The organism is Singulisphaera chitinilytica, from assembly GCF_049331405.1.
Taxonomy (GTDB): Bacteria; Planctomycetota; Planctomycetia; order Isosphaerales; family Isosphaeraceae; genus PoT.
Map to the genome: position 1 here is coordinate 9,549,856 of NZ_CP186274.1, position 115,343 is coordinate 9,665,198.

A 115,343-nucleotide genomic window follows, 5' to 3' on the forward strand; every position below is an offset into this window, starting at 1 on the left:
CCGCGAGGGGATCGGAATACTCGGCCCAACTCAACCCGACGTACCGAAGAAGAAGGATTGCTGGAATACCATGGGACGCCACATCGGGCCGGTCTGCCGGCTCTGCCGCCGTGAAGGTATGAAGTTGTTCCTGAAGGGGACCCGTTGCGACACCCCGAAGTGCGCCATCGACCGCCGCGAAGGCGTTCCGGGCATGCACCAGTTCCGTCGCGGCAAGGCCAGCGAATATTCGGTCCGCCTTCGTGAGAAGCAGAAGGTCAAGCGTTACTACGGGATCTTCGAGCGTCAGTTCCGCAAGTACTTCGAGCTTGCTGGCCGCCGCCCGGGCAACACCGGCGATGCGTTGATGGCCCTGCTCGAACGCCGCCTCGACAACGTCGTCACCCGCCTCGGCTTCGCGACCAGCCGACCGCAGGCCCGCCAGATGATCACGCACGGGCACATCACGGTGAACGGGCGCAAGCTCGACATCCCGAGCTACCTCGTCCGCCCCGGCGACCAGATCCAGGTGAAGGACCGCGAGCACTCCCGGAAGCTCGCCGAGACCAGCCTGGCCACCGACGGGATGCCGGCCGTCCCCGAATGGCTCGACCGCAGCAGCACCCAGCCGCCCGAAGGACGCGTCTCGCGCTTGCCCGGCACCCAGGACATCTCGTTGCCGGTCACCCCGCAGTTGATCGTCGAATTGTTGAGCCGCTGAGGTCGAATGGAAGCGGCGATCCGCCTCCCCGTCCCCGCTTCCGGGGACGCGGGCGGTCACCGGGCCGGTTCGATTTGGACCGATCGCCGAAAGCTGGTCGCTTAGCTTTTTTTGGAGAGTGCGATGCGCATCCGTTGGCGTGGCCTCGAACTTCCGAGCCGGGTCGTCTGCAACCGAGAGAAACTGACCGACACGTACGGCGAATTCCACGTCGAGCCCTTCGAACGCGGATTCGGCCACACCGTCGGCAACAGCTTGCGGCGCATCCTCCTGTCGAGCTTGGAGGGGAGCGCGGTCACCAAGATCAAGATCCAGGGGGTCCAACACGAGTTCTCGTCGATCCCCGGCATGGTTGAGGACATCACCGACCTCGTCCTTAACCTCAAAGGCTTGGTCGTCAAGAACCACTCGGAGCAGAGCCGGACGATCCGCATCGAGCGCGATCGTCGGGGGGTCGTCACCGCCGCCGACATCCTCCATGACGAGTCGATCGAGATCATCAATCCCGACCACATCCTCTGCACGCTGACGGACGATGTCCCGTTCGTGCTGGAGATGACGGTCGAGAACGGCCGGGGTTACCGCCCCGCCGCCGAAGGCCACACCGACGACCTCGAGGTCGGCGCCATCCCCATCGACGCCATCTACAGCCCGGTCATCCGGGTTGAGTACAAGGTCGAGAACACGCGCGTCGGCCAGCGGACCAACTACGACAAGCTCGTCCTCCGGATCTGGACCACCGGCACGCTCGGCCCCGAGATGTCCCTGGTCGAGGCCGCGAAGATCCTCCGCAAGCACCTGAACCCGTTCGTCCAGTATTACGAGCCGGGTCCGGGTCTCTCCACCGAAGGCGGCGGTCAGGACGGCAACCGCCAGGAGCCCGTCGACGCCGAGCTCGAACGCAAGCTCGACATGAGCCTGGCCGAGCTCGAGCTGTCGGTCCGAGCCACCAACTGTCTCGAGAGCGAAGGGATCACCACCGTTCGCCACCTGGTGAGCCGGTCCGAGGACCAGCTCCTCACCGTCCGCAACTTCGGCGAGACGACCCTGAAAGAGGTCCGGGCCAAGCTCCACGAGATCGGCCTCGACCTCGGCATGGAAATCCCCAACCGGCCGGGGGTCTGACCCCGACCTGGAATTCGCTCGTGGCCCGGCGGCGGAAGACCCGTTCGCCCGAGGCCCGGCAACATGGCATGGGTGCCTCTCGGTGCTCAAGAAACTACATCACCGGCGGGTCTCGACGCGAACCGCCGGCTTCCACTAGCGACCCCAAAAGACCATGCGACACCTTAAAGCCGGCCGCAAGTTCAAGCGTTCGCCATCTCACCGCCGGATGATGCTGCGTAACCTGGCCACCTCGCTGCTCGAGCACGGCCGCATCGAGACGACCCTGGCCAAGGCCAAGGAAGTCCAGCCGTACACCGAGAAGCTGATCACCCTGGCCAAGGATGGTTGGAACCTGAACAACTTCCGTCGCGTCCTCGCGGTCGTGACCAAGAAGGACGTGGCCTTCTCCCTCTTCAAGGAGATCGGCCCGCGCTTCAAGACCCGCCCGGGTGGCTACACCCGCATCTACAAGCTCGCCAAGGTCCGCCAGGGCGACGCCGCTCCGATGGCCATCATCAGCCTCCTCGGCGAGGAAGAGCAGATCAAGGCTCCGACCCGCCCGGCCGTCGTCACCAGCGGCTCCTGAGGTCGAAGCGACGAACATCGAGGGTGTCCCCGGGATCCGTCCCGTGGACACCCTCTCATGTGTTTCAGGCGGGTTGTCATCCATCGGTCCGGGCCTCGTCGAGGATAGAAGGGAGCGCGGAACCTTGTCAGGCAACGCTCACGAGCCTTCCTGCCTCTTCTGCAAGATCGTCCGGGGCGACATCCCCTCGTCCAAGGTCCTCGAGACCGAGGACGCGATCGCCTTCCTCGACATCCATCCTGTCAACAAGGGGCACGTGCTCGTCGTCCCCAAGCATCACCACCCCCACCTCGTCGAGCTCCCCGAGGCGCTCGCCGCCCATGTCGGCTCGATCCTGCCTCGTCTGTGCCGGGCCGTTCAGGCCGCCACCGGCGCCGATGGCTTCAACGTGATCATCAACAACGGGACCGCCGCCGGTCAGACCGTCGACCACGGTCACTGGCACATCATCCCCAGGTTCCACGACGACCCCGTCGAGTGGCCCTGGCCCCATAGCGAGTACGTCGGTGACGAGCTCGGCCAGATGCGCTTCCGCATCGAGCGAGAGTTGCGCCCGAACCCGAACGACGACTGATCACGTCTTTTCACACCTCGCCACGTCAACCCGGCCTCATTCGCCAGGCCTTGGGCTCCTGCGCCCATCGATCGAGCCTGAAGCGTTGCTGATCTCGCCGTTGTAGGCCTGCTCCCAGGGCCAGGGTTATCGCACGCCCGTTGCTCGTGCGGGTTCTCGACCGCCGATCGTTCAGCCTGGCTTTCGGACATATCCTCATCCTGCGTTCACGAAACCGCACGGCCTTCCGGCAGTCACCGAGCCGTCGTGAAGGGACGGATCACTCCTCTCGAATTCTGGAGGGTTGAACTGGCCGCGGCGCGCTGATATTACTTTTCTAAGAATCGTAATACCAGTCGAATGCGACCTTCTTCGGGGCTCCCCCTCATGACCCGCCGCGCCTTCACGCTGATTGAGTTGCTGGTGGTGATCGCGATCATCGCCGTCTTAATTGCCCTCTTGCTGCCGGCGGTGCAGGCGGCACGCGAGGCGGCCAGGAGGGCCCAATGCACGAACAACCTGAAGCAGCTCGGGATCGCCTTCCACAACTATCACGACGCGATGGGGCGGCTGCCGTATGGGGCGATCGTCGCGATGCCGGGGAATTACTGGTATCCGACCGGGGCGGGGGGCGAGCACTATCGGTACTCGGCGCTGGCGATGCTCGCGCCGTTCCTGGAGCAGACCCCCATCTACGGGGCGACGAACTTCAGCTATCCCATCTACATGCCCGACAGCAGCATCTCGCCGCCGAATTCGACGATCTACGCGATGCGGGTCAACCTGTTCCTCTGCCCGAGCGACACGGGGCGGATCGTCCAGCCGGGGTTCGCGCCGGCCAACTACATGGCGAGCGCGGGCAACGGGATGCCGGGAGGCTCGGGCCTGTATAGCAACCCGAACGGGTGCTTCTACTACAACTCGGGGGTGAGCTTCGCCATGATCACCGACGGGCTGAGCCAGACGTCGCTGATCTCCGAGAGCATCCTCGGCCCCGGCGGCTTCACGATCGCGGCGGGGTCGGGGGTGAACCCGGGGGAGATCATGGCCCAGCAGGCGGCCGTCGCCATCAACAGCCAGCCGCCGGCGAACCTGACCGAGGCCGAATGCCAGTCGGCGGGGGCAGGGGCCTCGGGGTATTACAACGGGCAGCGCGGCGGGAGCTGGGCCCAGGGGGACTTCCGCCACGCTCTTTACACACACTACATGCCGCCGAATTCCAGGACATATGACTGCCTCCGGGGCAGCGACTACGGCTGGAAGACCGCCCGGAGCTACCACAGCGGCGGCGTCAACGTCCTCTTCGGCGACGGCCGCGTCCAGTTCATCAAGGACTCGGTCGCCAACGCCCCATGGGCGGCCATGGCGACCCGCAATGGTGGCGAGGTCATCTCGTCGGATTCGTACTGAGCCATCCATCCGGCCCCGATACTTACAAAAAGGTATGTACTTGCCCGAGAGAAAGCCCAATCTATCATTCCGACCGTTCCACCCTGGAACGTGAGCCGTCGAGCTGAATCGAGGGCCGACGAACCGGGGCGGCCCGCCTGTCGTCGCGGCTTGGGGAGCGATGCCGAGGGGGTCGCGTCCTGCTCCGTCGCCGAGGTTGTGCGGGGCCAACGCATAGGTGCGCGTTCACGAACGTCGGATCATTGATCGATCGGAGGCTTTCCAAATGTCTGCGAAACTCTCGGGCAAGGTCGCGGTCGTCACGGGTGCGTCCAAAGGCATCGGCGCCTCGATCGCGAAGAACCTCGCCGCCGCCGGGGCGGCCGTCGTCGTCAATTACTCGTCGAGCAAGGAAGGGGCGGACAAGGTCGTCGCCGAGATCGAGAAGGCTGGCGGGAAGGCCGTCGCCGTCGGCGGGAACCTGTCGAAGGCGGCCGACATCGACGCCCTGTTCGCGAAGACGAAGGAGACGTATGGGCGGCTCGACATCCTGGTCAACAACGCCGGGATCTTCGAGTTCGCACCGCTCGAGGCGATCACGGAGGAGCACTTCCACAAGCAGTTCAACCTGAACGTGCTTGGGTTGCTGCTCGCGTCTCAGAAGGCGGCGAGTCTCTTCGGGCCCGAGGGGGGGAGCATCATCAATATCAGCTCGGCCGCGGCCGTCTCGCCCCCCGCGACGGCCTCGGTCTACAGCGCCACCAAGGGGGCCGTCGACGCCATCACGAAGGCGCTCTCCAAGGAGCTCGGGCCGAAGAAGATCCGCGTCAATTCGCTGAACCCCGGTATGGTCGAGACCGAAGGGGTCCACACGGCGGGATTCCTCGAGACCGACTTCCACAAGCAGGTCGTCGCGCAGACCCCGCTCGGCCGGATCGGCCAGCCGGATGACATCGGGAAGGTCGCCGTCTTCCTCGCCTCCGACGACTCCGGGTGGATCAGCGGCGTGACGCTCCTCGCCACCGGCGGCTGGGCCTGAGCCTTCGAGATCATCCGCCGAGCATCCCCTCCAGGGAGGATGCCGACCCGAGCATGAGAGTCGCCCTTCGGCAGTGGGGCGACTCGAAGCGGGGCTGGCATCCTCCCTTCGTCTTGCACCCCGGTGTTCGCAGACGGCCTCCTCTCCCTTCATGTCGCCGGATCGCCCGTCAGCCTCCCCGGATGAGGCCTGTTAACAACTCTTGACGCGGGAATCGGGCCAAGTCCTTGACGGTACAACGACCTCGGGATAAATTCGAGCTCTTGATGAAATTGAATCTCAGTCTCAAATAAGTTGGGCGGATTTCTGGGAGAGTTCCAGGAAGCGCGTCCCCCGGGAAAGAGGTCGAAAACAGCGATGTCGGTTCGTCAAGACATCTCAACGCTCTGCCTGATCCTCGCGTGCTCGGCCCTCGCCGGCTGCGGCAATGACTGGCAGGTGGGCACGCATCCGGCCACGGGCCGCGTCACCATCAACGGCGAACCGCCGGTCGGCGCCCTGGTGCAGTTGTTCCCGACGGCCGAAACGAAGACCGACGAGCGGAAATCACGCCCCTGGGGCCTCGTCGGCAACGATGGCGGTTTCTCGCTCTCGACTTATGTGGCGGGGGATGGCGCCCCCGCGGGCGAGTACGCGTTCACGATCACCTGGCCGCCCGACGCCTCGAAGCCGTCGATGACCGACCGCCTCAAGTTCAAATACTCGAAGCCGGAAGGCTCGAAGTGGACGTTCACAATCAAGCCGGGGACGAACGCGCTCCCGCCGGTCGAGATCGAGAACGCCGTCGTCGAGCTGGCCCCGAAGTCGAAATCGAACGCACCGATGGAAGGCGCGGCCATCCTCGGCGGCACGGCCAAGGGTACGAAGAAGGCGCATTGAGAGCTGAGACTCCAGCCAGCACCGGCCGGACGCCCGATCGCGAAGGCCCGGCCGTCCTCCTCCATCCAGGTATCATCCCCCCGCAGAAGGCTGTCTCGAGATCATGGGAAGCGCAACGCAATCGGAGCGGACGGCCGACGAGGAAGCCGTCGAGCTGGCGAGCCGACCGGAAAGCTCGGGCAGCCTGTACCGGGTCCTCTGGCGCTGGCATTTCTACGCCGGGGTGCTCATCTCGCCGATCCTGCTCATCGTCACCCTGACGGGGGCGCTCTACATCTTCCACTCGGAAATCGAGGACCTCGGCCACGCCAGGCTCCGCTTCGTCACGCCGGAGCCGGGGGCCTCGCGAGCGAACACCGACGCGATCGTGGCCGCGGCGAAGGCGTCGGAGCCGAGCCTCAACGCGGTCTCGCTGGAACTCCGGGCCGAGCCCAACCGCGCGGCGATCGTCCGGATGGGACCGGCGGGAGCGAAGGGGAGGGACGCGAGCCCGGTCGCCGTCTATGTAGATCCGTACAAGGCGAGCGTGGTCGGCTCGTTCGACTCGAGGGCCGGCGATGGCGTCTCCGAGTTCTTTGATGTCGTGCTCGTGATCCATCGCCAGTTGCTGGCCGGCACGACCGGCCGGATCCTGGTGGAGTTGACCGTCGGCTGGACGATCGTCTTGATGGTCACGGGGGTCTACCTCTGGTGGCCCAAGAAGCGCGGGCAGACGCTCGGGGTCTGGTGGCCCCGCCTCCACGGGAAGCTCTACACGATCCTGCGAGATCTCCACACGGTCCTCGGCATCTACCTGCTGGCACCGATCGCGATCATCGTCGTGACGGGCCTCTTCTACACGGTCGTCTGGAGCGAGGCCTTCCACCTCGCGACGAGGAGCAAGGAAGCCGCGGCCGCCGAGGCCAAGGCGCAGTCGAAGGGCAAGGGGAAGTCCAGGGCCAGGGCCGAAAATCCCTCGCCGAAAGAGCCCGCGGCGACTCCGACTCCGACCCACCCCTTGCTGACGCTCGAGCAGGTGAAGGACCTCTCGCTGAAGGGCTATCCGGGACGCAATCTCCTGATCAGCCTGGCCGACAAGCCGGGCGGGGGCATCGCCGTCGGCGCGGCGAATGACTACAACAACTCGTACGGGCCCTTCGTCTCGGCCCAGTTCGAGATCGATCGCGTCAGCGGCAAGATCGGGCCGGTCAAGACGCTCGCCGAGGACCATCGATACTGGTGGCACGGGTGGGTGTACACCTTGCACGTCGGGAGTTTCTACGGGCCGACGACCAAGGTGATCTGGTTCGTCTCCTGCATGATCCTGTCCGGCTTGCCGATCACGGGCCTCTGGATGTGGTGGGTCCGGCGGCCCAAAGGTCGCTCGGGATTCCCTCGACGCCCCAACCGACGGATGACCGCGGGGCTGCTGGCCACGATCGTCGGCCTGGCCCTGATCCTGCCCGTCCTCGGCGCGAGCATGATCGCCATCGCCGTCGGAGAGTCCGTCTACCTCTTCTCGCGTCGACGCCTCCGCAAGCTGCCGGCCTCGGCCTGATCGTCGGACCGACGAGGGGCGGACGCCGATCCGCCCCGCCTGCCACACCTCATCACATCAAAACCACAGCATTTCACGCCACATCCCATCCATCGGGACGTCGACCCTCTTCGTCGGCGAATGCCTCAGTGTGGGTATTTGGGGAATTCGGGGCTGAATCCCGGGGTCGAACGAGCCTGGGAAGACTTTGCCGACGCCCCTGCACCAGTCGGGACGATAGCCGATGCACGCCGTCATCGATGAGGCGGCTTGCCGGAAAGGGGATCGTACGCTGGTCTCGGCGTAGACTGGACTTAGGGATGAGGTTGGGATTGACGGTTTTCCCGGTTCTCCCTAGACTCCGCCGAGTTTTGGGTCCACGCGGAGGTCGCGCGTGGGCCGGCACGTCACGTCCGTCACGTTAGCGAGTGTTGCGGAAAGGATTCCGCCGATGAAGCGAATGACTCACGCGCTCGTCCTGGCCATGATGGCCGTCACGGGCTGTACGCTCAACAAAACGGACCTACGCACCGCGAATTTCGTCAGCAAGATTGGTAACGGCGGTCAGCTCATCGAGCCGAAGCGTTGCGCGCTCAAGATTGCGATCCTGGCGCGCCCGGTCCACGATAAGGTGATCGACCAAGGGCTTTGGAGCGTCGTGGACGAGCAGGTCGTCCCCCACGAATTGCACAAGGCCCTCGAAACCAACGGCCTGCGGGTCGGCCTGCTCTCGGGTGAGCTCCCGGCCGAGGTCGAGACGCTGCTCAACAAGCCCATCAACCCGGGCCAGGGCAAGCCGGTCCAGTACATCAACATCCCCGACGGCGATCAGACGATGATCAGCACGGGAGAGGCAGTCCCTCAGGTCAGCCTGCTCCTGAACCGGGATGGCAACGCCGCCGGCAAGGATTATCAGGATGCGAGCGGCTGGCTCCGCACCACCGTCAACTACGAAGGGGAGAACTCGGTCTCCGTCCGGATCCTGCCCGAGATCCACCACGGCCCGATCACCCGGGGTTTCTCGGCCATGCCCAACACGGGCGAGTTCAGCCCCCGCCAGTTCGTGCAGAAGGATGGTCAGCAGGAAGACGCCCTGCGCGAGCTTGCGACGACCCTGAACCTGAAGCCGGGGCAGGTCGCCGTGCTCGGCTGCGACGGCAGCCGCAAGCGTAGCCTGGGCTCGTTCCTCTTCACGGAGACAGAGGCGAACAGCGACCGCCTACTCCAGCGGGTCGTGCTCATCTGGGCCACCCGCTCCACCACCGTCAACCCGGGGACGGGGACGATGGTCCCCCAGAACCTGGAGCCGATCGAGCCGCCGAAATCGTAGCGGCCCGAGAACCCGAAGTCCGTATCTTGCGTCAATACTATCGCGAGGACTCGTGACGCCGAGGCTTAAGGCAATCGAGAGGGGGTCAGACCCCCTCTCGTCGCCGAATGCCGGGTCCGGGTCCCGTTTCGGAGAAGGAGTGCGTGCCATGGAGTGGCAGCCGATGAGTGTCGAAGACGGACGCCGCGTCCAGGCCGGGGTCCGCAAGCGCTGGACGCACCACTCGCGACATGACCGGGTGGCTTCGCCTCATCGCTCCGAATGGCTCCAGGAATCCGCGCCTGCTTCTGCCGGGAGTCCTCGTGAGATGTCGACGACGCGCCTGATCAGCCTCGACGGCTCGGTCGGAGAAGGGGGGGGCCAGATCCTGCGGACAGCCCTCTCGCTCTCGCTCCTGACCGGCCAGGGGTTCCGGATCGCCCAGATCCGGGCCAACCGCGACCGCCCCGGCCTCCGGCCACAGCACCTCGCCGCGGTCGAGGCCGCCGGCAAGCTCGCCCAGGCCGACATCACCGGGGCCTCGGTCGGCTCGCGAAGCCTGATCTTCCGGCCCGACGCCTATGTGCCCCAGGACCTCTCGATCGACGTCGGCACGGCGGGCTCCACAGCCCTGATCCTCCACACGCTCCACCTGCCCCTTGCGCTCCGGACGGATGAGGCGATCCGCCTCACCCTGAACGGCGGCACCTTCAACATGGCCGCGCCGTCGTTCCCCTTCCTGGACGCGACCTGGCGGGCACACCTCCGCGCGATCGGAGCCCCGATCGCCCTCTCGATGCCCAGGGCCGGCTTCTACCCCAAGGGGGGCGGCGAGCTCAGCGCCTGGATCGAACCGGCCAACCTCAAGCCCTTGATCGCGATCGACCGCGGCCCGCTCGTCAGGGTCCGCGGGATCGCCGGCGTCGCCAACCTCCGGCCCGACATTGCGGTCAGGATGCGTGACCGCGCCGAGGCCAGGCTCGCCGACTTCGGCATCCGCGCCGAGATCGAGCTCTCGAAGTGGGAGAGCCCGGGGCAAGGGGCCGCGATCGGCCTGATCGCCGAGTACGAGGGATGCGTCCCCGCGACGTTCTCCGGCCTCGGCGAGATCGGCAAGCCGGCCGAGGCCGTCGCGGACGACGCGGTCGATGAACTCCTCGCGTTCGAGGCGTCGAAGGGCGCGGCGGTCGACCCGCACTCGGCCGACCAGATCCTCCTCCCGCTGGCCCTGACCCCAGGTCGCAGCGAGTACACCGTCTCGGAGGTCACCGACCACCTCCGCACCAACGCCGAGACGATCAAAGCATTCCTCCTCGAGCGGTCCATCACCGTCGAAGAGGCCGAAGGGGATCGACCCGGCCGGGTCATCATCGCCTGATCGACTCGTCAGCCTACCAAAACGCGAAGGGCCCCCGACGAACCATAACGGTCGTCGGAGGCCCTTTTTTGATTATAGGCTCATGGCTCGACCCGTCAGGGCTTGCTGGCGGGAGAGGCCGGGAGTCGCTCGCCCTGCGACGCGAAGCCCGGGTCGCGGGGATCGAGCGGATCGGCCAGGGCTTCTTTCGTCGGGACATGCTCGGCAGCGAGCGAAAGCCGAGGCTCCTGATTTTCGCCGGCCCAGGCCGCGACCTCGGTCGAGATGAGGCTCGCCAGGCCCCAGGCCATCACGCCCAATGCGAACAGACTCCTGATGAACGTGTGCGTTTTCATAAAGGACACCTCTTCCCCAATTCGGCAGGCTTCATCCATCGGATATGACGCGGCCCCGGAACGGGTCGCCGCCTGTTTTCAAGATCATTTCAAGTGGCCACATGATTGGAGTTATGAGCCCGCCCCGTCGTCCGGGGCCGGGCTCCCCTGGTTTTCTCGGCTCAGTCGAGCACGTATCCATCCTCGCCTTTCACCAGCACGCTATACGCGAGAACCGGGGCCCGGCGTCGCGTGATGGCCTGGGCGACCTCGCTCCGGAGTCGGCCGGAGGCGTGGGAGAGTCGCTCGAGCACGACCTCGGGCGTCGCCTCCCTCGAAGGGGGGTCGACGAGGACCGTGACCAGCAGGCGCGAGGCGTCCGGCGCCGGGACGACTTCCACCACTTGCAGGTTCCTCAGCACGTCGTCGCGGGCGTCGGCGGCGAGGACCTCCGCGATGGTCTCGGCGACCTGCTCGCAGAGCTGCAACGCCTTCCGCTTGATCTTCTGACGCGAACCCGACTGGCGGACCCATTCTCGAGGGTCGATGCCATCCTCGGGTTGAACCTCGCCGCACAAGGCGCGCAGCGTCTTCCACGACGGTTTTTTGAAGGACATCGCTCATCTCACGTGGAAAGGTCCGGGCGCACCCTCGGCGTCCCGGCAAACTCATGCCTTGGTACGATCCAACGTGGAGAGCCTGGCCCGAGCGGGCCGTGAGGAGGGTTACCCGACCTCGGGACGCAGGCTCGACGACACAGCTAGCGTGGGACTCAGCGTCATCGTGAACCTCCTTCTCGAGTCGAGCGGGCATAACGCGGGCGAAACCGCGAGGCATATCCAAGGGCCCTGGAAATCGGGCCGAATTCTTGGCCTGCCGCTGGTAGGACACGACAGCCCCGCCTCGGTTCGCGCGGTCTCGACGGATTTTCCTGGGCGAACCGCCGGCCTTCGAAATGAACAAAGCCACCGGACGACGTGGGCCGAATAGGCTCGCGACGTCCGGCGGCTCGATGGATCGCCTTGATGGAGTCGGCTCAGAGGTATCCGAGGTCGGCCAGGCGCTGCTGGATCTCGGCGTCCTCTTCCTCGGAGTATGCGACGGGGACCGCCGACTCCTCTCCGCCCGAGGCCCCCGCGTGGACGCTGCCGTTGGCCGGGACGAGCGACGGGTCGAGGATCTCGGTGAGGACGCGGCCGTCCATGTCGGCGGGGACGGGGACGCCCATCAGGTGAAGGACCGTCGGGGCGATGTCGAGCAGGTTCGCCCCTTGCGGAGTAGACCCTCGGCGGAAGGCGGGGCCCGAGGCCACGATCATCCCCTCCATCCGGTGGTCGCCGGTCGGCCCGAAGGCGGGGGAGATGAGCTTGTTCGTCGTGAAGTCGTGCAGGCCGATCGTGCGATAGCGCCAGTCCTCAAGTACAACCGTCAGGTCGGGTGCGAGGTGGGCCTGGGGCCCGTTGTACAGTTCCTCGCGCTCGTAGATCCGCTCGACCAGGGGCTTGCCCGTCTCGGGGTGGGGCAGGGCCATGAGCCCGGCCTTGAGCTCGTCGAGCAAGGGCCGGACGTCCTCGGGCTCCACGCAGCCTTGCGGCTGCCTCCCCTTCACGTTCAGAAAGATCTGCCCGAAGTTGCCCTGGGCATAGGCCTTGGTCTTGGACCAGTCGATGTGCCGTCGCGAGAGGAAGGCCGACTCGGCGAGCCGCTCGATCGGGCTATCCTGCTTGCCACGGAACCGGCTGACGCGCTGGCCGGCCATGCCGAGCCTGGACATCAGGCCGTAGAACCACTGGGGCGTCGCCCCTTGCTTGTAGAACCAGTGCTTCTGCTTGACGTAGAACGAGTCCTGCAAGGCGATGTCGCCCCGCTCGAGCAGCCAGACGTTGAAGTTGACGTACCACTCGATCGGCCCGAAGCCGTGGTCGCTCATCAGGATCAGAGAGGTATCCGGGGGCAGGGAGGCCTCGATCTCGCCGATCCCGCGGTCGAGCCGCTTCCAGAAGTCCACGCAGCCCGCACGGAGCTTCGTGAAGTCGTGCCCCTTTGCGAGCCTGTGCGTCTCGTCCCAGACGTGCCAGAGCTCGTGCTGGGCGCGGTCGGTCGCCATCAGGTCGAACATGAAGAGGTCCCACTCGCAGCGACCCATCAGGAACTGGATCGCCTTCAAGTGGTGGTCGAGGAACTCGGTGAGGTCGGCGAGGACCCCCGCCTCATTGCCGCCGTCGTGCACCGAGGACGACCAGGGACGATAGGGGCCGACGACCTTCTCCAACTCGGCGAGGATCGCCGGGTCGCTGGAGAAGTCGGGCGAGTTGGCCGGGCTGAGGAAGTCGCCGAGGTAGAACCCCGGGGCCTTGCGCGGGGGGTAGCTCATCGGCACGCCGCCGGCGACCGTGGACTTCCCGTGCTTGGCGGCGATCTCCCAGACCAACTCCGCCTTGATGGCCCTCGAGGAGTTCACCCGCCCCTTGAGGGGGTTGTGCGAGTATTCGAGGAACTCGAAGACCCCGTGTTTGCCGGAATTCTTCCCGGTCATCACGCCGGTCCAGGCCACCGGGCTGAGGGGCGGGAAGACCGAGTTCAACGTCCCCGAGGCGCCCTTCTCCCTGAGTCTGGAAAGGTTGGGGAGTTCCCCCGCTTTGGCCAGGGGATCCAATAAATCCCACGTGGCTCCATCCAGGCCCAGTACGAAAACCTTCATGTCGCCCGATCCCTTGCCAGTGGTCGTTTCCGCCTCGGACGTCCCTGAGAACTTTGGAGACTCCGGAGCTTTCACCAGTTTACCGCGATCTGGATCGGAAAAGCGACTCGGCTTTCCCGCATCAGAACTTCACTGTCTTGCCCACAACAACTACACAACTGTCGCGAAAGCAGGCACTGCCGTCTGCCGACTCCGAGGGGCGAAAACCCTCTTTGAGAAATCCATAAGAACGCAACTCACGAAACTCCAGAGCATTACAACAAAATCGCCACGCCGATCGATTCGCAATAAAGTCGTGGCATGCCGCGTGCATTTCATTCTACCATAACTCGAAGCGGTCAACCTAAAACCGCTGGCTTTTTGAAGTTGGGTTACAACGACTTCAACGAAGACCCGAGTCCAAGTCACGAGCAAGCGTCGTTCTCCCTGGCTGTGCCCGGCTCCCTCGGGGGGAGCCGGGCTTTTTTTTTCGAACGGCGGAAATCTCTAATTCGATTGACTTGCGGCCCTCTGCATTTCAGACGGTTTCCTGTCTCTATATTTGGTACCAACTGACACCCTTCACGCTGCATCACGAAGAGTTGCCTACCAACATACGTTCTCTTCGAATCATTCCGCCCTGCATCTCAGAAATCCCCTCCGGCATATTCGATCAGACCCGCTCGTAGCCCAAGTTCTCCGCATGCAATGATTCCACAACTCTTGGACTTGTGCTTCTAAGCAGGGGAGCGTTTGGATATTATGTTCGCGGGGTCGCACAAGAATCATGTCGAGCAGATCCTCGGCAGCCATTTCACCAGTTTCACCTATCCTCGGCAGCCATTTCACCAGTTTCACCTACACGTTTTGATTTGACTCACTAAAATCTCACTAAAAAATGCAACGAGTGCGGCGGGGGATCCTCGCCACACTCGTTTTCGCACATATAATCAATCAATATTCAGCCCGTCCGGATCCATTTATCTCCGGGAGACCGCATCATGCGGCTCGGCGGGGCGGGGGGTGAGCACGATCGTCCGGAGGTCGAGCAGGGCATTGCGGATCGGGCCGGCGGAGCGGAACTCGAGGCGATGGGTGCCGGCGGGGAGGGTGACCTCGCCGATGAAGATGGAGCGGTAGTTGTCCCAGGCGCCGGGGCCGGTCCCCCCGACGTTGCCGCCGATCGACGTCCCTCCGACGCGGACCCGGAAGCGGTTCCCGGCCGACTCGTCGGCGCAGGCCCACTCCATCGAGACGGTGAACGACGTGGGTCGGGCCACGTTCACGGTCCAGACGGCGCGATCGTTGTCGCTGTGCCAGTAGCCGAGGTTGTTGAACCCGGACTCGAACGTCAGGGTCTCGCCGTAGACCTCGGCCGTCGCCGCGGCCAGGCGGATCGAGCCGTCGGCCCCCTGGTTCGCCATCTCCGGGTGATTGCCGTCCAGGGCCTTGGGCCGGTCGCCCCCCGAGGCGATGTAGGCCATCAGGTCGGCGAGGTCGGTCCCCTTGAGGTCCTCTTCGAGCCCTTCCGGCATGAGGGATCGGCCCGCCGTCTTCAGGTCCTCGAGGTCGGCGCGGAGGATCACGTCGACCTGCCCCTGCTGCCGCTTGAGGGTGATCGAGTTGCCGGTCTCCGAGGCGATCAGGCCGGTGACGACCCGTCCGTCCTTCAGGGCGGCGGCGAAGTCGGCATAGCGGGCGTCGACCTCGCGGTTCGGGTCGATGATCGCGACGCGGAGGGCCTCGGGCGTCTTGTCCGTCAGAGCGGCGAGGTCGGGGCCGACCTCGCTCCCCTTGCCGGCGAACTTGTGGCAGGTCGCGCAAATCCTGGAGAAGACGACCTCCCCCTTGATCGGATCCCCCGGGCCCTTCGAAGCGGCCCGCGAGGCATCCACGACCGCCTGCCTGGCCCTCGGCTTCGCGGAGGCCAGCAGCCGGGTCGCGCGGGAGCGGACGTCGGCGTCCTCGTGGTTGATGAGGCGCTGACGGTGTGCCGCGTCGATCTCGGCGGGGGCGATCGTCCCACGCTCGAAGGCGGACAGGAGGACGCCCGCGAGGTTCGGCCGCGCCATCAGGGCATCGAGCCCTTGCGACCTCGTGATCGGGCCGAGGCCCGACCAGCGAGACAGGAGGCCCTCGGCCGATTCGCGGTCGCCGAGCCTCGCCAGGATCCGGATCGCGGCCGACTGGATCCCTTGCGGGTTCTGCGGTTCGAGGAGTTCGACGGCCACCTCGCGATCGGCCTCGCGCCGGGGCTCGTCCCAGCCGAGCAGGCGGACGGCCATCTCGCGATCGGCCGGCCTGGCCTCGGGGTCGACCGCGAGGCGCCTGGCGGCCTCGACCGCCGGCCTCAATCCGGCCAGTCCGGCCTCGTCGTGAGCCCCAGAATCAAGGACCACGGCCAGGGCCGAGAGCCTCCAGGGGGCGAAGCTCCCGTCGGGCTCGGGCCGGGCGATCGACGCGATCGCCGCGTTGAACGCCTGCGCGTCTCCCGAGCCGATCAGCGTGGCGATCAGCGGGCCGTCCATCGCCGAGCGCGTCTCGGGCTCGACCCCGGGAGTCGCCAGGGCGGCCAGGATCGGCACGCTCTGCCGGGAGGCCGAACTCAGGATCGCCGCCGAGACCCAGTTGTCGGCCGGCTTCGCCAGAGCGAGCTTGCCCAATGCCTCGCCCGCGCGAGGGCTGTCCCACTCGCCCAGGGTCAGGGCCAACTGGAACCGGACGGGGATCTCGGGGTCGTCGACGCGGGCCAGGAGCGCCTCGCCCAGCCCCGCGTCCTTGCCAAGCAAGGAGCCGGCGAGGCGGATCGCCTGGCGGCGGACGCCCGGGTGCGGATCAGCCAGGGCCGCTCGAACGCGATCGGCCGCGAGGGCATTCAGGCCATCGAGCGCACCGAGGGCCTGGGCCCTCGCCTCGGGGATTTGGCTCGACGCCGCGACAGTCTCGAGCGCGGGGACGGCCTCGACGCCGCCGCGGTGGACGAGGAGGCGCTGGACGTTGTCGCGCAAGGTGCCGTTGGGGCTGTCGATGGCCTTCGCGAGCGCGGGGGTCGCGAGTCGATCGAGGTCGGGGACGGGTCGGAGGGGATGACTCTCGGGGACGACTCGGTAGATGCGCCCCTTGTCCTCGCCCGCACGCACGTCGAGTTTCGCGAGCCGGTCCGGGCTGATCCAGCGCGGGTGCTCGATCACGAATCGGTACATATCCACAACATAGAGAGCCCCATCGGGCCCGGTGCGGACCTGCACGGGGCGAAACCAGTTGTCGGTCGAGGCGAGGAACTCCGAGGTCTGCTCGTCGTCCGCGCGACGCCCGGCGAAGGTGACGCCGTCGGGGTCGAGGATCTCGCGGTGGACGACGTTGTGAACCGGCTCGCAGGTGAAGGCGTTGCCGGCGTACTCGGCGCCGAGGAGCGAGTCGCGATAGATGCAGGGGCCGCACGCCGAGGTCGTCTGGTTGGCGGTCCAGGGGTCATTGTAACGCTCGAGGGTCCGGCTCTGCGGGAAGAGTCGATGGCTCTCGTCGTGGCGGGGGACATCGACGACCGGGCTCGGCGAGGCGACGCGGGGGTTGCGCTTCGTGTACTGCTCGGGCATCGGGTAATGCAAGAGCCAGTTGCTGTTGTTGTTGCCGAACTGATTGCCCCAGTCGTCGTGGACGCGTCCTTGCTGCGTCAGGCCCGCGGCCGGCTCGAACGCGCCGGTGTCGGGATGGAAGCGGAAGTCGCGGCCTCCGATATCGACCTCGCGCCCGGAGATGGTCCCTTTCACCACGCCGCCGAGATGGCCGTTGGCGCCGTAGACCCAGTTATCCAGGTTGTAGGAGAGGCCGTTGACCCTCGCCTGGTAGTTCTCGTCGGAGAACCCCTTGAAGAGGCTTCGACGGATATCAGCCTTGCCGTCTCCGTCGGTGTCCTCGGCGTAGATGATGTCGGGGGCCGAGCAGATCAGGACCCCTTTACGCCAGGCCATGACCCCCGTGGGGAAGGCGACGTCCTCCAGGAAGTTCGCGGCCGCGTCGTAACGTCCGTCGCCGTCGGTGTCCCTGAGGTTCTTGATGACGCCCCCTGGCTTCCAGTTGCGGTCGATGCCGGTGGGATAGTCGCGCATCTCGGCGACCCAGAGGGAGCCATCGGCCGCGAAGTCGATCGCCACCGGGGCGAAGACCAGCGGCTCGGACGCAACGAGTTCGACGCGGAGCCCCGGCTTGGTCCGGATCGAGCGTAGCGAATCTTCCGGCGACTTCGGCGGGGGCACGTTGTCGGCGCCCTTCGACTGCGCCCGGAAGTCGTCGGGCAGGAGGGCGAGCACGGTGGAGACGATGATGGACTCGATCCCCGGCTTCAGGCGGGTCGGCCTGCCGTAGTAGAGCATCGCGCCCCCGCCTTCGTATCCCCCTTCGCGGAGGATTCGCTCGGAGGGGATGTAGCAGGGGACGTCATTGGCATACGCCGTGATCCAGAGCCGATCCGTGGCGAGCTCGGATCGGAGCCGCAGGGAGTAGTCGACCACGACCTCGCCCGCGAGGAAGATCATTCCGAGGCGATCGCCGAATTGGAGGGTCTGGACGGGGTAGTCGAGGGCCTCCTGCAAGGGCTCACCGCGGTCGAGCCTCGCCAGTTGGGTCGAGGCGTTGTAGCCGATATGCCCGCCCCCCTTGACCATCTGCTCGAGCTGAGCCCGCGTCGGCAGGGTATCGAAGGGGACCTTGACGCGCCGAAACTTGCCGATGGGAGGCGTCGGCAGGTCGGTCCATTCCCCCTTGAGGAGGCGGTTGACCTCGGCGGCGATCTCCTTGCCGTGGGCGGGGGCGGATTCGGGGGTCAATCGCGGGGTCGGATCGGCGTCGGCACCGCACCCGACGACGGTCATCGCGATCGCGCCGGGGTGGTCACGCTCGATGTCCTCCTGGGCGAAGCCCGCCCAGTCGCCACTGAGGGTATTGTCATTGGGGGAAACGGTCGTGCAATGGCATGCGTAATTGATCAGGATCCCGACGATCTTGCCCCGGGGATCGGTGACGCGAAGGACGGGCAGGGCGTGATCGACGGGCCCCCCCTTGGTCCTCCGGTTGAACGCGAAGCCTGCCCGGCCCTGCGACCAGGAGAGCAATCCCGGCTTGCGGACCTTGAGGGAGGCGAGCGAGACCTCGCCGAGCTTCTCGGTCAGCTCGCGGGTGTAGCGGTCGATGGTCGCCTGCTGATCGTCGGGGATCTTCGCGGAGAAGATGTTGGGGGCGGCGCCCGTCAGGCAGGGGGCGCTATGGGTGTGCGACGAGGCGACGACGAAGCGCTCGCGCGGGATCTTCGCCTCGCGGAGGAGGCGAGCGGCGACCGCCTCGACGACGGCGTCGGGGACGCCCAGATTGTCGACGGAGACGAGCAGGCTCGGCCCGTCCTGATCCGAGCCGATCGCAATCGCCTTGGCCCAGATCCGCTGTGCGACGCCGACCGACTCCTTCGTGCGAGCCCCATAGCCGGAGAGCCGGATCGGGTAGTCGGGCGTGATGTCGACCCGGGCAAGGCCGACGTCCAACTCGCGGGCTCGAGCCGAGGTAGCCAGGCCGGATTGTCCCGCCAGGGCGAAGAGGCCCGCGAATCCCAGGATCAGTCGTCGCAGCGAAAGCGTTTGCATGGAGGCTCCTCGACGGGTGGCCAGCCGTTAACAGAGAAGGCCCCGTCGTCAGATCGACAGGACCGAGCCGCTGGGCATCTCAGGCCAGGATCGGGTGGACGACCTCGCCGTGCACGTCGGTCAGGCGGAAGTCGCGGCCGGCGTGGCGGTAGGTCAGCTTGGTGTGATCGAAGCCCAGGAGGTGCAGGATCGTGGCGTGCAGGTCGTGGACGTGGACGGGGGACTCGACCGCCTTGTAGCCGAACTCGTCGGTGGCGCCGTGGATGTGGCCCCCCTTGATCCCGCCGCCGGCCAGCCAGACCGAAAAGCCCCAGTGGTTGTGATCGCGGCCGTGGCCGGGCTTGCCCTTCACCAACTCCACCGATGGCGTGCGGCCGAACTCGCCGCCGCACAGAACCAGGGTGTCCTCGAACAGGCCGCGCTGTTTCAGATCGGTCAGGAGCGCGGCGATCCCCTGATCGCACTGGCGGGCGAGGTCGCGGTGCTGGGTCGGGAGGTTCGCGTGGCTGTCCCACGGCTGGACGTCGCCGTGGAAGAGTTGCACGAAGCGGACCCCGCGTTCGACGAGGCGGCGGGCGATCAGGAGCTGGCGGGCCTGGACGCCGGGGCCGTACATGTCGCGGATGTGCTGGGGTTCCTTGGACACATCGAAGGCGTCGCTCGCCTCCATCTGCATGCGATAGGCTAACTCGAAGCTGGCGATGCGAGCGTCGAGCGCGTCGTCCTCGGCGCGGCCCTGGAGGTGACGCCGGTTCATCTCGCTCAGGAGGTCGAGCTGGCGCCGCTGCTCGCGCGATGAGACATAAGAGTTGCGGATGTTCTCGATCAGCTCGTCGGCTTTTTCCTTGCGAGTGTCGATATATGTCCCCTGGTAGACGCCCGGCAGGAAGGCCGAGCGCCAGTTGGAGACATCGGCGACGGGGAACCCGGGGCACATGGAGACATATCCCGGCAGGTTCTCGTTCTCCGAGCCCAGGCCGTAGGTCAGCCAGGCGCCCATGCTCGGGCGCGAGAGCCGCTCGTCGCCGCAGTTCATGAGCCGCATCGACTGCTCGTGATTCGGCGTGTTCGCGTGCATCGAGCGGATGATGCAGAGGTCGTCGGCGTGGGCCCCGGTGCGCTCGAACAGTTCGCTGACGGGTATGCCGCTCTCGCCGTAATTGCGGAACTTGAACGGCGAACCGAACGCCGCGCCGGTCCGCTGCTCGGTGGTGAGGTTGCCTTGCGGTAAGGGCTTGCCGTCATACTTGGTGAGCATCGGCTTGGGGTCGAACGTATCGACCTGGCTCGGCCCGCCATTCAAGTAGATATGGATAACCCGCTTCACCTTGGGGGCGAAGTGGGGCGGCCTCGGCGACATCGGGTTGAGCGCCGCCGCGGGGGTGTTGGCCCCGGCCTGCTGCTGAGCACCCAGGAGGGCCGCCAGGCCGAACATGCCGAAGCCCGTCCCGGCCCTCTGGATCGCCTCGCGTCGCGTGATCCGGCGTCGTAGGTCGACGTCCATCGTGTCCGCCTCGTCTGGATTGGTGGGGAGGGCCGAAATACCGATATCAATCCACGAACATTAATTCATTGGTCATCAACAGGACCTGCGCGAGCTGCGCGCGGGGGTCGAACTCGCTGTCGGCCGGGGCCTTGAGGAACCGCTCGGCCGACTCCAGCTCGTCGGGGGCCGGCGTGCGGGCGAGCACGAGCCGGTAGAGGGCCCGGATCGAATCCTGGGGAGCCGAGGCCTCCACGTCGGGGCGAGAAGCCAGCGCCTTGGCCTGCTCGACGACCAGGGGCGAGTTCATGCTGAAGAGGGCCTGCTGCGGGACCGTCGTCATCGGCCGGCGGCTCGGCCGAGGCGTCGGGGCTGGCGAAGTCGAAGGCGCGGAAGACGGCCGGGAGCCCCTGGCGGTCGACCATGCCGTAGACCGTGCGCCGGGCGTTCTGCGGGTCGTTGGCCACGTCGACCGACTTGCCGTACATCGTCAGGTCGAGCCGCCTGGAGACGAACAGGAGCGTGTCGCGCATGGCCTCGAAGTCGAGACGCCGGCGGTTCGCCCGCCAGAGCAGCTTGTTCTCCGGATCCAGCTTGCGGGCCTCCGGCCGATCGACGCTCGCCTGCTGATAGGTGCTCGATAAAACGATGAGCCGATGCAGATTCTTGAACGACCAGCCCCCCTCGATGAAGCGGGCGGTGAGGTCGTCGAGCAGCTCGGGGTGGGTCGGGGGCGTGCTCCGCTCGCCGAAGTCGGCGGGGGTGGAGACCAGCGGCTCGCCGAAGTGGTGCATCCAGACGCGGTTGACCGCCACGCGGCCGGTGAGCGGGTTCTTGGGGTCGGCGATGGCGTTGGCCAGGTCGAGCCGCCCGCCGCCGTTGGGGAAGGGGGGCTGGGCGTCGCCGGCCAGGACCTTCAGGAACCGCCTGGGGACCGAATCGCCCGGCTGCGAGGGGTTGCCGCGGACGAAGATCCGCGGGGCGTAGGGCTCGTCGGAGTCGACCAGGATCATCGCCCTCGGCGCGGCATCGGCCGCCTTGACGGTCATCCGGTCCAGCTCCACCGGGAGCGGGCCGAAGGCGTCGATGTCGACCCGGGGCAGGTAGGCCACCGTCTGGCTGCGCGGGAAGTACGAGGGGCTCTCGGTCCCCTTGACCAGGCGGAGGACCTGCGCTCGGGCCTCGTCGCCGGGGTCGGGGGGCGTGGCCTTGGATTCGGAGTAGACCCGCCCGATCATGCCGGCATACGCCTTTACCACGTCGGGCCAGGAGCCGAGCGAGGCCGTCGTGAGGGCGGATCGGACGAGCGGATTGAGGCTGCCGGGCTCGGTGCCGTCGGGCCGCGCGGACCAGCGGGCGATGACCTCGCGGGCCTCGTCGGCGAACCTGGATTCGTCGCACTTCGCCAGCTCCGACCAGGGGCCGAAGACCGGGTCGCTCGCGACGGCGCGCTGCTTGAGGAAGCGGCGCCAGCGGGCGATGATCGGGGGGCGGAGCTGGCCGGGGTCGAGCGACATGAAGAAGAGGGCCGTCTCGAGCGGGTCGGGGGGCGTGGTCGCCGCCTGGGTCAGGTACTCGCCCGTGCGGGTGCGGGCCTCTTCCGACAGATACGCATACTTGTCGTCGAGGAACTTGCGGATATTGGCACGCTTCGCGCCGGCTTCTTGCTCGAAGGCCTTGCGGGCGGGGGTCTTGTCGGGGTCGTCGATGAGCGGGAGTTCGAGCGGGGCCTCGGCGCCGGCGAAGACGCCGTAGAGGGCGTAGTAGTCGGCCGTGGGGATCGGGTCGTACTTGTGGTCGTGGCAGCGGGCGCAGGAGATCGTCAGCCCGAGCAGGCCCCGGCCCACCGTGTCGATCTTGTCGTCGATCTGGTCGTGGACGTTATTGTCGAACATCCGCCCGAGCGTCAGGAAGCCCATCGCCGCCAGGCGCCAGGGCTGATCCTTGGGGGCGACGACGTCGGCGGCGAGCTGCTCGCGGATCATGCGGTCGTAGGGGGCATCCTCGTTGAACGAGCGGACGACGTAGTCGCGGTAGGTGTAGGCGAAGGGCCGCACGCGGTCGTCGCCGAACATGAGGACGCCGTCCTTGGAATCGGCATACCTGGCGACGTCGAGCCAGTGCCGGCCCCAGCGCTCCCCATAACGCGGCGAGGCCAGGAGCCTGTCGACGATCCTGGAGTAGGCGTCATCCGAGGTGTCGGCCTCGAACGCGGCGATCTCCTCCAGCGTCGGGGGCAGGCCGGTGAGGTCGTACGAGACCCGCCGGAGCAAGGTCCTGCGGTCGGCCTTCGGCGAGGGAGCCAGCCCGGCCCCCTCGAGTTTCGCCAGGATGAAGGGGTCGATCGGCGACGCGGACCAGGCCTGATCCGAGACCTGCGGCGGCTCCTTGCGGGTCACCGGCTGATACGACCAGTGCTTGCGGGCCTCCTCGAAATTGATCTCTCGCGACTTGGCGGCGGTCCCACCGACGGCCTTGGGGAAGGTCGCGCCGCCGGCGACCCACTGGCGGAGGGTGGCGATCTCCTCCTCCGGCATCTTGGACTTGGGGGGCATCTTGAGCGAGGCATCCTCATATCCGACCGCCTGGACGAGCAGGCTATCGTCGGGCTTCCCCGGCTCGACGGCCGGGCCGAGATCCCCGCCCTTCAAGAGCCCTTCGAGCGAGTCGAGCGCCAGGTTCCCCTTGAACTTCCCCGATTGCGTCGAGTGGCAGCCGAAGCAGCGATCCACCAGGATCGGCCGGACCTTCGACTCGAAGTAGGCTTCCCGATCCGCGACCTCGCCGCCGAAAGCCGCCGGGCCGAGCAGCGTGAACAGGCCGAGCAACCCGGCGCAACTAAAGTTCATATTCATGTTTGATTAATTCAAGATCAGGTCGGCGTCCCGCGACGACCGGGGAAGCCGTGGCACGCGAGGAGGTCCCGAGGGGCGTCGCAACTCGAGCTCATCGTTCACGATCGGAGCATTCGGGGCAAGGCCTGGATCGGCGCTCGGATGACGCGAGGGCCGGGACGGTTGGCCGCCCGGCCCGTCGTCGACGCCCTCGGGGCCCTTACTTCGCCGAGGACTTCAGGTCAAATTGGAGGTCGGAGTCTCCTCTCGCGGAGACCTCGTGGGACAGCGGGGTATGCGAGGGGTCGCCGTAGAGCCAGGGCTGTTCGACCTTCCTGGCGGACTTCTTCTTATTGCCGGCGTCGATCGCCATGCTCGCCATGAAAGGATCGAGCTCGGGAGGACGCGTCTTCCCGGGGAGATCCGACTTGGGTCGGTTGACCGTGACCTTGTACTTTCCCGGCGAGAGTCCGGAGCGGTTGCGGAACTTCGCCGAGAACGACCCGTCGGATCCGGTCAGGTCACTCCCGTCGGTCATCGGCTTATTCCCGTCTGAGGCGTTAAAGGTGATCGTCGCCCCTTCCAGGGGCTTGCCGTCGAGCGTCACCTTTCCGGAAACGGGGACGAGCGTGTAATAGTCCTCTTCGCCCCCGCCTCCACCGCAGCCGATGAGCGTCAAGAGACCGAGAGCGGCCGCAGCCCGATAGGATTTCACGTCTGGACACTCCGTGGACTCTGCTGAGATCGTGCATCAAGGCCGGCCCGTCGGGCCGGCCTAGGGCCGGCCGGTTCATATCAGTCGGATGCCGCTGCGTCGTCAATAGGCATCCGAGCTGATGATCTCGCCGCCACGGATGGTCCCGAGGGCGTAGAAGGTGCCGTAGTTGACCGTATTCTTGATGAAGCGGACGCTGCCGTCGGCCATGCAGACGTTGACACCGCCGGGATGGTAGCTGGAGAAGACCCACGCGTAAGTCAGGTTCCTCGGGTTGCAGGAGGCCATGTTGCCCGGGCAATCGTTATCGCCCCAGGGGGCATTCGGATAGTAGAAATTCCACATCCATTGCCCCTTGCGGGCGATCCGGACGAAGGTCGACGTATGGGTGCCGGAGCCCCAGTAGGGTCCGAACCAGTCCTGAGCATGATGCTGGTGCGACTCGCCGGCGAGGATGGTGTTGGTCGTCCCGTCCTGGAAGTCGGCGACCGACGAGGAGATCTCGGCGTAGAAGGCCCCCTGGCTGGACGGGTCGGGCGGGCTGCAATCGTATTCGGTGTACATGCCGGAACAGAGCCCGTAGTTGCTCCGCCTGGCATTGTTCCGGGAGTAGATCGCCGCGGGGTTGGTCGGCTCGTAGGTGACCACCTCGGGCGTGATGTCGGACGGGCAGGCGTAGCCGGAGACCATCGTGCCGACGACCGTCGAATTCGAGGCCGCATCGCCGAGGAGCTTGACGTTGACGCCGGAATACCCGCCCCAGGCCGAGTCGCTCGAGGCCTGGTTGAAGTTGTAGGCGTTCGAGAGCGGGACCTGCTCCAGATAGGTCAGGATCATCGTGAACGCGGTGGTGTTGAGGACGAGCCCCTTGCCGCCGTTGGAGACGTCGGCACAGCTCCCGGAGAAGATCTTGGGGGGCGGGAACGCGTTGTTGGCGCTGTGGTAGTTGTGCATGGCCAGGCCGATCTGCTTCAGGTTATTCACGCACTGGGCCCGTCGGGCCGCCTCGCGTGCCGCCTGCACGGCCGGGAGTAGCAACGCGATCAGCACGGCGATGATCGCGATGACCACGAGCAACTCGATCAGAGTAAAGCCACGGGAAGATTGATTTCGCATGATGGCCCTGATTGAAAGCGATGAGGGGGACCTTGCGACAACATGTCGATAGTCGACGCCCGCGCGGTCAGATCCGGCGGTTTGGGAGAGGTAAGGCCAACGTGGGAGGCTCCCGCTCATGTGTCCTTCGCCCCATAGAATGATCAAGAGGAGAGGATGAGGACCTATGATGATGAGGAGTCGTTACCGATGGGGCGTGGGGAGGCTGCGATCACGCCCCGGGATCCGGTCGCAATCGCCGGCAAGGGGCCGGCCTGCTCACTGTCGGGAGGTACTGATCGGACTCACTGGACCTGGATATCCTCCCGCGTTCGAGGATGAGACGGCGAGGGGCCGTCACGGTCGCAGGGGCGTCCGGTCGCGGTCGTCGTGCATCAACGGCAACCGGCCGCCAATCGGGGGGACCTCGCTCGGTCGGCCCCTTCAAGAGTACTTCGCGCGGGGTGTGACAAAACTTTTTCGGGGCCGGAATCCGGAGCTGCCTCGCGGGTGGTCCCGGCTCGAGAAGGGCGAGAAAACCGCCGGATCAGGTTAGATCTGCGGGGCGTATCCGAGCACTTCCTTGAGGCGTCGGAGGACGCGCGACTTGGCCTGCCGGACGGCGGCCGGGGTCACGTCCATCTCCTTGGCGATGACCGCGCAGGGCTGGCCCTCGACCGTGGCCCGCCAGAAGGCCTGCCAGGTCCGGTCCTCGAACTCGGCGCGGACGAGACCGAGGGCCTCGCGGTACGTGGCACCGATGAGTCGCCCTTCCTCGTGGTCGTGGTCGTCCATCGCGGGGTCGGGCAGGAGAAGCGTCTTCTCGTAGAAGTCGGTCCCGCCCGGGCCTCGGGCATTGCGGCGGCGGAGCAGCGAGAGCATCTTGTAGCGGGCGACCCCGTGGAGCCAGGCCCGGAAGGAGGCGCTCTCGTGGTCGCGGCCGAAGTTCTGGAGGCTGACGAAGACCCCCTGGAAGACGTCCTGGATTACGTCGTCGGCGTCGGCGCCCTGCACCCCCCAGCGGCTACACCACTGGCGGAGCAGCGGCGTGTAGAGGTCGACCAGTCGACGCCAGGCCTCGCCGTGGTGGGCCTTGGCCTTCTCGATCAGGGTCAAGGATGTGGCGCCCGCCTGGGCGCCTGACGATCGAAGCCAGTGGGGTCCGGGCGTGGACAAGTGGTCCATGTCAGACGCGCTCCGCGGGCCCGGGGCGGACCCTTCCCAGGCGGGAGGGGAATGCCGAGGAATCAGCTACTTGTCTGGATTTCGCCGCGTTACGATGGAGAGAGGTCCGGACCGGCCGAGCCCGTTGATCGGATCTTGAATCCCAACGGACTGGTGAAACTGTAACATGGTCAATGGGAGATCGGCAAGTGCATGTCGATGCTTGTCCCAGCGACGAAACCCTCACCGCATTCCTGCTCGGGGACCTGCCCGAACCCGAGATCGCCGCCGTCCGCGAACACCAGGAGTCTTGCCCCGCCTGCGAGCTCCGGGCGCAGTTGCTGGAGGGCATCACCGACAGCGTCGTGGACGAGCTGCGCCGGGTCGCGCCCAGGATTCCTGGGCGCGACGACGAGGCGTCCCCCTTCGAGGCGATCGGCGGCCCCGGCTCCTCGGCGGATCCCTCCGGATCGCCCCGGAACCGGGGGAGTTACCGGCTCGACATCCCCGGATACGAGGTCGACGAGCGCCCGCTCGGCGGCGGGAGCATGGGGGTCGTCTACAAGGCCCGCCACATCAAGCTCGGCCGGGTCGTGGCCCTGAAGATGATCGCGGAGCATTCGGGGGAGACGGCGGCCCTCTTCCAGATCGAGGCCAAGGCCGTCGCCCAGCTCCAGCACTCCAACATCGTCCAGATCTTCGACATCGGCCAGCACTGGAACCGGCCCTTCCTGGCGCTCGAGTTCGTCGAGGGGGGTTCGCTCGACCAGATGCTCGCGGGCCGGCCGCAGCCCGAGCGCTCGGCCGCCGAGATGGTCGCGACCCTGGCCTCGGCCGTCGACTACGCGCATCGCCAGGGGATCATCCACTGCGACCTGAAGCCGTCCAACATCCTCGTGACCACGGAGCGGATCCCCAAGATCGCCGACTTCGGCGTGGCCAAGTGGGTCGAATCCGATAAGTTCTGGGGCAAGGGGGGCGAGTATCGAGGGACCCCTCGCTACATGGCCCCGGAGCAGGCCCGCGGGTCGGTGGCCGTGGACGATGTCGGGCCCAGGACCGACGTCTACAGCCTCGGTGTCATCCTCTACGAGATGCTCACGGGGCGCGTCCCCCACCTCGCGGAGACGGTCGAGGAGACCCTCGAGCTCGTCCGCGAGCAGGAGCCCATCCCCCCGAGCCACCGGCAGCCGGGGATCTCGCGCGACCTCGACGCGATCACCCTGAAATGCTTGCGCAAGGATCCGGCCGGGCGCTATCCCGACGCCCATGCCCTGGCCGAGGACCTCAACCGCTTCCTCGACGGTGAGCCGATCGAGGGGCTGCCGCAGGGATCGATCCAGCGGATCTACAAGCACATCAGGCGTCGTCCCGAGCTCCTGACCGCGCCCATCCTGATCGGAGCGATCCTCCTCGTCTACGCCCGCGACCAGAGCCTCTTCTCCGTGGGGTACGACGTCGTCAAGCCGCCCTCGAAGACGTCGTCCGAGGCAAAGGGCACGATCCTCGTCCCCCTGGAAGTCCAGAACGACGGCTCGATCCGCCTGGGCGCCTCGGCCGCGGCCGTCTCGGGGCGGGAGATCGCCTTCGAGCACGCGTTCGGGAACCTCGGGTTCTGGCACCACGACGACGACCATGCCTGGTGGACATTCCACATCAAGGACGAATCCCGGTTCAACGTCATCCTTGAATATGCCAATGGCAACGGCCGCACGGGCAACAAATATCAGATTCGCGTGAACGACGCGGTCCTCATCGGCCAGGCGCTCAGGACCGGGAACTGGGCGGACTATCAGACCTTCCCCGTCGGAGAGCTGACCCTCGGGGCGGGGATCCATCGCCTCGAGATTCGCCCCGTCGCCCCATTGAATGGGCCTCTGTTCGATGTCCGCGCGGTGATCCTCAAACCGCTCTGAGCCGTTGAGGCGATCGCCGATCAGATGTTGAGCGGGTCCCGTGGCCGCTCGCGGTTACTTGACCCCGAACTTCTCCTCGATCGCCCGCCAGCTCGTGAGGCCGACGATGTCCTCGAAGGCATCGAGGTTCATCGCATCCTTCTGGGCCATGGGCTTGCCGGCCTTCAGGTTCGAGAGGGCACGTTCCAGGGCCTTCGTGATCTGGAAGAGCAGGGTGGTCGGGTACATGATCATCGCGAACCCGGCCTCGCGGATCTCGTCGGGAGAAACCCACTCCATCTGGCCGCCCCCCTCCATCATCGTCGTCGCGAGCGGGGTGCCGGCGAGCGCCTTGCCGACACGCTTGAGCTCGGCGACGCTCCGGAGTCCCTCGATGTAGAGTCCGTCGGCCCCGGCCTCGCGATAGGCCTCGCCGCGACGGATCGCCTCGTCGACCCCCTTGGCGCTCCGGCCGTCGGTGCGGGCGATGACGAAGGTATCCGCGTTCCTCCGGGCCGCCAGGGCCGCGCCGACCTTGCCGACCATCTCGCGGATGGAGACGACCTCGCGCTTGCCCATCTGGCCGCAGGTGATCGGGCTCGTCTGGTCCTCGATGAAGATGGCGGCGATGCCGAGTTCCTCGTAACCCCTGACCGTCCGCGTCACGCTCTTCACGTCACCGAAGCCGTTGCCGCCGTCGACGACCACGGGCAGGGGCGACGCGGCGACGATCTGGCGGATCGCCTCATTCTCCTCGTAGTAATGCACGAGGTCGATGTCGGGGTAGGCGTATCGCGAGCCCGCCAGCGCGAACCCGCCCACCTGATAGGCGCGGAATCCGGCCCTGGCGATGAGGCGGGCGGTCAACGCATCGTGGGCGGCCGGCAGGATCAAGGGGCCAGCCTCGCCGAGGACCGTCCTCCAGGACGCTCGGCTCGCGGGCGAGAGGATCGGCGGGTCAGTGGGTGTCAAGGCTCGGGCCTCCAGGATCGTGAGTCGGCAGTCCGACACCTTCGGCCTGCATCTACGATGCCGGATCTCACGGCCTTCGGACGCCGATGCCGTACGGTTCTCGCGCCCCGCAACCCGGAGATTCCACCTCCGGATAGGGATGTTGCTTCTCGGCGATTTACGAAGGGGGGATTGAAGCATTCTATCGGATCGCCGACCTGGAAAGGAACCTCGACCGCCTCGCCTTGCGAGGATCGACGTAGCACTTTCAAGGCACACCAACTGTCACATCCAACCTTTCATGCTTGCAAATCCAAACATGTCGATTACAGCAAACATTCCATCGAAAGCGGCGGAAACGAAGCCGGCCTCCCGAACTCGCCAACCGGGTTGGTTGACGGATTCGGGAGGCCGTTTCTGTTCCCGGCCCGGGGGCGAGGGCCGGGAACGATTTCAGCGATCGGGATCAGTAGGAGTCGGCGCTGATCGTCTCGCCGCCGTTGCGGGTGCCGATCGCCCACCAGGCCTGCTGGTTGACCGAGTCCTTGATGAACTTGACCGAGCCGTCGCTCATGCCCATGTTCACTCCGCCGGGGTGGAAGCTGGTCGGCGGGGCGGTGCCCCAGGGGTCGACCGAGTAGGTGTTCCAGCCCGAGTTGCTGCAGGAGCGAGTGTTGGGCGGGGCGAGGTGGTTGTACATGCCGTAGCTGACGTAGGCGGGGTAGCCGTAGAACCAGTCACCGCGGCTCGTCGACAGCCCGGCCGTGGTCGTGGGCAGCGACTTGCAGTCGTTGATCGCCTGGATCGCCGAGGCGAGGGTCGACTGGTTGTCGGCGGTGGACATCTGGAAGATGACGCGCTTCCAGTTGTTCGGGTTCGAGTCGCCGGCCGTGACGGTGGCGGCGTTCGGGTGGCCGGTCACCACTTCGCTGAAGAGGGCCGTGTTGCTCGTGCCGTCGACGATCGAGGCGATCTTCACCACCGAGGCCGGGGTGCCCGGGACGGTGCCCAGGACGCCGTCGCTGGGGACGTAGGTGCCCGAGTAGCCGGTGGTGTGGAAGGGGCCGCCCATGTTGCCGACGTAGCTGCACATCGAGACCTGACGCATCTTGGCGTCGCTCGGGCAGAGCCAGGCGTTGACCTGGGTGTTGAACACGGTGGTGTTCATGTTGTACTGGCCGCAGCCGGCGCCGTTGCACTGGACGGGGCCGACGTTGTACGCGTTCCAGAGCGTCGTCTGCTCGAGGAAGGGCAGCAGGCTCAGGTGGCCGCTCGGGCCCCAGCCCCAGTTGTCGACCGGCGAGGGGTACATGACGCCCGGCGGGAAGGCGTCGAAGCTGCTGTTGTAGTTGTGGACCGCGAGGCCCATCTGCTTGAGCTGGTTCGTGCACTGGGCGCGGCGGGCGGCCTCGCGGGCGGCCTGCACGGCGGGCAGCAGCAGGGCGATCAGGACCGCGATGATCGCGATCACCACCAGCAGCTCGATCAGCGTAAAACCACGTGTACGATTGCGAATCATAAAACTACCTTGCATCGAAAAAATTGATGATTACCCCACATCGGAACGCTTCGACGTTCCGAGCGGACGAAGATCCGACCTGGCGACCGCGGGAGGAATGTAGGGGATCGCACTTCCGGGCGGGTATTGAGTGCGGCTGTATGCAGGGCGAGTCGTCCAGTGCGGACCAGGGCCGACGAACGACCCATCGAGCTGGGCGGAGTGGGCCCGGGAAACTCCTTAACGCCGGGGGCCCGCGTACTTGGTCGCGCCCTTGTTGACGGGCGGGGCCGCGACTTTACCGTGCGCGGTGCCGTCGTGACCGGCCGGGGCCGTGGTCGTCGCGGTGCTGCTACCGCCGCAACCCATCAAGGAGAACGCCCCGATCACCGGGATGAAGAGGGCAATGGCACGCAGACGTTGGGACAGAGACACTTGATACTCCTCGTGGCATCGCATGGAGAGTCGGGAAAACATAAGGCCATGAGTCAACGGATGAACCGTTGCCCTGTCATGTTGTTCGATTAACGCGAGGCCGACTTCTCCGGACTCGGAAGGGGCAGAACGCAAATACCGTTCCACTTGGTCATTTTATCACATCTAAACACCTATTAACGAGCACCTTCGAGGCCGACCGACCTGACGTAACACACGATGAATTTAAGACTTAATGAGTCAGGGCTCGCGGAAACGCTCGCATCCTGGCGCAAATGCCGTGCTCAAGATTGACGCGAGGGCGTGACGCAATTGATTAACAATTGTGCGGCAGGCCCGGTCGACTGCTTACTTTCAACGCATCGAAACCGGTCAGCTTTGCCATTCCAAGCGAGCATTCCGCCGCCAGGCCAATCCTCGGCCAGTGAGTAGGAGAGCCTTCAGCCACCTTCACGCCGCGTCAACGATTCTCGATCGGGCGTCTCGCGTGAACAACTCAATCGAGTTTATGCGCAACAGATAGGAACACCCCCATGGCGAGAGGGCATTCTCGGGGCTGGAGAGGCGGATCGTACAAACCGCGATAAAGAACCCGGCTTCCAGCCTCGGGGATGAGGCGGAGGGCGATGGGAGGGCTTGAACGGGCGTCAACCGGGGCGGGTTTGCTCGCAGAGGCTCATGCCGCGTCTCGCAAGGCCGAGCTTCTCGTAGAGACAAAACCTGGCCGATGCGTTGGCGGGATCGACCAGGAGCCGGATGCCGGCCGGGCCCGAGCCCCCAGCATGCTCGGCGATTACTTCCAGGAGTCGCGTCGCATGCCCCTGCCTCCGATGGTCGACCAGGACGTGCAGTTGGTCGAGATCGAGGAAGCCGACCCTGGCGTCGGCCTTCGGGATGCGGGCCACCGACGCATATCCCTCGAAGCGATGGTCGGCCTCGGCGACGAAGATCCTGAACGAGCCGGATTCCAGGCAGTCGAACACCGCCAGCGAAGGCCTCGAACCCTGGACCGTACGCTCCGCCGCGTCGGCGTCGTCCGGGTGTTCCTCGCGCTCGACGACACGCCGAAGTTCTTCCAACCACGGCAGGTCGGACTTCGAGGCGATTTTCACGATGCCCATCATCAAGCCGACGGCTCGAAGGAAATCCGAGCCCTTGTGAACTCACCCAGGGAGCTCAGCGCCAGGGGAACTCGGGGGGCACGGGCTTGCCGGTGATGAGCGGGCGGACGAGCGACCAGAAGTCGCGGATCTTCGCCCGGACGACGCCCGAATCGCGGCCGACGATCTTGTACACCAGGCCCGCGCCATTGGGGAGTCGGCCGACGCCGGCCGCCCAGCCTTCCTTCTTGTTCCAGGCCGAGACGGCGCGAGAGGCCACCTCGTCGGCGACGGCGGGGGGGGTCAGGAGCAGGACGTTGCCGAAGATGTCGAAGTCCCCCATGACGCCGGGGACTGCCACGGGAGTGCGGGCCGGCTCGATGCGGAACTTCTCGACGAAGAGGCTCTTGCCGTCGGGACGCTCGGCGGAGACGGTCGAGGAGAAGAGGTCGAACTTGAAGAACTCCCCCTCGCCGTAGAACTTCCGGCCCCCCATCAGGGTCTCGGCATAGAGGAGCGTCGCGGTCGGGTCGATCCGCACCCGCGTCCGCGTCAGGAACCTCGACCGGGCGAACGGGATGACGGCCTCGGGGAGGTACTCGAGGTACCCCCCCTCCGCCAGCGAGATCTCCTGGACCTGGGTCGCGTGGTTCGCGTCCATCTCGTGGATCTTGGTCGCGGCCTGGGTCGTGACGTGGCCGAAGGCATGCGGCTCGACAGCGAATTCCAGGGTGTAGCGATCCCCCTGGAGGATGCCCCCCGAGTTCGAGATGATGAAGACGACGGGGAGTTCGGGCATCCCCTCGTCGCAGTAGAGCGCCTTCTGGACGAGCAGGGGGGCCCGGCGCTCCATCCTCGCCAGGATCGAGCGCTCGCCCCGGCGTTCGAACCTCAGGCGCAGCAACGCGACCTTACCGAACGATCCGCTTCGGAGTTGCGGCGGCTCGTCGAGGTAGGGGAGGAGTTCGTGAGGGATGGGCGGCTGGCTCACGCGCGTGCCTTCAGGTCGAGGTCGAACAGGATGTCGGTGCAGATCAGGTCGACGAGGCGGTCGATCCCCTCGCCGGTCTTGCAATTGGTGAAGACGAACGGCTTCTCCCCGCGCATGAGCCGGGAGTCATCCTCCATGACCTGCAGGCTGGCCCCGACATAAGGGGCGAGGTCGGTCTTGTTGATGACGAGGATATCCGACTGACTGATCCCCGGGCCGTTCTTGCGGGGGATCTTGTCGCCGGCGGCGACGTCGATGACGTAGATGAAGAAGTCGACGAGGGCCGGGCTGAACGTCAGCGTGAGGTTGTCGCCGCCGCTCTCGATCAGGACGATGTCCGTGTCGGGGAAGCGGGCCTCCATGTCCTCGACGGCCGCGAGGTTCATGCTCGGATCCTCGCGGACGGCCGTGTGCGGGCAGGCGCCCGTCTCGACGCCGATGATCCGCTCCTCCACCAGGATCCCCTTGAGGGTGCGCCTGACGTGCTTGGCGTCCTCCGTCGTCACCACGTCGTTGGTGATGATCAGCACGCGCGCGCCCATCTCCAGCAGCTTCGGCGTGATCGCCTCGATGATCGCGGTCTTGCCCGAGCCGACCGGCCCGCCGACCCCGATCCTCGTGATGTGCTTCGCCATCGGCAAACCCATCCTCAATTCATGAACATGCGAACGAAAGACCCGACGTGCAGCGAGGCCAGGACGTCGAACGCCGGCGCGAAGGCGGCCATGTCCTCGAGCGAGTGCGCGGCGACCCGGTCGTAGGCGGCCCCCGCGTCGGCGTTGACCTCGAACAGGATCGACTGAACGTCGAGGTAGTGGATCCTCATCAGGCGGAGCGAGGCGTTCGCCATCATGCTGGCGACGCCGTATTGATGCACCGCGAAGGCGTCGCGCTCCGAGAGCCCGAGCGCCAAGAAGACCAGGGCCTGGGCGACAGGCATGCAGCCGGGCGTCGCCCCTGCGCGGATCCGGGCGAGCCAGCCATTGATCGCGGAGGCCTCGGGGCCGAGCACGCGCTCCGACATCTCGGCGAGCTTGCGGCCCATCCGCGTGGTCATCGTCCGCATCTCCTCGTTGAGCTTGCGCTCGAAGACGGCGTGGTCGGCGAGATCGATCCCCTGGGCGTCCCCGAGCTGCGCGGCCCGGAACGCGGAGAGTACCGCAACGCCGTCGGAGGTCGCCGCCTGCTCGACCGACGACCGCACGAAGTCGCGGAGCGTGGCCAGATCATGCACGACGCCGAACTGCACGGCCGACTCGAGGCCGTTCGAGAACGAGAAGGCCCCGACCGGCAGGAGCGAATCTCCGAACTGCAGGACGCGCATCAACTCCGCAATCGTCGACAAGCGGCTGACTCCGAGGCTTTAGCCCTGCTGGTTATCTGCGGAATACACGTGCGAATGCGGCGTGCTGTCGGCCCCGCCGAAGAGGCGACGGGCCTCGTGGGGTGCGAGGTAGGGGATGACCTCGGCCCCCGGAACGAATTCGCAGGTGATGCCTTCGAACGCGTGGGTCCGCATCACCGAGGCCATGACCTTGCGGTCGACGGTCAGGGGGATGTAGACCGCGGAGCCCTTCACGACGGCCGGCCAGTGCTGGTTCCCGAGCGCGTGGCCGAGCTCGACGCAGGTCCTGGCCAGGATCTCCGCGGGCTGGCCGAGGACGGCGTCGATCCGGAGGACCATGACCTCCTTGAGCGTGACCCTCGCGACGATCGCCGTGCCGGCCGACTCATCCCAGGTGAGGATGTCGCCGTCCTGGACGCGGGTGCCGCGATCGAGGGCCACGGCGATCTCGACCCCCGTCTCGGTCTTGAGGCGGAAGCGGTTCTTCTGCGCCTGCCACTGGTCCAGGTGCAGCAGGTCGACCTCGGCCACCTCGAGCTTCCGGGACCAGTCCGGGTCCTTGATGTTGCCGAGCGGCTTCTCTACCAGGATCATCGTTCACTCCCGCATTCGGCCCGACCGGCCGAATGGATGCTGGCCGGGACGGTCGCCTCGCGAGGGCGGAAGGCCGCATCCTCGCGAGGCTCGCCGGGCATGTCCTAACTCCAACCCGATCCGCCCCGATCAGCAGAAGAAGTAGAGCTGATTGAGCGAGATCGACTTGGGGGGTTCGACGGTCGCGTGGACGCCGTCGACCTTCACGGCGAAGGTCTGCGGGTCGACCTCGATCTTGGGCAGGAACGAGTTGCGGACCATGTGGTTCTTGGTCAGGACCCTGGTCTTGGAGACGGGCAAGACCATCCGCTCGAGGCCGTACTTCGACTTCACGTCGAGGTCGTAAGCGGCCCTCGAGACGAAGGTGACGCAGGTCTTCGACAGGGCCGAGCCCAGGGCGCCGAACATGGGACGATACATCATCGGCTGGGGGGTCGGCAGCGAGGCGTTGGGATCCCCCATGTTCGCCCAGACAACAAAGCCCCCCTTGAGGACCATCTTCGGCTTGGCCCCGAAGAAGGCCGGCTCCCAGAGGACGAGGTCGGCGAGCTTGCCCGGCTCGATCGAGCCGAGGGTGTCGGAGACCCCGGCCGTGATGCAGGGGTTCAGCGTCACCTTGGCGAGGTAGCGGAGGACCCGGAAGTTGTCGTTGCCGGGGGCGTCTTCCGGGAGCGGCCCGCGGGCCTTCTTCATCGCGTCGGCCGTCTGGATGGCGCGGAGGAAGGTCTCGCCGATCCGGCCCATCGCCTGGGAGTCGCTGCCGATCATGGAGATGGCCCCCATGTCGTGCAGGACGCTCTCGGCCACGATCGTCTCGGCGCGGACCCGGCTCTCGGCGAAGGCCACGTCCGAGGGGATCTTCGGGTTCAGGTTGTGGCAGACCATGATCATGTCGAACAGCTCGGCCACCGAGTTGACGCCGCAGGGGAGCGTCGGGTTGGTCGAGCTGGGCAGCACGTTGGGCTGGCCGACGACCTTGAGCAGGTCGGGCGCGTGGCCGCCGCCGGCCCCTTCGGAGTGGTACGTGTGGATCGTCCGGCCGTCGAAGGCCGCGATCGTGTCCTCCACGAAGCCCGACTCATTCAGGGTGTCGGTGTGGACGGAGACGCCCACGTCGTACTCGTCGGCGACGGAGAGGCAGGCCCGGATCGCGGCGGGGGTCGTGCCGTAGTCCTCGTGGATCTTGAAGCTGGAGGCCCCGGCGCGGATCTGCTCGATCAGCGGGGCGGGGGCGCTGGCGTTCCCCTTGCCGTGGAACCCGAAGTTGACCGGGAGCCCCTCGACGGCCCGGAGCATCATCTCCATGTTCCAGGGGCCGTTGGTGGTCGTCACGCCGTTGGTGCCGTCGGTCGGCCCGATCCCGCCCCCCCAGAGCGTGGTGATGCCGTTGGAGAGCCCCGCCCAGACCTGCTGCGGGCAGATGTAGTGGACGTGGGTGTCGTGCCCGGCGGCCGTCAGGATCAGGTGCTCGCCGGTGATCGCGTCGGTGGCGGTCCCCGTCAAGAGGCCCGGGGTGACCCCTTCCATCGTGCTGGGGTTGCCCGCCTTGCCGACCCCGACGATCCGGCCGTTGCGGATCCCGACGTCGGCCTTGATCACGCCGAGGACCGGGTCGAGGATCGTGACGTTGGTGATGACGAGGTCGAGGCAGCCCGCCTCCTGGGTCAGCTGGCTGTCCGAGCCCATCCCGTCCCGGAGCGTCTTGCCGCCCCCGTAGACCAGCTCGTCGCCGTAGACCCGCAGGTCCTTCTCGATCTCGACGTAGAGGTCGGTATCCCCCAGCCGGATCTTGTCCCCGACCGTCGGGCCGAACAGGTCGGCGTATTGCTTCCGCGTGATCTTCGACATGGCGCAGATAGCTCCCGGTCAGGACTCGATCGACTTGAACCCCAGTTCCTTCGCCCGCTTCAACGCCGCGTCGTAGTTCGGGTGATAGTCGGGCGTGGGCCCGTCCCCCGTCCAGCCGTCGACCAGGTTATTGAACCCGAGGCAGAACCGCTTCCCGCCGAGGGGGACGAGCGTCACCTCCCGCTCATCGCCCGGCTCGAACCTGATGGCCGTCGTCGCGGGGATGTCCAGGCGCTTGCCGAAGGCCTGGGAGCGGTCGAAGGCCAGGTAGCGGTTGACCTCGAAGAAGTGGAAGTGGGAGCCGACCTGGATCGGTCGATCGCCCGTGTTCCGCACCTTGAGCGTCGTCGTCGGCCGGCCGACGTTCTGCTCGATCTCCCCGGGGGCGAGGATCACCCCCCCCACCGGGACCTTCCTCGTGCCCGCGGCGACGTGGGGAGACGCGTCGGGGTGCCCTTTCCAGTCGCCCACGCCGGGCTCGTCAGGTGCCTTCTCGGACTCGGCCATGTTTCACCTTCGATTCGAGGAGTGGAGAGGTGGGTGGGGTCTTACTTGATCGGCTCGTGGACGGTCACCAGGCGGCTGCCGTCGGTGAAGATCGCCTCGAGCTGCACGAAGGGGATCATCTCCGGCACGCCTTCCATGACCTCGTCGCGGGTCAGGACGCTCGCGGCCTCGACCATGACCTCCTCGACGGTCTTCCCTTCGCGCGCCCCTTCGAGCGCCGCCGCGCAGATCACGGCCATCGACTCGGGATGATTGAGCTTGAGCCCTTTGGCCTTGCGCCTCAGCGCGATGTCGGCCATCTGATGGATGATGAGCTTCTCGAGTTCCCGAGGGGTCAGGTGCATTGGGTCTCACTCCGAGGCTGACAGGGGGCGGCCGGGTCAACGCTCCCCAGCGAAGATCCGCGTCTCCGCCCAGACGACCGCGAGAAGTATCCAGGACGCGGCCACGAACGGGGCCGTCAACGCGGGCAGGCCCGGCTCCTTCGGGAAGTATTCCGTCAGGAGGGTCGCGACCACGGCGGCCAGGATCGGCAGCGTCAGGCATCTCCGCTTCAGGAACAGGGCCATCGCGGCCAGCACCGCGTTGTAGCCGTAGATACCGATCGACATCAGTTGCGTCGAATCGCCATGATAAGCCGCGATCGCCGTCCCGACCACCGAGCCGAGGAGGGCGATCGCCGCATGCCAGGGATTGCTCAGCGCGATCCCGACCAGGAACATCGCGCCCGTGCCGACGCTGGCCCCCAGCATCACCTCGGCCTCGCCCCGCAAGACCTCGCTGAAGAACCCCGCGGCCTCGACCGGGGCCGCATCGGGGGCGACATCGATCCCCTTGCCGGATGCACCGTGCGCGATCGCCAGGATGGCCCAGGTGGTCACGACGAAGGGGCCGGTGTAGGTGGGGAACGTCAGGAATCGGCGGGCGAGGTAGGTGACGAACGTCGAGGCGACGCAGCCGAGGACCAGCAGGACCCACGTCGCCGCGAAATTGGGGCGGAGGAAGAACAGCGTGGCCAGGCCCACGAGGGTCGCGTTGAACCCATAAATCCCCTGCTCGATGTCGCCGGGATCGAAGGAAGCGACCCGGGCGACCAGGGGGCCCACGATCGCGCCGATGATCGCCCCGATGAGCGTCACCGGCGAGGCGATCCCGATCCCGATCAAGAAGCAGAGCCCCGTCCCCGCGTGCCCCTGGAACATCACCTGGCCGACGCCACGGAGCACGATCAGGACCTCGGCCCACGCCGCTTCCCTGGAATTGGGCACGAACCTCGAAGCGACGGTCATATGTGAGCACCGCACGACTGATGCGATTTGGGGTCTAGTTCGGAGGAGTAATAGAGCAAGTGCCCAACCCCGAGTCAACCCGCTGGCAGAATTGTCAGGCCGATGGCACTCCCATCATGGCCAACCCAAGTCGCATCCAGGAAAAGGCAATCCTCGAATCGAATCATTTCCATGGTTCCTGGTGGATCGCCTGGTCGTCGCGGCCCACGCCCCGGCGATCCACCTCCTCGCCGAGTTCCTCACTCGCGGAAGGGGGTCGCCTCGATCATCGAGCAGAAGTTGGGCCGGACGTAGCCGGGGAGGAGCTTGGCGAGGACGTCGGCCTTCACGTTGCCGAAGGCGGTCTCGGGCTTGTGCGCGATCCCATCGGCGAACGCCTGGATGATCCTCGGCTTGAAGTTGACGCGGGGGAAGGCAGAGAGCACCTGCTCGCGGGCCTCGGCGGCGACGTCGTCATAGCCGAGGCCGAGGACGTCGAACTCCACGCCCGCCGTCACCAGGGCGACCTCGGGCTTCTTCCACTTCGGGATGCCAGGGGTCGTGTGCAGGGCGATGGCGTCCCAGACCACGTCGATCGAGCCCTCCGGCACGCCATGCTGCTTCAGGAAGTCGCGGGCCGCGTTGGCCCCGTCCACCTCGAACCGCTCGGTGGCGCTGCTGTACTTCTTCGTCAGGCCGAGGTCGTGGAAGATCGCCCCGATGTAGAGGAGTTCGGGATCGTACTTCAGGCCCAGCCGTTTTCCCTGGAGCGAGCCGAACAGATAGACGCGCAACGAGTGGTCGAAGAGCAGGTCCGACTCGGTGTCGCGCACGAGTTGGGTGGCTTCCACGGCCATCTTGCTGTCGGGGATCGAGACGCCGGCGATCTGCCTGGGAAGCATCGGTCTTCTCCTTACTGAAGACGAGGACGAAAAATCCAACGACAAACGTCAAACATTAAAGCGAAGGACAAACGGGCCGACCGGAGTGGGCCAGCTCAGGTGGATGGGGTGGCGCGGAACCGTTCACGATAGTCGCGCGGGGCGACGTGCAGCACCCTGACGAACGAGCGTCTCATGGCATCGGCGCTCCCGAAGCCGCATTCGCGCGAGATCCGATCGAGCCCGGCGTCTGTCTCTTCAAGGCGGCGACGCACGGCATCGATCCGCAGGCGCTCGACGAAGCGGGCCGGCGTGGTGCCGACCTCCTTGTGGAAGGCCCTCGCGAAGTTGCGGGCGCTCATGTGAGCCCGGACGGCCAGGTGCTCGACCGAGAGGTCCTCGGCCAGGTTCTCGGCGATCCAGGCCTGCAGGTCTCGCAAGGGGCGTCGATCCGCCGCCTGCATCTCGAGCAGGGGGCTGAATTGTGACTGCCCTCCCGGTCGGCGGACGAACAGGACGAGGTGTCGCGCGATCTCGAGGGCGGCATTCCGGCCGAGGTCCTCCTCGACGAAGGCCAGCGCCAGGTCCATCCCGGTCGTGACGCCCGCGGAGGTGTAGACCTTGCCGTCGCGTACGTAGATGGCGTCCGGCTCGACGTCGACGGCCTCATGCTCCAGGGCCAGGCGGTCGCACCAACGCCAGTGGGTCGTAGCCTTGCGCCCGTCGAGCAGGCCCGCGGCGGCGAGCAGGAACGCCCCAGTGCAGACCGAGCCGACCCGACGCGTCCTGGAGACGAGGCGCCTGATCTCCTCGAGGAGGCCTTCGTCCTTCGCCGCCTCCCAGGCGCCGACGCCGCCCGGGATGATGAGCGTGTCGATCTCGCCCCCCAGCTCGGACACATGCCGATCGGCGGCCAGCACAACGCCCCCCGATGTCCTGACGTTCAACTCCCTGGTGGAGGAGATCAACTCGATCCGATAGGCGCTCGGGGCCTGCAGGTCACCCCGCGCCTCGGGAAAGCAGGTGAAGACTTCCGAGGGCCCGGCAACGTCGAGGAGGTTCACGCCCGGGAAGGCGAGGATGGCCACCCGATGGGCCTTCTTACCCGTGTCCCGAGATCCCTTCGCATTCCGGTCGCCGCGGCCCGATGACTCGCCCATGCCTCACCTCCCCTCCCGCTGCTGCCCTCCCGGCGTCGTTGAGGGAATCATACTCACGACCCCTCCTGGCGGAAATGACGGATATCCGACAGTTCCTGCCAGACCTCGATTGCCGGCTCCCGCGAGGCCACCCGTTGACATCTGAATCCGTTCAGGCCACAAACTGGCGCATTCGCCGCTCCCGCCGGGCCTTGCATCTGGCTCACCTATCCATGTCGACGTATCATCCGTGTCGTAGGCCATTTGCCCTTGATGCGTGACAGGCCTGGCCCTGAAATCTTTCGGATCGCGCCGCGGGACTGGCACGAGGCTTGCTTTCCCAACTCGCACCGAGTCGATCGCGGGCCTGTCACCCCGAGTCGGCGAGGCTGAATCTTGTCAATCCGGTGCAGAAGTCGAGGAAAATCGGCAGGGAATAGGTGCGGGACCGGGCTCGCCACATTAGGCTTTGCAACTCGGCACGGCGACTCGCAACGAATCAGGGCCGACGAAGGTCACATTTCGCCATGATGCTCGTGATCTAGGGTCCATCGCTCGAAGCGATGCCGGTTTCGCGACACGCGATTCTTTTCTCTGGGCAATTATTTTCCCGAGGCTTTCGCCGCGAGTCCGATCCAATCGAAGGAAAACCGGCTCGCTGGGAGCTTGTGAGGCAGGGAGCCGAGAGGTTTTGGTCAAGCTCGAATCCCCTTTCAGAATCTTTCAAACGCCGCCGCGAATGACTCTCGTATTCAGATGAGGACCAAACTCAACCTTGGACATTGATTTCCCAATTGCGCAACGTTAACAACATCACTGCCTGGGACCTTGAACGAACTGGCCTGCCGAGTGATTGACTATTTGAGCTACGTCATGCTGTCGCGATGCAATCACCCGACCCCTGTTGCACGAGCCGGCGAAGTCCACGAGGGCCATGGTTTTGGACCTCGCGATTTCGCCCTAATCGTCGCGTAGTCGGTCGCTTTCACCCGGATCGCTCGAGGCCGAAGTGCCTTCGGGAATTCAGGTTTCACGTGGCCTGTGCCTTTTCCCGCTCTGACTCATTAGCTCTGAAGGAGCCGCATCATGCGTCGTCTGAAGTCGTGGTGGCAGTTTCCCGCGTTCCTGATCGTGACCAGCACCCTGGTCCTCTCCGGCTGCAACGAAGAGCCGGCGACCGACGCCACGCCGAAGGCCGGGTCGGAGAGCACCATCCACAAGCTCGAAGACAAGGCTGCTGAGATCGGCGAGAAGGCCAAGGATCTCGGTGCCAAGGCCGTCGACAAGACGGGCGAGGTCGTCGAGAAGGCCGGCGTAGGCATTGAGAAGGCCGGCGAGAAGCTCGAGAAGTCGGCTGCCGAGTCGGCCAAGGCGCACCTCGGCGAAACCGCCGGAAAGGTCGTCGAGAAGACGGGCAAGGTCGTCGAGAAGGCCGGCGAGAGCGTCGAAAAGGGCGGCCAGAAGCTCCAGGACGCCGTCAAGAAGGACTGAGCCCGGTCAATGATTCGGAGCCCGGCCGCTCGGAGCCTTTCTTTCTAAGAAGGCCCGTTGAGGGCTGACCGAATTCTGGCTTCATCGAGATCCAGCACGAGCCCCCGGCCGCGGCCAAATCCGCGACCGGGGGCTCGTTCGTTTTCCGGAGCTCCTCATTCGAACGAGAGGTAAGCCGAGTCGGGCTCGACCCCGAAGCCGAAGCCTCGGGGAGCTTCGACCTTCCCGTCCTGGTAGGTGATGGGGGGCCTGACGTAGGATGACGCGTAGAAGAGCGAAGCCTGGAAGTCGCAGGCGATGCGGTCGACCGGGAAGACGGACAGGCTCGACGCCAGGCAGATCATCGCGGCCTGGCCGAGGTCGGTCTCAAGGTTCGAGCCGATCGCGCAGGACTTGCCCGCGGCCTGGGCGCGACGGGCCATCGCCAGCGAGTGGGTGAAGCCGCCGTTCTTGCCCGGATAAATCGAGAGGATGTCGAAGGCATCGAGGTCGATAGCCTCCTCGAGATGCCCCGGGGTGAAGACCGCCTCATCGGCCAGGATCGGCACCGGGACGCGTTTGCGGACCTTCGCCAGCAGGCCGATCCGATCGCGGGGCGTGGGTTGCTCGGCGAGTGCGAGGTTGAACGGGACGAGGGCCTCGATGGCTCGCACCGCGTCGTCGGCCGTCGCATGAGCCCCGTTGGCGTCGATGGTGAAGACGGGCTCGGGGCCGAGCCGCTCGCGGACGGCCTTCAGCCGGGCCACGTCGTCGATGCCCGGGACGCCCGTCTTGAACTTGAGTGTCCGGACCCCGCGCTCCCAGAACTCGACGGCCAGCCGCACGGTCTCCTCGGGAGGATAGGCTCCGATGCTGACCCTCGTCGGGATCCAGGCCACCGACTCCCGATCGGCAACCAGGCTCGAGACCGAGACGCCCTGCGACCTGGCCCAGAGATCCCAGAGTGCGATGTCCACGGCAGACTTCGTGAACGAGTTCCCGTGCAGTTCCCGATCCATCCAGGCGAGGGCCTCCGACGGGTGGTCGAGGGTCGCCCCGGCGAGCTTCGGCCCGAGGAGGTTCTCGACGAACCACAGGCCCGTCTCGGCCGACTCGCCGCTCCAGACCGGCGCAGTCGCCCCCTCGCCGAACCCGAGCAGGCCGTCGTCCCCCTCCACCGTCACGCGGAGGTAGCGAGAGGCCTCGTGGCGGCCGAGATATGAGAGGATCGCGCCATCGAGTCGGACCGGATGGTCGACCACTCGGGCCTCGACCTTATGAATACGCAGGCTCATGGCAGAGGGTCCCGGAATGGCCAAGGAGGCCGGCCTCGGCGTCGAGGGCGGGCGGGGCAGGGGGCGGCTCCCTGCAGCATCGCTCGCGAGCCGGGGCGAGGCAAGTCCCTCGGCCCCATCCCTGTCGGCCTCCCCATCAACCATGAGACGTCAGCCCCTGTCGAGATAACCCTTGGACGGGGGGCTGCCGTCAGGGTACAAGGGTCGCGAGGATATCCCCGACCATGCATCCCTGGAGGCCGGCATGCCCCCCTCGTCTCGCCTTCGCCACGGATCCGCCATCATCGTCGCCCTGACGATCCAGCTTTCCTCGGCCGCCTTCCTCCGCCCGACTCGGGCCGACGAGGCCGCGAGCGCCGTACCCCGCTATCAGCTCCAGGTCGGGCAGGAGCTCAAATACAAGGGGAGCAGCGAGCTCAAATACGCCGACGGCGCCCACGGCTTCAAAACCGACTGGCAGGCCTGGGTCGTGCGCAAGAATGCCGACGGGAGCTGGCGGGTCGTGATGCGGTCGAGCCAGTCCTTCTGGATGAAGCGCGAGGGCAAGGAGCAAGGGGACGGCCAGGTCCAGGCGACCGTCGCCTACTGCGACCTCCACCCAGACGGCCGGGCCTCCGTGAACGACTCGTTCAACCATCGCTTCGAACCCTCGGCGCTCTTCCCCCGGTTGCCCGAGGACGAGGCACAGGCCAAAGAGGGCTGGTCGGCCAGGGGGTACGACGATGAAGACGCCCGCACGGAGTTCAAACCCCTAGGCGGGACCTCCGACGCCGACCTCGTCTTCGAGGGGATCCCCCAGAGCACGATGGGCCTCATCTACGTGAGCTCCCAGCGATCCAAATACGACTTCGACCGCAAACGCGGGCTCATCAAGCGCATCGACAGCGAGAACTCCCAGGGCTATGGGTTCAACGGCAAGGGGACCGGCGTCACCGAGCTGATCGCCATCGAGCCGCATGGGGCCGACTGGGCCAAGCGGTTCGGCGACGAGGCCGACCTCTACTTCGCCGCCAACAAGACGTACCAGGATCTTCAAGCGAAGGCGAGCAAGTCCGTCGGCGTCATCGACGAGGCCCTCGACCAGGCCGAGAAGACCCTCAAGGAGGCCCGCGCGAAACTGACTTTCGCCCCCCTGCAGGAGCAAGTCGACGAGCAGCTCAAGCGTCACGCGGCCCTGCGGTCGTACTACAAGCAGGAGGCCAGGAACCGCGCCGAGGTGATCGGAAAAGACGCCGCGGAGTGGGACGCGGTCGACCTCGACGGCAAGGCGCACTCGCTCAAGGGATATCGCGGGAAGGTCGTGATCCTCGACTTCTGGAACCGTGGCTGCGGCTGGTGCATCCGGGCCATGCCCCAGATGAAGCAGCTCGCCGACGACTTCAAGGGGGAGCCCGTCGCGGTCCTGGGGATGAACACCGACGGCGACGAGACCGACGCCAGGTTCGTCGCCGAGACGATGAAGCTCAACTACCCGACCGTCAAGGCCCAGGGTGTGCCCGAGAAGTACAACGTGCAGGGGTTCCCGACCCTGATCGTCGTCGACCAGGAGGGCAAGGTCGCCGACATCCACGTCGGCTACTCGGCCACGCTCCGCGACGAGGTCTCCCGGATCATCAGGGGGCTCCTCGCCAAGAAATGAGGAGGGCTACCCCTCAGCCCGGCGCGGGAATTCTGCCTCGTCGGGCTCGCGGACGATCGCATAGAGGAGTTGGTCCGTCATATGCCCATCCTTGAAGACGCTGCTGCGTAGACGGCCCTCGAGGGTATACCCGGCCTTCTCGAGCACGCGGGCCGACGCCGGGTTCCAGGCGAAGACCCCGGCGTGGAGCCGGCAGATCTCGAAGTTCGCGAAGGCCCAGTCCGTCATCGCGCGCAGGGCCGAGGTGGCGATCCCCCGGCCCCAGAATTCCCGGCCCAGCCAGTAGCCGATCTCGGCCGAGCGCCTGGCGACGTCCCCCTGGGGCTCGATGCCGATGCCGCCGACCGCCACGTCGTCGACCGCGATCGCGAAGCTCGTCTCCGGCTCCATCCTCGTGACGAGCTGGAGCCAGGCCCTGGCGTCGTCCTTCGTGTAAGGGTGCGGGAACCGATCCTTGAGGTTGAGCCAGACCTCCCGGTCGTTCGCGTGCCGCACGAGCGAGTCGAGATCCCCCCTGCGGAAGGATCGGATCGAGCCGAAGTCCAGTTTCAGTTCCACGGACGGTCTCTTGCGGAATAACATGGCCCGACTCGGTAACGCCCGGATCTCTGGACACGCGCGACGACGGAAAGGTTCTCGGTCATCGAGAAACGACGGTCGCCGCCCCTCATTGTAGCGACCCAGGAAGGCCCGCGCCCCGGCTTGGTCGCGGCGATGGGTGCAAGGCCAATCCTATTCTCGACACAAGATCCTTGCAAATGAGCAAATCTCAGACGCGAGAATCGGACGGCCCCGGCGGTTAATTTACCCTTGGCAATCCGATCGCCGTCGGGGATATAATCCACTTCCGGCCCAGCGGTTGATATAAGCCTCTCCCGAATGGAAGGGATTGCTTCATGCCGGCCGGAACGCAATCGCAGGATCTCGACGACACGTCCTCGAATTCGGGCCGTCCCGGCCTCGCCTCCTCGAAACGCAGCAGGTTCGACCACCACACCCGGCCAACGGCCTCGGCCGTCGTCGTGTGCGCGATATTGCTCGCCCTCGGCTCGTCATCGACCCGGGCCGACGACCTGGAAGACGCGGAGAAGCTCTACCGCACGGGACAGTATGAGGAGTGCAACAAGGCCGCGACCCTGGCGACGTCGAAGGGGTTCCGCGACGAGCGCTGGAGCGCCCTCAGGATCGAGACCGAGCGAGCCCGGGGGAGGAGTAAGGAGGCCCTGATCGCCACCGACGAGGCCCTCCAGCGGTTCCCCTGGAGCGTCGGCATCCACTGGCTCGGCCATCAGGTCTATCGGGAGAACGGGCGGGCCGACGATGCGCTGTCCGAACTCGCGGCGATCGAGGCCCTCGTCAGGCGCATGCCGAACCGCTACGGGGGCGCCGAGAGCCGGCTCGTCCTGGGGCGTTACCTCCTCTACCGAGGGGCCGACGCCAAGAAGGTGCTCGAGCAGTTCTACGACGTCGCCAAGAAGCTCGAGCCCGAGCTCGTCGACAACTTCCTCGCCACGGCCGAGCTCGCCCTGAGCAAGCAGGACTATGCCCTGGCCGCCGAGACCTTGCAGAAGGCCCCGCCGACCGCGGCCGAGGACCCGGCCTATCACTACCTCCTCGCGCGTGCCTTCTCGAACGACGACCGGGCGAAGTCGGAGAAGGAGCTCGAGGCCGCCCTCAAGATCAACCCGAGCCACGTCGACAGCCTCCTGCTCGTGGCCGACCACCAGATCGATGGCGAGAAGTATGCCGAGGCCGAGGCGACCCTCAAGCGCATCTTCGCCATCAACCCCCAGGAGCCGAGGGCCTGGGCCTATCGCGCGGTGCTCGCCCACCTCATGAACAACCCCAAGGGGGAGGTCGAGGCCAGGACCAACGCGCTTGCCCCCTGGACCCAGAACCCCGAGGTCGATCACATCATCGGCCGGGAGCTCTCGGCCAAGTACCGCTTCGCCGAAGGATCCGCCGCCCAGAGGCGGGCGCTGGAGATCGATCCCGAGTACCTCCCGGCCAAGGTCCAGCTCTGCGACGACCTCCTCCGCCTCGGGCAGGAAGAGGAAGGCTGGCAGCTCGCCGACCAAATTCTCGCCAAGGATGGATACAACGTCGTCGCCTACAACCTGGTCACCCTGCACGATCGCTTGGCGGGCTTCCGCACGCTCGAGGCCGAAGGCTTGCTCCTCCGCATGGATCCTCGCGAGGCCGACCTCTACGGCCAGCGGGCCCTCGACCTCCTGAAGCGGGCGAAGAAGACCCTCGGCGAGAAGTACGGCGTGACCTTCACCGAGCCGGTGATCGTCGAGATCTTCCCCCAGCGCAAGGAGTTCGCCGTCCGGACGTTCGGCCTGCCGGGGGCCGAGGGGTTCCTCGGCGTCTGCTTCGGCCGCGTGGTCACGGTGAACAGCCCGGCCTCGCAGGGGGAGACCCCTTCCAACTGGGAGGCGGTCGTCTGGCACGAATTCTGCCACGCCGTCACGCTGGGCAAGAGCCGGAACAAGATGCCGAGGTGGCTCAGCGAGGGGATCTCGGTCTACGAGGAGGAGCAGGAGAACCGGACCTGGGGCGAGGCCCTCACCCCGAAGTTCCGCGAGATGCTCCTCGGGAAGGAGCTGACCCCGCTGAGCAAGCTGAGCGCGGCATTCCTCGCCCCCAAGTCGGGGGCGCACCTGCAATTCGCCTACTTCGAGTCGGGCCTCGCCATCGACTTCCTCGTCAAGCGCTTCGGGCTCTCCCTGCTGAAAGACACGCTGGAGGATCTGGCCGAGGGGAAACCGCTGAACGAGGTCCTGCCGGCCCGGGCCAAAACATCGCTAGATCAATTGGACCGCGATTTCGCCGAGTTCGCGCACAAGCGGGCCTCGAGCGTGGCCCCCGACCTGACCTGGGACGACCCGGAGCTCCCCCCCGACGCCGATTCCAAGGCGATCTCGGCCTGGCTCGAGACCCATCCCAAGAGCTTCACCGGCCTGAGACGCCTGGCGGCCCGGCTCGTCGCGGAGCAGAAGTGGACCGAAGCGAAAGACGCGCTCGAGCGGCTGAAACGGCTCTACCCCGAATATGTCGGGACGGAGAATGCGTATATGCTCCTCGCCAACATCGCCCGCCGCAACTCCGACAGTGCCGGCGAGCGCCAGGCCCTCGAGGACCTCACCTCGCGAGCCGGATCGGGCGACGCTGGCCCCGCATTCCTCCGCCTGATGGAACTGGACGAGGCCTCGGGCAACTGGGCCGGGGTCGCGTCGAACGCCGAGCGGTTCCTGGGCGTGAACCCGTTAATCCCCGCGCCCTATCGCCACCTCGCCGATGCGGCGGAGCACCTGGGCAAGCGGGCCCAGGCCATCGCCGCCTACCGGGCCCTGGCCAAGTTGGACGACTCCGACCCTGCCGGCGTGCATTACCACCTGGCGAAGCTCCTGCATGACGACGGCAAGGGGGACGAGGCCCGCCGCGAGGTGCTCAAGTCCCTCGAGGAAGCCCCTCGGTTCCGCGACGCCCACCACCTCCTGCTCGAGTTGGTCGACCCCGCCAGGCCCCCGACGCCCCCGGCCGAAACGCCCAAGCCCGCGACCGAGACACCAACACCCAAGCCCGCGAGGAGCCCGTAACCATGAGCCAAAGTCGTCGCGCGACTCTGGTCGTCCTCGCCAGCCTCGTCGTCATCGCAGGCGGAGTCACGCTCGCCCAGCCCCCCTGGTGGCGCGAGCGTGGGTCGACGACCCTGCCCGAGGACCGGGCCGGGATCCCCGACTGGAAGGTCGATCCGGCCTTCAAAAATGATGTATTCACCTTCGTGCGCGTCGAATACGACTCGGTCCGCCGCGGCGGCGGGGGACGACGCCGAGGTTGGGGCGGGGGCGGCTGCATGACCGACTGGCCCGACAGCGACCTGAACTTCTCGTACCGGCTCCAGCAGCTCACCTCGCTCAAGGTGAACCCGAACCCGATCACCATGAGGCTCACCGACGAGCGGCTCTCCGACTATCCGTTCCTCTACATGATCGAGCCGGGCTCGCTCTACTTCTCCGAGGAAGAGGTCAAGGCGCTCCGGGAATACCTCCTCAAAGGAGGGTTCCTCATGGTCGACGACTTCTGGGGAGACTCCCAGTGGCTGAACTTCTACCAGGAGATCAAGCGCGTCTTCCCCGACCGCGAGCCGCAGGAACTCCCGGCCGATCACGAGATCTTCCGCTGCGTCTATCGGCTCAAGGAGAAGCCGCAGGTCCCCAGCATCGGCGCCGCCTACCAAGGGCGCGACATGGGGATCACCTACGAGATGTACCACGACGGGAACACCAAAGACGTCCACTACCGCGGGATCTTCGACGACAAGGGGCGGATGATGGCGATCATCTGCCACAACACCGACCTCGGCGACGGCTGGGAACGCGAGGGGGAGGACCCCTGGTACTTCCACGAATTCTCCGAGAAGAAAGCATACCCGTTGGGCATTAATATCATCACCTATGCGATGACACACTGAGGCGAACGGGCAGGGGTGGGCCGGTTAACCCATCCAGACGAGTTCGGGACCAAGGCAAGGAGCGATCGTGGCGGAAGACGTCGATGTCTACGAGGAAGAGCGCCAGGCCGTCGCGATGATCCACGAGAGCCGCGGCCGGATCGAGCGCGAGCTGGCCAAGGTGATCGTCGGCCAGAAGGAGGCGACGCATCAACTCCTGATCAGCCTCTTCTCCGGGGGGCACTGCCTGATCACGGGCGCCCCGGGGCTGGCCAAGACCCTCCTGGTGCGCACGATCGCCCAGGTCTTCCACCTCAAGTTCCAGCGCATCCAATTCACCCCCGACCTCATGCCGGCCGACATCACGGGGACCGAGATCCTCGAGGAGACCGGGGACGGGCGCCGCAAGCTCCAGTTCGTCCGCGGCCCGATCTTCGCCAACGTGATCCTCGCCGACGAGATCAACCGCACCCCGCCCAAGACCCAGGCCGCCCTGCTCGAGGCCATGCAGGAGCACCAGGTCACCGCGGCCGGCGTGCGATACGCCCTCGAAGAACCCTTCTTCGTCCTCGCGACGCAGAACCCCATCGAGATGGAGGGGACTTACCCGCTCCCCGAGGCCCAGCTCGACCGCTTCATGTTCAACGTGATCGTCGACTACCTGCCCGAGGATGACGAGGTGGCGGTCGTGCAGCAGACGACCTCCAGGCGCTCGGAGCCGATCGAGCCCCTCTTCGACGGCGAGGCCGTGCTCCGCTTCCACGACGTCGTCCGCAAGGTGCCGGTCGCCGAGGACCTCGTCCGCCACGCGGTCCGGCTCTCGGCGGCCACCCGCCCGGGGCCGAAAGCCCCCGGATTCGTCAACGACTGGGTGAGCTGGGGCGCAGGGCTCCGCGCGGCGCAGTCTCTGGTCCTTGGGGCCAAGGCCAGGGCCCTCCTCGCCGGCCGCTTTCACGTCACCCCCGAGGACATCGAGGCCCTCGTCCACCCGACATTGCGGCACCGGATCCTCCTCGGCTACCGGGCCGAGGCCGACGGGATCACGGTGGATGGCGTGATCGATCGCCTCCTCGAGCATGTCAAAGGACCCAAAAGCTGATGGCTCGGAGCGACGCTCGGGCAGGTACTGGCGCAAGTGGTCGTCCCTCGCCTAGGGGGGGGGCCGACGGCGTTCCGCACTCCAATGCCGGCCTGATCGATCCCCGGACCCTGATGCGGATCAAGAGCCTGCAAGTCCGGGCGAAGGTCGCCGTCGAGGGGTTCCTCAAGGGGATCCACCGCAGCCCCTTCCACGGCTTCTCCGTCGAGTTCACCGAGTACCGCGAGTACAGCCCCGGCGACGACCCCCGTTACCTCGACTGGAAGCTGTTCGCCCGCTCGGATCGCTACTGCATCAAGCGGTTCGAGGACGAGACGAACCTGCGCTGCTCGATCGTCCTCGACACCAGCCGGTCGATGGGATACGGCTCGGCCGGCTACTCCAAGGGGGAGTATGCGCGGACCGCCGCGGCCACGATCGCCCATTTCCTCTCGACCCAGCGTGACGCGGTGGGACTCGTCACGTTCGAGGACCGGGTCGTCGATTTCATCCCGCCGAGGCATCGCCCTGGGCACATGCGTCGCCTGATGGTGGTGCTCGAGCGCGAGCCGGCGGGTAAGGCGACCGACCTCGCCGGCCCGCTCGAGCAGATCGCGGCGACCGTCCGCAAGCGCGGGCTCATCATCCTGATCTCCGACCTGCTCGCGCCGACGGAGCTGCTCCGCTCCCGGCTCGCCTCCTTGCGGGCGATCGGACATGACGTGATCGTCCTGCGGATCCTCGACCCCGAGGAGGTCCGGTTCGAGTTCAAGACCCCGGCGATGTTCCTCGACGTCGAGTCGGGCCGCGAGATGTACGTGGATCCGGAAGCGGCGAGGGGTGAGTACCTCCGCCGCTTCGGTGCTCACGCGACGGCGATCGAGCGGGCCTGCGCCGACCTCGGGATCGACTACGAGTCGCTCACGACCGACCAGCCGCTCGAGCTCGTCCTGTTCAATCTGCTCAGGGCGCGGATGCGTCGGGGCAAGCTGCCGGGCAGGCGAGGCGGCTCGCCCTCACGGGGGGGGGCGCCGCGATGAGCTTCCTCACGCCGCTCTACATTCTCGGGGCCCTGGCGATCGCCGCGCCGATCATCTTCCACCTGATCCGGCGCGCCCCGCAAGGCGAGGTGCCGTTCAGCTCCTTGATGTTCCTCTCGCCGACGCCCCCTCGCCTCACGCGGCGGAGTCGGCTCGACAATATCCTGCTGCTCATCCTCAGGGGCCTCGCCCTGGCCCTCCTGGCCCTGGCCTTCGCCCGGCCCTTCCTCCGGCAGGCGGCGCAGCTCGGCTCGGGCCCCGTCGAACGCCAGCGCGTGGCCATCCTCGTCGACACCAGCGCGAGCATGCGTCGGGGAGACCTCTGGAACAGGGCCAAGGCGCTGGCCGAGGAAGCCATCAAGGGGTGCCGGCCGACCGATCAGTGGGCCCTCTTCGCGTTCGACACCTCGGCGAGGGCGCAGCTCTCCTTCGCCGAGTCGGCCACGCTCGAGCCGGACAGGCGGCAGGCGGTCGGCCTGGCGAAGCTCGCGAGCCTCGCCCCGACCTGGCGGAGCACGCACCTGGGCCAGTCGCTCATCGACGCGGTCGGAGCCATCGAGGACGTGGCCGACGCCACCGAGAAGGCCGCCAAGATGCCCCGCAAGGTGATCCTGATCACCGACCTCCAGCAGGGGAGCCACGTCGAGGCCCTGGGCGACTTCGAGTGGCCCTCCGACGTCGAGCTCGAACTCAAGCGGATCTCCGACACCAGGGCCAACGCCGGCCTGCAATGGCTGAAGGCCTCGACCGAAGGGGAGGCGGCCGACGCCCAGGCCCCGCTCGTCCGCGTCTCGAACGACGCCGGCTCCAAACGCGAGACGTTCGCCCTCAACTGGCTCGACGCCAAGGGGGCCCCCGCCGGCAAACCGACCGAGGCCTACGTCCCGCCGGGAGAGAGCCGGGTCGTCCGGGTCCCGAGGCTCGCCAACGCGCCCAACACCCCCGCGCTCCGGCTCGACGGCGACGGAGAGGGCTTCGACAACACCCTCTGGCTCGCCGCCAGCAGCAAGGACGAGGCGACGGTTGCCTATATCGGCCCCGACGCCCCGGAGGATTCCGGCGGCCTGCTCTATTACCTCCAGCGCGTCTTCCTGCCGACGCCGAACCGGACCGTCAAAGTGACGCCGATCGAGCCGAAGTCGCCGGTCGTCTTCGACCCCGCCAAGCCCCCGGCGCTCGTCATCATGACCTCGGCCGAGACAAGCGCCGACAACGTCCGCCGGCTCAAGGGATACGCGGAGCGGGGCGGCACGATCCTGGGCGTGGTGACGGCCTCGGGCAAGGGGGGGCCGCTCGCGACGATCGCCGGGGATGCCCCCTGGGAGGTCTCCGAATCGCAAGCCGGCCGCGACTTCATGCTCGGCGAGATCGGCTTCGACCACCCGCTCTTTGCGGCGTTCGCGGGGGCCCAGTTCAACGACTTCACCAAGATTCACTTCTGGAAATATCGGCGCATCGATCCCAAGGGATTGGGCGACGTCCGCGTCGTCGCCCGGTTCGAGGAGGGCGACCCGGCCGTGATCGAGAAGGCGGTCGGCAAGGGGAGGCTGATCCTCTTCACCAGCGGCTGGGATCCCGAGGACAGCCAGCTCGCCCGCTCGTCGAAGTTCGTGCCGCTGATGGCCGCGCTCCTGGATTCGGGCGGCTCGAAGACGCTGGACGAGACGAGCTACCTCGTGGATGACGCCGTGCCCTTGCCCGCGGGGCAGGCGCCCGGCGGGGGCTTCGTCGTCCACAAGCCGAACGGGTCGACGGTGCGCGTCGAAGCGGGCAAGACCTCGTTTGCCGAGACCGATCAGCCGGGGGTCTATACGCTGGACCTCGCCGGGGGCAAGCGGACGTTCGCGGTGAACCTGGATCCGGTCGAGAGCCGGACGGCCCCCTTGCCGAGCGAGACCCTCGAGCAGCTCGGGTGCAAGCTGGCGAACGGCAACCCCAAGGTTCTCGACCGCGAACAGATGCGGCAGATGCAGAACGCCGAGCTCGAAGGGCGTCAGAAGGTCTGGCGCTGGCTGATTATCGGGGCCATCGGCCTCTTGATCGTGGAAACGTTGTTGGCAGGGCGTCTCAGTCGACCTCAAACAGCCCGCGAGGAGGCCTTGGCGACATGATCACCGAACTGAGACAGGCGTTGGAAGAGGTGGCGCGTCGGTTCCGCCGGGTGCGGCTCTGGAGCGGCCTGGCGGCCAACTGGCTGGCCTGGGCCCTCCTCGGCATCGCCCTGATCGCGGCCTGGCCCCGGCTGGGGCGCGTCGGCATCCCGGGCGAATGGGTTCTCGCCGCTTATGCCGCACTCGCCGCGGCGACCGGCCTCGCCTGCGCAATCCTCGCCCTGCGTTCGGTCAAGGACGGCTTCTGGGTCGCCCGCCGGATCGAGGCCAAGCATCCGGAACTGCACACCGGCCTGCTCGCCGCCGTGGAACAGGCCTCGGTCCTCGCCGATAAGCGCCCCGGCTATCTGCAGGCCACGGTGATCCGCCAGGCCCTCGCCCATCGCCACGAGCACGCCTGGCTCGACACCGTCTCGAGCTGGACGATCCGAGGGACGCAGGCGGCCCACGTGGCCTCGCTCGCCTGCCTGCTCGCCGTCTTCTTCACGCTGATGGGCCAGGTCCGCTCCCAGGCCCACGAGCGCCGGGATACCCTGGCGAGCCGGCTGGGGGGCACCGACATCGAGGTCGACCCCGGCAACGCCGAGATCGAGCGAGGTACGGCCCTCCTGGTCATCGCCCGGTTCCCGGGCGCGGTGCCGGCCGAGGCCGCCTTGATCGTCGAGAACGGCGTCGAGACGACCAGCCGTTTCGCGATGAACCGCAGCCTCGACGACCCGACCTTCGCCTACCGCGTCGAGTCGGTCACGCGCGACCTCGACTATCGCGTCGCCTACGAGGGCCGCGAGACCTCCACCTATCACATCCACGTCTTTGAGTATCCGAGTCTCGAACGCACCGACGCGAAGCTCGTCTTCCCCAAGTACACGGGGCTCCCGGCTAATACGGTCGAGGACATCCGGCACGTGACGGCCGTCGAGGGGACCGCTCTTACCTTGCTCTGCCGGCTCAACAAGGAGGTCGCCTCGGCCCGGCTCGTCGACGCCAAGGGGGAGCCCCTCAAGCTCGAGCCGAAGGAGGCCGGGTCACTCGTCTATGCGACGAATCTCACCCTCAGCGAGTCCAAACGCTACAAGCTGGAGTTGGTCGACCGCGAGGGGCGGAAGAACAAGCAGACGTCCGAGATCGCGGTGAACGTCACCCGCAACAAGCCGCCGACCATCGCCATGACCCAGCCGGCTCATGACGTGCGCGTTTCGGCCGTCGAGGAGCTGACGCTCAAGGCCGACATCCGCGACGACTTCGGGATCATCCGCCAGGGGGTCAACTACACCCTGGCCGGCAAGGAGCCGAAGGACGTCGTCCTGGGCGAGGCCAAGCCCGCGCCGAAGCAGGTGAAGGCGACGCACCTGCTCGACTTCGAGTCCCTCCACGTCAAGCCCGACGAGCTCGTCTCCTACTTCGTCTGGGCCGAGGACTACGGCCCCGATGGTGCGGTCAGGCGTACCTCCGGGGATATGTTCTTCGCCGAGGTCCGCCACTTCGAGGAGATCTTCCGCCAGGGCGAGCAGCCCGCCGGAGGCGGAGGCGGTGGGGGCGGAGGAGGTGGCGGCGGCGAGCAAATCACGAAGCTGGCCCAGATCCAGAAGGAGATCGTCAACGGCACCTGGAACCTGATCCGCCGCGAGACCGGCACGAAGCCGACGGCCAAGCTTCCCGAGGATGCCAAGACCCTCCACGAATCCCAGCGCGAGGCGATCGGCCAGGCCGACGAGCTCGGCGGGCAGATCCAGGATCAGGTCTCCAAGGCCAGCCTCGAGCAGGCGGTCCGGGCGATGAAGGACGCCGAGGGCAAGCTGACCGAGGCCGGCCAGACCCCGGCCATCGCCCCGCTGCACCCGGCCCTCGTCGCCGAGCAGAAGGCGTATCAGGCCCTCCTCAAGCTCCGGGCCAGGGAATTCCAGGTCAGCCGCCGGGACAGGCAGAACAGCCAGGGGGGCGGGGGCGGAGGCGGCAGCCCGTCGGATCGCCAGCTCCAGCAGCTCGAGCTCACCGACGACGAGAATCGGTATGAAGAGCAACGCTCGGCGAAGGCCAACCAGGAGCAACAATCTCCCCGGGAGCAGGCCCAGCGCGAGACGAAGCAGGTCCTCAATCGGCTCAAGGAGCTCGCCCAGCGGCAGTCGGACCTGAACGACCGGCTCAAAGAGTTGCAGTCGGCGCTCGAAGCCGCGAAGACCCCCGAATCACGCGAGGAGGTCGAGCGCCAGCTCAAGCGGCTCCGCGAGCAGGAGCAGCAGATCCTCCGCGACACGGATGAGCTCCGCGAGCGGATGGAGAACGAGCAGAACCGCGAGCGGATGGCCGAGGCGCGCCAGCAGGTCGAGCAAGGCCGCGAGAATGTCCGACGCGCCTCCGAGGCCCTCGAGGAAGGCCGGCTCTCCCAGGCCCTCAACGAGGGGGCGAGGGCCGGGCGGCAGCTCGACGAGCTCCGCGAGCAGATGCGCAAGGAGAACTCGAACCGCTTCTCCGAAGACATGACCGAGATGCGCGAGCAGGCCCGCAAGCTCGACGAGGGTCAGAAGAAGCTCACCGAGCGGCTCGAGAACCTCGAGAAGACGCCGAAGCAGTCGCTCCGCGACACGGGCGACCGCAAGCAGGTCAAGGATGCCCTCGAGCAGCAGAGCAAGGGGGTCGACAAGATCCTCGAGAAGATGCAGCAGACCGTCCAGGAGGCCGAGGAGAGCGAACCGTTGCTCGCCAAGAGCCTCTTCGACACCGTCCGCAAGGCGAACGAGCCGTCGCTGCCCGAAGCCCTCAAGGGGGTCGACCAGCTTGTGGACGCGGGGGTCCCGCAGGAGGCCACGAACCTCTCGAGGCGCGTCGGCCAGGGGATCGAGCAGATGCGGCAGGGGGTCGAGAAGGCCGCGTCGAGCGTCCTCGGCGACGAGACCACCTCCCTCAAGCGGGCCCAGCAGGAACTTGACGACCTCGCCAACCAACTCGATCGCGAGATCGCCCAGTCGACCGGCCGGCCGATGCCGGGCGCCCAGCGCCCCTCGAACAACCCGGCGCAACGCCCGGGCAACGGTCTCCGCAATCGCAACGCCAACGACCCCAGCCAGAAGGACGCCCCCGGCGGCCAGCCCGAAGGCGACCAGGGGGAAGGGCAACCGGGCGAAGACCCGCAGCAGCCAGGTCAGGGCGGCGAACAGCAACAGCCTGGCGAGGGCCAGCAGCCCAAGGGCCAGGGCCAACGCCAGCGAGGCAACCGCCAAGGGCGCCCGGGCGACCAGCAGAAGCAGCAGGGTGAAGGCCAGCCTCAGCCCGGGGAAGGCCAGCAGCCCCAGGGAGCTGGCGGCGAGCAGCAACCCGGCAACGAGCCTCAGGAGGGTCAGCAGCCCGGCGATCAGCCGGGAGGCCAGCAACCCGGCGATCAGCAGAAGGGGCAACAACCCGGCGGCCAGCAGCCCGGCGGAGCCCAGCCCAAAGGTCAGGGCCAAGGCCAGCGCGGCCAGGGCCAGCGAGGGCAGGGCGGCCTCCGAGGCGGCAATGAACCCCAGCCACAAGCCGGGGATCAGCAGGGCCAGCAGCAGCCGGGCGAAGGCCAGGGCCAACAAGAAGGCCAGGGCCAACAAGAAGGCCAGGGTGAAGGCCAGGGCCAGCAACAAGGCGAAGGCCAGGGTCAGGGCCAGCGTCCAGGGCAAGGTCAGCGCCAGGGCGGAGGCCCCGGCGGGATGGGAGGCCGGGGCGGCGGCGGTGGCGTTGAAGAACTGCTCGGCGGCATGATGAACCAGGGGCCGGGAGGGCCGATCACCGGCGAAGGCTTCCGGCAGTGGTCCGACCGTCTCCGCGACGTCGAGGAACTGCTCAACGACCCTGAGTTGAGGGGCGAGGCCGCCCGGATCCGAGACAGGGCCAGGGGAGCCCGCGAGGAGTTCAAGCGGCACTCCAAGGTGCCCGACTGGAACGAGATGCAGAAGCTCGTGGCCGAACCGATGGCGGAACTCCGCAAGCGGATCGCCGAGGAGGTCAAGCGCCGAGAGTCGCCCGACTCCCTCGTCCCGATCGACCGCGACCCCGTCCCGCCGCAGTACGCCGACTCCGTGCGACGCTATTACGAACGCCTGGGAAGTGGTCAATGACGCGAGTGCCCTTGATCTGGGGATCACCCGACTGGCTCTGGGTCGCCTTGGGGCTGCTCGGGGTCGCGGCCATCGCCATCCTGCTGAGCTACGCGAGGAGGTCGGGCACCGCCTCGCCCCGGATCCGCCTCCTCTGCGCCCTGCTCAAGACGCTCGGCATCGCGGCGCTCGCGATCTGCCTCCTCGAGCCGCTCCTGACCGGCTCCAAGCCCAAGAGCGGCGCCAATGCCTTCGTGGTCCTGGCGGATAACAGCCAGAGCCTCGGCATCCGCGACGAGAAGGCCGACCGCTCCCGGGGCGACCTGTTGAAGGACCGGCTCGCGAAGGAAGCCCCCTGGCGGACCCGGCTCGGCCAGGACTTCGACACCCGCAACTACCTCTTCGACACCCACCTCCGGGCCACCGACGGCTTCGAGGCCCTCGCCTTCGACGGCGAGAGCTCCACGCTCAACGCGTCGCTCGCCGCCCTCTCGCGGCGCTTCAAGGGCCTGCCGCTCGCCGGCGTGCTCCTCTTCACCGACGGCAACCGCACCGACGCCGGCGAGATCGACGTCGACGCCCTCGGGCTCCCGCCGATCTATCCGGTCATCCCCCCTTCGAACGGGGCCTCGAAGGACGTGGGCCTGCAGAACGTCTCGATCAGCCAGACCAACTTCGAGTCGGCGCCGGTCGCGCTCCGGGCCGACGTCAACGCGTCTGGGTTCGCGGGGGAGTCGATCGTCGCCGCGGTGACGGATGAGAGCGGCAGGGACGTGGAGCGTCAGGAGGCGACGGCTTCCTCCGACGGCAAGCCCCTCAGCTTCCGGTTCCAGTTCCGCCCCGAGCACGAGGGGATCAACTTCTACCGCGTCCGGGCCTTCCCCGCCCGCGACGAGACCGCGATGAAGCAGGCCGAGGCCAACCCGCCGGGCACGACCCGCGAGCAGACCCTCGCCAACAACAGCCGGCTCGTCGTCGTCGACCAGGGATCCGAGCCCTACCGCATCCTCTACGTCGGCGGCCGGCCGAACTGGGAGTACAAGTTCCTCCGCCGGAGCCTCGACGAGGACAAGCAGGTCCAGCTCGTCGGGCTCTTGAGGATCGCGCTTCGCCAGCCCAAGTTCGACTTCCGCGACCCGCGCGACCAGTCCACGAACCAGTTCTTCAAGGGCTTCGACAACCCCGACGCCGAGACCGCCGAGCGCCAGGACCAGCCGGTGCTCGTCCGGATCGGGACCGAGGACGCGGCCGAGCTCCGCGACGGCTTCCCCAAGACGGCCGAGGAGCTCTATCGCTATCACGCGATCATCATCGACGACCTCGAGTCGGGCTTCTTCACGCAGGACCAACTCACCCTGATCCGAAGCTTCGTCGCCAGGCGAGGCGGGGGCCTGCTCATGCTCGGCGGGCCCAACTCGTTCGCCGACGGCAAGTACGACCGGACCCCCGTGGGGGACATCCTCCCCGTCTACCTCAACGCCCGCACCCCGGCCTCGCCGTCCGGCCCCGACGAGACCTTCCGCCTGGTCCTCACCCGCGAAGGTTGGCTCCAGCCCTGGGTCCGGATGCGGAAGACGGAGGACGAGGAGAAGGCGAGGCTCGCCTCGATGCCCGGCTTCCACACGATGAGCAAGGTCGGCCAGATCAAGCCCGGGGCGGTCGTCCTGTCTGAGGTCCAGGAGGGCTCCGGCCAGACGATCCCCGCCCTCGTCGCCCAGCAGTTCGGCAAGGGGCACGTCGCCGCGCTCATGATCGGCGACCTCTGGCGCTGGGGGCTCCGGCGGGAGAAGGTCGAGGAGAGCGACCTCGAACGCTCCTGGCGGCAGACCGTTCGCTGGCTCGTGGCCGACGTCCCCAACCGCGTCGAGGCCTCGGTGAATCCCAAGCCGGAAGCCCCTTCGGCGGTCTCGGTCGTGGTGAAGGTCAACGACGGCGAGTACCGGCCGCTCGACAACGCGAAGGTCACGCTCAAGATCGTCCACGCGGGGAGCCCCGACCTCACCATCGAGGCCGAACCGGTCGGCAACGAGGCGGGGACGTATGTCGCCACCTACGTCGCGAAGCAGCCGGGGGCCTACCGGGTCGTCGCCTCGGCGACCGCCCCCGACGGCAGCCAACTCGGCGAGAAGACGGCGGGATGGGCCGCGCAGCCGGCCGCCGACGAATTCGCCAGGCTCGAGCCCGACCGCGATTTCCTCAAGAAGCTCGCCGCGAAGACCCAGGGCGAGGTCGTCGAGGCCGACCAGCTCGACTCGTTCGTGAAGAGCCTGCCGTCGAGGAAGGTCCCCCTCACCGAGCCCTGGACGTCCCCGCTCTGGCACCAGCCCCTTTACTTCCTCATCGCGATCATCTGCCTGACCGCCGAGTGGGGCCTGAGGCGCATCAACGGCCTGGCCTGACCCCGGGCGTTCGCCACCGAAGAATCCGAGCCGATCGAACCGCTTAGAGCAAGGCCACGAGCATGACGACCCTACTCCTCGCCCTCGGCCTCACCCTGGCGACACCGGACGCCTCCGCCGCCGAGGATCGCGCCCGCGTCGTGATCGTGGTCGGCGCCCCCGGCACGCCCGAGTACGGCACGCAGTTCCAGGCCTGGGCAGGCCTCTGGCAGGCCGCCGCCAGCAAGAGCTCGGCCGAGGTGACGCGGATCGGCGTCGGCGACCCCTCCGACAAGACCCCGGATCGCGACAAGCTCCGCGCGGCGCTGACGGAAGGGGCCGCAACCTCGCAGGAGCCCCTCTGGCTCGTCCTGATCGGCCACGGCACGTTCGACGGTCGTTCGGCCAAGTTCAACATGCGCGGGCCGGACGTCACCGAGGCGGAACTCGCGGAGTGGACCGCCCCCATCAAGCGCCCGATCGCCGTGATCGACTGCTCGGCCTGCAGCGGCCCGTTCCTGAGCAAACTCTCGGGTCCGAACCGGGTCATCATCACCGCCACGAAGAGCGGGCACGAGGAGAACTACGCCCGCCTCGGCCAGTACCTCGCCGAGTCGATCGCCGACCCCCGCGCCGACCTCGACAAGGACGGCCAGGTCTCGCTCCTGGAAGCCTTCCTGAGCGCCTCGCACGGCGTCGCCGAGTATTACCGTTCCCACTCGCAGCTCGCCACCGAGCATCCGCTCCTGGATGACAACGGCGACCGCCTCGGCACCCCCGCCGACTGGTTCAAGGGGGTCCGCGCCACCAAGCGAGCCAAGGACGGGAGCCCGCTCGACGGCCCCCGCGCCCACCAGCTTTACCTCGTCCGCAGCGAGCGCGAACGCAGCATCCCGCCAGAGGTCCGCAAGCGTCGCGACGGGCTCGAGCTGGCCGTCGCCGCCCTCCGCGACCGCAAGGATAAGCTCGGCGAAGACGAATACTTCGCCGAGCTCGAGAAGCTCATGACCGACCTCGCCCGCCTCTACCGCGACCTCGACCAGGGCGGGTCGCACAAGCACTAATCAAAAATCACGACACATCTCAATTTCATGGGTTATCGGCCAGACTGGCTGGGAAAGGTGTGTGATGGCCGATGACCAATACCTCGTCCCCAAGCTCATCCCCGTGCAAAGCATTCTGATCAGCTCGCCGCCCTCCCAGCCCAAGAGCACACCATCCGCAAACAATCGCTGGCACCATAACCTTTCACACAAATTCATCTGTTCCAAGAGTCTGAAGTGGCTCCGTTTCTGATAAAACCTCGCCACGCCCATGCCTTCTCCCTTCGCGATTGATCCTCGCTAGCCCCGAACCAGTCGACTCGTGGCTCCGGATTTGCGTATCCCTGATATGATTAGTGGCGGCATCGATCGCGGAGAGATGTTGCACAGGTTCGACAATCCGGGCGATCCGGGTGGGGATCCGAGTCAAGGATTCTTAAATGTTGCTCATGATCGTAGAAACTTCGCGGTCATTGGATTAGGCTATGGCCTTCCCTGCGTCGCTGAGCGAAATTCATCGCCAGGACAGCCCCCCCAAGGATGAAGGGACTTGTTCCATGGCGAGCTCGGTGTCGGAGACGGCCAGCGTCGATCCCCGTGCGCGAATCGCGGACGACGTCTTCATCGGCCCATTTTGCGTCGTCGGCCCCGACGTGTCGATCGGGAGAGGGACGCGGCTGAGCAGCCACATCTGGATTATGGGGTCCGTCACCCTCGGCGAGTTCAACGACATCGGCCCCTTCGTCGCCATCGGGGGAGATCCGCAAGACACGTCGTACCGGGGCACGGCGACGAAGATCGAGATCGGCGACCACAACACGATCCATCAGCGTGTGACGATCCACCTCGCCTCCGAGAAGGAAGACGGCGTCACCCGGATCGGAAGCCACAACACGCTATTGACCGGCGCGCACATCGCCCACGACTGCAAGCTGGGCGATGGGATCACCATCGGCAGCAACGCCCTGCTCGCCGGGCACGTCCACATCGAGGACGGGGCCTACCTCGAGGAGGCGGTGGCCGTGCTCCCATTCGTCACCATCGGCGGGTCCAGCTACGTCGATGGCCAGTCGAAGGTGAACCAGGACGTCCCCCCGTACCTCAGCGTCGGCGGGATACCCGCGAGCGTCCTCGGCATCAACGACCGCGCGCACGAACCCGAGCCTCGCGACCCCGAGGTCGACCAGGCCCTCATCCAGGCCTATCAGCTCCTGTTCCTCGAAAGAATGCCCATCGGCCTCGCCGTTGAGGTGCTCGAATCTCACGACCAACTCACGCCCGAAGTCCTGTATCTGATCAAATTCGTCGAATCTCAGCGCGAGGGGAAGCGGGGACGCGGCCGCGACCTTCGATGAGTTCGGCATCTCTCGCATGAACCCGATCCGGGCGAGGGTGCACTGATCCGCGCCGCGTTCGGTCGCGACCTTTGCCGCGACCGATTCGTTCTCGTCAGACGGTGATCAGCTTGACGCCGGGCCGGGCGGGGCTGACGCGCGTGCCGTCGGGCTTCTTCTTGGCGAAGTAGACCGAGGCGAAGCGACTCGGATTCTCCCGGATGATGGTGGCGAATTCGGCGTCGCTGAGCTTCAGGCTGCTCTGCGCGCGGATCAACTGGAAGCTATGCGGGGCGTGCTTGACGATCTCGGCCAGCTTGTCAGCATTACTCATGTCCAGATCTCCATTGGTCGTTTTTTGTTTTTTCAAGTGTTGATGATACCTGGTTTGCCCTCGGCGGGCAACCGGGCTCTCCCCTCGTCGATCCCTTCGCCATTCCCGCGACGGTCTCACCCAGCCAACCGGATCGATTCGAGGGCCGGTGCCGAGTGCCCGACGGAGGGGCTGGCGGAGGGGAAAGCGGCTGTTACAATCGAAGAATATTTGCCCCATCAAGGAATCCTGGTGCATCGGCACGGACTCTCCCCCCGAGCCCCGGCGCGCCGGCGTCGAGCTCGGCCACCAACGAGGCTCGACAGGATGTTGGACATGACCTTCCGCTTCGGCCAGACGTGCGGCGTGGCCCTCGTGTTGGCGGGGGTGATCTTCGATCTTTCGGCGAGCTCGTCGCTCGCGGCCTGCCGGCCGACGCCGCCCTATCGCGGTGGTGAGATCCCCAGGCCGCCCCGGCAGGACCAGCCCTGGACGAGCCCCGGGCCGGGCGTTTCGGCTCCTTTCGCCAAAGCCCTCACGACGCTGTTCGGGCAGGGGATGGCCGACCCTCGCGGCTGCGAGTATCGCGAGGTCGTGCTGGCGGGCGATACGCCGAGACCTCCCCTGGAGGGAGGGCCCAACCTCGTGACCCACGCCTGGGTCTTGCCTCAGGATGCGAGCCGCAAGGATGACTGCCGGTTCGCCGTCGCCTGGAATGGCCTCGTCTACCCGCTGGACGGCCTCGGCGACCCGGCCGACCTCGACGCCGACATCCAGGGCCTGCTGACCAGGACCAGGGCCAAGCTCCAGCAGCTCACGAAAACCTATGGAGCGTCGATCCCCGCCGAGGCCAACCCCCTGCGGGAAGCCAGCCCGTTCGGCTACTCGGAAATGGGCAGGCTCGAGGTCGCCTGGGATGCCGTGCGGGTCGAGCCCAGGCCGACGACGATCGGCCTGCTCCTCCGCCTGGGGCGGCTCGACCTGGCCAGGGAGGTCTGGCAGGCGAGCACGGGGTTCAAGACGCCGATCGGCTCGAGCCTCCCGGGCGAGGCAGGGGATCCCTATATTGCCCTCGCGAGGCCCTGGGCCCTGGCCCTCTACGACCAGGCCCTGAGCGCCCACTCGCTCGGGCTCGACCCCCTCTCGCTGACGTTGGCCCGGGAGATGGCCCGCGTCCGGCCCATCGTCGAGGACAAGGCACGCGAGTTGGGCTACTCCGCGGCCAAAGACCCGCGAATGACCTCGCCCTTCACTCCACCCTGGATGAAGAAGAAGTCGGACGCCTATCTGGAATTCATCGAAGAACTGCCCATATTGATCGCCGATCAGGAGCGCCGGGCCCGCGAGAAGCCCGGCGAGAAACGCCCGCTGGAGGTCCTGGTCAAGCTCCCCGACCCTCAGGAACGCATCGCTGCGCTCATCGACTCGATGGCCGAACACAACTACAAAATGGGCGAGGTCACTAGGGACGAATCCGTGAACATGATGTTCATGCACGATACCAGGTACAATCGCCGCGACGTGACGGTCCAGGCTCTCGAGAAGCAGGGGATCGACGCCGCGAAGCCGCTGCTCGAGGCCTTCAAGCAGGATCGACGCCTGACCCGGACGGTCCGCATCCTCCACTACACCCCCACGACTCGTCACATCGTCTCCGTGCGAGACCTCGCCTTCGCGGGGATCCTCAAGCTCCTGGGCACCGATAATTTCTCGGGCAAGAAGCTCGCCGACGACAACGACCAGGCGCCCGAGAACCACGAGGAGGCGGTCGCGGCCATCTCCGCATCCGTGGCGAAGTATGGCGACGTCTCGGTCGAAGATCGTTGGTATCGGATCCTGGCCGACGACGCGGCCTATACGGTCGAGTGGGCTGAGGTGGCGAAACTGATCGTCACCGACATGCCCGCCGGCTCCCGCGACGATCGACCGGTGATCGCTCCTCTCACCCACCGTTGGCTGACGCCCATCGGCCCCGATGGCTCATTACGGGGCGATTCCCTGCGTAAGCTGGACAATTCTACGCTCTCTACGCTCCTCGTTCGCCGCACCGAGCAACTAGCGACCCCGTATTACGCGATGAAGCCGAAGGATACGGCGCCCCTCGACGGTGCCCGCGAGCTTGCCCTCGCCTTGGTGATCTGGGACGCCGATGCGGCACGTCCCGTGGTCGCGGCCTTGCATCGACGGTTCCGCGAGATCCTTGATGAAGAGTCGGTCGACCGGGAGTTCTTCAGGGGTAGTCTCGACGAATACTACTCCGAGTTCACCTGCCTGCGAGGGCGCCTCGGGGATTCGAAGGGGCTCGAGGAGTACGCCTCGTGGGCCCTGGCGTTCAACCCGCCCGACCCGAGGACGTGGTCGGGGCTCGAGCACTTCCTTGAGCCCTTCGCCCTCTTCCCGCACGACCCCGCGCTTTCCGCGGCCGCCGAGAAGCTCTTCAACGACCCGGATTCCCCCTGGCTCCCCTTCCTGGGCACGGCGAAGCACCCCAACAATGTGGGCGAGCGCGGGCAGCTCATCGCCAGGCTCGTGGGCATCCCCGCCTTCCGCAAGATGGTCGTGCGAGAGTTGGCCAATCGGGAGCCGCTCGCCAGATTCCACGACGATCCCGTCTCCAGCCCCAGGATCACATTCGGCACCGGTTGGAATGAGTCCGCAGGACTTCCCCACATGAAGCCCGCCACATCGCCGATGGTCCCCGACGTCTCGCTGCGGGTCTGCGACTACTACGCCTGGAAGCTCGGCTTGAACCTCGACGGGATCCCCCCCTTCAACCCGACCTGGTTCCTGGCGGATCGAGACAGGGTGATCGCCGAGCAATCCGCCTACCTCGAGCGCTTCGGCAAACGCTACGACGAGCCTTCCCGCGAGAAGCGAAGGGCGCCGCATTCACACGACTTCACCCGGATCGCGCCGAGCTTCCCCCGGCTCGATCATCCGGCGACCCCCGAGGACCTTCGCCGGGGGCTCTGCATCTTCTCGGCCGAGGGGGAAGGCCCGAGGCGAGTGGTCCCCCTCCCCATGACGCCGTACCCCGCGACCTGGACGACCTTCCGCGACTACGGGCAGTTCACGGACGACTACGACATCGCCACCCAGCGTTCGAAGAAGCACATCGCGTTCGATCAGGAAGGCCTGATCTGGCAGGCGGAGGAGGTCTTCAAGGACGGCGAGTGGCACCGCTACTACGGCTTCGCCGGCCGACGCCTCGCCCGAGTGCCCGCCTCGGAGATCGAACTGCCCGTCCCCCATCGCCGTCGAAACGAGTCGGCGCCGGGCCTCGAGGCATGGACCCACTTCATGCGCGGGCTCGACGACCAGGCCCAGATCGACCCGAGGAACAACGGCCCTCGGCCCGATTAGGCGATCGAACCCGAACGAAAACGAGGTCCGTTCTTATTTCCCAAGAATCGAGCTTGGGTGACGAATAAGGCGGTGGAAGCCGCCCGCTTCGCGAAACGGAAGTTGTGCGGTACTGCGCCCTCGATTGCGACTCGAAATCCAACGAGCCTTAGTCACCTTATTTCGGAATTCCCAATGGCGACCAAGCTGGCCCCCGGGCGATTCCTGGGAGACATGCAAGAAACCATCGAGGTCGCCGGCCTCACCTTCTCGGAGTCGTTGTACGCGACGGACCTGTTCCTCCCCAAGCACGAACATGAGAACGCATTCTTCTATTTCGTGATCGAGGGGATGTACGAGGAGACATTCGGCCGCGAGACGAGGCAAGGGGGGCCGTCCACCCTGGTCTTCCACCCGGCCGGAGAGCCGCACTCGAACCGCTGGAAAAACGGGGGCGGGCGGGTCTTCCACATCGAGATTTCAGGATCTCGGGCCGAGGCGCTCCGGGCCTACGGGGCGGCGCTCGACAGTCCTGCCGAGCGAAGGGCGGGGCCGGTCCCCTGGCTCGCGAGCCGGCTCTATCGCGAGTATCGCCGGCCCGATGGCCCTTCGCGGCTGGGGTTGGAGGGCCTCGCGCTGGAGATCGTGGCGGAGATCTCGCGAGGAGGCGGTCAGGCCGACGAGCCGGGCCGCACGCCGCCGCGCTGGCTCGAGAAGGCCCGGGAATTGCTCCACGCCCGGTTCGCGGAGAACCTGCCGCTGGAGGACGTCGCCAGTAGCGTGGGCGTCCATCCCGTCCACCTCGCCCGGGTCTTCCGCCGCCACCATGATTGCTCGCCGGGCGACTACGTCCGCAAACTCCGGGTGCAGTTCGCCTGCGAGCGCCTCGCCGGCTCCGATGCGCCGCTCTGCGAGATCGCCCTCGAGGCCGGGTTCTCGGATCAGAGCCACCTCACGCGGACCTTCCGCCAGCAGTTGCGAGTCACCCCGGGAGCCTACAGACGCCTCTCCCGCAGGCGCTAGGGGCGTTCCAGGGGAATGTTTCGCCAGCACAAGACGGTCATGGCAGACTGTTGCACAATCGGGCGACCCGGGTCCGTGGCGATATCGCCCCGGCCCCGGTCCGTCCATCCTCAGACACGACCTTTCCACCAAAAGGCTGGGTGATTGAACATGAAAGTCACGACGCAGGCCTTCCTCGCCGCGCTCCTCCTGGTAACGTCGATCGCGACGGCCCGCGGCGATGATAAGGCCGAGAACTCCCCCGGCGCCATCGACGAGTTCGTCGCCGGGGCGATGAAGAAGCAGCACATACCGGGCGCCTCGGTCGCCGTCATCAAGGACGGCAAGGTCGTCCTCGCCAAGGGCTATGGCCTCGCGAACGTCGAGCTCTCGGTCCCGACGACCGAGCACACCGCTTATCAACTCGCTTCCGTGACCAAGACCTTCACGGCGACGGCGATCATGCTGCTCGTCAAGGACGGCAAGATCAAGCTCGAGGACTCGATCACGAAGCTCGTGCCCGACCTCCCCAAGGCCTGGGATCCGGTCACGGTCAAACACCTGCTAAACCACACATCCGGCATCAAGAGTTATACGAACGTCAAGGATTTCTTCAAGACGATCCGCAAGGATTACACCCACCGCGAGATCATCGACCTCGTGGCGAAGGAGCCGCTCGAGTTCGAGCCCGGCGAGCGGTGGAACTACTCCAACACGGGCTACTTCCTCCTCGGCATGCTGATCGAGAAGGTCGCCGGGCAAAGCTATCCCGAGTTCATGGAGGCCCGCATCTTCAAGCCGCTCGACATGACGGAGACGCGAGTCAACGACCTCCGCGTCATCATCCCCAACCGCGCCCACGGCTACACCATGGAGGGGAAGACCCTCAAAAACGGCGAATACGTCAGCCCGACTCAGCCCTATGCCGCCGGGGCACTCATCTCGACGGTGAGCGACCTGGTGAAATGGGACGCCGGCCTCGCCGCCGGGACGCTCCTCGACAAGACGACCCTGGAGACGATGTGGGCCCCCGCCGAACTCAAGGGGGGCAAGCACGCCGATTACGGCCTCGGCTGGAGCGTGAGCAAGGTCAATGGCCACCGGCTGGCCTCGCACGGCGGCGGCATCCCCGGCTTCTCCACCCAGCTCTCGCGCTACGTCGACGACAAGCTGACCATCATCGTATTGACCAACCTCGACGGCGGCGGGGGAGACTCGCTGGCCCGTGGGATCGCCGCCAAGATCATCCCGGCACTCGCCAGAAAGGCGAGCGAGGCGATCGCCGACAAGGATCCGAAGACGACCGAGTTGCTCAAGGGGATCCTCCTCGGCGCCCAGAAGGGGGAACTCAAGGACGCACTCTTCACAGAGACGGCGCAGAAGGAGATGCTCCCCAAGATCCGGGACGACAAGGAGCGGCTCGCCGGCTTCGGCGCCTTGAAGTCGATCGACCTGCTAGCTCGCAAGGAGTCGGATCAGGACTTGAGGCTCCATTACCGCGTCATCTTCGAGAACGAGCGCCTGGAATTCTTCGCCACCCTGACGAAAGACGGCAAGGTCGCCGGGCTCGGCATCCGCACCGAGGATTGAGCGATCGGCCGACATCCCTTGCACACTTCAACATTCCAATTCGCGACGAACCCAAGCAAGGGTCGAGGTTCCTCGGCCCTTGCACACATTCCGCTTCACCTCAAGGAGCCGACACCGGCATGAGAACCACGACTCGAGCGTCACTCCTCGGCCTGACGGCCGTCACCTGGCTCTGGCTCGTCCCGGGGCCGATCTCCACGGCGAAGGCTTCGGAGGCCCCGCCGAAACTCCTGCTCCAGAAGCCGACGGTGAGCCAGGAGCAGGTGGCCTTCTCCTACGCGGGGGACCTCTGGATCGTCCCGCGCAGCGGCGGCGAGCCGCGGCGGCTCACCTCGGGCATGGGCCAGGAGACGGAGCCCGTCTTCTCGCCGGATGGGACGCAGATCGCCTTCACCGGGGAATATGAGGGGAACCTCGACGTCTACGTGGTCCCGTCGAGCGGCGGCGTCCCCAGGCGGATGACCTATCACCCGGGGCCCGAGCACGCCGTCGGCTGGACGCGGGACGGGAAGCGGATTCTCTTCCGGTCCCTGCGTCAGAGCTACGCCCGCTTCAGCCGGCTCTTCACGATCGGGCTCGACGGGGATTTCCCCCAGGAGTTGCCGCTGCCAATGGCCGTGGAGGGCTCGTACTCGCCGGATGGGAAACACCTGGCCTACGTCCCGTTCTCCAACTTCGACGCCCCCAGCCCGGTGTCCTCCGTGGCCTGGAAGCGATACCGGGGCGGCACGGCCTCGCCGATCTGGGTCGCGGACCTGGCCGACTCCTCCGTGAAGCCGATCCCCCGCAAGGATTCCAACGACTCCAGGCCGATGTGGGTGGGAGACAAGATCTACTTCCTCTCCGACCGCGACGGCCCCATCACGCTCTACTCGTATGATCCCGCGTCGGAGAAGGTCGAGCGCGTGGTCGAGAACAAGGGGCTCGACATCAAGTCGGCCTCGGCCGGCCCCGACGCGATCGTTTACGAGCAGTTCGGCAGCCTGCACCTGTTCGACCCGAAGTCGGGCAAGTCCACGCCGTTCGAGGTGCAGGTTCGCGGCGACCTGACCGCGATCCGGCCGCGATACGAGAAGGTCGCCAAGGGGATCCAGGCCGCAGCGATCTCGCCGACCGGGGCGAGGGCCGTCTTCGAGGCCCGCGGCGAGATCCTCACCGTGCCGGCGGAGAAAGGGGACATCCGCAACCTGACGAACTCGACCGGCGCCGCCGAGCGCGACCCGAGCTGGTCGCCCGATGGCAAGTGGATCGCCTGCCTCTCCGACGAGTCGGGCGAGTACAAGCTCCAGCTCCGGCCACAGTCGGGCAAGGGAGATGTGAAGTCGATCGCCCTGGGCGACTCCCCTTCGTATTACTATGGGCCCAACTGGTCGCCCGACTCGAAGAAGATTGCTTATACCGACAATCGGATCAATCTCTGGTACGTTGATATCGACTCGGGCGTCTCAAAAAAGGTGGACACGGGCCCATTCATGGAGCGGCTCGAATCCCCCGCCTGGTCGCCGGATAGCCGCTGGTTGACGTATTCGCGGCAGCTCAAGAATCACCTCCGTGCCGTCTTCGTCTACTCGCTCGAGACGGGCAAGACGCACCGGATCACGGACGGGATGAGCGACGCCGATTACCCCGTCTTCGACAAGGGGGGCAAATATCTCTACTTCCTGGCGAGCACGGATATCGGCCCCGCGCACGGCCAGGGGGGCGAGATGTCGACCATCAACCACCCGGTCACCCGCAGCCCTTACCTTATCGTCCTCGATTCGGAGACGGCCTCGCCCCTCGCCCCCGAGAGCGACGAGGAGAAGGACAAGGACGACGCCAAGCATAAGAAGGACGGCGACAAGGACAAGGACAAGAAAGACGTTGACAAGGAGAAGGACAAGGAGAAGAAGGACGAGCCGCAGCAGGTCCGCATCGACTTCGAAGACATCGACCAGCGCATCCTCGCGCTGCCCATGCCGGCCCGCGATTACAGCAGCGTGCTCGCCGGCAAGGAGAAAACCTTCTACGTCTTCGAAACCCCGCCCAGCGGGGGCGAGCAAGAAGGCGGCGGCCCAGTGCCCCCCTCCAGGGATATCCTTCACAAGTTCGACCTGGAGAAGCGGAAGTCGGAGAAGGCGCTCGAAGGGATTGGCGGGGCCTTGGTGTCGCACGACGGCGAGAAGCTCCTCTATCGCCAGGGGGCGAACTGGTTCATCGTGGCCGCCTCGCAGTTGCCCAAGCCGGCCGAGAAGCCGCTCAAGACCGATGAGATGGAGGTCCGCGTCGAGCCCTTGCGCGAGTGGGCCCAGATGTACCACGAGGTCTGGCGGATCGAGCGCGACTTCCTCTACGACCCCGGCTTCCACGGCCTCGACCTCAAGGCGGCCGAGGACCGCTATCGCCCCTATTTGAATTCGGTCGCCCACCGCCATGACCTCAACTACCTCTTCACCGAGATGCTCGGCGAATTGTCACTCGGGCATGTCTACATCAGCGGCGGCGACCTGCCGGAGATCAAGGGGACCCGCGGCGGGCTCCTCGGCGCCGACTTCCGGGTCGAGAACGGCCGGTATCGGATCGCCAAGATTTACCGGGGCGAGAGCTGGAACCCAAAGCTCCGGGCGCCGCTCACCCAGCCCGGCAATCGCGTGAAGGAAGGGGAATATCTCCTGGCCGTTGATGGGCGCGACCTCACGCTCGGCGAGGACGGCGTGTACGCCGCCTTCGAGGGCAAGGCGGGGCGCTCGGTCACGCTCAAGGTCGGGCCCGACCCGCAAGGCAAGGACTCGCGCGAGGTCTCGGTCGTCCCCATCGAGAACGACCGCGAGCTGCGCGGTCTCGCCTGGGTGGACGAGAACCGCCGCAAGGTCGACAAGCTCTCGAACGGCAAGGTCGCTTACATCTACATGCCCAACACCGCGCTCGAGGGCTATCGCCGGTTCAACCGCGAGTTCTTCGCCCAGACGGATAAAGAGGCCGCCGTGCTCGACGAGCGGTTCAACGGCGGAGGGATGCTCGCCGAGTACGTGATCGACCGGCTCCGCAGGCCCTTGCTGAACTTCATCGCGACGAGGGTCGGCGAGGACATCACGACCCCGCTCGGCGCCATCCACGGCCCCAAGGCGATGATCATCAACCAGATGGCCGGCTCCGGTGGCGACTACATGCCCTACGCCTTCCGCCAGGCCGGGGTCGGGAAACTCGTCGGCAAGCGCACCTGGGGAGGCCTCGTCGGGATCGGCGGCTATCCGACCCTGATCGACGGCGGCCGCGTCACCGCGCCCCACATCGCCATCTGGTTCCCGACCGGGGACTGGGAGGTCGAGAACCGCGGCGTCGCCCCCGACATCGACATCGAGCAGGATCCGAAGGCCGTGCGCGAGGGGCACGACCCGCAGCTCGAGAAGGCCGTCGAGGTCGTGCTCGAGGAGCTCAAGAAGTCGACGCCCCTCAAGCGCAATCGTCCGGCCTATCCGAACTACCATAAGGCCGCGGCGCCGAAGGCCGATTGACCGTCAGGGGCCAGTCTCCCAGACGATGCCGACCGGCCCGGCGTTGATGACGGGGGTGGAGCCCACCACCCCCTCTTTCCCGGCGCTCGCGTGGATGTGGCCGCAGACGACCAGGGCGGGCCCGACGCGCTCGATCACCTCGCGAACCGCCTCGCTCCCCAGGCTCTGGCCGCTCGACGACACGTCGACGGCCCCCTTGGGGGGCGAGTGGCTCACCAGCACGCAGCCGGGCGGGCAGTCCTTCAGGAGCAAGCTGGCCTGGTACTCGCTGAAGTCGTAGCTCCACGAGCCGAAAGGCGTGACCGGGATCCCGCCGCCGATCCCGAAGAAGGCCCGGCCGGCGATCGTCACCCCCTCGCCGTGGAGCACGTGCGCCTGGCTCCATCCCTTGCAGGCGTCGATCAGTTCCTCCGTCGTCTCGTTGTTGCCGGCGACGAGGACCGTCGGCTTGTCGACCGCCTTGAGGATGTCGATGCAGGCGGAGATCCGACGCCTGACGCTTGCGAAGTCCCCCGCGCCGACCAGCACGTCGACCTGGCTCGACTGCTCGACGAGCTTCTGCGCGGCGGCCTCGTCGGTGTGGAGGTCGCTGAAGAGTAGCAGTTTCACAGGGGTCATCCTCCCGGCTCAAGGCTCGCAAACGCACGTCCCTCCTCGACGCCCGATGATGCCCGAAGCCGGGGGCGTCGGGAAGGGCTCCCTTCTTTTCAACCCGACTCATCGACACGTCCAGGTTCTTTGCGGCTTGATTGTCGCCTTCACGTTCATCCTTGCGAGTGATTTACGGCCCCGCTACGATGAGACCGCACCATTGACAAGCGTCTGACGGCCCACCCCGGGCGATGAGGATCCTTCGTCGCGGAAGATCAGGAGCAGAGCATGCGTCCATCTCGTTTCGCACTCGCGGCGCTCGTGGCGTGCTTCACGCCGTTCGGCCTCTCGGCCGAGGAGATTCTGAACATCGGCGACCCCGCCCCCGCGCTGGCGGTCTCGGGCTGGGTCAAGGGGGAGAAGTTCGAGAAGTTCGAACCCGGCAAGACCTACGTCGTCGAATTCTGGGCCACCTGGTGCGGCCCCTGCCGCGTCAGCATCCCGCACCTGACCGAGCTGGCCCACAAGTACAAGGAGAAGGGGGTCCGCTTCGTCGGAGTCGACGTCTGGGAGAACGAGATCGACCAGGTCAAGCCGTTCGTCGAGGAGATGGGAGACAAGATGGACTACGCCGTCGTCCTCGACGACGTCCCCAAGGACGGCAGCCCCAACGATGGCGCGATGGCCAAGAACTGGATGAAGGCCGCCGACGAGAACGGCATCCCGGCCTCCTTCATCATCCACGACGGCAAGATCGCCTGGATCGGCCACCCGATGGAGATGGACGAGCCCCTCGCCAAGGTCGTCGACGGCTCCTGGGAGATCGGCGACAAGGCCAAGCAGCGCCTCGCCGACAAGGCCAAGGAGCGCAAGCTCGCGGCCGTCAGCGCCAAGATCATCCGCCCGTATCGCGGCGGTGACTTCAAGGCGGCCGTAGCCGCGATTGACGAGGTCGCCGCCAGCGACCCCGCGCTCGCCGAGGAATTCGCCTGGATCAAGTTCGCCTCGCTCTGCAACGGCGGCGAGCCCGACAAGGGCCTGGAGCTCGGCGAGAAGATCTACGAGGCCAACAAGGATAACCCCAACGCCCTGAACAACTACTTCTGGAGCGTCGTCGACCCGCACCTCAAGAATGAGCCCGACCCCCGCGTCGCCAGGCTCGCCCTCAAGGCCGCCAAACGCGCCGTCGAATTGAGCAAGGGGGAGAACTGGGCCCAGCTCGACACCTTGGCCGAGGCCCTCTTCCGCACCGGCAGCCCCGACGAGGCCGTCGCCAACGAGGAGAAGGCCCTCAAACTCGTGCAGGCCGAGATCAAGGACGGCGACCACCCGCTCATCAAGCAGATGCACGAGAACCTCGACCGCTTCCGCAAGGCCGCCGAGAAGGGGGAGAAGTCAGAAGAGAAGAAATGACGCGGGACGGCTGACCGTATTGGCATCGAGACGCGGCCCGGTCTGGAATTTCCCTTCCAGCCCGGGCCGCGCTTGTTTCGAAGTCGGCTCAGAAGAGGACGGGCTTGCCGAGCTTTCGGCGGATGACCGAGAACTGCCCGCCGTGCATCAAGGTGTGATTCGACGCGGCGAGGAAGAGCCGGCCGAGGTTGGGGGCATAGTTGGCGACCGAGCCGGTGCAGGGGCGCTCGAGGTCGGAATCGGAAAGCGTCTCGAGCTTGGCGATCGTGGTCGACCGGACCTTGTCGAACAGCTCGATGTATTCGGCCTTGGTCAGGAAGCCTTCGGTCCCTTCCTTCTTCGCCCCCTCGGAGCCGTGCTGATCCATGAAGCCGGCGGGGAGCTCGGGATAGGCGGTGTCGGGCCACTGGCTATGAACCAGGAAGATGTCGCCGCCGATCACGTTCCCGATCTGCCAGGCGGCGTGGTTCGCCCCCGGGACCGGGCGGACCAGCAGGTCTTCATCCGAGAAGTCGGCGATGAACCAGTTCAGCGTCTGCCTGGTATCCTCCAATGACGCCTTGATCGCTTCGATTCCATTCATGGCAAAATCCCTTCGAAGATCGAAAAGCCCGGGGCCCGAGGGCGTGCAACGCCCGGACCCGGAATTCGTGGCCGCCAGTGTCCATGGATGCGCGAGTTGACAAATGCTACCCGGAGCGCGGGCGAGAGTCTACAACGCGACGAAAGGTGAGTCAAACACTCGAAAGGATCGGGCGGGAAGGGAATTCCGGCGATTCAGCGAGGAGATATGCAATGGTTAATCGCAAAATAAACTGATGATCGGCCAGCGATGGGGATGGGTCCAGGTCGGCCGGATTCGAGGGATCGGTCCTGGACCCTCTCCGCGGGATTTACTTCGGCGGGATGATCGGCGACATGGCTCCGACGGGGTCGGGCTTCCGCTTGAGGGCACCGCCCGATGAAGGGATCCCGTTCGAGGGCGAGGACGCCGGGGCGGCGACCGTCGCGGTCGGATTGATCTGCGTCGGCTGCTGGGGGGCATCCTCATTGCATCCGAGGAAGCAGGCCGAGAGGGCGAAGACGAGGGAGCAACGCGTCAGGGAGATGCTCATGCCTGGCTCACGATATCAAGTCGAGAAATGACAAAGCGAACGTCCGGCCGAATCACGCTCGGCCGGACGCATGGATTGAGGGCATCGCCGTGGGCGTCGGCAAACGTCGGGGACGTCGCCCAGCCCAGATCGAACCCAGGCGCCGATTAGAGGGCGTCGGAGCTGATGACTTCGCCGCCGGCACGGGTGCCGACCGCCCACCAGGTCTGGAGGTTGACCGAGTCCTTGATGAACTTGACCGAGCCGTCGGCCATGCCCACGTTCACGCCGCCGGGGTGGTTGCTGTTCGGGGGCACCGAGCCCGCGGGCCCGCCCCAGTAGGAGTTGTCGTTCGAGCAGGCCAGGCTGTTCGGGCCGCCGAAGTGGGTGTAGGCGTTGATCACCGAATACGGGGGGTACGCCTTGATCCAGCTCAGGCCGGCGACGCTCGAGGTCGCGACGGTCGTGCCCGGGATGGCCTTGCAGTTCGCGATGAAGGTCATGGCCTGGGCCTGGTTGCCCGTGTCGTGCGACGCGGTCGTGCTCGGCGTGAAGAGCCCGCGCTTGAAGTTGTTCGACGACGCGGTGATCGTGCCCACCGAGTTCGGGTTGCCGTACAGCTTCTCGCTGAAGAGGGCGGTGTTCGAGCTGCCGTCGGTGATCGCGGCGAAGTTCACCGGGCCGCCGCGGGCGTAGGTCGAGCCGATGGTCGGGACGACGCCCGCGTCGTTCGGGATGATCATGCCCGAGTGCGTGGCGAGCACGCCGGGGCCGCCGAGGTTCCCGAAGTAGTTGATGGTGCCGAAGCCCGAATCCGGGTGCTGCGCCAGGCTCTCCGACGGGCAGAGGAAGCCCGCGACCTGGGCCCGGCCCACGGTCGAGTTCACCCAGCCGTTGCCGCCGGAGCAGGGGGTGTCATAGTCGGCACCCGCCGTCGAGAACGAGAAGTTGAAGGCGTTGAACAGCGGGGTCTGCTCCAGGCCCGGCAGGATCGCCAGCGGCCACGAGAGCGACCAGCCGCAGCTCACGTTCGCCACGTGAGGATACAGGTCCTTCAGCGGGAAGCAGTTGTTCTGGTCGTTGTAGTTGTGGACGGCGAGGCCGAGCTGCTTCAGGTTGTTGATGCACTGGGAGCGACGGGCAGCCTCGCGAGCGGCCTGCACCGCGGGGAGGAGGAGGGCGATCAATACGGCGATGATGGCGATCACAACGAGCAGCTCGATCAGGGTGAAGCCCGACCGAGTGCGACACGATCCTTGCGCGGTCTGCATTCATCGACTCCGAAAGTGGGCGCGCGCGAACCCATCGGGCGACCGCGCACGCAGCATGGAAGGGCAAACAATCCCGGCGCGGTTGCAAGAACGGCGCAGGGGATGGCCCGTGCTTTGGGCCGATTGGAGGGAAGATGCCCGGCTGGAAGAGGGTAAGAGCCGGAGATCATTACACTAATCGTCAGTCACACTATCACTTCGTGACCGAGACATTTAAGATACTAAGAGATCCCCGAGAACATTTCAAGTGCATCGTCACCTCGCACGAACGTTTCCGCACAATTCGTCATCCATTCCGAATATCAGAAGCGACAAGCACCGCGGGGGATTCCCCGGAAATTCCGGCGAAATCTTCGCATCGATGATTCCATCATCGTTCACAAAATCCTATGCGCATTAACTCCAACAGGATCCATATCAACGATAACGCATACTTCCACACCAGAGGCGATCTCCGCTCACAAGAAGACAACAAGGCCCGACAGCCGATTGCCTCAGGAGGGGCAAAATGGGCTTATACCCTACAATAATGGGATATCACTGACAGCGTGACATTCATATCCGTCGAGTTCTTCCGAGAATCTCCCGGATACGGGATCGCCGCGACGGCCACATCGAGGATCTTTTGGATTTTCATCCCATCAATTGACACCCATCAACACGAAGCCGGTCGCGTTGCCGGCCTCCGGGCCGATCGCCTCGGGCCGAGATGAACCGAGGGCGGAGTCGCCGCGGTGCCGGCAATTTGGGGAGGCCAAGATTGCTCTAGGCAGAAATGCCCGATCGGGTATCCTGCCCGCATTCCCCACTCGGGGGAGAGGAGCTGCGCAGCTCAAATGGGGCGACGAGCCCGTCTTCAGCAATTCGTCGCAACCGGCCTGCGCAAAAAGGCTCCGCTCGAACGCATCTTGAAGCAACACGTCGCACGCGAATCAACAAAGGCAGCGGCTTCGCTCCTCGCCTCGGGACGATGACAGGGAGCTCTCTTGAACGCCGTTGCCCTTCAGTGTGCCAGGCCGCGCGCCGATTCCGACCAGGCGGATCTTTTTCGGGCCTTGGCGGCGCTAATCAAGGAGGAGACGCGCCATGTGGTGGGTAAGGAAGCGGGAAACGCAACGCCAGAGCCGCCCCGGCCTCGAGGCCATGGAAGGACGCGTCGTCCCCACCACCTTCTATGCGGCCAACTCCGCCCAGTTGGCGGCGGACGTGGCGACCGCCAACAATAACCCGACCCAGGCGCACACGATCATCCTGGCGAATCACCCGTACAACCTGACCGAGACGCTCCAGATCCAGAACGCGTCGAACCTGACGATCAAGGGGACGGGCACCAACCCCGCCTCCGTCAGCATCGTCGCCCCGAACGACGGGCGGGCGATCCAGGTCATCGGCGGCAACCTGTCGCTCGAGAACCTGACCGTCACCGGCGGAAACAGCGTCGAGGTCGGCGGCGGCATCTACTCGGTGAACGCCAACGTCACGCTCGAGGACACCTCGGTCACGGGCAACAACGCGAAGGTGATGGGGGGCGGCATCTACGCCCAGGGCGGGAACCTCACGGTCAACAACTCCACGGTCAGCGGCAACATCAGCAACAGGAACGGCGGCGGCATCGGCGCCGGGGATGCCACGGTCACGATCTACAATTCGGCCATCAACAACAATTCGGCCATCAACGGCGCGGTGGCGCCGAACGTCCAGTCGCTCAACTCCGGCGGCGGCATCTACGCCCAGGGGGGGAGCATCGTCGTGACGAGCAGCACCGTCTCCAACAACCGGGCCTTCGCCTCGACCTACGGCGACTCGTCCGCGAGCATCGGCGCCGCGTTCTCGACCGAGAACTCTACCGTCACCGTGAACCAGAGCCGCGTCCAGTACAACGTGCTGAACACCATCGCCAGGCGGGCCAACCCGTCCTTCGGCAGCTCCTTCGCCGCGCAGGGCGGGACCGTCACCATCAGCAACTCGACCGTCGCCGGCAACGGCCCCTCGGGCAAGTACGAATTCTATCATCCCGATGCCTCGATTGTGATCAAGAATTCAACCATCGAGGGCAAGACCCTGGTGGGCAGCTACCTCGTCGGGGACAAGCGGCTCATCCGGCAGTCCTGAGCCCCTCCACGCAGACGGGAGCCGATCGTCGCCTCGCCCCTCGGGCGGGGCGATCCCGTTTACCCCCCGAGAAGAATCCCCATCCCGCCTCCAGAGCCGCCCCCCCTCCGAATCCGCAATCGCGAAGATCGCCGGGGTTCCCTCTTGCTTCCGGGCCTCGGATTCGGCATCCTAATCCGCCGCTGCATAGTGAACGCATGAATAGAAACCCAGGATCGCTGGCGGGGAGTGTGCGCCATGGCGACGGTCTGGAGTGCGGAGCAGGTCCTGGCCCTGGCGCCCGACGCGGGGTCGGCCAAGTCGGGCAAGGATTTGTCGTCTCCCAAAAAGTGGAAGAGCCTGGGGGTCGGCGAGGAGATCCTCTGGGGAGAGTGCCAGGGGAGCGGATCCTCCCCCTATCAGACGAAGATCTCGCTGGCCGAGCCGGCCTTCCATTGTTCATGCCCGAGCCGGAAGTTCCCCTGCAAGCACTCGCTCGGGCTCCTGCTGATCTGGGCGAATCAGGCGACGGCCTTCGACAGGGGGGCGCCGCCGGTCTGGGTCGCCTCCTGGCTCGAAGGACGCGCCAAGCGGGCCGATCAGAAGGCGCAGAAGGACAAGGAGCGCCAGGAGAAGATCGAGAAGGGGGAGGCCGTCGTCGACACCGCCGCCCAGAAGAAGCGCGAGCAGGCGAGGTCGGCCAAGGTCGACGCCGGGCTCGAGGACCTCGGGCTCTGGATGGGCGACCTGCTGCGTCAGGGGCTCGCCAGCCTGCAGAGCCAGGGAGCCGATCCCTGGGAGGAGCAGGCGAGGAGGATGATCGACGCCCAGGCCCCCGGCCTGGCCAGGCGCCTCCGGCAGATCTCCGCCTTGCCCCTCTCGGGCGACGGCTGGAACGGCCCCTTGCTCGACCGCCTGGCCCGGCTCCACCTCGTCATCGAGGGCAAGCGACGGGTCGAGTCGCTCCCGGAGGATTTGCAGGCCGAGGTGCGGTCGGTCATCGGGTTCCCCGTCGATCAGAACGAGGTGCGGGCGCGACCCGGCGTCCGCGACGTCTGGCAAGTCATCGGCCAGCGCGTCGAGGTCGAGGATCGGCTCCGCTCCCAGCGCACCTGGCTCGTCGGCCGCAACGCCGGCAAGCCGGCCCAGATCCTCGACTTCGCCTACGGCTCGACCCAATCCCTCGACGCGACGCTTACTCCGGGGTTCCAGTTCGAGGCCGAACTCGCCTATTTCCCGGGTGCCTTCCCGCTTCGGGCCCTCATCAAGGAACGATTCGGGCCGACCGAGGCCCTCACGGCCCCCGCCGGCCATACCTCGATTGCCACGGCCTACGCCGGCTACGCCAAGGCCCTGACGCGCACCCCCTGGCTCGAGCTTTACCCGTTGTGCCTCGAGGGGGTCACGCTCGGGCGCAGCGGCGAGTCATGGCTGCTTCGGGATGCGGAGGGCCTGACCTTGCCCCTCTCGCCGCAATTCGGGCAGGGTTGGGAACTCCTCGGGATCAGCGGCGGCCAGCCCTTCGCGATGGCGGGGGAGTTCGACGGCCAGAGCCTCACCCCGCTCGCCTCCTGGTTCGAGGGGCGGTATCAGATGATCTCCTACGCCGACTCGGAGCCCACCACGCGGGGGGCGAGCCCCATCGACGCCCCCGAGAACCTCGCGGCCTTCTGGAAGGAGCTCTCCGCCAGTGCCCTGATCGGCGTCGAGCGGCGGCCGGCCCCCACGTTGCCGGTCACGAGCGCCCTGGCGGCCTCAAACTTCGGCGACTCCCAGGGTCCTGCGCAATTGCTCGGGCTCGCGGCGGCCTCGACGCTCTATCACCAGGTCGGCCGCAAGCCGGGCCGCGACTCTTCGCCCGCGATCACGCCCCCGCCTCCTGACGAGCGGCCGCAATGCGAAGGCCGGCAGTCGCAGCGACTCGAGCGCATCCTGAATGGCGACCACTTCCAGTTCCTCGAGGAGTGTCTCGGCCTGCTGGACGCCTCGGGCCTGCGGCTCGAAGGGTCGACCCTCCCCGAGTTGCTGACGAAGGCGAGGCAGGACAGCAAGCTCCGCCGGCCGCTGCTCAAGGTGATCGGGAACCGAGGCCGCTGGCTCGCGAGTCTCAACCCCGACTGGGCCTTCGCCGCGGTTGACTCCGAGCTTACGGACTTCGACGCAACCTGGCAGACCGGAACCCGGGCCGAGCGTCGCCAGGCTCTTAGGTCCGCCCGCGCGAACGACCCCGCGAAGGGGCTCGTCCTGGTCACGTCCACCTGGACCAAGGAAACGGCCGACGACCGCGCGGCGTTCGTGGAGGCCCTCGTGGTGGGGCTCGGCATGGACGACGAGCAGTTCCTGGAAGCGGCCCTCGACGACAAGAGCAAGCAGGTCCGCAAGGCGGCGGCCGAGTTGCTGACGCGCCTGCCCGAGTCGAGGCTCTGCGCCCGGATGATCGAGCGGGCCGGGCCGCTCCTTGCCTTCTCGGAGGCTCCCGTGAAGGGCCGCAAGCCCCCGACGACGGCCAGGGCCGTCGCCGTCTCGCCCCCCTCGGGCTGCGATAAGGCGATGATCCGCGACGGCATTGAGGCCAAGCCGCCGACCGGCACGGGCGAGCGCTCGTGGTGGCTCGAGCAGGTCGTCGCCTCGACGCCACTTGAGACCTGGTGCCGTACGCAGGACGACACGCCCGAGCGACTCGTGAAGGGGCTCGTCGAGCACAAGAGCGAGTGGAACGAACTGCTCTGGAGGGCCTGGGCCGCGGCCTCGACGCGGAGTCGAAACGCAACGTGGGCTCTCGCATTGCTCGCGAACCCACCCGAGGACGATGACACCACGTTTCCGCTGGTTGAGGGTCTCCTCTCGATCCTGCCGACCACGGATCGGGACACATTCCTGTTCGACTTGCTCCGTTCCTCCACGGCCGACCTCGGCGAGAAGCACCCGGCGTTCAACCTGCTCCAGCAGTGCGAGGGAGAGTTGGAGATCGGGCTGGCCAGGGAGGTCCTGCACAGGGTGCGACGGCCGGTCGACGAGGAGCTCGACTGGCTCGCCAGGGAGGATGACGACGGTTTCCAGGATCGGACGCGCCCCTCCCCGAGATCAAGGCGGCTCGACTACGAGCTGTACCCATTCATCACGGGCCTCGCCCGCATGTTGCCCCCGAGCTTGATCGAGGAGGCCGAGTTCGGCTTCCCCGAAGTGCTGCCGTCAGGTGTTTACTTCTGCACGGCCTATCGAGAGTTTCTCGACGCCCTGCGGTTCCGCCACGAGATGCACGAGGAGTTCGCCCGATGAGCGCCAAGGCCGCCCGCACCAGCAGGAACGCCCAAGAGGCCACCCCTCCCGCCGAGGCCGTCGCGGCGGCTGCCGTCGACGGAGTCGAGGTTCCGATCAGCTCGAAACCGGGTACGACCGAGGTTCTCCGCCGCCACGCGGAGGAGCAGTTCGCCGAGGAGCTGCACGAGCTTGCGAAGGCGGACAACCGGCCTCGCCCCCCGCGCTGGCTGCTCTCCCCCTGGGCCGTCTCCACATATCTGCTCGGCGGGACTCTCGACAGCGGGTTCGTGGTCACGCCCAAGTACATCGGCAACCGTCGCCTGATGGAAGTCGCCATCTCGACGCTCGCGACCGACCGTGCGCTCCTGCTGCTCGGCGTGCCGGGGACGGCCAAGAGCTGGGTCTCGGAGCACCTCGCCGCCGCGATCTCGGGCGACTCGACCCGGCTCGTCCAGGGGTCCGCCGGCACGAGCGAGGAGGCGATCCGCTACGGCTGGAACTATGCCTTGCTGCTGGCGAAAGGCCCATCGATGGACGCGATCGTGCCGAGCCCGATCATGCGGGCGATGCAGGACGGCAAGATCGCCCGCGTCGAGGAGCTGACCCGGATCCCGGCCGACGTGCAGGATACGCTCATCACGATCCTCTCGGAGAAGACGCTCCCCATCCCCGAGCTGAACGGCGAGACCCAGGCGACCAAGGGGTTCAGCCTGATCGCCACGGCGAACAACCGCGACAAGGGGGTCAACGAGCTCTCGAGCGCCCTGAAGCGTCGGTTCAACACGGTCGTGCTGCCGACCCCCGAGACGGCCGACGAGGAGGTGGAGATCGTCCGGCGGCGGGTCGAGAGCCTCGGCAGGGCCTTGGAGCTGCCGGCCGAGCCGCCGGGGCTCGAGGAGATCAGGCGCGTGGTCACGGTCTTCCGCGAGCTCCGCGAGGGGGCGACCGCCGACGGCAAGACCAAGGTGAAGCAGCCGAGCGGCACGATGAGCACGGCCGAGGCCATCTCCGTCGTCAACCAGGGGCTCGCGCTGGCCGGGCACTTCGGCGACGGCTCGCTCCGCGCCGGCGACCTCGCCGCCGGGCTCGTCGGGGCGGTGGTGAAGGACCCGGTCCAGGACCGCGTGGTCTGGCTCGAATACATGGAGACGGTCGTCAAGGAACGCGACGGCTGGAAGGACCTCTATCGCGCCTGCCGCGACGTGATCTGATCTGATCTGAGCCAACCCCTCGAGACCGATCCTCATCCCCAAGTCTGTCGCGAGCCGCAACGATGACCGCGAAAACTCGCACGCGAGCTTCCGACGCCGACGCCGCAACGTCCTCGGCCGTGTTCGTCCTGGGGGTCCGCCACCACGGACCGGGCTCGGCCAGGAGCGTCCTCAAGGCGCTCGAGACGATCGAGCCCGACGTCGTGCTGGTCGAGGGCCCGCCCGACGGCAACGCCGCAATCCCCTGGCTCGGCCACGCGGAGATGACACCTCCCGTCGCCCTCCTGATCTACCGGCCGGAGCAGCCGAAGGACGCGGCGTATTACCCGTTCGCCGAGTTCTCCCCCGAGTTCCAGGCCCTCCGCTATGCCCTGAAGCACAAAGTCCCCGCGCGGTTCATGGACCTCCCCATGACCCACCAGCTCGGCCTGGAGCCGGAACCGCCCGTGCTGCCCGTGGCCCCTCCCGAGAGCCTCGACGGGGAGGACACCCCCGAAGAGGACGAGGCCCCCGAGGAGGACGAGGCCCCCGAGGGAGCTGAGGAGGAGCAGATCCCGAAAGCCGCGGCCCGGCGGCTCCGCGTCGATCCCTTGCAGGTCCTGGCCGAGGCCGCCGGGTTCGAGGAGGGAGAACGCTGGTGGGAGCACGTCGTCGAGCACCGTCGCGACGGGGCCGACCTGTTCGCCGCGATCCTCGAGGCGATGGCCGTCGTACGCGACGACGCCCCGCCGGTCGAGGACCTGCGCGAGCTCCGCCGCGAGGCTTACATGCGCACGACCATCCGCGAGGCCCAGGCCGAGGGCAAGGAGCGGATCGCCGTGATCTGCGGGGCCTGGCATGCCCCGGCACTCACCCCCGAACGCTGGCCCTCCGCCCGAGACGATGCGGCCCTGCTCAAGGGTCTCCCCAAGGCCAAGGTCGCCGCGACCTGGGTCCCCTGGACGAACGGCCGGCTCGCCTTCGATAGCGGCTACGGGGCCGGCGTGCAGTCTCCAGGCTGGTACTCGCACCTCTGGTCGGCCCCCGACGAGGTCGTCGGCCGCTGGATGACCAGGGTTGCTCGGCTGCTCCGCGATGAGGGGCTCGACGCCTCGTCCGCCTCGGTGATCGAGTCGGTCCGCCTGGCCGAGACGCTCGCGGCCCTCAGGGACCGGCCGCTCCCCGGCCTGGCCGAGCTCGACGAGGCCGCGCGCACCGTCTTCTGCTTCGGCGACGACACGCCGATGCAGCTCGTCCGGCGGAAGCTGACCGTCGGCGACGTGATGGGGCAGGTGCCGAGCGAGACCCCGATGGTCCCGCTCCAGGCCGACCTCATCCGGATCCAGAAGCAGCTCCGGATGGCTCCCGAGTCGGCCCAGACGACCAAGGTGCTCGACCTCCGCGAGCCCAACGACCTGGCGCGGAGCCGGCTCCTGCACAGGCTCGCCCTGCTCGGGATCGCCTGGGGGACGCCGGCGCAGTCCACCAGCAAGGGGACGTTCAAGGAGGCCTGGCAACTCCAGTGGCACCCCGAGTTCGCCGTCGCGATCATCGAGGCGAGCACCTGGGGGACCTCGGTCCTCGACGCGGCGACGGCCAAGGCGAGCGAGGTCGCCTCGCGCGAGTCGAACCTCGCCGAGCTGGCCAGGATGCTCGACGCGGCCATCCTCGCCGACCTCCCCGAGGCCGCCGCCCGGATCATGGCGCAAGTCGAGGCCCGATCGGCCCTGGCCGGCGACGTGCTCGAGCTCATGGCCGCCTTGCCCCCGCTGGCGAACCTGCTCCGCTACGGCAACGTCCGCAAGGCCGACGTCGCCATGGTCGGCCACTCCGTGCTGGGGATGATCGACCGCGTCTGCATCGGCCTGCCCATCGCCTGCGGGTCGCTCGACGATGCGGCGGCGACTTTGATGTTCGACGCGGTCGGGAAGTCCGACTCGGCGATCCGGCTCGTCGACGACGCCGAGCACCTCGCCTCCTGGCAGAAGGCCCTGGAGCATGTCGCCGTCTCAACCCGGATCCACCAGCTCATCGTCGGCCGCTGCTGCCGGCTCCTGCTCGACGCCCGCGCGCTCGACGCCGAGGAGGTCGCCCGGCGGATGAACCTCTCGATCTCGACGGCCAGCGAGCCCGCGAAGGCCGCCGCCTGGCTCGAAGGGTTCCTCAAGGGGAGCGGCGAGATCCTCGTCCACGACGACGGCCTCTTCGCCATCATCGACCGCTGGCTCGCGGAGCTGCACCCCGACGCCTTCACCCAGCTCCTGCCAATCCTCAGGCGGACCTTCGGGGCCTTCGAGGCTCCCGTCCGGCGCAACCTCGGCGAGAAGGCCAAGCGGAGCACTTCGCCGACCCCGAAGGCCGCGTCGAAGCCCAGCAGCAACGCCGACTTCGACGCAGAACGGGCGGCCAACGTCCTGCCCCTGCTGATGCACCTCCTCGGCCCGCAGAAACAGGCCGATCCGTCATAAAACAACCGCTCATCGGTTCAACGATCCCATCCGAAGGGGCTGGCCATGAACTCGTCCGAATCCAACAAAGAGCGGCTGCGGCGCTGGCGGATGATGCTCGGCGGTGAGCAGGACGGCACCGGATGCACGCTGCAAGGGGCCGACCTCTCCATCGACGGGGCGCTCGGGGAGCTGTACGACTCCTCGGAGAAGCGCCGGGGCGGGATGGGGAGCTCCACGCCCAAGGTCGCGCGCTGGCTGGGGGACATCCGCAAGTTCTTCCCGACGCCGGTGGTCCAGATGCTCCAGAAGGACGCCCTGGAACGGCTCAGCCTCCAGCAGATGCTGCTCCAGCCCGAGCTGCTCCAGGCCGTCGAGCCCGACGTCCACCTCGTGGCGAATATCCTGGCGCTCAACTCGATCCTCCCGGCCAAGACTCGCGAGACGGCCAGGCTCGTCGTCCGCAAGGTCGTCGACGAACTCCAACGCAAGCTCGAGAACCCGACCCGGCAGGCGATCCTCGGCAGCCTCAACCGGGCGATCAGGAACCGCAGGCCCAGGCACAACGAGATCGACTGGAACCGGACCATTCGCGCGAACTTGCGGCACTACCAGCCCGAGTATCAGACGATCGTCCCCGAGACGCGAATCGGCTACGGCCGCAAGCGGCAGGCCCTCCGCGAGGTGATCCTCTGCGTCGACCAGAGCGGCTCGATGGCCAGCTCGGTCGTCTACGCCGGGATCTTCGGCGCGGTGCTCGCCAGCCTCCCCGCCTTGAAGACCCGGGTGGTCGTCTTCGACACGGACGTCGTCGACCTCACCGACGAGCTCGACGACCCGGTCGAGCTCCTCTTCGGCACCCAGCTCGGGGGCGGGACCGACATCCACCGCGCCCTCTCGTACTGCCAGGGGCTCGTCCGCCAGCCGCAGGACACGATCCTCATCCTCATCTCCGACCTCTTCGAGGGAGGCGACGAGAAGCGGATGCTCTCCGTCCTGGGCCACTTCGCGGCCTCCGGGGTCCAGACGATCGGGCTCCTCGCCCTCAACGACGACGGGGCCCCGAGCTACGACCACCGGAACGCCGGGGCGATGGCCGCGATGGGGATCCCGGTCTTCGCCTGCACCCCCGACCTCTTCCCCGACATGATGGCCGCCGCCATCGGGCGGCAGGACCTCGGCCAGTGGGCCGCCGCGTCCGACATCGCCGTCGCCCGCCCGGACTCGAGGTCGTGACCTCGAGGCCCGGCCCCTCACCGATGGCCGCACACGCCCCGGAGAGGCATTGATCCCTCTCGCGGGATAGACCCTTTCACAAAAGCAACACCCGTTCAGCTTCAATCCTGCGGGCCCTCGAAACGCGACCTAGGGTTGATCCTAGAGGCGAAATCATCGATGGCGAAGCAGCCCGTCGGCCGCCACCGACCGACCCAGATGAAGTGGAACGGACGATGTTGCAAGCGCGAAGCTCGAGCACGAGTGAGTCCGACCGTCAGCACCAGCGGCTCCCGGCTCGCGGCAAGGTCCTGGTCCGCCCGCTGGACGACAACAGCCCGCAGCAGACGGGGGTACTCCTCGACCTGAGCGGGGGAGGTGCCCGGTTCAGCCTGAGGCGCCCGCTGGACGAGGGGACGGTCGTCTCCCTGACCCTCATGGAAAGGGGGTCGAAGGACCGTCGCAACGCCGGCATGCTCGGCCAGGTCGTCTTCACGAAGCCCGAAGGGGACGGGCACGTCGTCGGTGTTGTCTTCGGCTGGGAGGCGGATCCCGGCTCCGGGAACCGCAAGGCCGCCGGCCTCTGGCCCTGGATCGCACGCCACGTCCCGAAGCGATACGGGGCCCCTCGCACCAAGCCCACGCCCCCCTCGAAAGCCCCCCTCGGCCGGAACAAGCGTGCCGGGATGGCCGGCGTCCCCACACCTCATCGGGGCATGTTCGGCCGGCTCCTCGGGCTCTTCCAGGGAAGCTGAACCGTCGGCAAGGTCCCACCATCGAGCCCGGCCATCCCCCCAGGCCGATCCCGTCCGTCATTTGGACGGCTGATGTGTTGATGAGGATCGCATCGATTTGTTATCATCGCCGTTACCGGAGTCGGTGAGGGGTCACCGGCTCGAGCGCCGCTCGCGATTGCGGCGACTTGGCGATGTCCAACACGGATCGTCGATCGGGATGATCGCTCGCCCGAGGCAATTGGCTGAGAAGTTAGGGTGCCTGGGCTGCCCTTGGCTGGTTTGCCATTGACCGAAGTGAGTGGGGCGGCAAATAATCCCATTCTCTAGGTCAATGAGGTTCGTGCCATGCGCGGAAGCGACGGCTGGACAATCTGGGTTCGTCGTCTCTGGGTCGTACTCGCGATCCTGAGCGTCTCCCATGTGCCCCTGCCCGTCGCCGATTTCCACGACTTGCAGCACAACCATGGCCAAGGGCAGATCTGCTCCCTCCACAATCATCTGCTCTTGTGGCACGCTTCGGATGAGGGCCCGGGACGCCCGGTGTTCCACGTCCATTGGGTCCTGCTGTCCAAGCCAGCTTTCGTCTCCGGGGCTCGCGGGCCGGTCTTCCATGCCGACTCGCCCAATCCCTTCGACCACAAGCTGAGCGACGACCTCCCGAAGCTGGCCGCGGAGGCCTCGAGACGGTCCCCCGTCGAGAGGCATTTGCCGAGCCTCCTGGCCGACGTCTTGAGCTGGCTCGACGCCTCCGAAACCTTGCAAGGCCTCCCCGGCGCCCCTCGAACGGGCCGTGGAACCTGCCTGAGGAACTTCGGGGCGACCTTCCCGGCCCATCACTCCGGCCCTTCTCGTCTGCAACGCTGGATTTGTTAACCTCCCCCCCGTGCCGGTTGCCTTGAACGAAGTCGACGTGCTCGCGCGAGCGGATCGCCCCCGAAACGGGTCGGTCGCCGATGCGCCAGGCCTCGCCCCGGGCCACCCGCAACGCGAAACGTGCCGTCACGACTTGAACGCTCACGCGTCTATCGGCTTACCAGGCGTGTCTTCGGGGAATGGTGCGAGGTGCCATGATGTGGAAAATGGCGGCGGTGCTGCTGTCCGTGACGGTGATCGGCTGCGGCAACTCGGAGATGGACCAACTGCGGCCCGGAAGCTCGGCCCAGACCTTCGACTACAGCAACTCGAGGGTCAGCGTCTTCGTGGGTAAGCAGCGAGAAAAGGCCCTCAAGGCGGTCGAGGTCCCGCCGGGGACCAAGGTCCTCGTCCTCGAGGATGACGAACTGAACCTGGCGCGGCGGACCCGGATGGTCGAGGTCCGGGTCGAAGAAGGTGAACAGCGCGACGCGATCGGCTTCGTCGCCCGCGCGAACCTGCGCCCCTGGGCCTCTCGCTGAGCCGAGCGGCCTCCGGGCCCTGCTTCCGGCTCCGAATCCAGCAGGGCTTCTATCTTCATAAGTCCGAAAAACTAAAGACGCCCGCGAGGCATCCTCGTAACCAGGATGCCTCACGGGCGATTTCTTTGCTCGGGCACAATGTCGCCGCGGCGACCCGATCAGCCGGCGGTCTCCACGGTCGCCGCGATGACCAGCGGGGCGGTGTCGTCCTGGCCCTTCACCAGCTCGATGGACTCGATCGTCTCAGCCCGCTTGGGCTGGACGGCCAGGTAGCGGACCTGACGACCCCGGAGCATGAACGCGAGCTTCGAGCCGGGGACGTCGACGCGCCTGATGTAGTCGGCGAAGTGGACCCCGTTCAGGAGGGGATGGTCCTCGGTCGACCCGTCGGCATAGTGGAACCGGACGATCATCGAGACGGTGGGCTCGGGGACCTCGCCGGTCGCCCCCCAGCCGCTGACGCCGCTCAACAGGTGGATCGCCTTGGCCGGGGTGTGGCAGGGGAGGCTAACCGACCGCGGCATCTTGGGCGGGGCCTCGCCGTTGGGGCTGTTGAGCATGATGACGTTCGGGCTCCGGCCGTCCCGGGGGTCGACGAGGTGGAACGGGACCCCCTGGAAGGTCTTCGGCGCCCAGTCGGGGAAGATCAGGCGCTCGATCGGCGAGTCCTTGCTGTAGAACATCCCCTTGGTGCTGTCGATCGTCGCCGCCTGCCGCAGATCGAGCGGCAGGTACTTGCCCCGCCTGGTCAGGAAGGCCAGGAGGTCGGCCATCCCCTCGGGCGAGACCTGCTTCTCGAACCCCTCGGGCATCAAGGACTTCTTGGACGCGGCCATCTCCTCGATGTCGCTGCGGAGGACCGTCTGGGCCTTCCCCTCGGTGTCCACCAGCTCGACGCTCGTCTTCGACTCCGAGGCGAGCAGCCCATTGATCACGCGACCGTCGGTGGTGGCCACGGAGTACTGGAGGAAGTTCCCCTCCACGCTCCGGCTCGGGTCGAGGATGTGGATCAGCAGTTCCTCGCGAGGGTGGACGGCCATCCCGGTGAGATCGGGCCCGACCTTGCCCCCTTCGCCGCCATACGAGTGGCACTTGGCGCACTGCTGGGTGAAGACCGCCTTGCCCTTGGCGGCATCGCCGCCGTGCAGGGCGACCGCCGAGATGGCCTCGATCACCTTCTGGCGGTCGGGGTCGGGCAAACCTCCCCCACGACCCAGCAGGACCTTGGCCCTGGCGGCGATGTCCGGGTTCCGGTTCGCGGCGAGGGCCTGCTTCTGGTCGAGCGAGAGCTCGCTGAGCTGCACGTCCCCCTTCTCGACGCCGTCCATGAACGACGCGATCCAGTCGGCCCGCGAGAGCAAGGTCTTGAGGGCCTGGCTCCTCGCCTGCGGCGTCAGGACAGGGATCCGACCCACCAGGATCGAGCCCGCCTCGGGGGACTCGCTCCGGGCCACGGCCGCCACCAAGGCCGAGGCCAGGGCAGGGGGCGTCCTCGGCCCGATCTCCTCGAGGACCTTGCGGACCGACTCGGCATCTCTCGGGCGGAACTCGATGAGTTGACGGCCGGCCTCGCCGCGGGCGGCTTCCGGCTTCGCGTCATCCTTGATCACGGCGATCAAGGTCCCGGCGATCTCGGCCGAGAAGGTCTCCAGGGCCTTGCTCCCCCAGCGCCCCGCCAGCGAGACGAGCGGGATCCTCGCATCACCCGGCAGCTTCACCAGGAGGCTAGCGAGGGCCTTCTCCCCCTCGCCATCGAGCTTCGCGGGCCGGTCCTTGGGCCAGCCGACGGCGAAGCCCGAGATGACGAGGCCGGCGGTCTTCGGCTCGGCACCCGCCAGGGCGACCAGGAGCTTGCCGACCGAATCGGCGGGGCCACCGCGGGCGTAGTGCTCGGCCACGCGCCTGACGACTCCCGAGGCATTATCACCGAGCGGTTGCTGATACTCGCGCGACCTCGTCGCGATCGCCTCGAGGAAATGGCTGTCGTGAGCCGCCGCGGCGGCGACGGCCGCGTCGGGGAGCCAGCGGTCGTGCTCGACCTGGCCTTTTTCCAGGGCCTCGGCGAGAACCCTGGCGGCGTCGGCCGAGGCCGGCAGTTCGGCCAGGGTCAGCAGGGCGGCGAGCCGGACCTGGGGGTCGGGGTCGGAGACGACGCCCGAGGCGACGACCTTCTTGAGCGAGGCCTCCGTCCTGGGGAGCACCTGCAACGCGTTGCGACGGACCCCGGCCGAGGGGTGCGAGAGCGACGCTTCCGCCGCGACGGTGGCTTCGCCCTTTGCCCCTTGATCCTCGAGCAGGCCCAGGCCGCGGAGGGTCCAGAGGGCGTGGATTGCGCCGGGATTGAGGCCGATGGCGTCGACGTCGGCCTTCTTCGTCAGGGCGACGAGGTCGGGGACCACATCCCGCTTGCCGCGTTCGATCAGGAGGCGCTGGGCGTGCATCCGCCAGAACTGGTTGTCGCTCTGGAGACCGGCGATCAGGCCCTTGGGGTCGGCGGGGTCGAGGCGGGTGATCGGCTTCGAGGGGGTCTCGGCCTCGTGGACGAGCCGGTAGATCCGCCCGTGGGTCTTGTCGCGGAGCGGGGTCTCATAGGCCCCGCCGCGCCCGGTCTTGAACCCCTGAGGGGTCGGGTTGTGCTGCACGATGAAGTTGTACCAGTCGATGACCCAGACGTTGCCGTCGGGGCCGACCTCCGCCTGAATGGGGGAGGTCCACTCGTCGTCGCTGGCGAGCAGGTTGCCGACGTTGTGCGAGGCGAAGTCGGTCCCCCGGGGTTCGAGGGCGAAGGTGGCGACGAGGTGCCCCGTCGGCTCGGAGACGAACGCCGTGCGGTTCCAGTAAGCCTGCGGGTAACGCCTGGCCGTGTAGAGGGAATGACCGGCGGCGGCGGTGAAGCCGCCGTGGAAGTCGACCTGCCGCACCTTCTCGGTCGCCGGGAAGAACCGGTTCGTGTCGGCGATGCTGTTCAAGACCCGGGGCGAGCCGCCGCGGACCGACTCGTAGTAGCGGTTCGGGATCGACAGATAAACCGAAGGGCAGCCGTTGGCCGTCGAGCCGAAGATGAGCCCTTCCTCGCTGAAGCCAACGCCCCACGAGTTGTTGCTCGTATTACGCAGGAACTCGAGCTTCGAGCCGTCCGGCTTGAACCGGTAGAACCCCTGGCGGAAGTCGAACGTCTCGCCGCCGACCTTCCCCTCGAAGCCCGAATAGCCCACGATCCCCCAGAGCCAGTTGTCGAAGCCGTAGCGGAGGTTGCTCGGCCCTGCGTGGGTGTCGCCCGTCCCCCAGCCGGTGAAGAGCACCTTGCGGACGTCGGCGCGGTCGTCCCCGTCCGTGTCCTTGAGGAAGAGTGTGTCGGGCGCCTGGTGCACGACGAGCCCTCCGTCGGCGAAGACGAGGCTCGTGGGGATGCTCAGCTTCTCGGCGAAGACGGTGAACTTGTCGGCCTTGCCGTCTCCATCCGTATCCTCGCAGATCTTGATCCGATCCCGGCCCCGGCCGGCCGACTTCAGTTCGTTGGGGTAGTCGGTGGTCTCGGCGATCCAGAGCCGCCCGCGGTGATCCCAGGTCATGGCGATCGGCTTGGCGATCTCCGGCTCCGAGACGAACAACTCGGCGCGGAGCCCCCGGGGCAGGGCCAGGTGCTTCGCCGACTCGGCCGGCTCGAGCGGCTTCTGCATCGTGCGGAGGGCCTCCCCCATCACCCCCCAGCGCTCGCCCGCGACGTACATCGGGATCGCCGAGGGGGCCGGCTCGGTCGCCGCGGCCTTCACGCCGGCGGGGACGCGGGGCCTGCTGTCGAAGACTTCGCCCTTCGCCGACGCCCAGCGGATCCCGCGCTCGATCAGGTCGTGGAATCCAGGGTGCCCCCAGGTCCGCTCGTCGTGGCCATAGGCGGTGTAGAAGACGCGCCCTTTGCCCTCGTCGCGGATCCAGGTCCAGGGCTCCTCGCCTTTCCCTTCCGCCCTCGTCTGGAGGACGTGCCGCCCGACCGTATTGTGCAGGTGATGCACATAGGTCTCATCCGTCGTGCGAAAGGGCTCGAGCCCCTTCATGATCGGATGATCGGCGTCGACGACCTTGGTGGCGAACTCGCCCATGCCGTGCCTGGAGAACTGAGCCCCCATGAGCGCGACCACCGCGGGCGAATTCCGGAAGCAATACGAGGCGCAGTGGATCGGCACGAAGCCGCCGCCACCGCGGACGTAATCGAGGAGGGCCTTCTCCTGATCGGGGGCGATGGTGTCGATGTTGGCGTAGACGGCCAGGGCGTCGTACTTCGCCAGGTTTTCGGGGTTCAGGGCCCCCATGTCCTCGGTGTACGTCAGCTCGATCCCACGCAACGCCAGGGCGGGGGCGAGTTGCCCGAACCGCTCGACCGGCACGTGGTGGCCCCGATCCCCCAGGAAGAGGACGAGGAGCGGCCTCTCCCCCTCGGCGGCCCGAGCCAGCGCGGGTATCAGGGAGGCGGCCAGCACGCACCATAAGAATCGCTTCATGGCAAAGATCCCTCTCACCGAGGTGGGGTCACCATCAACGAGCCGCGGGAGACGGGACGGCTCCCGTCCTCACCCGAAACCAATGAACCAACGCATCCTTCCCGACGGGGCCTCGCCGATCACGCAACGCATTGGCACGAGCCTGGAGGCGGGCCGAGGGGCCCTCGGGACGGACCGAATCCGATCATCATACGGGAGTTCTTGCGAGGAGTCGACCGCCGAAGGCGGGCTCAACCCATCATCACGCGATCAATCACCTACGATTCACGGCCGTTCCTCCCTGAGCGACTCCGATGCCATGCGGACGAGCCGGAGGGGGACGGCTCCCCGCTTCAAGCCTCCTGGATGCGTCGCGTCGCCGAGGCCCGCCCGAGGCTTCGGGACCGAGGCGACCCGGTCCCAGGACGACGGGGCGGCGAGCGACCACACCTTGACGTCGATCTCCTTGATCGTGAGCGTCTTCCTCACGTCGCTCTGCGTGTTGGCCCCGAAGAGGCCGACGTGCAGGTCTTGCTCGCCGTCGAGGAACGCGGGGTGGGCGATCGCGAGGGTGCTCGAGTTGTGCTTGGTGAGGTTCTCGACGACGAGCGAGTAGAGCCCGGCGACCCGTCGCAAGGTGAGCCGGAGGTCGTCGCCGCTATTCATCAGGCCCACTTCATAATAGTCGGAGTCGATCCCGCCGTCGTTGTTCACGAGGAAGAGCACGTAGCGATTCGGCTCGCCGAGGCTGATGAGCCCGCCTCGGATGATCCGATCGCTCCGGGTCCCGGCGTAGAGGCCGAACTGCCCCACTTTCTCGAGCCCCGGGATCCTCGGGATCGTCGTGCTGATCGAGAAATCCTCGGCCCCCGTGAACCCCTGATCGGCGAGCCTGACGCCGAGATATTCGCCCGTCGGCATCCCTTGCTGGGTGTTGATGTCGCTCCGGGTGGTGATCAGTTCGAGCGACCCGCGCGAGGCGTCGAGCCTCAGGTTCGGGTCGCGGTCGAAGATGGCGAAGCCGGTCCCCGGCAGGCGATGGGTCAGGCCGACGCCGCGTCCCTCCACATCCTTGAGGCTCCCCGCGACCGGCTTGAGGAAGTCGAGCGTGCGGATGTGGGCGATCGCCGCCGGCGGGGGCTTGATGGCGCGGATGTAGCGGGTGTCGTCGCCGCCGCCCCCCTCGGGCTTCACGGCGACGGTGTGCTCGTCCACGCGGGCGGCCTGATCTTCGTGCAAGGTCACCCTCGCATCGGGCGAATCAGAGCCCGCCAGCGGCGAGGCGACGAGCTGCCCCTGGAAGACCCGGACGGCGGTCCCCCCTTGGTCGTCGACCGAGAGGCCGAACTCGGTGCCGAGGTCGACGAACTTCCCCCGGGGCGAGTAGACGGTGAACCCCCTGGCCCTGGGCGGGACCTTGGCCGTGAGGGTCCCGTGGAGCAAGCGGGCCTCGTCTCCCGATATCAAGACGAGCCCCGCGGGCCCCTGGAGGATCAGGCGGGCGCCGCGGTCGAACTCGATCTCCGCAAGCCCTCGCTGGAGGCGGAGCACCTTGCCTGCTCGCATGTCCCGGCCGGGCATATCCGACTCGATCCCCACCCACTGCGAGTCCTGGGCATTCACGAGCCAGGCGACGTTGCTCCCCGACGTCAGCGTGGCCACCGGCAGGGCCTCTTGCTCCGAGGGCCGCCGGTTCCGCACGACGATCGCCGATCCCAGTGCCACCGCAACGAGGGCAGCGGCCGCCATTCTCCAATGGACCGGCCCGAGCCTGACGATAGACCTCCAGCGCGAAGGGCGGGGGGGCTCGATCGGAACCACCTCGGACGAAGCCGCATCCGACTCTCGCGGCTCCTCGATGGCGACCCAGTCGAGGACCAGCGCCGCGGCCTGACGCGCCCTGACCGAGAACTCGAGCTCGGTGTGCATCTGGAAGTAGGCGACGAACTCGCGGCGGGCCCCGGCGTCGGCCATCAGGCAGGCCTCGAGCCGGCGCAGGCCCTCCTCGTCGATCTGGCCGTCGCAATAGGCGTCGATCAGGTCGCGGAAATCGCCCGGGAGTCGATAACGGTCGCTGTTCATGCCTCGTCCTCGAGCGGGAGCGATCGGCTCACGCATTCGTAGAGCGTCCTGCGGATCCTCCGCAGGGAGTTGTGGATGCTGTGGGTCGACCGGCCCCACCCTTCGGCGACCTCGGGGATCCGCGCGGAGCGCCCGTAGCAGGCGGTCAGGAGTTCCTGGTCGCGCGAACGCAGCTTCTTCATGCAGGCTTCGAGCGCCGTGCGGCGGTCTTCCAAGGGCTCGTTCGCGAGTTCCTCGTGGGCCTCGATCAGCATGAGCGCGAGTTCGTCGCTGAAGTGGACGCGCTGGCGGCTCCGGGACCGGAGGAAGTTCAGGGCTTCGAACCGGGCCACTCCGCAGGCCCAGGCGATGAAGCTTCGCGACGGGTCGTACTGGTCGAACTTGTCCCAGAGAACCAGGCTCGTCTGCTGGAAGAGGTCGTCGGCGTCGTCCAGGTCGCGTACCAACGAATAGAGATACGAGAAGAGTTGCGTCTGATGCTGCTGGAGGCGCGAGGCGAACTCGGTGTTCCGACGGGTCGTCGTGTCCATGGGAGAACCGCCATCAGATCGAGAGGTGTCGGCCGGGCCGTCGCTGACTGAGACCGACGGACATCGAGTCGAATCGCGCCGGGGCATCCCACCCCTGCCGGCGCCGCGTCTGACCAGAGGGCCGCCGTAATTATTCAGCCGGAGGTCCCCGATTGTAATCCTCGCTTCCTCGAAAAAACTCGCGAGCCGAGGTCGACCGCCCCGCACTCGATCCCTCCCATGGCTCCTTTTCGGGTCTCCTATGGCATTCGTGGCCGGACGACGTAAGGCCAAGGGCCGATCGAGGGAAGGTCGTTCGCATGAGCGCACGGCGAAATCTCCTTGAGATTTCGAGGAAATTTTCGAGTTACAAATCGGAAGGCCCGGCGGACTCTTTACAGTGACGACGTGTCCCTTTCCCGATCAGATCCGAGGGAGAGGCATCGTCGGATGATCGGCGCTTTCGCGCCCGATCACATCGCAGCACCATTCGTGGATCGGTCATCGTCTCGCATCGATTCGCCAGATTTCGCGGGGCCTGATTGGCTCCGGTCCTTATCCCGATTCCCGATCCGTCCCGCTCGGCCCGGCGAGTCCTTCGCCCCCGGTCTCATTGAGACCAATACCTCTTCGCGCCCATGGCCTCGCATCATCTCGGGCGGCAATGACGCAATTACGATCGTTGATATTTCGCGTCCGGAACGGCCCGAGAACATCGCATTTCGTCTTCGATCCTCATCGCTACGGATGGAGAAATTCGACCATGCATGACCGAGTTCGCCGCGGCTTCACCCTGATCGAGTTGCTGGTGGTCATCGCCATCATCGCGGTGCTCATCGCCCTGTTGTTGCCGGCCGTGCAGGCCGCTCGCGAGGCCGCGAGGCGGGCCCAATGCACGAACAACCTCAAGCAGATCGGCCTGGCGGTGGCCAACTACGAGAGCGCGACCGGGTCGTACCCGTACGCCGACGGCCCCTGGTGGACCGAGTGGTCGGCGCAGGCCCTGATGCTCCCGTATCTGGAGCAGCAGCCGCTCTACAACAGCATCAACTTCGCCAGCACCCGCCCCATGGGGGGCAACCCGCTCATGCATGACGGCATCGTCAATTCCACGGCCGAGTATACGTCGATCTCGTCCTTCCTCTGCCCGTCCGACGCGAGCCGACTCAGCGGCCCCTACGGCGCGAACAACTACAAGGCCAACGCCGGCTCGGCCCCCAACACCTTCTACGGCGGAGACGGCAACGGCAGCGACGGGGCCAACGGCCCGATGTCCGGCCCGTTCATCTTCACGGGGACCGACAACGGCCAGAACGGCACCTCGGTCAAGGTGGCGAGCATCATCGACGGCACGAGCAACACCGCCTCTTTCAGCGAGCGAGTGAAGGCGATCGGCAACAAGAATAGCAGCGCCCCCTTCGACACCCAGAAGCCCACGGCTTCCATCTCGGTCGTGAGCGTCCTCCCCTCGGGGCAGGAGACGACCCCCCAGGCCTGGTACAAGGTCTGCATGGCCACGCCGCCGACGCCCGACTCGGCGGGCAATGACCTCGCCTACAGCAACGATGACGACATCTCGGGCTCGAGCTGGTCGGCGGGCCTCGTCTCGACCAGCCGGTACAACCACGTCATGCCGCCGAACACCTGGGGATGCCGAGGGGGGGTCGAGATGTCGCACGTCGCCAGCAGCCGGCATCCCGGCATCGTCAACGTCCTCTTCCTCGACGGCTCGGTCAAGGCGATCAAATCCACCGTCAACATCCAGACGTGGTGGGCCATCGGCAGCCGGGCCGGCAATGAGGTCGTCTCCTCGGATGCCTTCTGATATCCGTCGATACGACTTCGAGAACGAACTCCCCCGAGTGGGTCGGCGCCTCCCGAGAAACCCCGGCGCCGATCCACTCGAAGCCAACCGCCCTCATCGACACATTCCCCTATCGTCGTACCCTTGGAATCCAATGATGTCGCAACCTATCCGTCTACGGCTCTTCGGACCCGCGATGGCCCTCGGCCTGATAGCCGGGTGCGGCGACAGTTACCCCGGCGTCGACTCATCCCACACCGAGGCCAAGGTGAAGGGGATCATCCTGATCAAGGGCAAGCCGGCCGCCGGGGGCGGGACCATCAGCTTCAACCCGAGCAACGTCGAGCGCAAGGTCGCCTCCATCACCGCCAAGATCGGCGAGGACGGCTCGTACAGCCTCTCGACCTTCACCGGCGGCAACGAGGTGAAGTTCTCCGGCCCTTGCCTCAAGGATGCCAAGGAACTCGCGCTCTCATCGCGCTACTGCGAACTAGCCGGGGGCGACAACGAGGTCAACTTCGACCTCATGGGGGAGGACGACAAGCCCCGAGGGATCATCCTCCCCCAGAAGGCCGCGATCAACAAGGCCTCCCGCAAGAAGCGTTGATCCGGTTTTCTCCGTTTCATTTCATGATGCTCTGACCTCATCCTTTCGCTCGCGGTGGCGGAAAGGGGCGACGATGGCATCGGTGAACGTCACCGCCAGACGCGGCAGGCGCCGGCGGATCGTCGTCCTGGGCTCGTGCGTCTCGCTCGCGCTGATCGCCGTGATCTACACCTGGATCCGCCCGAACCTCGACCCCGATCGGCTCTGGGACAGGTCCCAGCTCGCTCTCCGCGCAAACAGACTGGATCAGGCCGAGTCCTGCCTCGCCCGGATCCGCTGGCTGCGCAGGCCGACGACGCTCGACCTCATGCTCGAGGCCCAGGTCGCCATCGCCCGAGGCCGCGTCGACTCAGCCCTCGGTATCCTCGACAAGATCCCCGAGGCAGACCCGCTCCACGCCGAGGCCTGCCTTCTCGCCGGCCGGCTCGAACGCCAGCGCAAGCGCATGCGGCTCGCCGAGGCCCGCTTCCTCCAGGCGTTGAAGGCCGACCCGACCCTGGTCGGGGCTCATAAGGAGCTGATCTACGTCTACGGCGTCCAGCTCCGGCGACGAGAGGTCGACGCGGAATACCGGGCCCTCGCGAAACTCGTCCCGCTCACGCATCATGACCTGTTCACCTGGGCGCAGACCCATTTCTCGAGTTGGAGCCCCGACATCGCCGCCGAGCTCCAGGCGTTCGTCGACGCCGACCCGGACGACCGCCAGAGCCGGCTCGCCCTGGCCGAGTTGCTCGTCGACCAGCCGGGCGAATCTGGTCGGGTCGAGCGGCTCCTCGACGCCTTGCCGGATTCCGACCCCGACGCGATCGCCCTCCGCGTGGCCCTGGCGTTGCACCTCAATCGGCGCGACGAGGCCGAGGCGCTCCTGAAGCGTGGCCCCGCCGATCACCCCACGCTCGCCCGCCTCCAAGGTCGGCTCGCCCTGCAACGTCGCGACCCGACGGCCGCCATCGTCGCCTTCCGCGAGGCCCTGAGCCGCGAGCCGTACGACCGCGTCTCCGCCCTCGAGTACGGCCAGGCCCTCCTGCTCAAGGGGGACCGCGCCGAGGCCAATATCTACCTCGACCGCGCCCGCCGGCTGAACGAGGTCTATAACCTCGTCAATCAGGTCCGATCCCCGGATCGCGAGAATCGGACTCCCGACCTGGCGAGGATCGCCGCGGCCTTCGAGTCGGCCGGCCTCCTCAGCGAGGCCCAGCACTGGTATTCGCTCACGCTCGCCCGCGACCCCATCAACCCCGAGGCCCAGCGGGCGCTCCATCGCCTGAAGATCCCATAAGCAATTATGCAACACATTAATGATCCTGGGCGGGTGCGATCAGGCCGCGGAGCCTCGCCCGCTGGTCCTCGGTGGCGTCGGCCCTGGGGGCGAGGGTCCATCCCTTCGCCTGGCCATCGCCGTACGTGAACTGGAGCCCGTACCATTGGAAAGCCTCGGTGTAGTCGAGTTCCTCCGTCGTGGCCAGGGCCTTGTGCAGCCAGTCGCCGAGGAGCAGGCCGGTGGCCTCTTCGACCGCCTTGCGGAACTCGTCCGGCGTGAACCCGCGAGCCCCGCCGTGGCGGGCGAAAGCCAGGCGCATCACGTCGTCCAGGCTCTTGCGGCCCCCGCTCGAGCGCCGGATGCGGGCGTCGAGCAGGAAGGCGACGACGGGCCCCTTGGTGTAGAAGCTGACCGCGGTCCGGCTCCCCCCCAGGCCGATGCCCGATGTGGAAGTCGCCCAGACGTCCCACGACGATTGCTCCAGCGTCTGCACGAGACGCCCGGGCGTCCCCTGCAGCTCGGCGATATGGCCCGACATCATCGCCAGGAAGTCGTCCTGCCCGCCGAAACCCGCGCGGATCGTGAGCAACTCGCCGTAGTAGGTTGTCAGGCCCTCGGCAACCCACAAGCCTCGCGTGCGGGCGGGCTTCTCGTAGTCGAACGGCCCGAGCTCGACGGGGCGGAGCCGCTTGACGTTGAACGCGTGAAAATATTCGTGCCCGGCGAACTCGAGCCAGCGCAGGTAAGACTGCGGGCTCGCCATCACCGAGGCGTCCGTCGTCAGCAGGCACGAATCCTTGTGTTCGAGGCCGCCGCCTCCCTCGCGGAAAACATTCAGGAATACGTACTTCTTGAACGGAAGCATCCCCCAGAATCGCCGGTTCGCCAGCACGACCTTCGCCAGGTCGTTGGCCGCCCGTTCTCCGTCCCAGGCCCCGAGGTTGCCGACGTCGACGAGCAGGTGCTCGCTCTCTTCGAGCTTGAAGGAGTGGACCGAAGGATTGCCCGCCACGATCGGCGCGTCGATGAGGCCGTCGTAATCCTCGGCGCGATAGTGGTTCGGCCGATCGGGCGAGGCCTGTGGCAGGGCGGTGAGCGACCGGGTCCAGGTCGAAGGGAGGGAGACCCTCACGTCATAAGGGCGGCGTTCGGCCTCCACCAACTTGAGGAAGGTCGCCGGCCCGTTCAGGAGCGCGTAGTCGGTTCCGACCCAGTTGGTCGTGGTCGAGTGCCTGTCGCACAGGAGGCGATAGACGACAACGGCCCGGTCGGTCCCCTTCGTCTCGACCCTCCAGCGGTTCTTCGCGACCCGCCAGACGCGCAAGGACTTGCCCCCCGGATCCCAGGCACCGAGGCTCTGGACCGAGTTCGCATAGTCCTCGATCCGATAGAAGCCGGGCGACCAGGCGGCCATCATCAGGTCGACGGTCGCCCGCTTTTTCGCGGGGATCGACATCTCGACGTCGGCGAGATGAGCCCCGAGGGCCGGGAACCGCAGGGTCGTGACGATCGGGGCGGGCGGCTCGGACGCGACGGAAGGCCCCGGGACGACGAGGCCCGCGACGCAAGCGAGAAGACACCAGGGCCGGATCCGCATCTGAGCCTCACCGAAGGATCAACGATTCGACGCCCACGATGTGCGGGGAGTCGTCGCCCACCACGATAGCGTCGGATCCGTTCGCAGGGCCAGACGCCGGCGAGGGAATCGTGCCTCGCGGGATATTCACGAAGAGGGAACCCCGCGAGGCATGATCACGAATTCTTTTCGACACACAAATGACGTGAGCAACTTCGGTTCAGACGGTCACCGCGGGCCGGGTGGCGATGCCCTTGCGGATGATGCCCAGGATCCGCTCCCGTTCCTCGCCGACGAGCGGCAGGCGGGGGGCCCGGACGCGCTCGGTGCCGAAGCCGCACTCCTGCGCGGCGAGCTTGATGTACTGCACGAGCTTGACGTGCGTGTCGAGGTGGAGCAGGGGGGTGTACCAGCGGTAGACCTCCAGGGCCTCCTCCCAGCGCCCGGCCGTGGCGAGGTCCCAGATCAGCCGATTCTCGGCCGGGAAGGCGTTGACCAGGCCCGAGACCCAGCCGACCGCCCCGAGGAGCAGGCTCTCCAAAACGAGGTCGTCGACGCCCGAGAACAGGATGTAGCGGTCGCCGCAGACGTTCTTGAGGTCGGTGATCCGGCGCACGTTCTCGGACGATTCCTTGATCGCCACGAACTTGGGCTCGTCCGCCATCTCGGCGAACATCTTGGGGGTGATGTCCACGTAGTAGGCGATCGGGTTGTTGTACACCATGATCGGCAGGCCGGAGGCCTTGGCCACCGAGCGGAAGTGGGCGATCGCCTCGCGCGGATCGGCCTTGTAGATCATCGCCGGCAGGACCATCAGGCCGTCGGCACCGAGCTTCTCGGCGTCGGCGGCGAAGCGGCAGGCGAGGGCCGTCGTGCATTCGGCCACGCCGCTCAGCACCGGGATCCGGCCCGCGACGTGCTCGATCGTGGCCTTGAGGACCTCGATCTTCTCGCCGTATTCGAGGGCACAATTCTCGCCGACGGAACCCAACATGATCAGGCCGTGGATGCCGGCGTCGATCATCTTCTCGACGTGCTCCAAGGTGGCCGGCAGGTCCACCGAGGAGTCTTCGCGGAACTGGGTCGTCGCCGCGGGAAAGACCCCCCGCCATGAAATGCTCATCGCCTCTCTCCTTCGACTCGGTCGATCGCTCTGGGGTGGATCCGCAGGCCGATGGAAGAAGAATCTTCCGGGACGCGCCGGCGGGGGTTTGACATCGCGTACAATCACAACAATAATCATTTCGCGTACAATGTCAACTCGACGCGTTCGCGACTCTCGATACAACAGTCGGCCCAAGCGGGGGGCGATCCGTGTCCCAGGCGACGATCAGCGACTACATCAAGCGCGACCTGGCGGACCGGATCCGTTCGAACCTCGAACTGCCGGCGGGGCTCACGCTCCCGGAACTCAGCCGGCACTACGGCGTCAGCTCCACGCCGGTCCGCGAGGCGATCCGCGACCTCGTCGCCGAAGGGGTCCTGCTCAAGGGGGACAACGGCCGCGTCCAGGTGAACCCGAAGAAATCGGCGAGCGCCAAGGCGAAAGGGTCCGCGAAGCCGCGTCCGAAGGCCGAGCCGGAACGCCCCGAGTTGCCCAGCCGGTCGGCCGACCTCGAGGCCACTCTCACGGCCGACGTGATCGCCGGCAGCCTCCGGGGCGAGGACGGGTACTTGCGCGAGGAGGCCACGGCGAAGCGGCTCGGCGTGGGCCGGACGGCCATCCGCCAAGTCTTCGGCAGGCTCGCCGGCCGCGGCCTCATCGAGCACGTCCCGCGCTGCGGCTGGCGGGTCCGGGCGTTCGACGCCGACGACCTCCGCGCCTACCTCGAAGTGCGAGAGACCCTCGAGCTCAAGGCCCTCGAGTTAGCCCGCCATCGCCTGGATCCGGACGACCTGCGGGCCATGCTCGAGGGGAATATCGCCGATCAACGCAAGCCCCGGCTCGAGAACCGGTTCCACCGCTATCTGATCGACAAGGCAGAAAATCCTTATATCCGCGAGTTTTTCGACCGCCAGGGGGCCTACTACACGACGCTCTTCGACTTCGCGGCGCCCGAGACCCACGTCGTCCGCGAGATGGCCCGGCAGCACCGCGAGATCCTGCAAGCCCTGATCGACCGCGACTGGACTCGAGCCCGACGCACCCTGGCGGATCACATCCGCGCCCAGCGCCCGATCGTCGAGGACCTCTTGCAGCGGATCGGACGCCTGCCCAAAGAGCCCGATGAAATCGTGTCGTAGCAGGCCCGGAGCCCACGTCGACCGAGAGATCACCAGGACATTCCCAGGTCACATGAGGAGCTGAGAACGCGATGGAAGTCCGCCCGCAAGAGCCGACCGTCGTCCTCGGAGGAAGGGCCCCGAGTCCTGTCCTCCGAGCCGGACTCCTGCTCGCCTGCCTGGCCGCGAGCCTGCCCCGGCCCGGCCTCGCGCAAGGCACGAAGGAGGACTACGCCAGGGCGGACTCCCTGCGAGAGCTGACCCGGGGCAAGGTCTTCAAGGCCAGGGTCGAGCCGCACTGGATCGGCGACGGCAAGCGGTTCTGGTATCGCAACGACCTGGGCAACGGCACCCACGAATTTGTCCTTGTTGATGCTCCCAAGGCGGCGAAGGAGCCGCTCTTCGACCACGAGAAGCTGGCGAAGACGCTGGGCAAGGCGATCGACAAGACCGTCGCCGCGAAGAGCCTCCCCTTCGACCGGGTCGAGGTCGCGGACGACGGCCTGATCCGCTTCGAGGTCGATGGCAAAGGCTGGCGCTATCGGCCCGACCTCGACACGCTCGAGGCAGGCGACCCATTGCCCAAGGAGCCCCCCGCCGATGGCCGGTTCCGCCGCCGTCGCCGCCCCGAGATCCCCCGCCAGGCCTCGCATCGGGCCGAGGAATCGCCGGACGGGAAGTGGGTCGCGTTCCTCAAGGATCACGACATCTATGTGCGCGATAAGGCGAAGGGGGAGGAGCATCGCCTCAGCAACGGCGGAGTCGATGGCGACTCGTACGAAGGCGGCGTCTACTGGTCGCCCGACTCCAAGAAGCTCGTCGCGATCAGGACGGTCAAGGGGGACGACCGCAAGGTCTACCTGATCCACTCGTCCCCCAGCGATCAGCTCCAGCCGAAGCTCTCGTCGTACGACTACCTCAAGCCGGGCGACAAGGTGCCGGTCTCCAAGCCGCACCTCTTCGACGTTGCCGCCCGCAAGGAGATCCCGGTCCGCGACGAACTCTTCCCGACCCCCTACGACATCGACGAGTACCGCTGGGCCCCCGACTCGTCCCGGTTCACATTCCTCTACAACCAGCGCGGGCATCAGGTGCTGCGCCTGGTCGCGGTCGACGCGACGAGCGGCGAGGCGAAGGCCCTCATCGACGAGAAGAGCCCTACATTCATCGATTATGCTCACAAAACCCTTTTGCAATACTTTGACAAAACCGACGAAATCCTCTGGATGTCGGAACGGGACGGCTGGAACCACCTCTACCTGATCGACGCCAAGGACGGTCGGGTCAAGAACCAGGTGACCAAAGGGGAGTGGGTCCTCCGCGAAGTCCTCCGGATCGACGAGGAGGCCCGCCAGGTCTGGTTCACCGCCGGCGGTATCAGGGCCGGGCAGGATCCGTACTATCTGCACTACGCTCGGGTCAACTTCGACGGCTCGAACCTCGCGATCCTGACCGACGGCGACGGCACGCACCAGGCCGAGTTCTCGCCCGACCGCAGCTTCCTGGTCGACACGTATTCCCGGGTCGACCTGCCGCCGGTCAGCACCCTGCGATCGGGCAAGGATGGCTCGTTGATCCGCGAGCTGGAGACGGGGGACTGGTCGGCCCTGCTGGCAACCGGCTGGCGGCCTCCCGAGCGGTTCGTCGCCAAGGCACGCGACGGCAAGACGGACATCTACGGCGTGATCTATCGCCCGATGAAGTTCGACCCCAAGGGGTCGTACCCGGTGATCGAGGCGATCTACGCCGGGCCTCAGGGGGCGTTCGTGCCCAAGTCGTTCTCGCCGCTGCACCACGAGCAGATGCTGGCGGAGCTCGGGTTCGTGCTGGTCGAGATCGACGGCATGGGGACGAACTGGCGGTCGAAGTCGTTCCACGACGTCTGCTGGAAGAACCTCGGCGACGCGGGCTTCCCGGATCGGATCCTCTGGATGAAGGCCGCAGCGGCGAAGGACCCGGCCCTGGACCTCACGCGTGTCGGGGCCTACGGCGGCTCGGCCGGCGGGCAGAATGCGCTCGGCGCCTTGCTCTTCCACGGCGACTTCTACAAGGCGGCCGCGGCCGACTGCGGCTGCCACGATAATCGCATGGACAAGATCTGGTGGAACGAGGCGTGGATGGGTTGGCCGATCGGCCCGCACTACGCCGAGCAGTCGAACGTGACCAACGCCCACAAGCTCAAGGGGAAGCTGCTGCTGACCGTGGGCGAGACGGACCACAACGTCGACCCGGCCTCGACCATGCAGGTCGTGAACGCCCTGATCAAGGCGGGCAAGGACTTCGAGCTCGTCGTCTTCCCGGGCGCCGACCACGGGGCCGGCTCCAGCCCTTACGGCGAACGCCGGCGCAGGGACTTCTTCGTCAAGAGCCTCCTCAAGGTCGAGCCTCCGGACCGCAACGCGGAGGAGCCCCCACGCAAGGACGTCGCCATGACTTCTCCGGCGGCCCCGGCCCCCGCGCCGACCCCGGCCACCCCCGACGCCAATGCGGCCCAGCACTCCTGGGATGGCCCCACGGGCGTCGCCATCGATCGCGCCCCCGGCGAGCTCCGCAACATCATCGAGCAATACTCGGCCGACCTCCGGGCGCTCCGGCGCTGGGGGCAGGGCAAGGAGAGCCCCTCGCAGCGCGACCGGCTCAGGACACTCCACAAGGGCTGGCTCGAGTCGCTCAATCGCCTCGAATTCGAGTCGCTCGGGCAGTCGGGACGCATCGACTACCTGCTCCTCAAGAACGAGATCGACCACTCGCTGCGGCAGCTCGACCTCGACGATAAGGCCGACGCCGAGACGGCCGGCCTGCTCCCCTTCGCCAAGACGATCTTCGACCTCGACGAGGCCCGCCGGCGGATGGAGCCCGTCGACTCCGCCAAGGTCGCCGGGACCCTCGACGCCCTGACCAGGGCCATCGAAGAGGCCCGCAAGAAGCTCGACGCGGACGGCTCCAAGGATAAAGACAAGGACAAATCCAAGGCCGACCGCCCATCAAAGACCGTGGCGTTCCGCGCGGCGAAGGATGCCGAGTCGCTCAGGAGCCTCCTGCACGACTGGCACGGCTTTTACAATGGATATGATCCCCTCTTCACCTGGTGGACCTCCGAGCCGTTCAAGGCGGCGGACAAGGCCCTCTACGCCTATTCCACGGCGATTCGCGAGCGGCTCGTGGGCATCAAGGCCGATGACTCCACCACGATCGTCGGCGACCCCATCGGGGCCGAGGCGCTCCGGCTCGAGCTTGATCATGCCTTGATCCCGTACTCGCCGCAGGAACTGGTCGCCATCGCGAACGAGGAGTTCGCCTGGTGCGAGGCGGAGATGAAGAAGGCCTCGCGTGAGCTCGGCTTCGGCGACGACTGGAAGAAGGCCATCGAGCACGTCAAGACGCGGTTCGTCGAGCCTGGCAAGCAGCCGGCCTTGATCCGGGACCTCGCCCTCGAGGCCGTCAAGTTCCTCGACGACCACGACCTCATCACCGTGCCCGAGCTGGCGAGGGAGTCGTGGCGGATGGAGATGATGTCGCCCCAGCGCCAGCTCGTGAACCCGTTCTTCACCGGCGGCGAGGTCATCAGCGTCTCGTTCCCGACCGACTCCATGACCCACGAGCAGAAGCTCATGAGCATGCGAGGGAATAACGTCCACTTCGCCAGGGCCACCGTCCACCACGAGCTGATCCCCGGGCACCACCTCCAGCAGTACATGAGCTCCCGGCATCGCCCCTATCGCCGGATCTTCAACACCCCCTTCTGGACCGAAGGCTGGGCCCTCTACTGGGAGCTCCAGCTCTGGGACATGAAGTTCCCGAAGTCGGCCGAGGACCGAGTCGGCATGCTCTTCTGGCGGATGCACCGATGCGCCCGGATCATCTTCTCCCTCGGGTTCCACCTGGGGACGATGACCCCCGACGAGTGCATCAAGTTCCTGGTCGAGCGCGTCGGCCACGAGCGTGAGAATGCGACGGCCGAGGTCCGGCGCTCGTTCGCCGGCGACTACGAGCCCCTCTACCAATGCGCGTACATGCTCGGCGGCCTCCAGATCCGGGCCCTCCGCCGCGAGCTCGTCGACACCGGCAAGATGAGCAACCGCGCCTTCCACGACGCGATCCTGCACGAGAACTCGATCCCCATCGAGATGATCCGCGCCTCGCTCACCGGGCAGGATCTTCCGCGAGACTTCAAGACCCGCTGGAAATTCCATGAAACCGTGAAATGATGTTACGATAGCCCCCAATCGGGCATATCGGACGGATCGAACCTCTCCAGCTAACACCTCTCGCACGGCGGGAAGCCCCCGCCCCGGCGGAATCGCGAAGATGACCCTTCATCCCTGCAGGGAGTGTTGTCGATGGGAGGCTCGATCGCAAAGGGAACCGACCAGGCCGGCTCGCCACTGGCGCGCGGGCTGGGGTTCCTGGATGCCACGATGATCGTGATGGGGTCGATGATCGGCTCGGGGATCTTCGTGACCCCGGCCGAGTCGGCGAGGCTGGTGGGGTCGCCGGGATGGCTCCTGGCGGCCTGGGCCCTGACCGGCCTGATGACGGTCTCGGGCTCGCTCTGCTGCGCCGAGGTCACGGCGATGATGCCGAGGGCAGGGGGGCAGTACGTCTTCCTCCGCGAGGCTTATGGCCCGGCGGTCGGGTTCCTCTTCGGGTGGTCGTTCTTCCTGGTGGTGCAGACGGGGGCGATCGCGGCGGTTTCGGTGGCCTTCGCCAAGTACCTCGGCGTCTTCGTCCCCTGGGTCTCGGCCTCGAACGTCCTGATCGCCCCGATCGCGGTCGGCCACACCGGGTATGCGATCAGCCTCACGACCGAGCAGCTCTTCGCGGTCGCCCTGATCCTCGGGCTCGCGGTGGCGAACACGCGAGGGCTGGGCGTCGGGCGATGGATCCAGAACCCGTCGACGATCGCCAAGACCCTGGCGCTTGCCGCCTTGATCGTCGTCGGGCTTGCGGTCGGGCTGCGATCGAATGCCGGGGCGGCGGCCTGGGCCTCGTCGTGGTGGAAGCCGGCGCCGGGGACTTTCCCGACAGCCGGGGCCATCGGGCCACTCGCGATGGCGATGGTCCTGGGCCGAGCCATGATCGGCCCGCTCTTCTCGCAGACCTCCTGGAACAACGTCACGTTCCTCGGTGCCGAGACGAGGAACCCCGAGTGGACTTTGCCCAGGGCGCTGGTCGTCGGCTGCGGCTCGGTGGTGACGCTCTATTTACTCGCCAACGTCGCGTATATCGTCACGCTTCCGCTTTCGGGCATCCAGCATCCGCCCGAGGACCGCGTAGGGACGGCGATGCTGGCGGCCTGCCTGGGGCCGGCGGGGGCGTACGCCATGGCGGCGGCGATCCTGGTCTCGACCTTCGGCTGCGTCAACGGCAGCACGCTGGCCGGGGCCCGCGTCTCCTACGCGATGGCCCGCGACGGCCTCTTCTTCCGTCAGGTCGGGACGGTGAACGCCCGACGCGTGCCCGCCCTCGCGATCCTGGCGCAGGGGGCGTGGGCGTCTCTGTTAGCATTAACTCGGACCGTCACGACCGACCCGGCGACCGGCGCAACGACCTTCGGGAACGTGTACAACCAACTGCTCGAGTATCTCGTGTCGGTCGACCTGTTCTTCTATGTACTGCTGGTGGGGACGGTCGTGATCCTCAGGCGCAGGGCCCCGGGGGCTGCCCGCCCGTTCCGGACGCCCCTCTACCCGCTGCCGGCGATCGTGTATATCGGCCTGGCCACCTTGCTGATCGTCGACCTCGTCTACCTCGCGCCGACGACCTCGGGCATGGGTTTCGCGATCGCCCTGGCCGGACTCCCGGTCTATGCGGTCTGGAGCCGGCTCGGCACCGCGGTCGAGGAGCCGAGCGTGGTCGTCGAGACGCCCTGAGCGGCCGATCAACTTCGAAAACTCTCTTTGATTTGGGACAAAGGCGGAGGACCGCGAGCATGAGCCAGAATCGGAGGATCATCCGGGTCATCGACTCGCACACCGGGGGCGAGCCGACGCGCGTGGTCATCGAGGGGGGGCCGACGCTGGCCCCCGATTCGCTGTCCGATCGGCTCAAGGAGTTGAAGGCGCAGCACGACACGTTCCGGTCGGCCGTGGTCAACGAGCCGAGGGGCTCCGACCCGATGGTCGGGGCCTTGCTCTGCGAGCCGACCGACCCGACGTGCGCGGCGGGGGTCATCTTCTTCAATAATGTCGGGTATCTCGGGATGTGCGGGCACGGGACGATCGGCCTGCTGGTCACGCTCGCGTACCTCGGCCGGATCGACCCGGGCACGCATCGGATCGAGACGCCGGTGGGGGTCGTCGCGGCCACGCTCCACCCCTCGGGCGAGGTCAGCGTGCGGAACGTCGCCAGCTACCGGAGCCGCAAGGGGGTCAAGGTCGACGTCGAGGGGCTCGGGACCGTCACGGGCGACGTCGCCTGGGGGGGGAACTGGTTCTTCCTCGTGAACGACCACGGGCAGGATCTGACCCTGGCCAACCTCGATGCGCTGACGGATGTCTCGTGGCGGATCCGGCAGGCGCTGGTCCGAGATGGGATCGCCGGGGACGACGGGCAGGAGATCGACCACGTCGAGTTGTTTGGGCCGTCGAAGGTCGGCGACAGCCGCAGCTTCGTGCTCTGCCCGGGGAAGGCGTATGACCGATCCCCTTGCGGCACCGGCACGAGCGCCAAGCTCGCCTGCCTCGTGGCCGATGGGAAGCTGAAAGAAGGAGAAGTCTGGACCCAGGAGAGCATCATCGGCAGCGTCTTCCGGGGGTCGGTGGAGGTCGTCGAGGGCCGGGTCTTCCCGACGATCACCGGCTCGGCGTTCGTGAATGCCGAGGCCACCCTGATCCTCGACGACCGCGACCCGTTCCGCCTGGGGATCCGGGGATGAACACCGTGACCTTCGACGCGGTTATCGCCGGCGCGGGGATCGTCGGGGCCGCCTGCGCCTTCGAGTTCGCCCAAGCGGGGCTCCGCGTGGCGGTGGTCGAGCCCTCGGCGATCGGGGGCGGGGCGACCGCCGCCGGCATGGGGCACGTCGTCGTGATGGACGACTCCGACGCCCAGTTCGCGCTGACGAACTACTCGCAGAGACTCTGGGACGACCTGATCCCCGACCTCCCCCGCGAGGCCCAGTACCATCCCTGCGGCACCCTCTGGGTCGCGGCCGACGATGACGAGATGGAGGAAGTCCGCCGCAAGCGCGACTACTTCGCGACGAGGGGGGTCGCCGTCGAGGTGATCGATGCGCAAGGCGTGGCGGAAGCCGAGCCGAACCTGCGCCCTGGGCTTGCGGGGGGCCTGCGGGTGCCCGGCGACGGCGTCGTCTATCCCCCTTGCGTGGCCCGGTTCCTGCTCGATCGGGCGATGGCGAAGGGGGCGGTCGTCCTCGAGAACACGCGAGTCTCGTACCTTGGTGGCAAGCGCGTCGGGCTCGACGACGGTCGATGGATCTCGGCGGGCCTGACCGTCAATGCCTCGGGGACGTGGGCCCCGACCCTGACGCCCGGCTGGGAGGTCCGCAAACGCAAGGGACATCTCGTCATCACCGACCGTTACCCCAGGTTCGTGCGGCATCAGCTCATCGAGCTCGGCTACCTCAAGAGCGCCCACGCCATCGACGCCGACTCGGTCGCGTTCAACGTCCAGCCACGGCCGAACGGCCAGGTCCTCATCGGCTCGTCGCGACAGTTCGGGGCCGAGACCTCGGAGGTCGAGCCGGCCTTGCTCGGTCGGATGATCGAGCGTGCCCTGGAATACATGCCCAACCTCGCGAAACTCACGGCAATCCGCACGTGGACCGGCTTCCGGGCCGCGACCCCGGATAAGCTCCCGCTGATCGGCCCTTGCCTCGGCCACGACGGGCTGCACCTCGCGACCGGCCACGAGGGCCTCGGCATCACAACCTCGCTGGGGACGGCCAGGCTCCTGGCCGATCAGGTGCTGGGCCGGACGCCGGAGATCCCCTGGGAGCCCTACTTACCCTCGCGTGCGGGGACGAGCGTGATCCATGCCTGAATCGACGACGATCCGGCTCACCCTCGACGGCCGGCCCATTGAGGTTCCGAACGGCACGATGGTCGCCGCGGCACTCGCGATCGCCGAGATCCCGGCCTCGCGGCGCTCGGTCTCCGGCGAACCGAGGGGCCCCGTCTGCGGCATGGGAATCTGCTTCGAATGCCGCGTCACCATCGACGGGGTCCCGCACCGACTCGGCTGCCTGACCCCCTGTGCCCCCGGGATGGAGGTCCGCACCGATGCCCCGTGAACGCCAGGCCGACATCCTGATCGTGGGGGCCGGTCCCGCCGGCATCGCGGCCGCGCTGGGGGCCTCGCGAGGCGGCGGTAGAGTCCTCCTCATCGACGAGAACCCGGCGCCAGGCGGGCAGATCTGGCGTGGCGAGGCCGCCAAAGGTTCGGCCGACCGCCACAAGCCGGCCGACGCCTGGCTCCGCAGGCTGTCCGAATCCGATGTGGAGATCATCCCCGGTGCCCGCGTCTTCGCCGCGCCAGGCCCGGGGAGCCTTTGCGCCGAGACGCACGACGGCCGCCTCGAGATCGCCTACGATCGCCTGATCCTGGCGACGGGGGCGAGGGAGCGGCTCCTGCCGTTCCCCGGCTGGACCTTGCCCAACGTCATGGCCGCGGGAGGGCTCCAGGCCCTCGTCAAAGGGGGCCTGCCGATCGCGGGGCGTTCGGTCGTCATCGCCGGGAGCGGGCCGCTGCTGCTGGCCGTCGCCGCGAACCTCAAGCAGAAGGGGGCGAAGGTCCGGGTCATCGCCGAGCAGGCTTCGTTCGGGAGCGTCGTCGGGTTCGGGCTCGGTCTCGTCGGCTCTCCGTCCAAATTAGTGCAGGCCCTTGGATTGAAGCGGACGCTGGCGGGGATCCCGCAACGCCTCGGCTGCTGGCCGGTCGAGGCCCGGGGGGAAGGGCGGCTCGCCTCGGTGACGCTCACCGACGGCAAGACCACCTGGGATGAACCCTGCGACTACCTTGGCTGCGGCTTCGGTCTTGTTCCCAACACCGAGCTACCGAGGTTGCTCGGTTGCGAGGTCGGCCGCGGCGTCGTGACGGTCGATGACTGGCAGCGAACGACGGTCGAAGGCATCTATTGCGCGGGCGAATCGACGGGGATCGGGGGGGTCGAGAAGTCCCTGCTCGAAGGGGAAATCGCCGGGCTCGCCGCCGCGGAGAAGCTCGGCGAGGCGAAGGCCCTCTTCCCAACGCGAGAGAAGGCCAGGGCCTTCGCGACGAGACTCGAGCGGGCGTTCGCGCTTCGCGATGAGTTGCGCAATCTCCCCCAACCGGAGACGATCATCTGTCGCTGCGAGGACGTCACGCTCGCGCAGCTCGCCCCGTTCCATGCGTCGCGCGAGGCGAAGCTCCAGACGCGTTGCGGCATGGGCCCTTGCCAGGGGCGGATCTGCGGGCCCGCCGTCGCATTCCTCAAGCAGTGGCCCGCCGACTCGATCCGCCCGCCGATCCTGCCGGTGCGGATGGAGAACCTCGTCGCCGCTAAAACGAACGACTGACGGGGACGGCAGAGTGCCGCCCCCGTCGCGTCGAGACACCGCCAAGGATCGGAACCGACTCAGTGCGCCGGTGAGGGGGCGTTGATGCCGGTCACGACCTCGGCCTTGGAGTCCTTGGCCCAGTCGGCGAGACCGGGGACGTAGACGCGGGCGTGGACGCCGGCCTTCCGCAGGGCGAAGGTCGCCACCGCCGCACGGCCCGCGCCGTTGGAGTAGGAAATCACCGGCTTGTCGTGGGCGATGCCGGCCTCCGCCAGCTTCTTGAGGATCGCGTCTTTCTCGAGGAAGCGGCCGTCGGCGTCGACGAGGTCATAGGCCTCGACGTTCCGGGCGCCCGGGATGTGCCCCGCGCGGCCGCCGTTCGCCGGCTTCTTCTCCCCCTTGAACTCGGCCGCCGAGCGGGCGTCGAGCAGTTGCAGGGCCTCGCCCTTCGCCGCCGCCTGGATGTCGGCCCGGCCCAGGACGCGGCGCTCGTGGAACTTGACGGGGAACTCCTTCGCGGCGACGGCCTTCACCTCGGAGGTCGTCGGCCGCTTGGATTTCTCCCAGAGGCCGAAGCCGCCGTCGACCAGGCCGACGTTGTCGACGCCGGCATAGCCGATCAGCCACCAGGCCCGAGCCGAGTCGTGCTGACGGGCCCCGTCATAGACGTAGACCTCGTGGTTCGGCTCGATCCCCAGCGAGGCCAGGGCCTGCGACCAGCTCGACTTGTCGGCGACGTTCCCGGACTTGAAGAGGTTTTCCAAGGCCTTCACGTCGACCCGGATCGCGCCGGGCAGGTGCCCCTTGTCGTAATCGGCCTTCGACCGGGCGTCGATCAGCCTGATGGTCGGGTCGTTGAGCCGCTTCTCGAGGTTCTCCTGCGAGATCAGGCGAGGCGGATTCGGGGCATTCGCCGCCTGCTTCGGCTTCTCGGGCTCGGCCGCCGCGGAGAAGGCGGGGAAGGCCAGGGCCAGGGTGGCAACCCATCGCGTCGTGGAGGAATAGAGCGTGTTCATCGGAATCATCTCCCTTTGTCGGCGTGTGTTCGAATGTCGAAGAGAATGGATCCGGCCCCTCGTCGAGCCCGCGCCAACTCGAGGGCGCACCGCAATCGCCCGGCCCCGCACCTAGCGAAGACGACCCGATCGCGAACCTGGCTCGCGTGGCCGGAGACCAACGACCCCGACGACCGATCAATGCGGCCCGGGCGTTCTCTTCCTGATGTGTTTCGATGAGGATGCGTATCGAGCGGGGGTCAGGCCGACCTCGCCGCTTCACGCAAGGAGAGGTGGGAGGGTCAACAACAACACATGCACGATTTGGCCATAGAAATCGCTCCCCGGCGACGCCGATGAGATCGGCCGGCTACCTCGGCTCAGGTCCTCGGCGTCGCTGGCTCCAATCATCGGCTCCTCGAGTCCAGAATGCAAGAGCATTTTTAATCATCTCAATCGAATTAGTTGAGATTCTCGGAAAGTGAAGATCGCCGTCCGGATGAAGTCCTCTGCATGCAAGTGCGCGTGGAGTGGGGCCTCTCGGCCCGTTCGAAGGCTTTGCAACTCCCGGAATTCACGGCCAAAGTGACAAAAGGGGATGCCTGGAATCAGGCGACGCCGATCGGAAAATACCCCAGGCCGTCGAACCGTCACTCCGGCCCCCGGATACCTCCCATTTTCCCTGGAAGGACCAATTTCACAGTCGGGGGATTGCCGAAACTGGATAATAAGGGAGCAAGAGCCCCGACGTAGTGGAAGTGGAGGGGCGAGAAGTGCATGGTGCCCGCGTTGACGAGTCTGAGGGGATGGGCTATGGTGCGGCCCCCGAGAGTCGTCGGAGGCGTTGGGCTGGTGATTTGGCTCGGCGTGTCGGGGTAGGGCAAGGAGGCCCAACGATGGCGATGATCACCGAGGCGCCCCTGGCGCTGGAGTCCGAGCGCGAGGGCCTGGCCTTCGCCCGTGAGGTGCTCCGCATCGAGGCGGACGCGCTCCTACGCGTGCGGGACCGGCTCGACCTGGCGATCGCGCAGGCGGCCGAGATGGTCTTCCGCTGCCAGGGGGGCGTCATCGTCACCGGGATGGGCAAGGCCGGGCTCGTCGGCCAGAAGCTCGCGGCCACCCTGGCGTC

At 66.8% G+C, this 115,343-nt stretch carries 82 protein-coding genes and 1 pseudogene (1 of these 83 running past the window's edge); 46 read left to right on the plus strand and 37 right to left on the minus strand.

What is annotated here, in order from left to right:
• The first annotated feature begins 70 nt into the window (after window positions 1–70).
• The 10 genes from rpsD to rtcA all read left to right on the plus strand — a co-directional run bounded on the left by rpsD (window position 71) and on the right by rtcA (window position 10,456).
• Window positions 71–700, plus strand: coding sequence for a 30S ribosomal protein S4 (gene rpsD / locus ACOYYX_RS37215; RefSeq protein WP_422927699.1), 630 nt, complete (start codon window positions 71–73; stop codon window positions 698–700).
• Between the two features lie 123 nt (window positions 701–823).
• The gene (locus ACOYYX_RS37220; RefSeq protein ID WP_422927700.1) at window positions 824–1,825 is read left to right on the plus strand and encodes a DNA-directed RNA polymerase subunit alpha; all 1,002 of its coding nucleotides are present in this window, start codon (window positions 824–826) and stop codon (window positions 1,823–1,825) included.
• 154 nt (window positions 1,826–1,979) lie between these two features.
• Window positions 1,980–2,393, plus strand: a complete 414-nt coding sequence (gene rplQ, locus ACOYYX_RS37225; RefSeq protein ID WP_422927701.1) for a 50S ribosomal protein L17 — start codon at window positions 1,980–1,982, stop codon at window positions 2,391–2,393.
• Between the two features lie 124 nt (window positions 2,394–2,517).
• Window positions 2,518–2,967 carry an HIT family protein gene (locus tag ACOYYX_RS37230; protein WP_422927702.1) on the plus strand — a complete coding sequence of 150 codons (450 nt, stop codon included), beginning with the start codon at window positions 2,518–2,520 and terminating at the stop codon, window positions 2,965–2,967.
• A gap of 366 nt (window positions 2,968–3,333) precedes the next feature.
• Window positions 3,334–4,356, plus strand: coding sequence for a DUF1559 domain-containing protein (locus ACOYYX_RS37235; protein WP_422927703.1), 1,023 nt, complete (start codon window positions 3,334–3,336; stop codon window positions 4,354–4,356).
• 265 nt (window positions 4,357–4,621) lie between these two features.
• Window positions 4,622–5,374 carry an SDR family NAD(P)-dependent oxidoreductase gene (locus ACOYYX_RS37240; RefSeq protein WP_422927704.1) on the plus strand — a complete coding sequence of 251 codons (753 nt, stop codon included), beginning with the start codon at window positions 4,622–4,624 and terminating at the stop codon, window positions 5,372–5,374.
• Window positions 5,375–5,731: 357 nt separating this feature from the next.
• Window positions 5,732–6,253: a hypothetical protein gene (locus ACOYYX_RS37245; protein WP_422927705.1), complete on the plus strand. Its 522-nt coding sequence runs from the start codon at window positions 5,732–5,734 to the stop codon at window positions 6,251–6,253.
• Between the two features lie 103 nt (window positions 6,254–6,356).
• Complete coding sequence (locus tag ACOYYX_RS37250; RefSeq protein WP_422927706.1) at window positions 6,357–7,790, plus strand: PepSY-associated TM helix domain-containing protein; 1,434 nt, start codon at window positions 6,357–6,359, stop codon at window positions 7,788–7,790.
• A gap of 430 nt (window positions 7,791–8,220) precedes the next feature.
• Window positions 8,221–9,099, plus strand: coding sequence for a hypothetical protein (locus ACOYYX_RS37255; RefSeq protein WP_422927707.1), 879 nt, complete (start codon window positions 8,221–8,223; stop codon window positions 9,097–9,099).
• Window positions 9,100–9,262: 163 nt separating this feature from the next.
• Complete coding sequence (rtcA, locus tag ACOYYX_RS37260; RefSeq protein ID WP_422927708.1) at window positions 9,263–10,456, plus strand: RNA 3'-terminal phosphate cyclase; 1,194 nt, start codon at window positions 9,263–9,265, stop codon at window positions 10,454–10,456.
• Window positions 10,457–10,551: 95 nt separating this feature from the next.
• On the opposite strand, the gene ACOYYX_RS37265 is transcribed toward rtcA, so the two are convergent.
• The 10 genes and pseudogenes from ACOYYX_RS37265 to ACOYYX_RS37310 form a co-directional block, all read right to left on the minus strand.
• The gene (locus ACOYYX_RS37265; protein ID WP_422927709.1) at window positions 10,552–10,791 is read right to left on the minus strand and encodes a hypothetical protein; all 240 of its coding nucleotides are present in this window, start codon (window positions 10,789–10,791) and stop codon (window positions 10,552–10,554) included.
• Between the two features lie 161 nt (window positions 10,792–10,952).
• The gene (locus ACOYYX_RS37270; protein ID WP_422927710.1) at window positions 10,953–11,387 is read right to left on the minus strand and encodes a ribosome-binding factor A; all 435 of its coding nucleotides are present in this window, start codon (window positions 11,385–11,387) and stop codon (window positions 10,953–10,955) included.
• Between the two features lie 419 nt (window positions 11,388–11,806).
• Complete coding sequence (locus ACOYYX_RS37275; protein ID WP_422927711.1) at window positions 11,807–13,471, minus strand: alkaline phosphatase family protein; 1,665 nt, start codon at window positions 13,469–13,471, stop codon at window positions 11,807–11,809.
• Window positions 13,472–14,430: 959 nt separating this feature from the next.
• The gene (locus ACOYYX_RS37280; RefSeq protein WP_422927712.1) at window positions 14,431–19,083 is read right to left on the minus strand and encodes a neutral/alkaline non-lysosomal ceramidase N-terminal domain-containing protein; all 4,653 of its coding nucleotides are present in this window, start codon (window positions 19,081–19,083) and stop codon (window positions 14,431–14,433) included.
• A gap of 79 nt (window positions 19,084–19,162) precedes the next feature.
• A complete protein-coding gene (locus ACOYYX_RS37285) occupies window positions 19,163–20,587 on the minus strand; it encodes a DUF1501 domain-containing protein (protein WP_422927713.1) in 1,425 nt (474 codons plus the stop codon).
• 46 nt (window positions 20,588–20,633) lie between these two features.
• Window positions 20,634–20,909, minus strand: a complete 276-nt coding sequence (locus ACOYYX_RS37290) for a DUF1553 domain-containing protein (RefSeq protein WP_422927714.1) — start codon at window positions 20,907–20,909, stop codon at window positions 20,634–20,636.
• A gap of 76 nt (window positions 20,910–20,985) precedes the next feature.
• A pseudogene (locus ACOYYX_RS37295) lies at window positions 20,986–23,421 on the minus strand (PSD1 and planctomycete cytochrome C domain-containing protein); the annotation flags it as partial.
• Window positions 23,422–23,620: 199 nt separating this feature from the next.
• On the minus strand, window positions 23,621–24,115 hold the full coding sequence (locus ACOYYX_RS37300; RefSeq protein ID WP_422927715.1) for a carboxypeptidase-like regulatory domain-containing protein: 495 nt from the start codon (window positions 24,113–24,115) through the stop codon (window positions 23,621–23,623).
• A 102-nt stretch (window positions 24,116–24,217) separates the two neighbouring features.
• Entirely contained in the window at window positions 24,218–25,186 is a 969-nt protein-coding gene (locus tag ACOYYX_RS37305; RefSeq protein WP_422927716.1) for a DUF1559 domain-containing protein, read from the minus strand.
• 576 nt (window positions 25,187–25,762) lie between these two features.
• Window positions 25,763–26,395, minus strand: a complete 633-nt coding sequence (locus tag ACOYYX_RS37310; RefSeq protein WP_422927717.1) for an RNA polymerase sigma factor — start codon at window positions 26,393–26,395, stop codon at window positions 25,763–25,765.
• Window positions 26,396–26,583: 188 nt separating this feature from the next.
• On the opposite strand from ACOYYX_RS37310, the gene ACOYYX_RS37315 reads away from it, so the two are divergent.
• Window positions 26,584–28,290 (plus strand): protein kinase domain-containing protein, encoded by a 1,707-nt coding sequence (locus ACOYYX_RS37315; RefSeq protein ID WP_422927718.1) that lies wholly within the window; start codon window positions 26,584–26,586, stop codon window positions 28,288–28,290.
• Between the two features lie 54 nt (window positions 28,291–28,344).
• Here ACOYYX_RS37315 and ACOYYX_RS37320 read toward each other — a convergent pair whose 3' ends face one another.
• From ACOYYX_RS37320 to ACOYYX_RS37385, 14 genes are all read right to left on the minus strand, one after another.
• A complete protein-coding gene (locus ACOYYX_RS37320) occupies window positions 28,345–29,241 on the minus strand; it encodes an isocitrate lyase/PEP mutase family protein (RefSeq protein WP_422927719.1) in 897 nt (298 codons plus the stop codon).
• Between the two features lie 445 nt (window positions 29,242–29,686).
• Window positions 29,687–30,739: a DUF1559 domain-containing protein gene (locus tag ACOYYX_RS37325; protein WP_422927720.1), complete on the minus strand. Its 1,053-nt coding sequence runs from the start codon at window positions 30,737–30,739 to the stop codon at window positions 29,687–29,689.
• 219 nt (window positions 30,740–30,958) lie between these two features.
• Window positions 30,959–31,153, minus strand: coding sequence for a hypothetical protein (locus ACOYYX_RS37330; RefSeq protein WP_422927721.1), 195 nt, complete (start codon window positions 31,151–31,153; stop codon window positions 30,959–30,961).
• Between the two features lie 647 nt (window positions 31,154–31,800).
• Window positions 31,801–32,265, minus strand: a complete 465-nt coding sequence (locus tag ACOYYX_RS37335; protein WP_422927722.1) for a GNAT family N-acetyltransferase — start codon at window positions 32,263–32,265, stop codon at window positions 31,801–31,803.
• Between the two features lie 64 nt (window positions 32,266–32,329).
• Window positions 32,330–33,244 carry an urease accessory protein UreD gene (locus ACOYYX_RS37340; RefSeq protein ID WP_422927723.1) on the minus strand — a complete coding sequence of 305 codons (915 nt, stop codon included), beginning with the start codon at window positions 33,242–33,244 and terminating at the stop codon, window positions 32,330–32,332.
• Window positions 33,241–33,879 carry an urease accessory protein UreG gene (gene ureG, locus ACOYYX_RS37345; RefSeq protein WP_422927724.1) on the minus strand — a complete coding sequence of 213 codons (639 nt, stop codon included), beginning with the start codon at window positions 33,877–33,879 and terminating at the stop codon, window positions 33,241–33,243. The genes ACOYYX_RS37340 and ureG overlap by 4 nt, the downstream gene beginning before the upstream one ends.
• Window positions 33,880–33,893: 14 nt before the next feature.
• Window positions 33,894–34,589, minus strand: coding sequence for an urease accessory protein UreF (locus ACOYYX_RS37350; RefSeq protein WP_422927725.1), 696 nt, complete (start codon window positions 34,587–34,589; stop codon window positions 33,894–33,896).
• A gap of 18 nt (window positions 34,590–34,607) precedes the next feature.
• A complete protein-coding gene (gene ureE, locus ACOYYX_RS37355) occupies window positions 34,608–35,183 on the minus strand; it encodes an urease accessory protein UreE (RefSeq protein WP_422927726.1) in 576 nt (191 codons plus the stop codon).
• A gap of 129 nt (window positions 35,184–35,312) precedes the next feature.
• Entirely contained in the window at window positions 35,313–37,031 is a 1,719-nt protein-coding gene (locus ACOYYX_RS37360) for an urease subunit alpha (RefSeq protein ID WP_422927727.1), read from the minus strand.
• Window positions 37,032–37,049: 18 nt separating this feature from the next.
• Window positions 37,050–37,538 (minus strand): urease subunit beta, encoded by a 489-nt coding sequence (locus ACOYYX_RS37365; protein WP_422927728.1) that lies wholly within the window; start codon window positions 37,536–37,538, stop codon window positions 37,050–37,052.
• Between the two features lie 41 nt (window positions 37,539–37,579).
• On the minus strand, window positions 37,580–37,882 hold the full coding sequence (locus ACOYYX_RS37370) for an urease subunit gamma (RefSeq protein WP_422927729.1): 303 nt from the start codon (window positions 37,880–37,882) through the stop codon (window positions 37,580–37,582).
• A 36-nt stretch (window positions 37,883–37,918) separates the two neighbouring features.
• Complete coding sequence (locus ACOYYX_RS37375; protein WP_422927730.1) at window positions 37,919–38,827, minus strand: urea transporter; 909 nt, start codon at window positions 38,825–38,827, stop codon at window positions 37,919–37,921.
• A gap of 239 nt (window positions 38,828–39,066) precedes the next feature.
• Entirely contained in the window at window positions 39,067–39,708 is a 642-nt protein-coding gene (locus ACOYYX_RS37380; protein ID WP_422927731.1) for an HD domain-containing protein, read from the minus strand.
• Window positions 39,709–39,803: 95 nt separating this feature from the next.
• Window positions 39,804–40,847, minus strand: a complete 1,044-nt coding sequence (locus ACOYYX_RS37385) for a GlxA family transcriptional regulator (protein WP_422927732.1) — start codon at window positions 40,845–40,847, stop codon at window positions 39,804–39,806.
• A gap of 1,065 nt (window positions 40,848–41,912) precedes the next feature.
• Here ACOYYX_RS37385 and ACOYYX_RS37390 point away from each other — a divergent pair.
• The gene (locus ACOYYX_RS37390; protein WP_422927733.1) at window positions 41,913–42,317 is read left to right on the plus strand and encodes a hypothetical protein; all 405 of its coding nucleotides are present in this window, start codon (window positions 41,913–41,915) and stop codon (window positions 42,315–42,317) included.
• A gap of 155 nt (window positions 42,318–42,472) precedes the next feature.
• On the opposite strand, the gene ACOYYX_RS37395 is transcribed toward ACOYYX_RS37390, so the two are convergent.
• Window positions 42,473–43,591, minus strand: coding sequence for a mandelate racemase/muconate lactonizing enzyme family protein (locus ACOYYX_RS37395; RefSeq protein WP_422927734.1), 1,119 nt, complete (start codon window positions 43,589–43,591; stop codon window positions 42,473–42,475).
• A gap of 244 nt (window positions 43,592–43,835) precedes the next feature.
• Between ACOYYX_RS37395 and ACOYYX_RS37400 the strand changes: the two genes are divergently transcribed.
• On the plus strand, window positions 43,836–45,230 hold the full coding sequence (locus ACOYYX_RS37400) for a TlpA family protein disulfide reductase (RefSeq protein ID WP_422927735.1): 1,395 nt from the start codon (window positions 43,836–43,838) through the stop codon (window positions 45,228–45,230).
• Between the two features lie 6 nt (window positions 45,231–45,236).
• Here ACOYYX_RS37400 and ACOYYX_RS37405 read toward each other — a convergent pair whose 3' ends face one another.
• A complete protein-coding gene (locus tag ACOYYX_RS37405; protein WP_422927736.1) occupies window positions 45,237–45,788 on the minus strand; it encodes a GNAT family N-acetyltransferase in 552 nt (183 codons plus the stop codon).
• Window positions 45,789–46,126: 338 nt separating this feature from the next.
• On the opposite strand from ACOYYX_RS37405, the gene ACOYYX_RS37410 reads away from it, so the two are divergent.
• The 9 genes from ACOYYX_RS37410 to lpxA all read left to right on the plus strand — a co-directional run bounded on the left by ACOYYX_RS37410 (window position 46,127) and on the right by lpxA (window position 62,755).
• Window positions 46,127–48,832, plus strand: a complete 2,706-nt coding sequence (locus ACOYYX_RS37410) for a tetratricopeptide repeat protein (protein WP_422927737.1) — start codon at window positions 46,127–46,129, stop codon at window positions 48,830–48,832.
• 2 nt (window positions 48,833–48,834) lie between these two features.
• Window positions 48,835–49,707, plus strand: a complete 873-nt coding sequence (locus ACOYYX_RS37415; protein WP_422927738.1) for a DUF4159 domain-containing protein — start codon at window positions 48,835–48,837, stop codon at window positions 49,705–49,707.
• Between the two features lie 115 nt (window positions 49,708–49,822).
• On the plus strand, window positions 49,823–50,785 hold the full coding sequence (locus ACOYYX_RS37420) for an AAA family ATPase (RefSeq protein ID WP_422931717.1): 963 nt from the start codon (window positions 49,823–49,825) through the stop codon (window positions 50,783–50,785).
• Window positions 50,786–50,898: 113 nt separating this feature from the next.
• Entirely contained in the window at window positions 50,899–51,804 is a 906-nt protein-coding gene (locus tag ACOYYX_RS37425) for a DUF58 domain-containing protein (RefSeq protein WP_422927739.1), read from the plus strand.
• Window positions 51,801–53,915, plus strand: coding sequence for a BatA domain-containing protein (locus tag ACOYYX_RS37430; protein WP_422927740.1), 2,115 nt, complete (start codon window positions 51,801–51,803; stop codon window positions 53,913–53,915). The genes ACOYYX_RS37425 and ACOYYX_RS37430 overlap by 4 nt, the downstream gene beginning before the upstream one ends.
• A complete protein-coding gene (locus ACOYYX_RS37435; RefSeq protein ID WP_422927741.1) occupies window positions 53,912–58,000 on the plus strand; it encodes a DUF4175 family protein in 4,089 nt (1,362 codons plus the stop codon). The genes ACOYYX_RS37430 and ACOYYX_RS37435 overlap by 4 nt, the downstream gene beginning before the upstream one ends.
• On the plus strand, window positions 57,997–60,378 hold the full coding sequence (locus tag ACOYYX_RS37440; RefSeq protein WP_422927742.1) for a glutamine amidotransferase: 2,382 nt from the start codon (window positions 57,997–57,999) through the stop codon (window positions 60,376–60,378). The genes ACOYYX_RS37435 and ACOYYX_RS37440 overlap by 4 nt, the downstream gene beginning before the upstream one ends.
• A 62-nt stretch (window positions 60,379–60,440) precedes the next feature.
• The gene (locus ACOYYX_RS37445; RefSeq protein ID WP_422927743.1) at window positions 60,441–61,421 is read left to right on the plus strand and encodes a hypothetical protein; all 981 of its coding nucleotides are present in this window, start codon (window positions 60,441–60,443) and stop codon (window positions 61,419–61,421) included.
• A 536-nt stretch (window positions 61,422–61,957) separates the two neighbouring features.
• Entirely contained in the window at window positions 61,958–62,755 is a 798-nt protein-coding gene (lpxA, locus tag ACOYYX_RS37450) for an acyl-ACP--UDP-N-acetylglucosamine O-acyltransferase (protein ID WP_422927744.1), read from the plus strand.
• A gap of 94 nt (window positions 62,756–62,849) precedes the next feature.
• On the opposite strand, the gene ACOYYX_RS37455 is transcribed toward lpxA, so the two are convergent.
• Complete coding sequence (locus tag ACOYYX_RS37455; RefSeq protein WP_422927745.1) at window positions 62,850–63,068, minus strand: hypothetical protein; 219 nt, start codon at window positions 63,066–63,068, stop codon at window positions 62,850–62,852.
• 306 nt (window positions 63,069–63,374) lie between these two features.
• Between ACOYYX_RS37455 and ACOYYX_RS37460 the strand changes: the two genes are divergently transcribed.
• The 4 genes from ACOYYX_RS37460 to ACOYYX_RS37475 all read left to right on the plus strand — a co-directional run bounded on the left by ACOYYX_RS37460 (window position 63,375) and on the right by ACOYYX_RS37475 (window position 72,475).
• A complete protein-coding gene (locus tag ACOYYX_RS37460; protein ID WP_422927746.1) occupies window positions 63,375–66,410 on the plus strand; it encodes a hypothetical protein in 3,036 nt (1,011 codons plus the stop codon).
• A gap of 174 nt (window positions 66,411–66,584) precedes the next feature.
• On the plus strand, window positions 66,585–67,412 hold the full coding sequence (locus ACOYYX_RS37465; protein WP_422927747.1) for a helix-turn-helix domain-containing protein: 828 nt from the start codon (window positions 66,585–66,587) through the stop codon (window positions 67,410–67,412).
• 150 nt (window positions 67,413–67,562) lie between these two features.
• Complete coding sequence (locus ACOYYX_RS37470) at window positions 67,563–68,981, plus strand: serine hydrolase (protein WP_422927748.1); 1,419 nt, start codon at window positions 67,563–67,565, stop codon at window positions 68,979–68,981.
• A gap of 119 nt (window positions 68,982–69,100) precedes the next feature.
• Window positions 69,101–72,475, plus strand: coding sequence for a S41 family peptidase (locus ACOYYX_RS37475; protein ID WP_422927749.1), 3,375 nt, complete (start codon window positions 69,101–69,103; stop codon window positions 72,473–72,475).
• 3 nt (window positions 72,476–72,478) lie between these two features.
• On the opposite strand, the gene ACOYYX_RS37480 is transcribed toward ACOYYX_RS37475, so the two are convergent.
• Window positions 72,479–73,084 (minus strand): metallophosphoesterase family protein, encoded by a 606-nt coding sequence (locus ACOYYX_RS37480; protein WP_422927750.1) that lies wholly within the window; start codon window positions 73,082–73,084, stop codon window positions 72,479–72,481.
• Window positions 73,085–73,354: 270 nt separating this feature from the next.
• Here ACOYYX_RS37480 and ACOYYX_RS37485 point away from each other — a divergent pair, with 270 nt between their 5' ends.
• A complete protein-coding gene (locus ACOYYX_RS37485) occupies window positions 73,355–74,479 on the plus strand; it encodes a redoxin family protein (RefSeq protein WP_422927751.1) in 1,125 nt (374 codons plus the stop codon).
• An 88-nt stretch (window positions 74,480–74,567) separates the two neighbouring features.
• Here the strand turns inward: ACOYYX_RS37485 and ACOYYX_RS37490 are convergent, their stop codons facing one another.
• The 3 genes from ACOYYX_RS37490 to ACOYYX_RS37500 all read right to left on the minus strand — a co-directional run bounded on the left by ACOYYX_RS37490 (window position 74,568) and on the right by ACOYYX_RS37500 (window position 76,844).
• Window positions 74,568–75,062, minus strand: a complete 495-nt coding sequence (locus ACOYYX_RS37490) for a DinB family protein (RefSeq protein ID WP_422927752.1) — start codon at window positions 75,060–75,062, stop codon at window positions 74,568–74,570.
• Window positions 75,063–75,372: 310 nt separating this feature from the next.
• A complete protein-coding gene (locus tag ACOYYX_RS37495; RefSeq protein ID WP_422927753.1) occupies window positions 75,373–75,594 on the minus strand; it encodes a hypothetical protein in 222 nt (73 codons plus the stop codon).
• Window positions 75,595–75,740: 146 nt separating this feature from the next.
• Window positions 75,741–76,844, minus strand: a complete 1,104-nt coding sequence (locus tag ACOYYX_RS37500) for a DUF1559 domain-containing protein (RefSeq protein WP_422927754.1) — start codon at window positions 76,842–76,844, stop codon at window positions 75,741–75,743.
• Between the two features lie 1,086 nt (window positions 76,845–77,930).
• Here ACOYYX_RS37500 and ACOYYX_RS37505 point away from each other — a divergent pair.
• The 8 genes from ACOYYX_RS37505 (at window position 77,931) to ACOYYX_RS37540 (ending at window position 89,179) form a co-directional block, all read left to right on the plus strand.
• On the plus strand, window positions 77,931–78,956 hold the full coding sequence (locus ACOYYX_RS37505) for a hypothetical protein (RefSeq protein WP_422927755.1): 1,026 nt from the start codon (window positions 77,931–77,933) through the stop codon (window positions 78,954–78,956).
• Window positions 78,957–79,193: 237 nt separating this feature from the next.
• A complete protein-coding gene (locus ACOYYX_RS37510; RefSeq protein WP_422927756.1) occupies window positions 79,194–82,214 on the plus strand; it encodes a DUF5691 domain-containing protein in 3,021 nt (1,006 codons plus the stop codon).
• Window positions 82,211–83,407: an ATP-binding protein gene (locus ACOYYX_RS37515; RefSeq protein ID WP_422927757.1), complete on the plus strand. Its 1,197-nt coding sequence runs from the start codon at window positions 82,211–82,213 to the stop codon at window positions 83,405–83,407. The genes ACOYYX_RS37510 and ACOYYX_RS37515 overlap by 4 nt, the downstream gene beginning before the upstream one ends.
• 62 nt (window positions 83,408–83,469) lie before the next feature.
• Window positions 83,470–85,854 carry a DUF5682 family protein gene (locus tag ACOYYX_RS37520; protein ID WP_422927758.1) on the plus strand — a complete coding sequence of 795 codons (2,385 nt, stop codon included), beginning with the start codon at window positions 83,470–83,472 and terminating at the stop codon, window positions 85,852–85,854.
• Window positions 85,855–85,899: 45 nt separating this feature from the next.
• Entirely contained in the window at window positions 85,900–87,069 is a 1,170-nt protein-coding gene (locus tag ACOYYX_RS37525; RefSeq protein ID WP_422927759.1) for a VWA domain-containing protein, read from the plus strand.
• 215 nt (window positions 87,070–87,284) lie between these two features.
• A complete protein-coding gene (locus tag ACOYYX_RS37530) occupies window positions 87,285–87,803 on the plus strand; it encodes a PilZ domain-containing protein (RefSeq protein ID WP_422927760.1) in 519 nt (172 codons plus the stop codon).
• 327 nt (window positions 87,804–88,130) lie between these two features.
• The gene (locus ACOYYX_RS37535) at window positions 88,131–88,658 is read left to right on the plus strand and encodes a hypothetical protein (protein ID WP_422927761.1); all 528 of its coding nucleotides are present in this window, start codon (window positions 88,131–88,133) and stop codon (window positions 88,656–88,658) included.
• Between the two features lie 194 nt (window positions 88,659–88,852).
• Window positions 88,853–89,179: a hypothetical protein gene (locus tag ACOYYX_RS37540; protein WP_422927762.1), complete on the plus strand. Its 327-nt coding sequence runs from the start codon at window positions 88,853–88,855 to the stop codon at window positions 89,177–89,179.
• Window positions 89,180–89,337: 158 nt separating this feature from the next.
• On the opposite strand, the gene ACOYYX_RS37545 is transcribed toward ACOYYX_RS37540, so the two are convergent.
• The 3 genes from ACOYYX_RS37545 to ACOYYX_RS37555 all read right to left on the minus strand — a co-directional run bounded on the left by ACOYYX_RS37545 (window position 89,338) and on the right by ACOYYX_RS37555 (window position 96,269).
• A complete protein-coding gene (locus ACOYYX_RS37545; RefSeq protein ID WP_422927763.1) occupies window positions 89,338–93,678 on the minus strand; it encodes a PVC-type heme-binding CxxCH protein in 4,341 nt (1,446 codons plus the stop codon).
• 264 nt (window positions 93,679–93,942) lie between these two features.
• Entirely contained in the window at window positions 93,943–95,739 is a 1,797-nt protein-coding gene (locus ACOYYX_RS37550) for a hypothetical protein (RefSeq protein WP_422927764.1), read from the minus strand.
• The gene (locus ACOYYX_RS37555) at window positions 95,736–96,269 is read right to left on the minus strand and encodes a sigma-70 family RNA polymerase sigma factor (RefSeq protein ID WP_422927765.1); all 534 of its coding nucleotides are present in this window, start codon (window positions 96,267–96,269) and stop codon (window positions 95,736–95,738) included. The genes ACOYYX_RS37550 and ACOYYX_RS37555 overlap by 4 nt, the downstream gene beginning before the upstream one ends.
• Window positions 96,270–97,011: 742 nt before the next feature.
• On the opposite strand from ACOYYX_RS37555, the gene ACOYYX_RS37560 reads away from it, so the two are divergent.
• From ACOYYX_RS37560 to ACOYYX_RS37570, 3 genes are all read left to right on the plus strand, one after another.
• Window positions 97,012–98,073: a DUF1559 domain-containing protein gene (locus ACOYYX_RS37560; protein ID WP_422927766.1), complete on the plus strand. Its 1,062-nt coding sequence runs from the start codon at window positions 97,012–97,014 to the stop codon at window positions 98,071–98,073.
• Window positions 98,074–98,209: 136 nt separating this feature from the next.
• The gene (locus ACOYYX_RS37565) at window positions 98,210–98,659 is read left to right on the plus strand and encodes a hypothetical protein (protein ID WP_422927767.1); all 450 of its coding nucleotides are present in this window, start codon (window positions 98,210–98,212) and stop codon (window positions 98,657–98,659) included.
• A 73-nt stretch (window positions 98,660–98,732) separates the two neighbouring features.
• Window positions 98,733–99,938 carry a hypothetical protein gene (locus ACOYYX_RS37570; protein ID WP_422927768.1) on the plus strand — a complete coding sequence of 402 codons (1,206 nt, stop codon included), beginning with the start codon at window positions 98,733–98,735 and terminating at the stop codon, window positions 99,936–99,938.
• A gap of 16 nt (window positions 99,939–99,954) precedes the next feature.
• Here the strand turns inward: ACOYYX_RS37570 and ACOYYX_RS37575 are convergent, their stop codons facing one another.
• A complete protein-coding gene (locus ACOYYX_RS37575) occupies window positions 99,955–101,517 on the minus strand; it encodes a M61 family metallopeptidase (protein ID WP_422927769.1) in 1,563 nt (520 codons plus the stop codon).
• A 199-nt stretch (window positions 101,518–101,716) separates the two neighbouring features.
• Window positions 101,717–102,619 (minus strand): dihydrodipicolinate synthase family protein, encoded by a 903-nt coding sequence (locus tag ACOYYX_RS37580; protein ID WP_422927770.1) that lies wholly within the window; start codon window positions 102,617–102,619, stop codon window positions 101,717–101,719.
• Window positions 102,620–102,810: 191 nt separating this feature from the next.
• On the opposite strand from ACOYYX_RS37580, the gene ACOYYX_RS37585 reads away from it, so the two are divergent.
• The 7 genes from ACOYYX_RS37585 (at window position 102,811) to ACOYYX_RS37615 (ending at window position 113,237) form a co-directional block, all read left to right on the plus strand.
• Window positions 102,811–103,740, plus strand: a complete 930-nt coding sequence (locus tag ACOYYX_RS37585) for a GntR family transcriptional regulator (protein ID WP_422927771.1) — start codon at window positions 102,811–102,813, stop codon at window positions 103,738–103,740.
• Window positions 103,741–103,811: 71 nt separating this feature from the next.
• On the plus strand, window positions 103,812–107,927 hold the full coding sequence (locus tag ACOYYX_RS37590; RefSeq protein ID WP_422927772.1) for a DUF885 family protein: 4,116 nt from the start codon (window positions 103,812–103,814) through the stop codon (window positions 107,925–107,927).
• A gap of 132 nt (window positions 107,928–108,059) precedes the next feature.
• Entirely contained in the window at window positions 108,060–109,592 is a 1,533-nt protein-coding gene (locus ACOYYX_RS37595) for an APC family permease (protein ID WP_422927773.1), read from the plus strand.
• A gap of 59 nt (window positions 109,593–109,651) precedes the next feature.
• Window positions 109,652–110,596 carry a 4-hydroxyproline epimerase gene (locus ACOYYX_RS37600; protein WP_422927774.1) on the plus strand — a complete coding sequence of 315 codons (945 nt, stop codon included), beginning with the start codon at window positions 109,652–109,654 and terminating at the stop codon, window positions 110,594–110,596.
• Window positions 110,593–111,723, plus strand: a complete 1,131-nt coding sequence (locus ACOYYX_RS37605; RefSeq protein ID WP_422927775.1) for an NAD(P)/FAD-dependent oxidoreductase — start codon at window positions 110,593–110,595, stop codon at window positions 111,721–111,723. Before ACOYYX_RS37600 ends, ACOYYX_RS37605 begins: the two co-directional genes overlap by 4 nt.
• On the plus strand, window positions 111,716–111,973 hold the full coding sequence (locus ACOYYX_RS37610) for a (2Fe-2S)-binding protein (protein WP_422927776.1): 258 nt from the start codon (window positions 111,716–111,718) through the stop codon (window positions 111,971–111,973). Before ACOYYX_RS37605 ends, ACOYYX_RS37610 begins: the two co-directional genes overlap by 8 nt.
• Window positions 111,963–113,237, plus strand: coding sequence for an FAD-dependent oxidoreductase (locus ACOYYX_RS37615; protein ID WP_422927777.1), 1,275 nt, complete (start codon window positions 111,963–111,965; stop codon window positions 113,235–113,237). Before ACOYYX_RS37610 ends, ACOYYX_RS37615 begins: the two co-directional genes overlap by 11 nt.
• 59 nt (window positions 113,238–113,296) lie before the next feature.
• On the opposite strand, the gene ACOYYX_RS37620 is transcribed toward ACOYYX_RS37615, so the two are convergent.
• The gene (locus ACOYYX_RS37620; RefSeq protein WP_422927778.1) at window positions 113,297–114,235 is read right to left on the minus strand and encodes a sulfurtransferase; all 939 of its coding nucleotides are present in this window, start codon (window positions 114,233–114,235) and stop codon (window positions 113,297–113,299) included.
• 875 nt (window positions 114,236–115,110) lie between these two features.
• On the opposite strand from ACOYYX_RS37620, the gene ACOYYX_RS37625 reads away from it, so the two are divergent.
• Window positions 115,111–115,343, plus strand: partial view of a KpsF/GutQ family sugar-phosphate isomerase gene (locus ACOYYX_RS37625; RefSeq protein ID WP_422927779.1) — the 5' portion only. 790 nt of this gene lie beyond the right edge of the window; only the first 233 of its 1,023 coding nucleotides appear in the window; its start codon is at window positions 115,111–115,113; its stop codon lies beyond the right edge, outside the window.

Bases quoted from the DNA above. Each gene is read 5' to 3' on its own strand.
- rpsD (WP_422927699.1), top strand. From the start codon at position 71: ATGGGACGCCACATCGGGCCGGTCTGCCGGCTCTGCCGCCGTGAAGGT.
- ACOYYX_RS37220 (WP_422927700.1), top strand. From the start codon at position 824: ATGCGCATCCGTTGGCGTGGCCTCGAACTTCCGAGCCGGGTCGTCTGC.
- rplQ (WP_422927701.1), top strand. From the start codon at position 1,980: ATGCGACACCTTAAAGCCGGCCGCAAGTTCAAGCGTTCGCCATCTCAC.
- ACOYYX_RS37235 (WP_422927703.1), top strand. From the start codon at position 3,334: ATGACCCGCCGCGCCTTCACGCTGATTGAGTTGCTGGTGGTGATCGCG.
- ACOYYX_RS37240 (WP_422927704.1), top strand. From the start codon at position 4,622: ATGTCTGCGAAACTCTCGGGCAAGGTCGCGGTCGTCACGGGTGCGTCC.
- ACOYYX_RS37245 (WP_422927705.1), top strand. From the start codon at position 5,732: ATGTCGGTTCGTCAAGACATCTCAACGCTCTGCCTGATCCTCGCGTGC.
- ACOYYX_RS37250 (WP_422927706.1), top strand. From the start codon at position 6,357: ATGGGAAGCGCAACGCAATCGGAGCGGACGGCCGACGAGGAAGCCGTC.
- ACOYYX_RS37255 (WP_422927707.1), top strand. From the start codon at position 8,221: ATGAAGCGAATGACTCACGCGCTCGTCCTGGCCATGATGGCCGTCACG.
- rtcA (WP_422927708.1), top strand. From the start codon at position 9,263: ATGAGTGTCGAAGACGGACGCCGCGTCCAGGCCGGGGTCCGCAAGCGC.
- ACOYYX_RS37265 (WP_422927709.1), bottom strand. From the start codon at position 10,791: ATGAAAACGCACACGTTCATCAGGAGTCTGTTCGCATTGGGCGTGATG.
- ACOYYX_RS37270 (WP_422927710.1), bottom strand. From the start codon at position 11,387: ATGTCCTTCAAAAAACCGTCGTGGAAGACGCTGCGCGCCTTGTGCGGC.
- ACOYYX_RS37275 (WP_422927711.1), bottom strand. From the start codon at position 13,471: ATGAAGGTTTTCGTACTGGGCCTGGATGGAGCCACGTGGGATTTATTG.
- ACOYYX_RS37280 (WP_422927712.1), bottom strand. From the start codon at position 19,083: ATGCAAACGCTTTCGCTGCGACGACTGATCCTGGGATTCGCGGGCCTC.
- ACOYYX_RS37285 (WP_422927713.1), bottom strand. From the start codon at position 20,587: ATGGACGTCGACCTACGACGCCGGATCACGCGACGCGAGGCGATCCAG.
- ACOYYX_RS37290 (WP_422927714.1), bottom strand. From the start codon at position 20,909: ATGACGACGGTCCCGCAGCAGGCCCTCTTCAGCATGAACTCGCCCCTG.
- ACOYYX_RS37310 (WP_422927717.1), bottom strand. From the start codon at position 26,395: ATGGACCACTTGTCCACGCCCGGACCCCACTGGCTTCGATCGTCAGGC.
- ACOYYX_RS37325 (WP_422927720.1), bottom strand. From the start codon at position 30,739: ATGATTCGCAATCGTACACGTGGTTTTACGCTGATCGAGCTGCTGGTG.
- ureG (WP_422927724.1), bottom strand. From the start codon at position 33,879: ATGGCGAAGCACATCACGAGGATCGGGGTCGGCGGGCCGGTCGGCTCG.
- ureE (WP_422927726.1), bottom strand. From the start codon at position 35,183: ATGATCCTGGTAGAGAAGCCGCTCGGCAACATCAAGGACCCGGACTGG.
- ACOYYX_RS37360 (WP_422927727.1), bottom strand. From the start codon at position 37,031: ATGTCGAAGATCACGCGGAAGCAATACGCCGACCTGTTCGGCCCGACG.
- ACOYYX_RS37365 (WP_422927728.1), bottom strand. From the start codon at position 37,538: ATGGCCGAGTCCGAGAAGGCACCTGACGAGCCCGGCGTGGGCGACTGG.
- ACOYYX_RS37370 (WP_422927729.1), bottom strand. From the start codon at position 37,882: ATGCACCTGACCCCTCGGGAACTCGAGAAGCTCATCATCCATCAGATG.
- ACOYYX_RS37375 (WP_422927730.1), bottom strand. From the start codon at position 38,827: ATGACCGTCGCTTCGAGGTTCGTGCCCAATTCCAGGGAAGCGGCGTGG.
- ACOYYX_RS37380 (WP_422927731.1), bottom strand. From the start codon at position 39,708: ATGCTTCCCAGGCAGATCGCCGGCGTCTCGATCCCCGACAGCAAGATG.
- ACOYYX_RS37385 (WP_422927732.1), bottom strand. From the start codon at position 40,847: ATGGGCGAGTCATCGGGCCGCGGCGACCGGAATGCGAAGGGATCTCGG.
- ACOYYX_RS37390 (WP_422927733.1), top strand. From the start codon at position 41,913: ATGCGTCGTCTGAAGTCGTGGTGGCAGTTTCCCGCGTTCCTGATCGTG.
- ACOYYX_RS37395 (WP_422927734.1), bottom strand. From the start codon at position 43,591: ATGAGCCTGCGTATTCATAAGGTCGAGGCCCGAGTGGTCGACCATCCG.
- ACOYYX_RS37400 (WP_422927735.1), top strand. From the start codon at position 43,836: ATGCCCCCCTCGTCTCGCCTTCGCCACGGATCCGCCATCATCGTCGCC.
- ACOYYX_RS37410 (WP_422927737.1), top strand. From the start codon at position 46,127: ATGCCGGCCGGAACGCAATCGCAGGATCTCGACGACACGTCCTCGAAT.
- ACOYYX_RS37415 (WP_422927738.1), top strand. From the start codon at position 48,835: ATGAGCCAAAGTCGTCGCGCGACTCTGGTCGTCCTCGCCAGCCTCGTC.
- ACOYYX_RS37420 (WP_422931717.1), top strand. From the start codon at position 49,823: ATGATCCACGAGAGCCGCGGCCGGATCGAGCGCGAGCTGGCCAAGGTG.
- ACOYYX_RS37425 (WP_422927739.1), top strand. From the start codon at position 50,899: ATGCGGATCAAGAGCCTGCAAGTCCGGGCGAAGGTCGCCGTCGAGGGG.
- ACOYYX_RS37430 (WP_422927740.1), top strand. From the start codon at position 51,801: ATGAGCTTCCTCACGCCGCTCTACATTCTCGGGGCCCTGGCGATCGCC.
- ACOYYX_RS37435 (WP_422927741.1), top strand. From the start codon at position 53,912: ATGATCACCGAACTGAGACAGGCGTTGGAAGAGGTGGCGCGTCGGTTC.
- ACOYYX_RS37440 (WP_422927742.1), top strand. From the start codon at position 57,997: ATGACGCGAGTGCCCTTGATCTGGGGATCACCCGACTGGCTCTGGGTC.
- ACOYYX_RS37445 (WP_422927743.1), top strand. From the start codon at position 60,441: ATGACGACCCTACTCCTCGCCCTCGGCCTCACCCTGGCGACACCGGAC.
- lpxA (WP_422927744.1), top strand. From the start codon at position 61,958: ATGGCGAGCTCGGTGTCGGAGACGGCCAGCGTCGATCCCCGTGCGCGA.
- ACOYYX_RS37455 (WP_422927745.1), bottom strand. From the start codon at position 63,068: ATGAGTAATGCTGACAAGCTGGCCGAGATCGTCAAGCACGCCCCGCAT.
- ACOYYX_RS37460 (WP_422927746.1), top strand. From the start codon at position 63,375: ATGTTGGACATGACCTTCCGCTTCGGCCAGACGTGCGGCGTGGCCCTC.
- ACOYYX_RS37465 (WP_422927747.1), top strand. From the start codon at position 66,585: ATGGCGACCAAGCTGGCCCCCGGGCGATTCCTGGGAGACATGCAAGAA.
- ACOYYX_RS37470 (WP_422927748.1), top strand. From the start codon at position 67,563: ATGAAAGTCACGACGCAGGCCTTCCTCGCCGCGCTCCTCCTGGTAACG.
- ACOYYX_RS37475 (WP_422927749.1), top strand. From the start codon at position 69,101: ATGAGAACCACGACTCGAGCGTCACTCCTCGGCCTGACGGCCGTCACC.
- ACOYYX_RS37485 (WP_422927751.1), top strand. From the start codon at position 73,355: ATGCGTCCATCTCGTTTCGCACTCGCGGCGCTCGTGGCGTGCTTCACG.
- ACOYYX_RS37490 (WP_422927752.1), bottom strand. From the start codon at position 75,062: ATGAATGGAATCGAAGCGATCAAGGCGTCATTGGAGGATACCAGGCAG.
- ACOYYX_RS37495 (WP_422927753.1), bottom strand. From the start codon at position 75,594: ATGAGCATCTCCCTGACGCGTTGCTCCCTCGTCTTCGCCCTCTCGGCC.
- ACOYYX_RS37500 (WP_422927754.1), bottom strand. From the start codon at position 76,844: ATGCAGACCGCGCAAGGATCGTGTCGCACTCGGTCGGGCTTCACCCTG.
- ACOYYX_RS37505 (WP_422927755.1), top strand. From the start codon at position 77,931: ATGTGGTGGGTAAGGAAGCGGGAAACGCAACGCCAGAGCCGCCCCGGC.
- ACOYYX_RS37510 (WP_422927756.1), top strand. From the start codon at position 79,194: ATGGCGACGGTCTGGAGTGCGGAGCAGGTCCTGGCCCTGGCGCCCGAC.
- ACOYYX_RS37515 (WP_422927757.1), top strand. From the start codon at position 82,211: ATGAGCGCCAAGGCCGCCCGCACCAGCAGGAACGCCCAAGAGGCCACC.
- ACOYYX_RS37520 (WP_422927758.1), top strand. From the start codon at position 83,470: ATGACCGCGAAAACTCGCACGCGAGCTTCCGACGCCGACGCCGCAACG.
- ACOYYX_RS37525 (WP_422927759.1), top strand. From the start codon at position 85,900: ATGAACTCGTCCGAATCCAACAAAGAGCGGCTGCGGCGCTGGCGGATG.
- ACOYYX_RS37530 (WP_422927760.1), top strand. From the start codon at position 87,285: ATGTTGCAAGCGCGAAGCTCGAGCACGAGTGAGTCCGACCGTCAGCAC.
- ACOYYX_RS37535 (WP_422927761.1), top strand. From the start codon at position 88,131: ATGCGCGGAAGCGACGGCTGGACAATCTGGGTTCGTCGTCTCTGGGTC.
- ACOYYX_RS37540 (WP_422927762.1), top strand. From the start codon at position 88,853: ATGATGTGGAAAATGGCGGCGGTGCTGCTGTCCGTGACGGTGATCGGC.
- ACOYYX_RS37545 (WP_422927763.1), bottom strand. From the start codon at position 93,678: ATGAAGCGATTCTTATGGTGCGTGCTGGCCGCCTCCCTGATACCCGCG.
- ACOYYX_RS37550 (WP_422927764.1), bottom strand. From the start codon at position 95,739: ATGAACAGCGACCGTTATCGACTCCCGGGCGATTTCCGCGACCTGATC.
- ACOYYX_RS37555 (WP_422927765.1), bottom strand. From the start codon at position 96,269: ATGGACACGACGACCCGTCGGAACACCGAGTTCGCCTCGCGCCTCCAG.
- ACOYYX_RS37560 (WP_422927766.1), top strand. From the start codon at position 97,012: ATGCATGACCGAGTTCGCCGCGGCTTCACCCTGATCGAGTTGCTGGTG.
- ACOYYX_RS37565 (WP_422927767.1), top strand. From the start codon at position 98,210: ATGTCGCAACCTATCCGTCTACGGCTCTTCGGACCCGCGATGGCCCTC.
- ACOYYX_RS37570 (WP_422927768.1), top strand. From the start codon at position 98,733: ATGGCATCGGTGAACGTCACCGCCAGACGCGGCAGGCGCCGGCGGATC.
- ACOYYX_RS37575 (WP_422927769.1), bottom strand. From the start codon at position 101,517: ATGCGGATCCGGCCCTGGTGTCTTCTCGCTTGCGTCGCGGGCCTCGTC.
- ACOYYX_RS37580 (WP_422927770.1), bottom strand. From the start codon at position 102,619: ATGAGCATTTCATGGCGGGGGGTCTTTCCCGCGGCGACGACCCAGTTC.
- ACOYYX_RS37590 (WP_422927772.1), top strand. From the start codon at position 103,812: ATGGAAGTCCGCCCGCAAGAGCCGACCGTCGTCCTCGGAGGAAGGGCC.
- ACOYYX_RS37595 (WP_422927773.1), top strand. From the start codon at position 108,060: ATGGGAGGCTCGATCGCAAAGGGAACCGACCAGGCCGGCTCGCCACTG.
- ACOYYX_RS37600 (WP_422927774.1), top strand. From the start codon at position 109,652: ATGAGCCAGAATCGGAGGATCATCCGGGTCATCGACTCGCACACCGGG.
- ACOYYX_RS37605 (WP_422927775.1), top strand. From the start codon at position 110,593: ATGAACACCGTGACCTTCGACGCGGTTATCGCCGGCGCGGGGATCGTC.
- ACOYYX_RS37610 (WP_422927776.1), top strand. From the start codon at position 111,716: ATGCCTGAATCGACGACGATCCGGCTCACCCTCGACGGCCGGCCCATT.
- ACOYYX_RS37615 (WP_422927777.1), top strand. From the start codon at position 111,963: ATGCCCCGTGAACGCCAGGCCGACATCCTGATCGTGGGGGCCGGTCCC.
- ACOYYX_RS37620 (WP_422927778.1), bottom strand. From the start codon at position 114,235: ATGAACACGCTCTATTCCTCCACGACGCGATGGGTTGCCACCCTGGCC.